Source organism: Undibacterium sp. KW1 (assembly GCF_009937955.1).
GTDB lineage: Bacteria > Pseudomonadota > Gammaproteobacteria > Burkholderiales > Burkholderiaceae_D > Undibacterium.
Window position 1 is genome coordinate 1,036,506 of the sequence record NZ_AP018439.1, and the last position, 115,343, is coordinate 1,151,848.

Consider the following 115,343-nt stretch of genomic DNA (forward strand, 5'->3'; position numbering starts at 1 on the left):
AAGCTGCGTGATACTGGCACCTTCTATCACATGATCCCGGAAAACCTGAACGCGATAGAGTGGATCATCTGGTGGCTGCGCGCCCTGAAAACCGTGGGCCAGCAACTGGCCAGCGTTGATGGCGGCACGGCAAAACTGACAGAGAGCCTGATGGCCAAATTACGCGGCCTTAGCAATGTCACTCTGGCCGGTGGTCATATGCTCACCAGTTTCAAGCAAATCGCCATGGGCCAGCCCCGGCTGGAGCTCGATGTACATACCAAGAACGGCAATATACAGTTGCAGACCGACAGGCTGATCCTGGCCTTGCCAAGAATGCCGCTGGTGAAACTGGCGTCCTGCCTGCCTGAACACGTCTCTTCACAGCTTGATGCGGTGAATGGCTTCCCCATGCTGAAATTGTTCTTCGTGACAGATTCACCCTGGTGGGATTATTCACAGCGCCCGCAACAATACGCGAGTTGTCTGCCTACCCGTGAAATCCATTATTTCCGCCGCCCGCAAGGCCAGGACAAGGATGGTCATGGCATGGTTTTGCTGTACATGGACCGCCCATCGACAGAATTCTGGAAACACTATGTCATGGAAACCGACAAACATGACCGCGCCGAGATAGACCAGAACGTCAAGATCGTTGATGCCTTTTCCCTGTTCGTCGCGCGTGATGTGAAACGCCTCGTCGATATCAAGCGCTCAGGCCTGAAACTGACTGACCAGGCCCAGCACATGTTTGAAGAAAAATCGCTGGAAGATACCCGCGACTTCATCAAGAATTCCATTGTCACCTATGGCATACGCGACTGGGCCAGGGCTCCCTATGGCGCGGCCAATCATGGCTGGCAACCGGGTGTGCGTTCCTGGAAAGTCATGGACGTGTTCAAGGCCTTTGACTTTGGCAGCGGTGCCAAGAATATCCACATCGTTGGCGAGGCATATTCCGATTACCAGGGCTTTGTTGAGGGAGCTTTGAATACCTCGGAACTGGCTTTGGCGACTATACGTTCCAACTAACGCAGAAAAAACCAGCAGGCAAGGCAGCAAGCGCAAGTTTGCTGCCTTTTTTCTTTTTATCATGCATTTTAAATGAGAGAAATATTGCTACATACCAAAGTATTGAAGTCAAATGCAAGAATGACAATCCAGGGGAAGCTTGTTACACTTTGCGCAGATCATATTGATCCTGGCCATCTGGCAAGCAAGTAATTCACACGGAGGAAGTTTGTGAGTAAAAGTACGAAACTGATTGCAGTAGTCGCGGTTCTGGCAGTGGCATATCCTGCTGCCGCCTGGTACACCGGAAAAAGTGTAGAAGCCAAGCTGACAGAATCCAGCCAGAATCAGGCTAAATCTTCTCCCTATGTCAAAGTCATCAAGCAAGATTATCAGCGCGGTATCTTTTCTTCTACCCAGGATACGACGCTGGAGCTGACTTTCCCCGGCATGAAAAAACCGGATTTTCCCATGCCGGGTGCTGACACCGGTGCTGACACAAATGCTGCTGAGCAGCCAGCTACCGATAATCCTGCAACGGCAGCTAGCCCTGCAGCAGAACCTGCTGTGGCAGAGAAGGCGTCGAAACCGCTGCAGATACATTTCATTAACCACATCCAGCATGGCCCGCTGCCTGCATTCCGTGGTTATGGTGCGGCCCTGATCAAGACAGAACTGGTGCTGGATGCAGAAAGCAAGGCGCAGCTTGCCAAGCTGTTTGGTACTGCCAACGCACTTGAGATCACTTCCCGCCTCAATTATGGTGGCAGTGGCCGTGTCAGTATTTCCAGCCCGGCATTCAATACCGTCATGGAAAAAGACAAGGAAAAAGTCAACTGGCAGGGCTTAAGTCTGGAAGTTGGCTTTGAAAAAGATTACAAGGCATTTAATGTCGTCATGAGTGCCCCTGGTTTGACCGTCGATGGGCTGGAAGGTCAGTCATTCAAACTGGGAGCGGTCAGCCTCAAAGGTGAAGTAACGCAGGCTTATCCAGGTACCCGACTTTATTTGGGCAAGACTGAAACCACTGTTGCCAATATCAGCTATACCGATAAAGTCGAAGCCAAGAAAAGTTTTACTCTGGATCAGTTCAAGCTCGGCACTGAAGCCAATATGAAAGATGAGCTCATGGACTTTGTCGCCAGGATAGGCGTTGCCAAACTCAGCTTTGATAATCAAGAGTTTACTGATTTCCATTACGACTATGGTGTAAAGCGCATTCATGGCCCATCCCTGGCAAAAATTTCTGTTGCCTATACCGATGTGATGAGCGCGCCTGGTGATCCTGACAAAAGAGCTGCCCTGACAGCCGTGTGGGATGAAGTTGCGGCTATTGTTTTGCAAAAAGAACCAGAGCTGGTGCTGGAGCGCCTGAGTGTCATGACGGTCGATGGCGAGGCAAAACTCGCAGGTTCTGCCAAGCTTGCAGGTGCAACAGCGGCAGATACAGCCAACCCTATGTTGCTGCTGCCAAAATTGCAAAGCAACCTGGATGTGACTTTGACAGAAGCGCTGGTCGCCAAACTTGGCGGGGCGAGCCAAAAAGATCCGGAAGCCCAAAAAGCTGCCCAGGCTGCCATGGCCCAACAAATACAGGCTTTCGAGGGCCAGGGTTTTATCACCCGCAGCGGCAAACTGCTGAGTTCCAAAATCGAATGGAAGCAGGGCGCTTTGACCATCAACGGCAAACCATTTAGCAAGCAATAAGTATTGCTGTTGTAAAATTTGCATTTATTCGGTCTATGCAGGCAATCATGCGGGTGCCCCGATGATTGCCTGCCTTTTTTTGCGCGGCTTTCTTTACAGATATCCCGACAATTTCCAGCATTTCGCATGGGCGATGCTAAAATACGCCGCTTTGCCGATTGAAAAATAGGCATTTGGTGCTATATACCAGGAATTGAGCAATAATTGCGGCAATTTATATCCGGGTTTTAGCCAGGAAATTAGAATTTCATTATTAAAATGACAGGAGTCTGAACGTGTTTATTTCCAATGCTTACGCACAAGCAGCCGCTGGCGGCGATCTCCAGAGCAATCTGCTGACTATGTGGCCTTTGCTCCTGATGGTAGCAGTAATGTATTTCCTGATGATACGCCCTCAGATGAAGCGTCAGAAAGAGCAAAGGGCAATGATGGATGCCCTGGCAAAGAATGATGAAGTGGTCACAGCAGGCGGTATCCTGGGTAAAGTAGTCAAGGTCAGTGATGCCTATGTGACCATAGAAATCGCCAACGGTACAGAAGTGGTCGTACAAAAGATGTCCATCACCATGATGCTGCCCAAGGGCACGATTAAAGCGATTTAATCAGCAAAACACGGCAACGCAGTCCAAAAATAAACTGGGCTGCGTTGTGCTTTTTTAGCTTCCAATTATTTTCCCCATTATGAATCGCTATCCACTCTGGAAGTACATACTGATTCTGATCGCCTTGCTGTTTGGTGCTTTGTATACTGCGCCAAATTTCTTTGGCGAATCACCTGCAGTGCAAGTCAGTAGCGGTAAAGCCACCGTCAAAGTCGAATCTGACATGGCTGGCCGTGTAGAAAAAGCGCTGGAACAGGCTGGCCTGAAAAGCAAGGATATCTCCTATGAATATAACGGTGTGCAAGGCACAGTCCGCGCCCGTTTTGAAGATACGGATACTCAGTTCAAGGCCAAGGCAGCTCTCGAAAAAGCCCTGAACGCTGATCCCGCTGATCCTACTTATACGCTGGCCTTCAACCTTTTGGCGAATACGCCAAAGTGGTTGCAAAATCTGCATGCACTGCCTATGTTCCTGGGCCTGGATTTGCGTGGCGGCGTGCATTTCCTCATGCAGGTCGATACCAAGGCTGTCATGAACAAGCGCATGCAAAGCCTGGTCTCCAGCGTGCGTAGCAATTTGCGTGAAAAAGAAGTGCGCCATGCGGGCTTGAACCGTGAAGGTGACCTGATTAAGGTCAAGTTCCGTGATGCAGAAGAACGTACCAAGGCCAAGAATGTCTTGCTGTCGCAGATGACAGATGTCGATTTGCTCGACACCGCCGGTAGTGATGGCGCCGACTTTGGCTTGCAGGTAAGTTTGAAACCCAAAGCACTGAAAGATGTAGTCTCGGAAGGTATCAAACAAAATATTACCGCCTTGTCCAAGCGCGTCAATGAACTCGGTGTTGCTGAACCTATCATTCAGCAACAGGGGGCTGACCGTATTGTTGTCCAATTACCGGGCGTACAGGACGTCGCGCGCGCCAAGGATATTATCAACCGCCTCGCAACATTGGAAGTCCGTTTGCTGGATGAAAGTGTCATCGGCTCAGTTGATGCCAATACCGCCGTTCCTTATGGCTCAGAAAAATTCATCTCCAACCGTGGCGAGTACCTGATACTCACCAAAGACCCTGTCATTACTGGTGACGACATTACCAATGCCACCTCCACTTTTGACCAGCACCAGCAGCCTGCTGTCAGCGTTGATTTGAATGGTGACGGCGGCAAACGCATGGGCAATGCGACCAGCTCACGCATAGGCAAGCGCATGGCGATCGTCCTGTTTGAAAAGGGCAAGGGCGAAGTGTTGATTGCACCAACCATCAATGATGAATTGCGCAATCGCTTCATCATCACAGGCATGGGCACATCGTCCGCTGCTGGTGACCTGGCTCTGTTGTTGCGCGCGGGTTCTCTGGCTGCACCGATGGAAATCATAGAAGAGCGCACGATAGGCCCACAACTGGGCGTGGAAAACATCAAACAGGGCCGCAATTCGACACTGTATGGTTTTATTGCGATCTCTGTTTTCATGATTGCTTACTACCTGATGTTTGGCTTCTTCAGCGTGCTGGCACTGTCTTTCAACGTACTCTTGCTCGTGGCGATTTTGTCACTGATGCAGGCAACGCTGACCTTGCCGGGTATTGCGGCGATTGCATTGGCGCTGGGTATGGCGATTGACGCCAACGTGCTGATCAATGAACGCATACGCGAAGAACTGCGCGCAGGCAAGACACCGCAAAAAGCCATAGAAGAAGGTTTTGACCACGCGTGGGCCACGATTCTTGATTCCAACGTGACTACCCTCATCGTTGGTCTGGCCCTGCTGGTATTTGGTTCTGGTGCGATTCGCGGTTTTGCTGTGGTTCACTGTCTGGGTATTCTGACTTCGATATTCTCGTCCGTATTCGTCTCACGCGGCGTTGTGAACTTCTGGTACGGAAGAAAGAAAAAACTGGCGTCCATTTCTATTGGAACGATCTGGAAACCAACAGACAACGCTGGCAAGTAAGCAGCCAGACTATCAAGAACACAGGAATTCATCATGGAATTATTCCGTATTAAAAAAGACATTCCTTTCATGCGCCATGCGCTGATATTCAATGTCATCTCTGCACTGACCTTTGTCGCAGCCGTGTTTTTCCTGCTGCACAAGGGCCTGCTATTCTCGGTTGAGTTTACCGGTGGTACGGTCATGGAAGTGACCTACCCCAAGGCTGCCAATGTCGATGCCATACGCCACAAGGTAGAAGAGCTGGGTTTTAAGGATTCACCAGTACAAACCTTTGGTAAGGCGCAAGACGTGGTGATACGTTTGCCAGAAACAAAAAAAGATGCCAAGGTCAGTGTTGCTGATACCGTGTTTGAGGCACTTTGCAAAATTGAAAATGGCAACCTCAGTAAAGTTCCAGCCAGTGCAGCGAATGGTGCGACCACAGAAAAACTCGCTTGTCAGGACGCTGCCAAAACCGAATTGGTCAAGCTGCAAAGGGTAGAGCTCGTTGGTGCCCAGGTCGGTGATGAGCTGGCACATGATGGTTTGATGGCATTGTTGTTCGTGATACTGGGCGTCATGCTATATCTGGCAATACGCTTTGAATGGAAGTTTGCGGTGGCTGCAATTGTCGCCAACTTGCATGACGTTATTATCATCCTGGGTTTCTTTGCCTTCTTTGAATGGGAGTTCAACTTGTCGGTACTGGCAGCAGTACTGGCGGTGCTGGGTTACTCGGTGAATGAGTCTGTGGTTATTTTTGACCGTATCCGTGAAAATTTCCGCAAGCAGCGCAAGATGTCTGTGACCGAGGTGATCGACAACGCGATTACCAGCACGATCTCACGCACCATCATCACTCACGGTTGTACCCAGATGATGGTGTTGTCGATGTTGCTGATCGGTGGTCCGACTTTACATTATTTTGCAGTTGCTCTGACGATAGGTATTTGCTTTGGTATTTACTCTTCCGTATTCGTGGCAGCAGCGATTGCGATGTGGCTGGGTGTCAAGCGTGAAGACCTGATCAAGCCAGTCAAGGAGAAAGATGATACGGATGGAGCAGTGGTTTAAGCGGCGTGTTTAAAATCAAGTAACTCTGTCTCTTCCATGTAACGGAAGGTATCTAAAATGAAAGCCAGCCTGTGTGCTGGCTTTTTCTTTGTTAGCATTTCGGTTCTGAACTTTTTAAGGTCGATTTGTGTCTGAGGAGAAATTGCAAATTGACGTAAGAAGTCAACACTTCGTAAAGAAACGCGTGGAAAAGCTTATTGCTTGCGATTCCTGCACTGGATAAAAATAATATGAGCAAATTCAAAACCCTGATCATCGTCGCAGCTCTGGCAGCCGCCTCGGGCGCGGCTTACACTTATTACAAGTCATCTGACAAAGCTGCAGGTGAGGGGGCTACGGCAAAGGCAGGTGGTAGTGGCCCTGCCGGCGCCGGTGCCGCGCAAAACCGTCCAGTCACTGTCTCCACCATCATTGCACAAAAGCGTGACTATGATGTCAGGATTACTGCCAATGGCGTGGTCACCGCATTGAACACTGTTGATATCCGCCCGCAAGTCAGCAGCACTATCGCCAAGGTACATATCAAGGAAGGGCAGTTCGTCAAAGCCGGTGATGTCTTGTTCACTCTGGATAGCCGTGTCGATGAAGTCAACCTGGCAAAAGCCCAGGCGCAACTCGACAAAGACCTGGCGTCGCTGGCTGACTATCAGCGCCAACTCGCGCGCAACAAGGATCTGGTCAGCAAGAAATTTGTTGCCCAAAGTGTTGCCGACACCAGCCAGACCCAGGTCGATGCCCAACAAGCCGTGATTGCTTCTGACAAGGCTGCAGTGAATGCCGCCCGCGTTGCGCTCAGCTATAACCGCATAGTGGCACCTTCGGCTGGCCGGACTGGCATCATCAGCGTGTTCCCCGGTTCCCTGGTGCAACCTGCGACTGCAACACCGCTGGTCAGCATTACCCAGATGGACCCGGTGGCGATTGCTTTCCCGCTGCCACAACGCAATCTGCCAGATGCGCTTGAAAGCCTGAGGCGCAGCGACAGTTATGTCATGGCCAATTTGCCGGACACGACGGTCAAATTCAAGGGTAAATTACAGTTCGTCGATAATGCCGTGGATGCCGCATCCGGCACGATCAAGGTCAAGGCAGTGTTTGACAACAAGGAACTGAAACTCTGGCCTGGTGCCTATGCCAATCTCGAGCTCAGCGTACAGACTCTCAAAGATGTCGTCGTGGTGCCGCAGGATGCTGTCATCGTAGGCCCCCGTGGCAGTTCCGTCTATATCGTTGATGCCGAAGGTAAGGCCATCATGAAGCCTGTGGTCGTGACCAACAGTTTCGGTAATGATGCTGTTGTTACTGGCCTAGAGGCCGGTTCCAAAGTCGTATTGGATGGCAAACAAAACCTGCGTCCCGGCGCCAGCGTCAAGGAACGTAATGGCGATAGCAAAGAAGGCAAGGGTGACAAAGCAGACAAGGGTGCCAAGGGTGCAGGCAAGGCTGAGTCTTCTGCCAGTGCTTCCGTTAGTGCTTCTTCCAGCGCTTCATCTGCAACGGCTGCGCCTGCTGCATCCACAGCACCAGCAGCCTCAGCCGCGAGCGCATCATGAATTTGTCTGAATTATTCATACGCCGTCCGGTCATGACGGTATTGCTGAACCTGTCCATCGTCGTGGCAGGTGTCCTGGCTTACCGTTACATCCCTATCGCAGCTTTACCGAGTTATAACACGCCGGTCATCAGCGTGAATGCCAATCTGCCTGGTGCCAGTCCTGAGACCATGGCAACCTCAGTGGCTTTGCCGCTGGAAAAGCAGTTTGCTACCATACCCGGCCTGTCCATCATCAGTTCCAGTAATACTCTCGGCTCTACCTCGCTGACACTGGAATTTGACCAGAACCGTAATGTTGATGCAGCCGCTGTGGATGTGCAGGCGGCATTGCTGCGTGCGCAGCGCTCTTTGCCAGTCGATATGACATCACCACCATCGTATCGCAAGGTCAATCCTGCTGATGCACCTGTGTTGTTCATTGCCCTGACATCGCCATCGCTGAGTCTTGCTGAACTGACCAGCTATGCCGAGCATTTGATCTCGCCCAGTTTATCGACGCTCGAAGGTGTGGCCCAGGTAAATATTTTTGGTATCAAGCGTTATGCCGTGCGCATACGCGTCATGCCAGATGCCTTGCAGGCACGCAACCTGACGCTGGATGAATTGTCAGCGTCCATCCGTACCTCGAATGCAAACACGCCAGTCGGTACGCTGGATGGCGACAAGCAGACATTGACGCTGCTGGCCAACAAGCAAATGCAAAGCGCCGCAGAATTTGCCAATCTCGTGGTCAGCAACAAAGGTGGACAAGTCGTGCGCCTGCGTGAAGTTGCCACGGTTGAAGACAGCTACGAGCAAGTCAAAACCAACGCCAATTTTAATGGCGAAAGTTCGATTACCCTGGCAATACAAAGGCAGACTGATGCCAACACCGTCAAGGTGGTCGATTCCATCAAGGCGGCCTTGCCTGGCTTCAAAGCGCAATTGCCAGCTTCCGTCAAAATGAATCTGGTGAATGACAGGTCCATCTCCATTCGTGATGCTTTGCATGACGTGAACCTGACCTTATTGCTGACGATATTCCTGGTGGTGATAGTCATTTTCCTGTTCTTGCGCCGCATGGTCGCAACCATCATTCCGACGCTGTCCTTGCCTGTGTCGCTGGTTGGTTCTATTGCTCTTTTATGGGGCTTTGGCTATACGCTGGATAATGTCTCGCTGCTGGGGCTGACACTGGCTGTGGGCCTGGTGGTCGATGATGCCATCGTCATGCTGGAAAATATCATGCGCCACGTTGAGAATGGCGAACCACCTTTCAAGGCCGCATTGCAGGGTTCGCGTGAAGTGGGCTTCACCATCATTTCGATTTCGACTTCGCTGGTGGCGGTATTCATTCCCATCTTCTTCATGCCTGGCGTCATTGGTCAGCTATTCCATGAGTTTGCCGTCATCGTCAGTCTGGCCATCGTCGCCTCAGCATTCGTTTCTTTGACACTGGTGCCCATGCTGGCCAGCCGTTTTCTGAAAAGTGAGCATGAGCTGAAAGAACCGCCAAAGGCAGTGGCTGCGATGTTGCATGTATTTGAAAGCAGTTTCGATGCGTCCTTGCGTGCTTATACCCGTGGTTTGGACCTGGCATTGCGCCACCGCAAAATGGTGCTGCTGATCGCTCTGGCAACCTTTGCTGCCACGGCCTATCTGTTCAATGTCATCCCCAAGGGTTTCTTCCCCCAAGAAGATATAGGCCAGATCAATGTTTCGACCGAGGCGGCAGAAGAAACTTCTTTCCCAGCCATGGTCAGCTTGCAGGACAGGGTCGCCAAGATCATACGCGATGATCCTAATGTGGCTACTGCAACTTCTTTCAATGGTGGCAGTGGTTCGCAAAATACAGGTCGCATGTTCGTCAACCTGAAGCCACGTGGTGAACGCAAGCCGATGAAGGATGTTGTTGATGGTTTGCGCAAGAAACTCAATGAAGTTCCTGGTATTGCTGTTTTCCTGCGCCCTACCCAAAACTTGCAATTGGGTGGCCGCCCCAGCAAGAGCCAGTACCAATACATCCTGCAAAGTGTGGAAGCTGGTTCACTCAGCGACTGGGCCATCAAGCTGCAAGAAAAACTGCGTACTGACCCCGGTTTCAAGGATGTCACCACAGACTCGCAATTGAAGGGTTTGCAGGCCAGTATCAATATTGACCGTGACCGCGCGAATGCATTGGGCGTGTCCATGGACAGCATACGTTCAGCTCTGTACAGCGCCTTTGGCGAACGTCAGATATCGACGATGTACACCAATGTTGATAGCTATCAGGTCATCATGGAAGTGGCGCCAGATGCGAAGAAAGATGAAAGCGCCATCAATGGCATTTATGTACGCGGTAATACCGGTACTTTGGTACCGCTCTCCAGTATTGCTACCGTCAAACGCACGGTAGGGCCGACCGCCATCAATCACGTAGGGCAATTGCAGGCGGTGACGGTATCTTTCAACCTGGCACCCGGCACAGCCCTGGGCGAGGCGACTAACCGCATAGAAAAATACCGCGATGAAATCAAATTGCCTTCTTCCATTATCACTACTTACGGTGGTGATGCAGCGGTGTTCAAGGATTCTCAATCTGGCCAGGTGATCCTCATCGTTGCCGCCTTGCTGGTGATCTATGTCTTGCTTGGTGTATTGTACGAAAGTTATATACACCCTATCACCATCCTCGCTGGCTTGCCTTCTGCCGCTGTCGGTGCTTTGCTGACCCTGCAGATGTTTGGCGAAGACCTGACCCTGATTGCCACCATCGGTATTTTGCTATTGATCGGTATCGTCAAAAAGAATGCGATCATGATGATTGACTTTGCGCTCGATGCGCAAAGGCATCACAATATGACGCCGCCAGAAGCAATACGTGAAGCCTGCATACAGCGTTTCCGTCCCATCATGATGACCACACTCGCTGCGCTGGTCGGGGCTTTGCCGATTGCCTTGGGCTTGGGTGCCGGTGCTGAATTGCGCCAGCCTCTCGGGCTTGCAGTGGTGGGTGGTTTGATTTTTTCACAGGCAATTACCCTGTTCATTACACCCGTGATTTATCTGGCGCTGGACCGTTTCAGTGGTAGCGGGCCTATCGTTGGTGATGCCTTGCCGGTGAAATGATTGCTGGATTCTGTCCGCAGGCAATCAGCTTGCGGATAGACAGAGATATTTGAACTGCATTCCTGGCGATTGCTTAATTGCAATCGTCTTCCTGCAAATGCTGCCTTAGCTTGAGCAAGCTGCTTTCCAGATTCAGGTAGTCATCTTCGGTATAAGTTTTGAAGCGCTGCTTGCCGGATTGTACGACCTGGGGGAAGATATCATCAAAGGTGGCTTCACCTACAGGTGTCAGTTTGATGAATAACTGGCGGCGGTCATCATTGCCGCGCTCACGTTGCACCAGGCCTTTTTGTTCCAGTCTGTCGAGCACGCCCGTCAGTGTACCTTTGGTGATCAGGGTTTTTTCGCCGAGTTCTTTGCAGGTCATGCCTGGCGTATTGCCCAGGGTAGCGATGATATCGAATTGTGAATGCGTAAAACCAAGCTTGCGCACATTCCTGGCAGAAGCCTGTTCAAATAATTGCATGCACTCCGACAGTAATCGTATGCTGCGCAGGTAACGTTCGCCCATAAATAGTTTGTGAGGATTATGGTGTGATGCGCCGAACGCATCACACCAGGGACTGCAACTAATTCAATAATTAATCAGCCTTGATTGCTTCAACCTGGATAGCCAGTTTTACTTCTGGTGCAAAGCGTGGTGTACCGTAGCTCAGGCCAAAATCAGTACGTTTGAATTCTGCAGATGCATCTGCACCGCAAGCTTCTTTCTTGAACATGGGATGCTGGATACATTTGAATTTATTGATCGTCAGTGTGACTGGTTTGGTCACGCCCAGCAAAGTCAATTCACCGATAACAGCAACTGGTGTGTCGCCATCAAATTTGATGGATGTACCTTTGTAAGTCGCAGTAGGAAATTGCGCAACATTGAACATGTCTTTACCTTTTGCATGTTCATTCATTTTTTCATGGCCAAAATCGAGAGAGTTGGCATCAATAGTGATATCGACAGTGCCGGTTTTTGCAGCGCGGTCCAGTACGATCTTGCCGCTGGTTTTTGTAAACTTGCCGCGCCATACAGAAATGCCCATGTGGTCAGCTTCGAAGCTAGGGTAAGTATGGTTAGGTTCGATGTTGTAAGTCTGGGCAAATGCAGGTGCAGTGCTGATCAACATTGCGGCGGCGATAAGTTTAGCGATTTTCATAGATGACTCCTGAGTGGCGAAAATTTGTTAGCTTAAAAAGGTTTTGGGGTACTTGGTATTACGGGTTTGTTACTACGTGAAACTTGATCTGTACTTCATCGGCAACCATGCCGGTGTCTTTCCATTCACCTTCACCGATATTGAAGGTGAGGCGTTTGATAGGTAGGCTGCCGTCAAACACCTGGCTGTTGCCTTCTTTCTTGACGCTTAAAGGGAAGCTGACATCCACGGTTTTACCCTTGATGCTGAGCTTGCCCGTGACATCAAGCTTGCCTGCCGCACCTGCCTTCATGGATGTAGATACAAAGCTGGCCTTAGGGAAGGCGGCAGCGTTGAACCATTCCTTCTTCAGGACTTCTTTATTGTATTCAGCGTCACCAAGGTCAAAGCTGGCAACCTCAATATCTACTGTTGCTTTGGATGTTTCAGGTTTTGCGCTGTCGTAATCAATGTTGGCCGCAATTTTTTTGAATTTGGCATCAACGGGTACATTCATTTGCTTGAACACAATGTTGACCGTGCTTTTTGCCGCATCCACCTTCAGGGCGGCGGCAATGGCCGGGCTGGCGATCAGCAAGGCGACAGCAGCAGAAATAGCGATTTTTTTCGTGGAATAGGTGGACATACTTGTACCTGCTTAAAAATAAGAAGAATTAACTAAATGGATTAGCCTGGAAAAATTAAAAACGGGGACGCATGCGATTCAAGAGCCCGTCTTTATCGTAGAAATGGTGCTTGAGCGCCGCCGCGACATGCAGTAAGACCAGAACGAACATGACATTATTTAAAATTTCATGCAATTCTTTTAAAGTCCCCTTGATTTCCGGGTTGGGAGCTATTAATACTGGTAATTCGAATAATCCCAGATAGACTACCGGATAGCCCGCTGCCAGGGTGTAAAAATAACCAGACAAGGGCACAGCGAACATCAGTACATACAGCAGGATATGAGTCGCATTCGCCAGCTGGGTCTGGACTTTGCCCATATTCTCAGGGTAAGGCGGTGCCTTGCTCATGAGCCGGGAGATGAGACGTATGGCAACAAAAGCAAGTACCGTTACGCCCAGCCATTTATGGTAGGAGAAATATTGCAACTTGGTCGGGCTGATCCTCATATCAACCATGATATTGCCGAGGATAAAGGCAATGATGATAAGTATGGCAATCAGCCAGTGCAGCGCTATGCTGAAATTGGAATATCTTTGAGTGGCTGCCATGCTTGCTCCTCTGATGAAAGAGATAATTAGTTCGAAGTAGAACTAATATAGCGCAAAAAAAGAAAGTCTGCTGAGAGCCGCCCAATTTTTAAGCGAATATTATGTAAGCAGCTGCTACATTTTGTTTTTGAAACTGAATCTTGCGGCTATACTTTGCCCGGAATTTCCGCGCAACTTGCCATAAAAAATGTTTTTCCCCTGCCATTAAGGCCTTCATTTATCATTGGCTTACTTGCCAATTCATCATATCAATAATGAAACCAGAAATTCCAGAAAAATCCCTAGGTAAACTATTAGTCGATCCTGCCAAAACCGTACTTGGCAACGTAGCAGGTGCCGTCAGTGAAACCACAGGCTTGCTGGACCAGAGCGGGCCATTGAAACCTGGCACAGGTCTGGCTAGTGGTGTACTGGCATTGACGCTGGCATTCCTGTGTTTGCTGGGTGTGATTGCCTTTCACTTTCCACAGTATCTGACTACACCTGAATTACGCAAAAATTATTCGCCTGATGTGATCAGGCATATTTTGTTCGCTGCCCTGGTCTTGTCAGGCGTGATCAGTTTATTGAATATACTGTTCAACCGCCGTCGCGGCTTGAATGCGGTAGCCGCCGCCCTGGTGATTGCCGCCGTGGCCTACGGTGGATCGCATGTGCCTGTGGCTGATTTTCCTGATCATACGCCGTATATAGGCCTGGACTGGTTCATTCTCGATTTGCTGGGCTCGACCATCATCTTTGTTGTTATAGAAAAAATCTTCCCACTGTACAAGGGGCAGTTGATTTTCCGTCGTGAGTGGCAAACCGACATGGTGCATTTTGCCGTCAATCACTTCATCGTCGGCCTGGCCTTGTTAACTGTCAATTTCGCGATACACCGCCTGTTTGGCTGGATGGCACATGATAGCGTGCGCGACTTTGTGCAGTCTATCTGGTTCTTCCCGCAATTACTGCTGTGTATATTGACTGCCGACATGGTGCAGTACTGGACCCACCGCGCCTATCATGAGATTCCTTTCCTGTGGCGCTTCCATGCCGTCCATCATTCAGCCAAAACCATGGACTGGCTGGCCGGTTCGCGTCAGCATATCCTGGAGTTGATCTGCACCCGCGTAGGCGTGCTGGGTGCCTTGTATGTGCTGGGCTTTGACAAGACTGTCATGGACGTTTATATCATCGTGGTCGGCTTCCAGGCTGTATTCAACCATGCGAATGTGCATCTGCCATGGGGCCCGGTCAAGTATGTGATCGTCACACCTGATTTTCATCACTGGCACCATTCATCAGATGATGTGGCGATAGACAGGAACTATGCGGCTCACTATGCTTTCCTTGATCATCTGTTTGGTACAGCAATCAAAGGGCAAAAAGGCTTCCCTGAGAAATATGGCGTGCAGGGTGACTACATGCCGGACGGCTTCGTGAAACAACTGATGTTCCCGTTCCGTTCGCAGAAATAAGTTGTGTGAATCAAGACCATTAACCACAGAGGCACCGAGACACAGAGAAAGGCTAGAGAAAAACATGCAAGTTAGCTTTGATATTTTTGGGGCTTTCTTCGATTTTCTCTGTGCTACCTCCGTGTCTCGGTGCCTCTGTGGTGAGCCTTTTGGTCTTTAAACCTTAAATCGCTTTCGCCAATTTCGCTGCAATACCGGTGTAGTTCGCCGGTGTCATTGCCAGCAGCAAATCTTTTGCATCGCGCGGGATTGCCAGGCCTTCAACAAACTCTTGCAAGGCGGCTTTGGTGATGCCTTTGCCGCGTGTCAGTTCTTTCAATTGCTCGTAAGCGTTTTCTACTGCATAACGGCGCATCACGGTTTGTACCGGCTCTGCCAATACTTCCCAGGTCGCATCAAGGTCTGCAGCCAGGCGCTCTGGATTGGTTTCCAGCTTGTTCAGTCCGCGCAGGCAACTGTCGTAAGCCAGCAAGGTGTAACCAAATGCCACGCCGATATTGCGCAAGACGGTAGAGTCCGTCAGGTCACGCTGCCAGCGGGACACCGGCAATTTTTCTGACAGATGACGCAGCAGCGAATTCGCCAGACCCAGGTTGCCTTCAGAATTTTCAAAGTCGATAGGATTGACTTTATGTGGCATGGTGGAAGAGCCAATTTCACCTGCCTTGGTTTTTTGCTTGAAATAACCGACAGAGATATAACCCCAGATGTCGCGGTTCAAGTCCAGCAAGATAGTGTTGGCGCGTGCGAAGGCATCAAACATCTCGGCCATATAATCATGCGGCTCGATCTGTATCGTGTAAGGATTATAGGTCAGGCCCAGGCGTTGCTCGACGACGTTTTTGGAGAAGCTTTCCCAGTCATGCTGCGGGTAGGCAGACAGGTGAGCATTGTAGTTGCCTACTGCTCCATTCATCTTGCCCAGAATTTCTACCTGTTCTATACGCTTGATGGCGCGCTGCAGACGTGCAACGACGTTGGCCATTTCCTTGCCCAGGGTAGTTGGGCTGGCTGTCTGGCCATGGGTGCGGGACAGCATAGGCACTTCAGCATTTGCATGCGCGATTTCTGTCAGCTTGCTGATCAGCCTTTGCAGTGCTGGCAGCATCACCTCATTACGCGCTGTCTTCAGCATCATACCGTGAGAAGTATTGTTGATGTCTTCAGAAGTGCAGGCAAAGTGGATGAATTCGCTGGCAGCAACCAGCTCAGGCACATCCTTGACTTGCTCTTTGAGCCAGTATTCAACCGCCTTGACGTCATGGTTGGTGACGGCTTCGATTTCCTTGATGCGTTGCGCATCTGCTTCAGAAAACCCGGCAACGAGTTTATCGAGCAAGGCATTTGCTGCCGGGGAAAAAGCCTTGATCTCATCGAAACCGGCTTGTGACAAAGCTTGCAGCCAGGACACTTCAACTTTAACGCGATGATGCATGAAGCCAGCTTCAGACAAGGTGGCGCGCAAGGCATCCACTTTGCTTGCATAACGACCGTCGAGTGGAGAGAGAGCAGAGAGTGAGGATAGGGACATGATGGACTATAGAGATGGAATGACAGAAAGCCTTGCGCAAAAAACAACAAAAGTGTAGATTTTGCAAATAACCATGATTTGGCAAAAATTTACAATTGTTGTGCAAATACAGTTTTTTTTGCACCGAATACGCGATTTTACCATTTGAATGCGTTCAAATTATAGAATCGTAGTGATGTTGCTGCTCCGCACGTCAGCCCGGCAGGCATGGGTTTACAGGCTGGCGATGCTATAATCCGCGCTAAACCTACTACCAGATTCCTATGAAACTTATTGGCTCCACCACTAGTCCTTTTGTCAGAAAAGTCCGCGTTGTCATGGCGGAGAAAAAACTTGATTACGTTTTTGTGCAAGAAAATGTGTGGGCAACAGACACCACAATACAGCAATCAAATCCCCTAGGAAAAGTACCCTGTCTCTTGATGGAAGACGGTGGTGCCATGTTCGATTCGCGCGTCATTGTCGAATATATAGACACTCTGACACCAGTCGGCAAGCTCATTCCTTCGCAAGGCCGTGAACGTGTGGAAGTTAAATGCTGGGAAGCCCTGGCAGATGGCATCATGGATGCCGCCATTCTGGTACGTCTGGAAAAGACCTTGCGCCCGGCTGAACAGCAAAGCCAGGAATGGATAGACAGGCAAATGAGCAAGGTGCATGCGGGTTTGAAATCCATGTCCAGCGGCCTTGGTGATACCGCGTTTTGTACCGGCAATCACCTGACCCTCGCTGATATCAGCGTAGCTTGCGCACTGGGCTGGCTGAGCTTCCGCTTCCCTGAGATAGACTGGCGTGGCGATTACCCTAATCTGGCTAAATTATTTGATAAATTGTCTGAGCGCGCTTCTTTCAAAGACACTTTGCCGCAATAAGCTCATCGCTCTGCAAGCAAGCGGGGTTTAAAGCAAGCAAATTCAAAATCAAAAGGGATGTAGCGCGAGCTACATCCCTTTTGATTTGTCTGGCCTCATTGAGCGCCAGACGCAAGCAGGTAGACCTTTACTCCTCGCTGGACATTTGCGACTGCAAGTAATTCTGGATACCGATTTTCTCTACCAGCTCCAGCTGCGTTTCCAGCCAGTCTATATGTTCTTCCGTATCCTCAAGGATCATCTGGAACAGGTCGCGTGAGACATAATCACCAACGGCCTCGCAAGTGGCGATGCCTTCCTTGACGGTCTTTTGCGCGGCAACTTCCAGCTTCAGGTCGCAACGCAGCATCTCCAGTGTGTCTTCACCTATCATCAGCTTGTGCAATGCCTGCAGATTTGGCAAACCACCGAGCATGAGGATACGGTCGATGAGCTTGTCAGCATGCTTCATTTCGCCGATAGACTCTTCATATTCCTTCTTGGCTATTTTTTCAAAACCCCAATGCTTGTACATGCGTGCATGCAAAAAATACTGGTTAATCGCACTCAATTCATTGGTGAGTTGCGCATTAAGCAGTTTGATGACTTTCGCGTCGCCTTTCATGGCTTTCCTTCCTGTGGCTATGGATATTGTTGGTGAGGTGTTTGCTGATGAGCTTTACGCTTGCAGGCTTTTATCACATGATAGATCATTCAGTGGCAGTTGCAAAACGAAGATGACCTGCATCACTGAATTAGCGTGATTCAATGCTTGAAGAAGACAATTCCTCACTTGATTGAGGTCACGAAGCGCAATTATTCTCATTTAGTTTTCTGATTACCTGAGAAAAAATCGGTGTACTTGCAGGGGCTTTGGCTCGCTTTCTCTTCCCCATTTTTTTGAAAATCAGCGTTCTGATATTCTAATTTTTGTGGTGGAGCCATCAGTGAATAACATGGCGCTGCTTCGAGTTTTTTTATTTCCTGGATTTTACTACAACGATTATCACAGCATTTTTCCCCATCAGCAAATTGCTCGTAACTACTCTGATATTTCAGGGTATGGAAAGTCAGATATCTGCCAGATGAATAAGCGGATGAGATTGGCAGTTTATAATGTGCGCTTGCAAAGAAGCGCAAGTCCCACCATCAACAACGAAGTAAACTTTGCGCTTGCTCAGAATTAAACAGTGGCCGGAAAATGCTTTCCAGAGTACGGTTCTGACATTTCTTCAAATTTAAGCTTCTACACGACATGAACTCATTTTCCCGCTTTTTATTTTCTTCAATGCTGCTTATTTCTACCAATGTCTTTGCGGACGTTTATAGATGCGTCGACACAGCGGGCAAGATTTCCTACAGTCAGAATCCCTGTCGTGACGCAAAGAATCTTCAGCAAAAAGTGAATATCAATATAGCTACGCCCGCAGTTTCGCCTGATGCTCAGAAAAATGAACAGAGCCTTGCCAGGAAAAACGAAGAATTCAAACAGAGAAGAGCTCTAAAAAATGATTATGAAAGTTGCCTGGCCAGTAAAGTCAGTCCTGTTTGTATTGGCCCAAACGAAATCGCAACCCGGAGAACTATAGTGCGATAGAGCAGCCATTCTGCGACATTGATCTCCATGATGACTATGGGCGGGTAATTTGTCGCAATATTTTTTGTGTTTTTAAGAGAGTAAGTGGGACTTAACTATTCTCTTATTTCAAATTGCTGCGATGGAATTTGCGATAGTGTTATACTGGCATTGTTAATCTGATAATTTTTAAAAATCCGTTCAAATCATTCTGAAAATATTGTGCGCTTATGATTTGAGTGCTCGGAACTCTTCCTTTGCAATAGTCTGAAAGGATCTGATAGTGCAATACAGTGCCATTGCTTCATCATCCCCCTCATCTTCAAATGCAGAGCCGGCAAAGCTTCGCCGTATGAACACCCCACGCCTGGTCTTTGCTTCGGCGCTACTTGTCATGCTGACGACTTCATGCGCGCAAAGCCGTGATGCACCCGCACAGGGAAATAATTCTTCGGGTACTGCCTCTTCCTCAACTTCTATCGCCAACAAGAAATCTATGGAAACCAATTATCAAAATGCATCTCCCGAGGTACCGCAAATGACTGCCGGGGAAATCAGCAAGCGTATGCTGGACCTGATAGGCAAGATCAAGACAGCCGAAGATTTTTCTGCCAAAAATCTGGAGTTGGCGACTGGCCTCAAGGTTTACTTTGATCCGGTAAATTCCAGGGAGTATGGGACTGGCGCAAAAATTACCGATACCTGGTTTTTTAATATTACCGTGATCTTAGGCAGCAAAGACAGTGAGCGTAGTCGTTTGCTATTTTCCTTCGATGATCAAACTCATAGCCACGCCGATATGACCCCGATCTGCAAAGTTGATTTTGAAGCCTATGCAAAACGACTGAATGAACTTGGCTTTCAACAAAAACCTGTTTATGGCGAACATGGCCGTCTTGGTACATGGCGTTTCTCACGTGATGAAATTGTGATTCATGTAGATATTCGTGGAGAAAGCAAAGAAAGGCCAAATCACGATTGCGTCTCCATGATTACCATTAGCGCTTAAGATGGATGCCATATGACCGGACCAAATGACAAACCCAGCGTGGCGTCACCAACTGCTGAGCAAAAGCTTGATCAGATCATCAAGGACTTCGGTAATGCCAACAAGACTGCGAATAATAATCCCGGCGATGACCTGGCCAAGGTTCTCGACGCCTCTCCCGATTTGAAGAAACGTATCCTCGATTCTGTCGATAAAGGCTACTTAAGTAAATTTCAGGCCCTGCCGCCCAACTCCGGTACTGGCGGCTCGTATGACCCGAGCGCAAAAGCCATCAATGTACCGATGGATGTGCTCAAAGGTGCTGACACCAATCCACGCGACAAGGCCGAGTTGATTTTTGTGATGGGCCATGAAATCCAGCATTCTTTCAATGCCGCAGCGACCAAAAAGATAACGCAGGATTTCGTCGATGGCACCACGACACTGGCAAAGAGCAAGGCATCGCCACACGACTATACCAGGCTGACCGAAGATTTCATCCAGTCATCCCGTAAAGATGAAGCTTCCGCGCATATCGGAGGATTCAATGCGACTGTTTCGCAAGCCAGAAAAGACAATCCCGATGCGACCCTCAAGGACATCTACAACACCTCCCCAGGGCGTATGAAGGATTTCATTGACGTGACTGGCGTCCGGCCAAATCTTGGTTATGCGATGAAGCCCGGCTTGACTGCCGATGCAGATATGACCATGTCCTTCTCGAAGGAAAATGTCGCTGCCATGGGCAAGTATTACTTTGATAAACCAGGAAACGTTTCTCGTCTTGGGTCAAATCATAATCTCGATTACACCAACTTCTACGGTAGTTGGGCAGTCAATGTCGCGGGTAACAATGAAAAGGTATTTCAGGATTTTTATCACAAAACTGACAAGAAATACGCCACCCCGGAAGTGCAGTTCGACATGAAGCGAATGGGCTTGCAACAAGACCTGATCAATCAGAATGTAAAATTTTCAGACAACAAAGCCTTCTCTTATGTCGATACCAGCGATGGCAAGAAGCAGCCTGCAACTTTCGATCCGAACGCGCATCCTAATCCTGCTCCTCCTGCTCCTCCTGCAAGTCCTGTCACCAGCCATGCATTGGCGAAGGATATCAAACTTGATCTGCCTGACGGAACGTCAGTCCCGCTGAACTCGTCGAAGGCCGTGCCCATGCCGCCTGCCAAGGACAGCGCAGACCTGCTCATGGGCGACGACACGCCGTCCAGCCGTTTGCTCAGGAGTGTGCCTGAATCACTTAAAGTTGCTCAAGCCAAACCGGGGTAAGCTCAAAAAATAATGCAGGTAAATGCGACAAGCGTGAGGGCTATAGCAAAGCGCTTGCTCTATCACCTAGTGAACTGTAACAGTGAAAATCGGAGTGCCTGCCATGTGCGCGACGATCATGGCTGCGTTGCAAATACTCGCGATAGCCCCGCTATCGCTGTGTTTTGCATCTTGCCCTGATGCGCCGGGCACATGTCCTTCACTCTCGATTTCACTGTTACAGTCCACTAGTGGGATGTGGGTCAATGTTTCCGGCTACTGGAACTACCCCCAGTTCCTTTCACCGAAATCCTTGCATCTTTTAACCTGGTACTAGCGTTGATTACTTGTGCAGTGACATTCCTTTTACTGCTTTGTCTATCGCTTTTTTTGGCCCACGTAAAGCCAGTCCTACCAGATTCATGTTCGCCGGATCTTCTTCAGCAAACACCTTGCGGTTGGCCTCATCATGGCCGGTGGAGAACATGGCGAACACGTAGGGCAATACCGTAATATCCCGGGCAAGGCCCACCTGATGCGCAGCTTGTAAGCCTGCAAGCTCAGCCTCGAAAATCAGTATGGGCTGGCCGAACATTTTTCCGTAGGAATGGCCGTTGGCATCGATATATGTTTCCCCCATGACCTCTGGGGCTGCAAATGCTATACCGGTCGCCAGGAAGGTGACTACGTTCATGCGTTGCCAGGCAGGCAGATCATTGCGGATAATGATGGCTACTTTGGTATCAAACATCAGGCACTCCTTTGAGTAAAACAATATGATAGAAGTGCGCTGCATGCTCAGTCTGTAAGATTTGTGCACTGTCGTTGATAGTCAGCCGGGGTGAGACGGTATGCGCGCCTGAACCACAAGCCCATATGGCTTTGATCGGCGAAACCAACTTCTGACGCGACTTCTGCCGCTGTTTTTCCTGATACTAACAAAGCCCTTGCGACACGCAGGCGCAGTCTTATCAGGTAGGCATGGGGCGACTGACCAAAGGCACGCTTGAGTTGTCGGGTCAGGCGAAAGCGGTCTATCCCGGAATGCGCCGCCAGCTCGTCCAGCCCGATATTGTCCGGCATCATCGCATGAAGATAGTCGCGGACACGTGCCATTTCGTTATTGGAGTCTTGTTTGCTTGATAGTGGACGTCTGCACAGATGACTCGAGAGCAGTGAGATCAGATGATCCAGGCTTTCGTCCCGCGCCAGGCGACCTTCAGTAAAGTGGATGGACTGCCATGCACGCATAATCATGGTGCTTAGTATGGCGTCATCCGCCAATGTATGCCGGAATGCACCTTGCAGCGACGAGGCGTCTCCCAGGTCCAGTCGCTGGGTCATGCCATTCACCCAGGTTTGAGGAAGATACAGCATGGCGTAGGTGAAGCCATTCCGCTCAGGTGCATGGCCGTCATGTACAGCACCGGGTTCAATCAGTATGGATCGCCCGCGAACGCTGGTATGTACTGAACCATGACAATTGAAGCGCTGTATTCCTTGTTGTGTGACGCCAACCAGCATTTCGTCGTGATCATGTGCATCGTAAGCATGCCCATGGAAATGCGCATGGACGCTTTCTATCCCTGTGTCCGGGTCTCTGCGGATACGTATCCAGTCAGCACTGTCGTCATCTGGCTGCATGCCTGATCTCCAGTTAATTCAATCTACAGATCAAGATACCATAGTCCGGCAGTTGAAAAGAGATGCAAAGTTTTTCCGATTTGACAGGAGGAACTTTATCTACAGCCAGTGCATAGATTCCGGCAGAAATAAAAAAAGCCAGATCGCGCAATTGCCGCAATCTGGCTTGTCCCGGGGAGGGGATTTTTTAGCTGCTCAGCGAGAAGCTGATCGTTGCCGTAGCAATCACGGTCAGGGCTTTGCCATCTTCGAGATAAGGTTTGAAAATGGCGCGCAGGATTGCTACTTTGGCGGCTTCGTCGAGGCGGTTCGAGCCGGATGATTTTTGCACGTCGACTTTTTCTGCCTGGCCTTTTTCATTGACGAGTACACGCAAGGTTACTTTGCCTTCTTCGCCCATGCGTCTGGACATGGCTGGATAGTCTGCCTGCGGCGCGCGCACATATTCAACGGCGCTGATTTGTTTTGGCTGTGCCGGAGCGGCTGGTGCCGGGGCAGTTTCCACTTTTGCTGCTACTGGTGCAGGTTGTGGTGCAGGAGGAGCTGCCTGTGTCGTAATCTGATGTACATCGGCCGGTATTTCTACCGCTGGAACAATGTGCGGAACCACAGGTACGGGTACTTGCACCGTCGTCAGCTTTTTCAGGGGGACGGGCTTGGGTGGTGGTTCTGATTTTACTGCAGGTGGCTCGACAAAAGTCATGACGACTTCTTTGGGCAGCATTTGCACCGCATGCGTCAGCAGACCATGTTGCAGGGCATAAAACAGGGCCAGGTGCGCCGCGACAATGGCAGCAAGCGACAGGATACGGGATTTGGGGGCAGTAAAGTCTTGTGGGGCTTGTTGTAGGGTGAGTGCGGACATGGTAAACCTCACGCAGTGATGGCGTTGGGCTGGAAGTGTAGTTGTTGAATGAAATTCTGAAAGCCGGATGCATTATTGCTTTGCTCATCCAGGCACTGGCGCATAACTTTGCGTGCACAACCTGCGCATTTGCCGCAGCAAGTGCCTACATCGAGTTGCTCGCGCAGTTCGGCCATCGTGCTGGCACCCATTGCGACAGCCTGATGAATTTTCTTTTCCGATACATTATTGCAAACACATACAATCATGAAGCTACTCCACTAATGCAGATTTTTTACCGGTGAAGGCCAGTAACCAGCCCAATTTGCGCAATCTGGTTTTTTGCGCTGCCTTCTTTTCTACCAGGCTGGCCCATTGTTCGGATAATTGCTGGCAAGTAGCTTTGAGCACAGGTGCCAGATCCGGCAAATTCGCCAGCGCATTCAAATGTCTTTCTATGACTGATGCCAGCCTGGTGCTGGCTTGCTCAGCCTCTTCCTGCGTTGCACTATTCGTGCTGTTGACTGTGTAATGCGACATCAGGTGCAATACCGCAGAAACCAGCAGTTCAGGCTGCTTGGATGTGGCAGTCAAACCCGATAATTCCTCGTTCATCAGCGTTCCACCCGGCATGTCCAGTCTCCAAGTATGATCAGCGTTTCAGGCTGTCAATATCAGCTTGTTCAGCTGCGTAATGCGCAGTCGGTAAATGCGACCCGCATGATCAATTTCCAACTCACGCTTTTGCTGCATCAAGTCACCGCTCTTGATACGCGGCACTTCTTTGGGAGCATGATTCGTTGCAACAGCTTTTCTTGTCGCTACTGCTGCATCGGACAGATCAGCATCCTGGTGAATAGCATCATTTGTAGTCATATTTTACCTTGCAAATCTAAACGATAACAATTCTTATTTAGATTATTGAATATTCGAACATGTTTGGCAAGTGTTTTTTATTGATATTCATCAGTTCAAGGTTTACTTTGGCTCTGCTCATTAAAGTGGCAAACTAAATACGCAGGAGAATTGGCTTGAAAGCAATGCTTTAGGCAAATGCTGACTGCTTCTATTTCTATATATGAGGGAGCTTGAGCTGCTTACCCAGGCATGATCCGGTATGGAAATGTCTGGGCAAGTGTCTGAGATGCAGTGCTGTGGGAGGGCCGTTCTGGGTGTTTGGGTGCTCGGGTGTCTACGGCCTATATTATTTGGCAGGATGTTCAGCCATGGCTTCACCCATGCTGATCGCCCTGGCAGGAGACCAGGCCGGGTTGAACTCCACCGTCCCTTTGGGGAAGAGCATGACCACGGTTGAACCAAGCAGGAACCTGCCCATTTCCTCGCCCTTTTTCAGCTTGATTTGCTGGTCATCGTAACGCCACTCGCGCACCTCGGCACTGCGTGGCGGGTTGACGATGCCATGCCAGGTAGTGGCCATGCTGCCAACGATGGTAGCACCCACCAGTGTCAGCACAAAAGGACCAAAGGCGGATTCAAATACGCATACCACGCGTTCATTGCGGGCAAACAAGCCGGGTACGCCGCGCGCCGTGGTTGGATTGACCGAGAACAATGCCCCTGGCACATAGATCATGCGTGTCAGGCGGCCATCGCAAGGCATGTGGATGCGATGATAGTCGCGTGGACTCAGGTACAAAGTGGCAAAGCTGCCATCTTCAAACAGGGAGGCCAGTTGGCTGTCGCCACCAACCAGGGCAGTTGCACTATAGCTATGCCCTTTGGCCTGGAATATCTGGTCTTTTTGTATAGGTCCGAACTGGCTGATAGCGCCATCGACAGGACATAACAGGGCGCTGCTGGCGAGAGGGCGGGCACCTTCCCGCAGTGGGCGGGTAAAAAATTCATTGAAGCTGGCGTAGCTGCTGATGTCTGGATTGGCAGCCTCCTGCATATTCACATTGTATTTGCCGACAAACCAGCGTATCAGGCTGGTGGTGAGCTTGCCTGCCTTGGCATTGGCAACTTTGCCAGCGAATATAGTCAGCGCCTGTTTTGGCATTAAATATTGGGGCAGGACGGCAAGGCGATCGGACACGGCGACTCACTTTTCAAAATGTACAGGAAGGCGATTATAACGTTGAGCGGGCAAAAGCCTGCTGTTTCTGCGCTAATCGCAGACGCATCGTGATAAATTGTTTCTCCTGAGCTAAGGTTTTTGCAAATGAGGGGGGCGTATGCTATCGTCAATAGAAATACTTATTATTGCGTCCCCATGTCTGATGATAGCCAGCTAATTGTGATTGATCAGATCCGGATCGGAATGTTCATCAAACTCGACCTGAGTTGGTTCCAGCATTCTTTTCCGATGAATTCGTTCAAGATCACCAGTCAACATCAGATTGACGACCTGATCGCGCTCAAGCTCAAGCATGTACGTTATATCCCGTCCAAGTCTGATCCTGTCGCTGCCAAGCCGCTTAATACTCCCCAGGCCGCACCTGCCAGCTTGCCCGATGCCGCACCCAAAAAGGTGTACGCCAGCATCATGGATGCCAAGCGTGCCCGATTTGAAAAACTGCAAAAGCAGCGCGATGAAATCGCCCGCTGTGAAGAAAAATTCGTGCAGGCTGCCAGCGTGGTCAAAAATATCAACCGCCTGATTTTTTCCAGACCCAAAGAAACCATCGTCGAAGCAGGCAAGCTGGTCGATAGCATGTCAGAAGTGCTACTCAGCGGCAACGACACCGTCATGCACCTGATACAACAGACAGCGGGCAATGAGGAATTGTATTTTCATACATTGAATGTTTCTGTGCTGGCGATGATGCTGGCCAATGAAATGAAATGCAGCGATGAAATGATCAGGGAAATAGGTATTGCCTCTCTGTTTCATGATCTGGGCAAGGTCAACGTGCCTGAGCATATCGTTAACAAGACCGAGCCACTGACCAGGCCCGAGCAAAATTTCTTTGAGCTACATCCTGAATATGGGGTTGAGGTTGGCAAGAAGGCAGGCTTGCAACCAGTGGTGCTGGACGTGATTGCCCAGCATCATGAATTCATGGATGGTAGCGGCTACCCTCGTCAGTTGAAGGGAGGCGCAATCAGCATGCATACGCGTATTGTGACGATCGCCAATGTGTACGATAATTTGTGCAATCACAATGACCCCAAGCAGTCATTGACCCCGCATGAAGCCTTATCGACCATGTATGCACACAGGCGTTCACAGTTTGATGCTGCCATCATGGCTACCCTGGTGAAGAGCCTGGGGGTATATCCACCTGGTACTCTGGTCAGATTATCAAATGAGGCCGTTGGTCTGGTCATGAACGTGAATGTAGGCAAGCCCTTGCGGCCACGCGTGCTGGTGTATGACGCCGAGATTCCCAAGGAAGATGCAATCATTCTGGATCTCGCAGAAGAGAGTAAGGAATTATCCATCAATGCCAGCATCAGGCCAGGTCTATTGCCCAGGGCAATCTTCAATTACCTGAATCCGCGCAAAAGGGTTAATTATTATTTTGACTCACAATCGAAGAAAACACAGGGTGGCCCTATACCAGGCCAGAAATAGCAGAAATGACCGACGCCGGCATGTCACAGTCAGTATCCGTATTGAGTCATGGATTACTGCGTCATATCATCAACCATAGTCGCGAAGCGATTCTGGTCGTGGATATGCAGCGTATGGTCTTGGTTGATGCCAACCAGCTGGCCTGCATGATGCTGGCCTATACGCGTGATGAATTGCTGGGTTTGCCACTGGCAAATATCGAGTGCTCCTTGCAGGATGTGTTTTTTTGGGAAGCATTGCGGGCAGATGCGCAGGCCGAGGGCAGGGCTATTGCCGAGAGTGAATGGATCAACCACCACGGCATTTCTTTTCCCGTCGAAAAGCGCGTTTCGACTTTCATTGATGGCGGCAATGAGTTTTTCATCATCCATGCCGAAGACATTACTCACAGGCGCGAGCTGGTCGATGGCCATGTGCACCTGGTGGCGCAATTGCAAAGCTCGCTTGATGCAACCGCCGAAGGCATCCTGTCGATAGACTTGAATGGCAATGTCGTGAACATCAACCAGCGCTTTTCTTCGATGTGGCAATTGAAGGATGAATTACTGGCTTCCAGAGACGAGGCGCAGATGTTTGCCCACCTCAAGAATGCGCTTCAGGATGCCGATGATTTTTTTGCCAGTCTGGAAAAAATCAGGGAAGACCCGAATCTGGAAACCGAAGATTTGATGACGCTGAAAGACGGGCGCTATTTTATCTGTGTGTCCAAACCAGAATTCATGCGCGACAGGCGGGTAGGGCGGGTTTTCAGTGTGCGCGATATTACACAGATGAAAGAAGCAGAGTGCAGTCTGGTGGCAGCCAGGGATGCAGCTGAGCGCGCCAGCAAGGAAAAATCACGCATGCTGGAAGCGCTGCTGATCAGTGAGTCACGCCTGCGCCGCCTCGTCAATTCCAGCCTCATCGGCATCATGCAGGGTAATCTCAGTGGCAGACTGACCGAAGCCAATGATGTCTTGTTGCAACTGGTTGGTGTCCAAAGACGCGAATTTGTCGAGTCTGGCATGAGCTGGCTGGATACGACGACAGAAGAAAGTCACACCCTGCACAAGAATGCCATGGCAGAAATTCGTCTGCATGGGCAGGCCAGGCCTTATGAAGGTGAATTGATACGCAAGGATGGCGAGCGCATTCCTGTCATGGTGGGCCTGGCGCAACTCGAGGGCTCGCTGGAAGAATGGGTGGGTTTCGTGCTCGACCTGACTGAGCAGCGCAAGGCAGACCGCATCAAGTCTGAATTTATTTCTGTCGTCAGCCATGAGTTGCGCACGCCGCTGACTTCAATACGCGGCGCATTGGGTTTGCTCGAGAGTGGGGTTGCCGGTGAGCTGACTGCCAAGACCATGCAACTCATCAAGGTTGCCCACAGGAATTGCCAGCGCCTCGGTGTGCTGGTCAACGATATCCTGGACATGGAAAAACTGGCCTCTGGCAAAATGGTCATCAATATAGAGCGCTTCGACCTCGTAGCCGTAACCAGGCAGGCAATAGAAGCCAATGCCGGTTATGCCCAGGCCCTGAATGTACGCTACTGCTTCACTGGCCACCCGGAAAACGCCTGGGCCATGGGCGACAATGTACGCGTCATGCAGGTATTTGCCAATTTGCTGTCGAACGCCGCCAAGTTTTCCCCGAATGGGGCTGAAGTGCAAATCCGTATCACCGACAACTCCGGTATCTATAAAGTCGAAGTGGAAGACCACGGACAAGGCATACCTGAGGCCTTCAGGGAGCAGATATTCAAGAAATTTGCCCAGGCAGACGGCACCAACACCCGGCAGCAAGGCGGTACCGGCCTCGGTTTGAATATCACCAAGACCTTCGTCGAGAAAATGGGCGGTGAAATCGGCTTTGAAACTGAAGAGGGCAAGGGCAGCATATTCTGGTTTACCTTACTGGCCTCAGCGCACCGTCGCCACGACAGATAGTCTTGAGTTTTTGACTTCACACCTTATCTCCTCATTGCATACACCCAGCCTGTTCATTGGTATATCCAAGGCAAGGTTTTAGCTAATTGCATGGTAGTTAAAATCTATTGGATATTTAAAATTCATAGTGATATGCTTCTTGCCGTTGTGGACATATTGTTCACCTTGTTACGTCATCAGGAGAATTTAATGAAAACTGTAGGTCAAAAACTCGACGCATTCAAAGTTCCAGCAGCCAAGCCAGGCTTCAATCATCATGAAGAAAACGGCGTCTCCGCATTTGAAGACATCACCGAAGCTTCCTTCCCTGGCAAATGGAAAATCATTTATTTCTACCCAAAAGATTTCACTTTCGTATGCCCAACTGAAATCGTTGAATTTGCCAAGCTCGCTAACGACTTTGCAGACCGCGATGCAGTCTTGATGGGTGGTTCTACCGATAACGAATTCTGCAAACTGGCATGGCGCCGTGAACACAAAGACCTGGACAAACTGAACCACTATGCGTTCGGTGATGCAACCGGTTCTTTGGTAGACATGCTGGGTGTACGCGATGTTAACGCCGGTGTTGCCCTGCGCGCGACTTTCATTGTTGATCCTGACAATGTCATCCAGCACGTTTCTGTCAATAACCTGAACGTTGGCCGTAACCCAACAGAAATCCTGCGTATTCTGGATGGTCTGCAAACAGACGAACTGTGCCCATGCAACCGTACAGTAGGCGGCGCAACTCTGTAATTCAGAGAGCGCATGCTGTAGATGTAAAATAAACCCGCTACGGCGGGTTTTAAAACCACTTTTTGATAGGTAAATACTATGGAATTCTTGAATTTAATTAAAAGTCGTATCCCTGATTACGCCAAGGATATCCGTCTGAACATCGATGGCACTATCGCCCGCTCCAGCCTTGAAGGCAATGATGCAGTAGGCGTGGCACTGGCAGCAGCCTTTGCAGCAAAAAGCACTGTGATCATTGAAGCCATCAAATCCAGTGGCGCAATCACGCCAGAAGAAATCAATGCAGCGCTGACAGCAGCGGCTTTGATGGGCATGAATAATGTCTGGTATCCGTATGTAGAAATGGCTGACGACGCCGACCTGAAAACCCAGGCTGCCCAATTGCGCATGAATGCCTATGCAACCAATGGTGGTGTGGATAAACGCCGCTTCGAGATGTACGCCTTGTCGGCTTCCATCATCGGCAAATGTCATTTCTGCGTGAAATCGCATTATGAGTTGTTGAAGAAGGAAGGTATGTCGACCACGCAGTTGCGGGATGTGGGCAGGATTGCAGCAGTTGTGAATGCAGCGGCGCAGGTTATTTCTGCTGAGACTGTGTAATTCGCAAAGCGTAGTTTTGTGCCACGAATCTCTAAGCCGCTTGCAAGTTGCGCGGTGGAGAAGGTTGGGATGAGGATGGGGTTCTGTCGCTCAACGGCAATCACATTATCGTCGCTCCAGCGTAGGCTGGAGCCCAGTGGCGTTGGTTGCATACTTTTGTCGTATGTAAAACGATTATCCTTCGTGGATATAAGCCGGGTCTCGGCCCGGCGGCCGAATTCCTTTCTTTGCTTCGCCAAAGAAAGGAATCAAAGAAAGGCGACCCAGGCGTCGTCGCCCCTACGGGGGTTCCCATTTGTGCAGTACAAAAAATGGGAAAGTCCGAAAACTCGCCTGCGGCTCAAACATCGGCCTTTCTCTTTCCATTTTCTGTACTGCACAAATGGCGCCGACACATGGGAGTTGCTAAATTCAAAAGCAACCCCAAAGTCAAACCCAACAGCAACCCCGGTTCGACCACACTTCAAATCACCGCAGTCCCCTACCGAGACTTCCTCTTTAAGATCCCCAGCACTACAACCAGCAATAACGCCGGCAATAAAAACGGCGAGAAAATCATCAAAAACAAGCCGCCTATCAGCACCGCAAAACCCACCAGCAAGAACGATACCCCCGCAATCACCAGCCCAGCCATGATCATGGCAAAGACGATGGCGATCAGTGCCACGGCGATGCCGCCTATGGAAAAACCATTGTCAGAAAAAATATCAAAATCATCCGGGCTCCAGTCCAGGTTTAAATCGATGGGGCTGTCCATGACATACCAGATGACGAGCAAGAGTATGCAAAACGCAGTGAAACGGGCGGATGATTTTTGGTCTGACATGGCTGGCTTGTTCCTCGCTTATTACTGCTTATTTACCAACTTATTTTTCAACTTACTTTCCAACATTGATGAAGGGGATAGCTCCACCAGTCGTTGTTGGCAAACGTCCATCCCATTTTTCTATGGCCTTGGCCTGGTTCTCGGTTTCACGCAGGCGCAGCAGTTCTGGTGTGACTTGCTGTCTTTGCAAGGCCAGGGCTTCTGCTTCGGCACGGGCGCGGGATACTTTTTGTTTGGCTTCGACTTCTATCCTTTGCAGGTCGCGCTCGGCCTTCATCTTCAGTTGATCCGCCGTGGTCTTGGCTTCAATCGCTTCATTGAAAGTGCGGCTGAAGTTGAAGTTGACGATGGAAAATTCATCAACCACCAGGCCATGTCTTGCCATGCGCTCTTTCAGGGCAAGAATGATTTCATCGCGCACTTGTGAGCGGCGTGAGATCAGTTCTTCTGCGGTGAAGCGGGCAGTAACGGCCTTGACTGCTTCTTGTACGCTAGGGATGATGATGCGCTCGCCAGGTTCATTGCCAAGATCGCGGAAAACCGAGACCACTGCATCTGGCCTGACGTGATAGTTGATGGCAATCTTGGTGTGCACGGTTTGCAAGTCCTTGGAGGCTGCATCACCGTCACCTTCACCTTTTTGTATGGCGACGGAGACTTTTTGCATTTTCTGGGCGATAGGCCATACCCAGTGTATGCCTTCACTGTAAACCTCATCCGAAGGTTTGCCAAATGTTGTCAGCACACCGCGATGACCAGCGGGGATAGTCGCGAAAGGGTTGAGTATGATCAGTACCAGCAAGACGATCAGGCCGACCGCAAATTTGGGGAAGAGACTACGCATGATTTTTTAATCTCAGGGAGTGAAAACACCCGCAGTATAGGTGTTTTTTACATAAGTGTTCCCGGTAATCGGAGGGCGAAACTACCGCTTATTTTGCGTCCTGTTTTTACTTGCTGTTAGTTTGCATAAATTGCCGCAAACGCTGCTTCGCCCACGCGATGATAAGCGCGGTACATGCCTTCGGTATTAAAGGGCAGGACAATATTGCCAAGCCGGTCTATGCCTATGATGCCACCCTGGCCTTCATACATTGGTAGTTTATCCATGACGACATTATTGGCAGCCTGCTCCAGGCTTAGTCCCAGGTATTGCATTTGCGCAGCAATATCATGCAGCGCCAGGCTGCGCATGAAGGCCTCCCCCGTGCCCGTCGCAGACAGGGCAGCGGTCTGGTTATCGGCATAACAGCCGGCACCCAGCATAGGCGTGTCACCCACACGGCCAGGTAGTTTATTGGTCATGCCACCTGTCGAAGTGGCGGCAGCGAGGTTACCGTGTGCATCCAGCGCAACGGCACCTACCGTGCCAAATTCTTTATCAGGATCAAGTGGTGCGGGTTCTGAAACTGAAGTCAGCAAATTCGCTGCATCGTGATCCAGCAGCACACCAGACTCTTGCCGGGTGCGTTGCAATTGCGCGTAGCGCTCTTCGGTATAAAAGTACGATGGGTCTTCGAATTGCAGGCCATGCTGGCGCAAGAATTCTTCTGCGCCTTTGCCTACCATCAAGACATGCGGGCTGTGCTCCATGACGGCTCTGGCAGCGCGAACGGGATTGCGCACCTGCTGTATGCAAGCCACGGCACCTGCACGGCGGGTTTTGCCATCCATGATGGCGGCATCCATTTCCATGGTGCCAGCATTGGTGAATACGGCACCTTTGCCTGCGTTGAAAAGCGGACAATCTTCCAGCAGACTGACGGCCAGGCACACGGCATCAAGCGCACTGCCGCCTTGTGCCAATACTTCATTACCCGCAGTAACGACAGACCGCAATGCTTCCATATAGCGAGCTTCCTGTTCCGCTGTCAGGCTGCTGCGCAGGATAGTGCCGGCACCACCGTGGATGGCGATAGCAGCAGGTGCGGCCATCTTACGCTGGCCTGTCCATGTCGATGATCTTGCTGGCTGCCGCGGCATGCTGCTTGCGGGTCGTGGCATTCGGTTCTTGATACAACCATGGCAGCATGAACTTGGTCATTTCAGATGCCGCATGCACCGGGGCTTTGGCCTGGTGGGCGACGGCACTGCAGATGGCTTCTATCAGGCACAGCGCAGCACCTTCAGAGTTGGGGGAGAAGTTGCGGCGAGTTTGCGCATACAGGGTGATGTTCGCCAGTGAGGCCAATGGTGAACTTGGTGCATCCGTCAGCGCCAGGATAGGAACGCCTTTTTCGCGCAACTGCTGCAGGATAGTGACCACATCTTCTGCATAGCGCGGGAAAGAAATGCCGATGACCAGATCGCGCTCTGTGTATTTGAACAATTGCCTTGCGACATTCGATGGCCCGCCTGAGCCCAGGGTTGATTGCACGGTATTACAGAATGGGTCCAGACTATGCGCCATCAGGCCAGCCAGGAAGGCGCTGGCACCATAGCCGACGATGTAAATTCTTTCCGCATTCAGGATCTGGCGCACGGCATGGTTGCACAAATCAGGAGCCAGGCCGCGGCGGGTGGCCTCCAGATTGGCCATGTCTTCGTTGAGTGAGCTGGAAATGATTTCTGTGCTGGTGGCTGGACGCTGGATTTCACTGCGCAGATTATCAATAGGTGCCAGCATGGCTTCAAAGCCATACACCAGTTCAGCACGGAATTGCGGATAACCTTCAAAGCCAAGCGCCCTGGCAAAGCGATTTGCCGTGGCGACCGAGATGCCGACGGCATTTGCCAGCTCATCGATAGACATGGTGGCTGATCGAAATACATTCGACAGCACATAATCGGCTGCTTTTCTGTGCGCTTTTGACAAGTTCATATAGACCTTGCCTATGCGCGCATTAACAGTACCACCCAGGGATTGCGTATCAGGACGATTCATATCGGCTGGCTTTTCCGGTGAAATAGAAATGTAAATATAATTTCATCGATTTAAATTGTAAAGAAATGAATCGTGTCAAATCGATGAATGTCTCTCTCCGTACATATTTTGGATAATTTGGTCTATTTAGGAGATTTGTCAGGATAAACAAAATACATCAAATTTTGTTCTGAATTTACCTGAATTTACGCAAGCTAATGGTGGTGTAATTGAAAAGATTGTCGGCACTTATTAAAGTGAATTGAAACATATTCAGTTATTTACCAAACGGTAAAAAAATGCCCACAGACATGTGGGCATTTCATTTTTTTCGACAATTAGCGGCTGGCGACATCAATAATTCCGCCACCCAGGCAAACATCACCATCATACAAAACTGCAGACTGACCAGGGGTGACTGCCCATTGCGCTTGCGGGAAGTCCAGTTGAAAACGCTCGCTGTCACCACTGAAATGGCAAGCGACATCAGGCTGGCGGTAGCGGGTCTTGGCTGACAGCTCACCTGCTTGCGGCGCTTCGCCCGCCACCCAACTGACTTGCCCGGCTTCCAGCCCCGCAGACAATAGCCATGGATGATCATGGCCTTGCACGGCATACAGGGTATTGGCTTCCACATCTTTTTTCGCGACATACCAGGCATCGCTGCTGCCATCGGCATTCTGGTGCGACTTGATGCCGCCTATGCCTATGCCTTTGCGCTGGCCCAGGGTATAAAAACTCAGGCCTACATGCTGGCCGATGATTTCACCCTCAGGCGTTTGTATATTGCCTGGTTTGTACGATAAATATCGGTTCAGGAATTCGCGGAAAGGGCGCTCACCAATAAAACAAATACCAGTCGAATCTTTTTTCTTCGCATTCGGGAGTTGCAGTTGCTCGGCGATCTTGCGTACTTCAGTCTTCTGGATTTCGCCTAGCGGGAACAGGGTATTTGCCAGTTGTTTCTGGTTCAGCCTGTGCAGGAAATAGCTTTGGTCCTTGCTGGCGTCCATTGCTTTCATCAACTGGAACTGGCCATTCATTTCGCGCACGCGGGCATAGTGGCCGGTGGCGATGTAATCGGCACCCAGCTTCATCGCGTGGTCAAGGAAGGCTTTGAACTTGATTTCGGCATTGCACAGCACATCCGGGTTCGGTGTGCGGCCAGCCTGGTATTCACGCAGGAATTCTGCAAAGACACGGTCCTTGTATTCGCTGGCGAAATTGACGGCTTCGATATCAACGCCAACGACGTCGGCAACGCTGACGGCATCTATCCAGTCTTCGCGGGTAGAGCAGTATTCTGAATCGTCATCATCTTCCCAGTTTTTCATGAACAGGCCGATGACTTCATAGCCCTGTTCTTTCAGCAGCCATGCCGAGACGGAAGAATCAACGCCGCCTGACATCCCTATCACTACTTTTTTCTTGCTCATTTTTGCGGTTCCAAGTTTCCAAGTGCGCTTGGATGGGTAAACAACAGGGATAGCGGCGCGCGCTTGCCCTGCAAATAATCGTCTATGCATTGCAGTACCAGAGGGCTGCGATGCCTGTCTTGTGCCGCCACGATCTCATCGTAGCTCATCCACACGGTTCGCAAGATGCCGGTATCGAGGGCGCGGTCGTGTGCCGCGCCCAGTTCGCCGGTAAAGGCAAAGCGCAGATAAGTGACTTCTTCACCAGTCTTGGGTGAAATGAAGCGCGACAGGTAAGTGCCTGTCAATGCGGTCGGTGTGAAGTCGTGTGCAGTCTCTTCCAGGGTTTCGCGGATGACGGCTTGTTGCAGGCTTTCATCCGGGTCCAGATGACCGGCGGGCTGGTTGATGCGTACACCATCAGGTGTTTCTTCTTCAATCATGAAAAACTGTTGGTCGCGCTCAATAATTGCGGCTACAGTGACGGATGGTTTCCAAATGGCAGACATGGCTTCTCTCGGTAAGTCCGACATTTTACTTTGCCGTCAAATTTTGTGTGGCAAACCAGCAAATTTGAAAGCGAATTAGCTAATGCGTAATTTATCTATGCTCGCTTATTTTTGTGCTTTCGCTGTATTTTGATTTTGCACCAAACTTGTACGGTTTTTGATTTTAGTTTTAAGTGACTGTTTTTAAAGGAAATAATTTAGTTTTATAGATGTCTGCAGGGCGTCATCAGCATGATTCTTTAAAGAAATTTGCAGAAAACACAAAAAAGTGAACGGTTGTGCTAAAAAACATTTTGCGTGTAATATCGTTGTCGAATATCAAATGTAAGATTCAGGTAAGGAAGTGAGCTGCCTTAATCTACAAGAAAATCAGCAAAGAATAATGCAGCGGCCAGAGCTTACCCTTGACCGCTGCAGCACGGAATTGAAACACCAATATTCACACTAAAAAAGGGAGCAAATCTATGAAAATCGGCATACCCGCCGAGTCACGGCCGGGGGAGACGCGTGTAGCGGCAACCCCAGAAACCATCAAGAAATATGTCGCCGCCAAACACCAGGTGATCGTGCAGTCTGGTGCAGGCGTGGCTTCCAGTATTACCGACGAGGCCTACCAGGCTGCCGGTGCAGAAATTGGCACTGCTGCCGATGCACTGGGCGCTGAACTGGTCTTGAAAGTGCGTGCCCCCAATGCAGAAGAACGTGCGCTGATGAAATCAGGCACGGTGCTGGTTGGCATGCTCAATCCTTTTGACGCAGACAATATCGCGGCCATGGCCACACACGGCCTGTCCGCATTTGCACTCGAAGCTGCACCGCGCATTACCCGTGCGCAGTCGCTCGACGTCTTGTCTTCGCAAGCCAATATCGCCGGTTACAAGGCCGTCATGCTGGCCGCCAATACCTACCAGCGCTTCATGCCCATGCTGATGACAGCGGCGGGCACGGTCAAGGCCGCACGGGTGCTGATCATGGGCGTGGGCGTTGCAGGCTTGCAAGCGATTGCCACAGCCAAACGCCTGGGTGCAGTGATTGAAGCGTCGGATGTACGCCCGCCCGTCAAGGAGCAGGTTGAATCCCTGGGCGCCAAGTTTATCGATGTACCTTATGAAACCGATGAAGAACGCGAAATCGCCAAAGGTGTAGGTGGTTATGCCCGCCCCATGCCAGCAGCGTGGATGGAAAGGCAGGCTGCTCTCGTGCATGAACGTGCCAAGCAGGCTGATATCATCATTACGACAGCATTGATTCCTGGCCGCAAGGCACCGATACTGATTTCGGAAGAAACAGTAAAAGCCATGAAGCCAGGCTCAGTCATCGTCGATATGGCGGTAGAGCAGGGCGGCAATTGCCCCTTGTCTGAACTCAACAAGACAGTCACCAAATACGGTGTACACATCATAGGCGAGCCGAATCTGGCAACGCTGGTGGCGGCTGATGCATCGGCCCTTTATTCCCGTAATGTGCTGGACTTTTTGAAGCTCATCATTGACAAGGATGCTGCGCTGGCGATTAACCGTGAAGATGAAATCGTCGCTGCCACCCTGGTTTGCTCGGGTGGTGAAGTTTTAAAGAAATAGAATAAAAAGTTTTAAAGTTTTTAGCAATCAGTATCAGAAAGTAGAAAGACCATGCAAAGAAATATGCTCCGCGCCAAAATTCATCGCGCAACTGTAACCCAGTGTGACCTGCACTACGAAGGATCGTGCGGTATCGATGAAGATCTGCTCGACGCTGCCAACATCATCGAAAACGAACAGATAGAGCTGTATAACGTCAACAACGGTGAACGCTTCTCCACTTATGCCATCAAGGGCAAACGTGGCAGCGGTGAAATTTCACTCAATGGCGCTGCAGCCCGCCGCGTACAACTGGGCGATTTGATGATTATCTGTACCTATGCGCCGATGACAGAAGAAGAAGCAAAAGCGTATAAACCGAATGTCGTTTTCGTCAATGGCAAGAATCAGATCACCAGTATCAAAGAGTATAAATAACGTAGCCGGAGCAGGCAGTATCTGAAGTCTTGCTTGCTCATGTCTCGATTTGCATGTCTCAATCCAATTAAAGAGAGGACATCATGGAAGTTAGTCATACCCTTACCAACCTCATCATCTTCGTGCTGGCAATTTATGTCGGTTACCATGTGGTGTGGACAGTAACACCGGCCCTGCACACGCCTTTGATGGCGGTGACAAATGCCATTTCTGCCATCATCATCGTCGGTGCCATGCTGGCCGCTGGTTTGACCGAAGGCCTGCTGGCCCAGGTCATGGGCACGGCGGCAGTGGCACTGGCAGCAGTGAATGTATTCGGCGGTTTTCTGGTGACTCAGAGGATGCTGGAAATGTTCAAGAAAAAAGAGCCTAAAGCCATTGCCCATGCTGACAAGGAGGGCAAATAATGAGCATGAATCTGGTAACGATGCTGTACCTGATCGCATCGGTCTGCTTTATCCAGGCGTTAAAAGGTTTGTCCCATCCTTCCACCGCACGTCGTGGTAATGCCTTTGGCATGATAGGCATGGCGGTTGCAGTTGCAACCACCATCGCCCTGATCGTCAAGCTGAAAAACGAAAGTGCCGGTGCAGGTCTGGGCTATGGCCTGGTTGCCATCGGCGTCATTGTCGGCGGCGGCATAGGTGCAACTCTGGCCAAACGTGTAGAGATGACCAAGATGCCGGAACTGGTCGCAGCGATGCACTCATTGATCGGTCTGGCAGCGGTGTGTATCGCCGTAGCCGTTGTGTCTGAACCCTGGGTATTCAATATCGTCGCAAGAGACCAACCTATCCCTTTCGGTAACCGCCTGGAATTGTTCATTGGTACTTTTGTCGGTGCGATTACCTTCTCTGGTTCTGTCATCGCCTTTGGTAAATTGTCGGGCAAGTACAAGTTCCGCCTGTTCCAGGGCGCACCGGTCAGCTTCAGTGGCCAGCATCAGTTGAACCTGGTATTGGCAATTGCGATGCTGGGTTGCGGCATTGCCTTCTGCGTCACGCAAAGCTGGACACCGTTCATCATCATGACGGCTCTGGCTTTCGTGCTGGGCGTACTCATCATCATCCCTATCGGTGGTGCTGATATGCCAGTGGTGGTGTCGATGCTGAACAGTTATTCTGGCTGGGCGGCTGCAGGTATCGGCTTTTCGCTGAATAACTCCATGCTGATCATTGCCGGTTCGCTGGTGGGTTCGTCCGGTGCCATCCTGTCTTACATTATGTGCAAGGCGATGAACCGTTCGTTCTTCAATGTGATACTAGGTGGTTTTGGTGGCGAAGCTGCTGCCGCTGCTACTGGCGACCAGGCCCAGCGTACCGTTAAATCCGGCTCTGCTGATGACGTGGCTTTCCTGCTTGGTAATGCAGAGACTGTCATCATCGTTCCTGGTTATGGCCTGGCGGTGGCACGTGCCCAGCATGCCCTGAAAGAGCTGACAGAAAAGCTGACGCACAAAGGTATTACAGTCAAGTATGCAATTCACCCTGTGGCAGGGCGTATGCCTGGTCACATGAATGTCTTGCTGGCAGAAGCTGAAGTGCCTTACGACCAGGTATTCGAGATGGAAGACATCAACAGCGAATTTGGCCAGGCAGACGTGGTATTGGTATTGGGTGCGAATGACGTGGTTAATCCTGCGGCAAAAGACCCCAAATCACCGATTGCTGGCATGCCTATCCTGGAAGCCTACAAAGCCAAGACTGTTATCGTCAACAAGCGCTCCATGGCTTCTGGCTATGCAGGTCTGGACAATGAACTGTTCTACATGGATAAAACCATGATGGTGTTTGGCGATGCCAAGAAAGTCATTGAAGATATGGTGAAGGCTGTTGAGTAATTAGCTGAACCAAGCTGAGATGTATAAAAATGCCCGGTAGCGATATTCGCTCCCGGGCATTTTGTTTTGGCCGTAATTACGGTTTATCTGTCTTGTGATGGCTCAGTTGATACAGCAAAGGCAGTACCAGCAAAGTCAGCAGGGTGGATGAGAGTATGCCACCGATAACCACCGTCGCCAGTGGCCGCTGCACTTCAGCCCCAGTGCCTGTCGCCAGCGCCATCGGGATGAAGCCCAGGGATGCTACCAGCGCCGTCATCAGCACCGGGCGCAGACGTGTCAATGCACCTTGCTGGATGGCTCTGTCCAGCGTCATGCCTTCTTCACGCAAGCTGCGTATATAGGCAATCATGACCAGGCCGTTCAATACCGCAACACCAGACAGGGCGATGAAGCCTACACCGGCTGAAATCGACAGCGGTATATCACGTAACCACAGGGCGACTATGCCACCAGTCAGGGCAAACGGCACGCCTGTAAATACCAGCAAGCCGTCCCTGATATTGCCAAACATGGCAAACAGCAACATGAAGACCAGTAGCAAAGCTGCGGGGACGACGATTTGCAGGCGCTGTGATGCAGATTGCAATTGTTCGAAAGTGCCGCCCCAGGTGGTCCAGTAAGCGGTCGGGACTTTCACCTTCTGTGCCAGTTGCTCCTGTGCTTCTTTTATAAAGGAGCCTATGTCACGGCCACGCACATTGGCAGTGACAACGACACGGCGCTTGCCATCTTCACGGCTGATCTGGTTGGGGCCGGGTGCCATGTCTATGCTTGCCAGGTCAGCCAGGGTAATGAAACTGGTCGCTCCATTTTGTACATTCGGCAGACGAATCGGCAGGCGCTTGATGGCGTCGATATCGCTGCGCACATTTTCTGGCAGTCGTACAACGATATCAAACCGGCGGTCACCCTGGAACAGGGTGCCAGATTCCTTGCCACCTATCGCTGCGGAAATCACGTCCTGCACATCGCTGATATTCAAACCCAGCCTGGCCGCTTTCTCGCGGTTGATGTTGATGCTCAGCATAGGCAGGCCGGTGGTTTGCTCCAGCTTGACATCGGCAGCACCGGGAATTTTTTCCAGCATCCTGGCAATCTGTTCCCCAGTGCGGTTCATGATTTCCATGTCGTCACCAAACACTTTGATCGCCACGTCGCTGCGCACGCCAGAGATCAGTTCATTGAAGCGCATCTGTATGGGCTGGGTAAATTCATAGTTATTGCCCGGTACTTTTTCCACGGCTTCCTGTATGGCTGCTACCAGATCATCCTTGCTGCGCGTTGGGTCTGGCCATTGCGCTTGCGGCTTGAGCATGATGAAGGTGTCAGCCACATTCGGTGGCATCGGGTCAGTGGCAATTTCTGCCGTACCCAGCTTGCCAAAGACTTTGTCCACCTCGGGGAAAGTGCGTATCACATGTTCCAGTTCTATCTGCATTTGCAAAGCCTGGCTCAGGCTGGTGCCGGGTATGCGCATGGCGTGCAGGGCGATATCACCTTCATTCAGGCTGGGGACAAATTCGCTACCCATGCGGCTGGCCAGCAAGCCACTCAGAGCCAGTACCACCACAACGATGCTCAAGACCAGCGCCTTGCTTTGCAGTGCGAAATCCAGCATGGGTTGATAGAGCTGTTTGGCCCACAGCATCAAACGGTTTTCTTTTTCGCTGACGTGTTCACCGATGAACAGGGCGACAGCGGCAGGGATGAAAGTCATTGACAAGACCATCGCGGCAATCAGGGCAGCAACCACGGTAAATGCCATGGGGTGGAACATCTTGCCTTCTACCCCGGTCAGCGCAAAGATGGGCAGGTAAACCACCATGATGATCAACTGGCCAAACAGCAAGGGGCGGCGGGCTTCTCTGGCGGCGGCGAATACTTCCTGCAGGCGTTCACTGCGGTCCAGCGTGCGTCCGGCAGCCGCTTGTGCATGAGCCAGCCTGCGCACGCAATTCTCGACGATGACCACCGCACCATCGATAATGATGCCAAAATCCAGTGCGCCCAGGCTCATGAGATTGGCACTGACCTTGTTGCCCACCATACCGGTAAACGTGAACAGCATCGCCAGCGGTATCACCATGGCGGTGATGATGGCTGCACGGATATTCCCCAAAAATAAAAAGAGAATGGCAATCACCAGTACTGCACCTTCCAGCAGGTTTTTCTTTACCGTATTGATGGCCTTGTCTACCAGAACGGTGCGGTCATATACGGTGCTGGCTACGATGCCGGGAGGCAGGCTGCGGTTGATCTCAGCCAGTTTTTTTGCCACATCCTGCGATACCTTGCGGCTGTTTTCACCTATCAGCATGAACACCGTGCCGAGTACGACTTCACGGCCATTTTCTGTCGCTGCACCAGTGCGCAATTCACGGCCTATGCTGACTTCGGCGACGTCGCTGATACGGACAGGAATATTTTTCTGGGTGCTGACGACCACATTGCGTATGTCATCCATGGAAGCCAGTTGCCCCGGTGCCCTGACGAGGTATTGTTCGCCACGTCTTTCTATATAACCCGCGCCGATATTGCCATTATTTTTTTCCAGTGCAGTGACGACATCTTGCCAGCTCAATCCATGTGCCACCAGTTTTTCTGGCGATGGTGCAACCAGGAATTCCTTGGCATAACCACCTATGGTATTGATCTCGGTCACGCCTGCGACATTGCGCAATTGTGGCTTGACTATCCAGTCCTGTATTTCACGCAGGTCGGTGGCCGTGTAGGGCTGACCATCCGCCTTGAGTGCGCCTTCCTTGCTCTCCACTGTCCACATGACGATCTCACCCAGACCGGTGGAGATCGGCCCCATGCCAGGTTCTATGCCTGCTGGGAGCTTGCCCTTGGCTTCCTGTATACGTTCATTGACGAGCTGGCGGGCAAAGTAAATGTCGGTGCCATCCTTGAAAATGATGGTCACTTGTGACAGGCCATAGCGTGACAGTGAACGCGTCTGTTGCAGGTTGGGCAGGCCTGCCATCACGGTCTCTATGGGAAAGCTGATGCGTTGCTCAGCCTCCAGTGGTGAGTAGCCAGGGGCAGCGGTATTGACCTGTACCTGGACATTGGTGATGTCCGGCACGGCATCAATCGGCAGGCGCTGGTAACTGAAGATACCCAGTGATGCCAGCACCAAGGTCAGCATGATGACCAGCCAGCGCTGCGCTATCGAAAATTGTATGATTTTTTCAAACATGATGTGTTTTCCTCATGCTCTTAGTGTTCATGACTGGCGGCAGCTTTGCCCAGCTCAGCCTTGATCAGGAAACTGTTCTTGGCAACATAAGCCGTACCCGCCTGCAAGCCCTTGCGTATCTCTGTGTACTTGCCATCGCTGCGTCCCAGTTCCACCGGCCTGGCTTCCAGTTGATCGCCATAGCTGGCAAACACCGTGGCTTGTTCATCAATGATTTGTATGGCTTCATTGACTATCGCAACCGGCACTTCCACTTCGGCTGACAGCAGGGCCACATTCACAGTCAGGCCGGGATACCATACACCCTTGGTATTTGGCAGCAGCAAGCGTGCTTTGGCCGTGCGGGTTTGTTCCCCCATGACTGCGCCTACATAGCTGAGCTTGCCTTCTGCGGTAGCATCAAAGGCATTGGCGCTGACTTTGGCGCTCTGGCCTGTCCTGACATGGTTGAGGTCTTTGGCAGGTATCGCGATTTCCACCCAGACACTGCTGAGATCGGCTACCGTAAAGATGGCAGCATCATCCTTGAGTGACTGCCCCATGCTGATGTGTTTCTCGGTCACTGTACCTGCGATGGGTGAACGGATTTCATAGCGGTTCAGGTTGCCCTTTGTAGCCATGCCAGCACCCAGGGAAGCCAGTTTTTGTTGCGCACTTTGCAGGGTGATGTCGGATTCCTGCATGGCATTGCGGGCTTGCAGATAATCCTGCTCTGCTGAGATTTTTTCTTCCCAGAGTTTTTTCTCGCGTTCAAAATTACTGCGTGCCAGTGCATGACGTTTTTGTGTCGCCAGCACTTCAGTACGCAAATCGACCAGTGCCTGGCTGGATATCACCGCCAGTAACTGACCCTTGCTGACCTTGTCACCCGCATTCACTGCCACGCTTTCCACGATACCTGCAAGGCGCGGCACGATTTGCAGCATGCTGTCTTCATTCAGTTTCACTTCACCCAACAAGTTCAGATTGCTTTGCAGTTTTACCGCGCCTGCGATTTCTGTCTCTACGCCATTTTGCTTGCGCTTCAGGGCATTCATGCTGACGCGGCCCTCTATCTGTTCATAATTGAATTGATAGCTCTTGCCAGCATGTTGGGCTGTGATGCTGGCTTTGAAGGAATGTGGTTCTTCGACGATGGCATCGCCTTTCAGATAATTTTTTTCTGTGCTGAACTTGAAGGTTTGTACCGCTCCACCCAGGCGTTCCAGATTGATGGTGACGTTATTGGTTGCAGGTGGTAGTGGCTTGCCATCCTGATAGGCATACAGGCGAAATTCTGGTGCTGTGTTTTGCTCGAAGATAGTCACTTCCAGCGCATAGCCATCCTTGCTGAACAGTTTGCCGCCATGCGGGCCTTTGGCGGCAGCCTCGGCTCCACTGGCTTCGTCATGATGTTCATTGTCGGCATGCTCAGCCTGCTCTGCACGGCTGCCATGTTCATCGGTTTTTTTCGATTTTCCTGCGCTCAGTATCAGCGCAGCCAATATCGCACCTATGAGGATGACGATGATGACTGGCACGGCAGTTTTTTTATTGATATTCAGTTTCATACAAAATCCTAAAATGAAGAGGTGGCGGTGAACAGGCTGAATTCACTGTCACCTATGTAAGCCTCGATATCCGCCGCCGCACGCTGGGCTTCTGACAGGCTGCGCAAGTATTGCGCCCTGGCTTGCAGCAATGAACGCTGGGCGTCCAGCACATCCATGAAATTGAATTTGCCGTATTCAAAGCCCTTGATGGCGAGCTCATATGCCTGTTGTGCACCGGGCAGCATGACTTTCTTCAGCATCTCGGCTTCTTCCCTGGCCAGGCTCAGGCGTTGATGGGTTTGCAGTAGCTCGCCATGCAGGCGGTTTTCTGTGGCTGTCAATTCATTCCTGGCCTTGTCTGCGCGACTCAGAGCATCTTGTAAATTGCCCTGATTGCGGTCAAACAGATTCAGCGGGATGCTGATGCCGACGATGGCCTGGTTGCGGCCAGTTTGCTGTTCGCGCTTGTTGCCTATGCTTAAAGTCAGGTCCGGTACTTGCCTGCTTTTTTCCAGTGCGGACATGGCGATTCGCTTGTCCACTTCGAGTTGTGCGCGTTGCATTAATGGTGAGCGTGCCAGGGCTTGCGTCAGTTTTTGCAAGTCGGGCAAGGCGGGCAGAGTATGGAATTCACCCTGCAGTTGCAGCTCAGCAGCCAGTTTGCTGCCCATGGCGGTTGCCAGACCTTGCCTGGCTATCAGTAATTCGCTATTGGCTTGTGCAAGTTCCACACGCACGCCAGATTCGGCAATGCTCGCCCGGGTGGCTTCCAGTGGCGGGATTTTACCGAGGCTGACCTGGCGGCTGGCAGCATGGCTGGCACGCTGTGCCAGTTCCAATGACACTGTCGCAAGACGCTGGCGCTCTTGCGCTATCAGCACGGCAAAAAACTGTGTAGTGACTGCTGCCCTGATCTCGGCTGATTTGATCGCCAGTTCATTCAAGGCAGCGCTGCGACTGCGCTCGGCGACGCTGATGCGTGCACCGCGTTTGCCACCCAGTTCCAGAGGCTGGTTGATTTGTATGGTGGTGCTACGACTGTCTTGCCTGGCATCTTCGACGAGGACAGACAGTTCAGGGTTGGGCATGACACCAGCCTGGCGCAATGCACCCTCGCTGGCTTGCACTTCACGCCTGGCAGCAGCGATGTCCGGGTTATTGGCAACGGCCAGTGCTATTGCCATGGGCAAGGTCATTACGCCAGCGTTGGTCGAGGACAATGGGTTTTGTGCCTGTGCTGATACGGGAAACAGCATGGGACACAGTAGTACAGCCACTATAGCGAGTGGCAAGAATAATTTTTGCATGGCATTCTCCAGAAAAACGAAAAGGAAGAATCCAGCAAGTAGCCGTCAAGTTTCTAGCTTTGGAAACGCTTTACGCGCACGCAAAATTACGTGACGAAAAAAAAGCAATGAAATGAATATAGACAGATGCCTCGCCGGACTTAGGCGAAGGCCATCCATTTGGGACGTTCAGGTTGCGCAAGGAAAGGCGCAGGAGTCTGCTGCGATGCCGCAGTGAGTTGATAAGTGGTCAGCGTCGATTCTGTTAGCGGCAGATTGGATGAATGCGCACCCAGTGGACTATGTGCGCACGACGCACAGTCTGGGTGGGAAGCTGTTTTTTTTGCCGCTGATTTGTCTGTAGATTTATCAGCATGACTGTCACCATCCCTGGCTTCATGCTCATGCGGGTGATGCCCAAAATGCTGCGAAGTCTTGTCCGTCTCATGCATGCAATACGCACTCGCCACCGACCAGCTTAGCTGGAGAGTGAAAGCAACGATGATCATAAGGATGAACTTTTTAAGCATGGTGTGAATTATAAACCCTAAAGCTTGTTGTCACTATTTCAGACGGCGAACCAGACGCAAACCGTTAAAAATCACCAGCAGGCTTGCACCCATATCAGCAAATACCGCCATCCACAAAGTCGCTATGCCCATGACTGCCATGACGAGGAAGGCCAGCTTGATACCCAGTGCCAGGGCAATATTCTGTTTCAGTATGGCGGCAGTGCGCTGGCTCAGGCGGATGAATTGCGGGATCTTGCGCAAGTCATCATCCATCAGGGCGACGTCTGCTGTTTCCAGTGCTGTATCGGTACCTGCTGCACCCATGGCAAAACCTATGCTGGATTTCGCCAGTGCCGGTGCATCATTGATGCCGTCACCGACCATGCCGACCGTGCCGTGATTGGCCAGCTCGTCGTTGATGGCGGCCAGTTTGTCTTCCGGCAGCAGATTGCCACGCGCATCATCAATGCCCACGTTTTTTGCGATGGCTTTTGCGGTCATTTCATTATCGCCAGTCAGCATGACGGTGCGTATGCCCAGCGCATGTAATTCTGCAATTGCCTGGCGGCTGCTTTCACGTACGGTGTCTGCCACGGCTATCACTGCCAAGGCCTTTTCTTCATCGGCAATGATGACTGCTGTCTTGCCCTCCGCTTCCAGCGCGAACAGTGCTGCTTCAGTAGAGAGGCTACAAATCTTGAGTTCTTCTATCAGGCGATGATTGCCGAGGTAATACCATTTGCCCGCTATCTGGCCTTTGACACCACGGCCTGCAATCGCCTCAAAGTTGCTGACTTCCAATGCGCTGCTACCCTGAGTTGTCGAATAGGCAGTCACCGCGCCTGACACCGGATGATCAGAGCGACCAGCCAGGCTGGCTGCCAGTTGCAAAGCCGTGGCCTGGTCGCCGTTGAGCGGTGTGACATCAGTGACAACAGGTTTCCCCTGGGTGATGGTGCCGGTTTTATCGAGCGCCAGTGACTTCAGCTTGCGGCCTTCCTCCAGATACACGCCACCTTTGATAAGTATGCCCGCCTTGGCCGCTGCCGCCAGCCCGCTGACTACAGTCACAGGGGTAGAGACAACCAGCGCACATGGGCAGGCAATCACCAGCAAGACCAGTGCCTTGTATACCCACACCATCCATGGCAGGCCCAGCAACAGGGGAGGGAAGAGCATGACGCCCAGTGCCAGTACAAACACAATGGGCGTGTATACCTTGGCAAAGCTATCGACAAAGCGTTGTGTAGGCGCACGGCTGCCTTGCGCCTCTTCAACCGCATGGATAATACGTGACAGGGTGGAGTCAGTTTGCGCAGCAGTCACGCGGTATTCAAAAGAACCGGTTTCATTAATGGTACCGGCAAACAGCTTGTCACCAACTGTCTTGGCAACCGGTATGCTCTCGCCCGTGATAGGTGCCTGATTGACTGAGGATTGCCCCTGACTGAGTTCGCCATCGAGCGGGATGCGTTCACCCGGAGCAACCCTTACCGTAGCGCCTATGGCGATGTTTTTGGCTGCGACATCCTGCCAGCTACCATCTGCCTGCAAGACACTGGCTGTCTCTGGCGTCATTGCCATCAGGCCGCGTATGGCATTGCGGGCGCGGTCCAGCGACATTGCTTCTATGGCTTCTGACAGGCTGAACAAGACCATGACCATGGCAGCTTCTGGCCATTGCCCTATGATCAGCGCACCGGTGACGGCGATCGTCATCAGGGCATTGATGTTCAGGTTCAGGTTCTTCAGCGCTATCCAGCCCTTTTTATAGGTACTGGTGCCACTCAGCAGTATCGCCAGGGCAGATAAGAGCATAACGGGCCAGGCTTTTTCTGCGCCGCTGATGTAGGCATAGGTTTCGGCAAGTACTGCAGCTACGCCGGCAGCACCCAGCAACCACCATTTGTGTGCAGGGTTTGCTGACGGTATTGCGCTTGCATCCTCATTGTCTTTGCCATCTCCGCTTAACAGCACGGCCTGCATGCCGATCGAAGTTAGTACAGCCTGTATCTTTGCCTGGTCTTCCAGCGTATGGCTGACCGTCAGTTTGCGTTGCATGAGATTGAAATCAAGCTGGGCTATGCCGGGCATGGGGCTCAGCTTATTGCGTATCAAGCCTTCTTCTGTCGGGCAATCCATGTTTTCTATGGAATACACCACGGTCGATGTACCGGCAGGTGAGGCTATAGGCTTTTCATTCTCCGGCACCACTTTGACCTCACCGTGGTCGCAACAGCTATGCGCATGCTTGTGCACTGATTCATGCTTTTGTTCATCGCCATGTTCATGAGTGTGTCCATGGCTATGTCCATGGCCGTGCCCTGAATGATCGTGTTGATGCTGATGTGCCATGCTGACTCCGGAAAAGAGGTATAGTGAGCATTAGACACCCTGTAGCAGGTATAGAGTCAAGCACTAGTGGACTGTAACAGTGAAAATCGGAGTGCCTGCCATGTGCGCGACGATCATGGCTGCGTTGCAAATACTCGCGATAGCCCCGCTATCGCTGTGTTCATTTGTTCCACGCTTGCCTTGCCCTGATGCGCCGGGCACATGTCCTTCACTCTCGATTCCACTGTTACAGTCCACTAGATTTAAATTGATGGAGTCATACAAATGGAATTGAAAATTGGCGAATTGGCAAAACGCTCCGGTTGCCTGGTAGAAACCATACGCTACTATGAAAAAGAGGGCTTGTTGCCACAAGCCAGCCGCTCGCAGGGCAATTTCCGCCTGTATGGTGAAATGCATGCAGAGCGCCTGCAATTCATACGACATTGCCGTTCTCTGGATATGACGCTGGACGAAATACGCCAGCTATTGCAGTTCCGCGATGCGCCTGAGGATAATTGTTCAGAAGTAAATGCCTTGCTCGACAAACATATAGAACATGTCGCGCACCGCATCAGGGAGTTGAAGGGACTGGAGTCACAGTTAAAGTCCCTACGCAAGTTATGCACCAGCGCGCAGGCAACAAAAGATTGCGGTATTTTGCAGAATCTGGGTACGGCGGAAGAGCATCCGGTGCGTAATCTGGGTAGCCACGGTAGTGGCTGTCATTGATGGCTACAAAGCCTTTGAAGATTGAACAGGTCATCAGCAAAAAACGGCCGATGACCTGATATTCCTTACATTCTCGCTTACATCCTGACCAGCGTTGATTTGCCAAACAGGCTTTCGATCAAATCGACTGCCAGTACCGCAGTCTGGTTGCGCACATCGAGCGCAGGGTTTAGCTCTACCACATCCAGCGACGCCATCAAGCCGGTGTCGGCCACCATTTCCATGCACAACTGCGCTTCACGATAAGTTGGGCCACCCAGGACTGCGGTGCCAACGCCTGGGGCGATGCCGGGGTCAAGGCAGTCGAGGTCGAAGCTCACATGCAAATGGGTATTGCTGTCCAGATTGGCCAGCACGGAAGACATGACATTGCGCATGCCGTATTCATCGATGTAGCGCATGTCGAATACCTGCATGCCCATTTCATGAATGAACTTGCGCTCGCCATCATCGACACTGCGTATGCCTATCAGGCGTATGTCGGTAGGCTGTATGGCAGGAGTCTGGCCGCTATAGTTGATCAGTTCCTTGGGACCATGACCCATGAGGCAGGCGACAGGCATGCCGTGGATATTGCCGGTAGGGCTGATGGTGGATAAATTGCTATCTGCATGGGCATCAAACCACAGCACGCGCAGTTTCTTGCCGACGCGGCGGCAGTGTGCTGCCACCGCGCTGATGGAACCTATTGCCAGGCAATGATCACCACCTAACATCATGGGCATGTGGCCATCCTGCAAGGCCTTATCGACGGCGTCATACACGGCCTGGTTCCAGTCTATCGCCTCTTTCAGGTGGCGCAAGCCATTTACTGGTTGTTCCCAGGGATTGGCCGGACCATGCAAATTGCCATGGTCAATGACTTTCAGGCCGCGTGCCGTCAAAGCCTCGTTCAGGCCTGCCACACGTAATGCGTCGGGCCCCATGCCCGCGCCTCTGACGCTTGCGCCTACATCGGTAGGAGCTCCAATTAAGGAAATGGTTTTCATTCGTTTCTAGTGTAATGCCCTGTCAGGAAAGACTTCAGGCGTTTATTGGTACTGCACATTCTGTATCGCTACGGGCCGGGCTGGCAACATTGCTGCTTGTTGCTGCCATTCCCATACCAAACAGGTCTTTCGGGTTCATCATTTCAGGGATCAAATCCAGTACCGGTGAGTTGGCCTGCATGACATATTTTTCCAGATAACGCATGGCAGAAAAATCTTCCAGCGCAAAACCGACAGAATCAAATACCGTGACTTGCCCGGCATGGCTGCGGCCAGTGGCATTACCTGCCAGGATAGTCCACAACTCGGTTACCTTGAAGTCCGCCGGCATTTGTTGCAATTCACCTTCTATGCGCGATTGCGGTTCATATTCCACCACCACATGCGCGTTATTCAAAATATCTGCATGCAATTCTGTCTTGCCGGGGCAATCACCACCTACGCCATTGATATGCATGCCGGGTTCTATCATGTCCGGGGTCAGTATGATGGCATTGGTTTTGTCTGCTGTCACCGTGGTTAAGATGTCCGCGCCCTTGACTGCCTCGGCAGTTGAACTGGCACGTATGACACGCAATTCTGGATACATACGCAAATTATGAATTAATTTGTCGGTTGCTGCAGGGTCTATGTCATAGACGCGCAACTCTTTGATGCCCAGCATGGCATGAAAAGCCACTGCCTGAAACTCACTTTGCGCACCATTTCCGATCAGGGCCATGACGCGGCTGTCTGGCCTGGCCATGTAAGTCGCTGCCAGCGCCGAGGTGGCGGCGGTGCGTATGGCGGTTGTCAGTGTCAGTTCTGACAGCAGGCGAGGGTAACCGGTATTCACATCTGCCAGCACGCCAAAGGCAGTTACCGTCAGCAAACCAGCCTGGGTGTTTTTGGGGTGACCATTGACGTATTTGAATGAGTACTGGCTACCGTCAGAGATAGGCATCAGTTCTATGACACCCACGTCGGAGTGATTCGCCACCCGTGCCGATTTGTCGAATGACTGCCAGCGCAAATAATCTTCCTTGATCATGCCAGCCAGACGCGCAATGGCATCTTCCAGCCTGGTCTTCTTCAAGTGGTTTTGCAGTTCTTTTGTGCCGATGAAGGTCACCATGATGTTCTCCGTGTTTACCGTATTTACAGTATTTATGTATAAGGACTTGCGGGAACACATTTCAGAGGCTATTGCGAAATCACCCTGGTTTTCCTGATGTTGCGAGACTTCCATTCACTCTTTCAAAGAAGAGTGATGTTTTTGAAAATCCACCAGACCCATTTCGCATCAGGCTCTTGCGCACCTGTTGTGCTATGTATTCTGTTTACCATTGTAGCCAGCCGGGAAAAGAAATAGATTGCTAAATAAGATGTAAATTTCATGTAAATAGAAATTAAGTTTCACATATCTGTAAATAGTGTGTTTTAATTTCTCATTTAACGAAAATGACAAAATATCCTGAAAATCAGGGTAAAGCCGGGAGATGAATATGGATGTATATGACCGAAGTATCTTGCGACATTTGCAACAAGATGGACGCATGAGCAATTTAAGCCTGGCCGAACGCATACATCTGTCGGCACCGCAGACCCTGCGCAGGGTCAGGACGCTGGAGGAGAAGGGCGTGATACGCGCCTATGTGGCGCAGGTTGCGCCTGAGGCACTGGGTCTGGGTGTCATGGCATTTGTGAACCTGTCTCTGGACAGGGAACAGTTTCGCAATGTGCGCGAGGTAGAGCGGCAGTTGAAGGCTTTTCCTGAAATCATAGAATGCCACACCATCTCAGGTGACTTTGATTACATTCTCAAGGTCGTTGCCAGCGATTTGAAAAGCCTGTCACAGTTTCTGACCGATACCCTGATGCAGGTACCGGGCGTAGCCTCATTACGCTCGATGATCTGCATGGAAGAAATCAAGCCTGTCAGCGGGCTGCCGATAGACTGATGAATTTGAACTTGCTTATCTTTGCTTGCGCAGATTGCGGTAACGTTCTGCCCTGCTGGCGATAGTGGAAATCAGTTTTTCCGGGTCTATGGGTTTGCCCAGGAAATCATCTGCCCCGGTTTCTATTGCCGTCATTTGTTTTTGTACTTCAGTGGATAAAAAGACGATGGGGATATCGATATAGCGATTGTTTTGCCGGATGATCTGCGCCATCTCCAATCCATTGCATACCGGCATGTTTAAGTCCGTCAGTACCAGTTCAGGCTTGAATTTTTTCAGTGAGTCCAGAATGTCACTGGGGTCGTTGATGGCTTTCACATGCATGCCAGCGCTGCTGAGTATGGCATCATAATAGGTGGCCAGCATTTCATCGTCATCAACCACCAGTATGCGGTAAGCCAGTACTTCATTCCTGGCGATTTTTTCATCTATCTTGGCGCTTAATGCCTCCACGTCAAGAGGCTTGAGAAAGTAACCCGCTGCGCCTTCCCTGACAGCCGCCAAGCGCTGTGTAAAATCGTCCATCTCTGAAATATAAATGATGGGGAAGTTGCTGATGACGCGGTTAGCAATTTTCTTGCGGGTCGCCATTCCGGCAGGACTATCCACATCCATGACCAGAGCCTGCGGCATCCTGACCATGATGGCGGATTGCAACTCATCCGCCTCGGTAAAGCAAAGCACCTCATGCTGATATAGTTCCAGTGTTGCTGCCAGTTGCTGCCCTGCATTAATGTCAGGAACGTATAGATATACCAGGCTGCGGTAGTCTGTATGGTTCAGCTCTTCAAAACTTGCTTCTTCGCTGATTTTTTCAGCCTCGGGGAGGTCATTGTTCATGATGTTGGCGACTTAAATTCCGGTGAATGAAGCAATTGTCATTTGGCTGGCACGAGCCCGGCGAGGATATTCATAAGCGGGCAATATCGCCCCATAAATGGCGCATGGTAAATTTGACTGACACCTGGTCGCGATGCAAAACTTCGCGTATTGCCATCAGGGGTTTTGCCGTATCACGGCGCAATGGTATTGACAGTGGTGTGCCACGTGGCCCCAGCAATGCATGCACATAAGGTGTCGTCGTGGTCTCGCCTTTGCCTGTCACCACGGCAGTTTCACCACTCTCCAGCCTGACGAAAGTGCCTATCGGGTAGGTACCCAGCTCCTTGATGAATACAGTGACCAGCATCGGGTCTATCTTGGATTTGCCTTCCACCAGGATGTCGCGCAATGCCGCATTTGGAAGCATGGACTTGCGATAGCTGCGTGCACATACGCGGGCGCAGTAGCGGTCAGCGAGTGAAATAATCTTGGCGTTTTGCGGGATATCTGCACCTGTTTTACCAGCAGGGTAACCTGTGCCATCCTCACTCTCATGATGATGCAAGACCCAGGACAGCCAGTCTTCATCATTCACCCCGGCGGCACGCAGCATGGCGACCCCGGCTTCTGGATGCTGTGAAATCAATTCCTGTTCTGACGCATTCAGGGTTTCGCTTTTTTCTTGCAGCTTTTCCTGCTGCCTCAGCATGGCCACATTCATGGTCAGCGCAGCGGCTGCCAGCAAGAGCATTTCATCGGCAGATTTTTTGAGTGTACGGGCAATCAGCAGTGATACCACGGCAGTATCGACAGAATGTCTGGGCCCATAGTTATCATCCTGATTCAGCAAAATACAACCCAGCGCTACATCAGGTGCCATGAAGACGGCTGCGCCCATTTTTTTGGTCAGGGAGATAAGCTGGGTTTGTACATCGGCTTCGGTATTGAGGTTGTAAACCAGTCTGCGCAATTCTGTACGTACTGCATTGATGGTGCGCACAACAGAAGGGGTTTCACTGGCTTTCTCTGCCGCTTTGCCATCGCGCAGGCCGCCCTCGGACTTGCCGGTATCTGCGAAAAGGCCGCGTTCCACCAGAGCCGATACCTGCCCGGCTTGGGTGACAATAAAGCCCTTGCGCAACAGCAGGCTACCATCGTTACCATACACATCCCATGGCAAGGCCTGGCCTATGACGATGTCTGACATCCCTATGCGTCTGGTTGACATGCACACCTCGGACGGTGAATGATGCTCGGAATTAAGCTTGCTGATGTAAGCGATCAACCTAATTATGCTAGCAGAAATCCTTGGTGCTACTTGTTATTAAATGTCAACAATGGATGATACTGTTGCTACGCTGCACTTGTGCGCTGCACAGTTTATTTTGAGCATCCAAAGGGCCGTTAATAGTGCAGTGCTGACCTGTTTATACCGTGCGTTTCGCACCCGCCAGGGCACATCCAAAAAATACAAAGGTGGCAGCACCTATTTTATTCATGTAGGAACCGCCTTTTTCTGATGTCAGCCAGGTTTTGGCGCGACCGGCAAAAATCGCATAGCTGCTATGAATGATGACGATCAGTCCGCTATAAGTCATGACCAGCACGGCAAACTGCACACCATAACTCATGGCCGGGTCTATAAACTGCGGGAATACAGACAGGAAAAAGAATATCGCCTTGGGGTTGGTCATCTGCAAAGACAGACCTTCCAGAAAGCGTTTCTTGAAACTCGCTTCATGGGTATCGCCTTCAGTGAAACGAAAGGCTGGTGAACGCCAGAGCTTGACGCCGAGGAAAATCAGGTATCCAGCTCCCAGCAACTTGAGTACGGTAAATGCGGTAGCCGATGCGGCCAGCACGACACCGACGCTGGTGGCAGAAATTGCCGCAACAATCAGTGCGCCAAAAGCGATACCCAGGATGCCACCAAAAGTGCCGCGCATGCCATAGCGTAAGGCATTTGTCAGTGTCATGACTACACCAGGACCAGGGCTGAACACGGTGGCTGCTGCCATCAGCAGGAATAATGGATACAGTTTCATTGCGGCCCTCCCTCGTTAAGTCATAGCATAAATTGTACTCCTGAATATTTATGCGAAAGGAATACAGATTTGATCAACGATGGAGTAACAGATGGGCACTCTGCCCCTTTGTTTAAGGTGAAATTTATCGAAAAGACAATTCCCCATGTGTTGGATAAGGGTGGGTAAGTGACCTGCAATTACATTCAGCGCAAGGTCCTCTGCCCACCCTTGATACGACCAGGCTTAGTTCACGCTAACAAAGACTGGATTTGAATAGAACCACAGACTGGCGTAGTTACGGTCATTGATCTGGTTGTGGCGCGTCGGGTTGTCAGTGGTCGTGATTTTGGCATCGGCCAATGGCTCACCATTTTCTGTCATGTCTGCGACGTTGATGCCGAGGTTGGTGCCACGCAGGCGCAGGTATTGATTTTTCTGCACAAGCATCTGGTACTTGATGACGTTGTAACCCTCAGCATCTGTTTTCCAGTCGGCGCTGGTGAAACGTTTCAAAACTTTGGTGCTAGGATTGCTTGCCACATTGTAAGCACTGGAATCCGGTGCCGCCTTGCTGCCAACATCACCCACAATCAGATCCACATGATCCACCTTCGGTGCCTTGTTGCCGGATACGCCACTACCTGCCGGAAATTCATAGTTATTCCTGGCCGGGCTCTTGAAACGTATGGTGACTTCAACCGTGCTGCCGTTTGCTACCTTCAGCTCTTGCCCCATGTTTTTGACATCGTTTGCATTGCTGACATTGCTGACCGTGAATTCCATGGCATTGATGAGATCACCAAAGACACTGAACATTCTTCCCGACTGCAGACTCTTGATCAATTCATTGACGCCCGCTTTCTTGTCGTTCATCCACACATAGTTTTTCGCATATTCGCCAGGGAAGTAACCACTGCTATTGCCTGCATCATCGATTTTGAAATGTGAATCAGAATCAGCGATATTCCAGATACGGCGGCCTTCACCAAGCAAGGCGTCCCAGACACCACCAACCTGGGCCACGATGGCGTCAACGCCACCATAAACCCGATTTGGCTTGTTGGCATCGACATAACTTGAGGTATATCCGCCGCGATCTGGTTCCATCTGGTTGCCTACCATGCCTTCAATCGAGAACATGATGTTGGGTGCCATGTCATTCATCGTGCGGAATTCAGCAATAGTGTATTTGCCGGGATTGCGCGAAGGATGGTTGATGGTGATAAAACTGGTATCGGGATAATTTTTCTTCAACCACGAAATGGCCTGCAAGGCATCTGCTGCTGTGCTGTTGAAGCGCTGCGGATATTTTGCTTTCCATTTGCTGACATCCGCCGTGTCAAATTTGCTGTCTTCCAATGTGGTAAACAGGTATTGGAATTCCTTGGACGCAGATGGGGATGACACAAATTTACCATCTACTACATCAAAAATGCTGACGCCTAAATGATCGTGAGTGGGCATATCCCATTCGAAACCTGAGAAAATGGTTTTGTCTGCATAGCGACCAGATGCCTGCAAGGCTTTGATCCTGGGGATTTCATAGGATTCCATGCCATACGCAAATGGTACCGGGTTTGTCAGAGGGGCACCGTTATTGTCATATTTTGAGGAGCGTAGGTGGTTCGTAATAGCCGTCCAGTCCAACCCATAGCTGGTAAATGCTTTATCTAGCACCATATCCAATGTTTGTGTTGTGCGGGCGTCGTCGGACTGTATGGTATGTACATGCAAGTCACCGGTTGTCCATCCAGCAGATGAAGTGGCAGGCAGGTCAGGTTTTTGTGCTTGGGCGGTACTGTCAGACGAGCTACCGCAGCCATGCAGCAAAATGACCGTGGATGGAATAACAAAAGAAATAACAATCAAACTCAAATAGCGGGGACGCATTGGAAATCCTTTTCTCTGGAGCGTATAAATTTATATATGGCAAATTAAATATATTTGTCGTATATGAGAGAATTGTAGGAATTGACTGTGACGCTGTAATTACAATCGATTTCATCAATGAGAAACCATCGCAATATGTAGAATGAGTTTTGGGATATACGCACATGATCGGCGCGTCATGAACGAAAAAACGAGTTATGCCCGTAATGGAGCTGAGCATTTAATTCGTACAGAACACTTGAGCCCGCAAGACTTTACGCGGTTCTCAATGAAAAACGAGTCGCGTGTTCAGGTGAAAACCGTCAACAACGACTCGTCAAAGGCCAGGTTTAATGTGCCTTGGCGAAGCGCAGGGCAAATTTCTTGAAATTGCGATAGCTGGCTCCCAGGTCTTGTAAGGCATCAATAGACTCAGCCATGGACGCACCTTGCTCGCTGAAATTGCTCTTGAATTCTTCAAATGCGGCTTCCAGCACAGCAGCCAGTTGGTGGTTGTACATACGTCCAAAATTCAGATGACGTCTTTTTATGCGCATTTTCATGGTGTTTCCTTTCAGTTGAAGGGCGGATTATAGAGTAATCCTTGTGAGCCCGGTATTTACTGCATTCCAATAGCCGTCGCCATTGTTTTTCTGTCCAAAAGAAAAATGGTGAATAGGCAAGCTATTTAATTCTTTGCTTTTCGAGCTTACGCGCCAGAGTGCGTCTGTGCATACCTAGCCTGCGCGCAGTTTCTGATATATTGAAGTCGGTTTCGGCCAGTACTTCGTGGATTCTTTCCCACTCCAGGTTCTTGATGGAAGTCGAGCGATTCGTGATCTCTACATCTGCCGTGCCAGCGATATGTCCGAAGGCTGCTTCAATATCATCAGTGTTGGACGGTTTGGATAGATATTGGCAAGCCCCTAGTTTGACCGCTTCCACCGCAGTCGCAATGCTGGCAAATCCTGTGAGCACGACGATCAGCATGTCAGGATTGTGCTGGTGCAAAAGCTGCACGCAGGCCAGGCCGGATGAATGCCCATTCAATTTCAGATCAACCACAGCATAAGCGGGCGTATGATCTGATAATAATTTTTCAGCATCTTCCTTGCTGCTCGCGTGCAGGACGGTATAGCCGCGCCGCTCAAACGAGCGGCCCAGTGTACGGGCAAAAGCAGTATCGTCCTCAATAATGAGTAGCAGACGATTTTCTGGCATAGTGAAACAATTCCTGAAGTTAAAGCTGTATTTCAATGAGGTGGAGCAGAGCGGCTATGCAAACTATTCCAGCTCTTGTGACATTGTAAAGTCTTTATTAATTTTCTTACCGGGACAAATCTGCTTGATCAGCGCTTCCTAAAGCATGATCGCCGACAGTGGCAGACTTAATTGTACGATGGCACCGCCATCTCCGCGGTTCGATGCCGTGAATTGACCACCCAGTTTGCGTGCTACATTGACGACAAAGAATAATCCCAGTCCGCTGCCGGGGCGGCCCTTGGTCGATTGATACGGCTCTCCTATGCGTGACAAAATCGCCGGATCAAAACCAGGCCCGCGGTCAACGACTGTCAATATCAAGTCATCGCCCTGACGTCTGGCTTCCATGCTCAGCCAGTCTGGCGAAGCTTCCAGGGCATTATCAAGTACATTGCAGACCATCTGCTTCAAGGCAGTATCAAAGACGATGGGAATATCATCCTGAATCTGGTTATCGAAACCAAAAGAGACGATAGTACGGGTCGAGGTAAATTCCGTGGTCAGATCATTCAGGAAGCTGTTGATGGTGGTTTTGACTGCCGATTCGCCACGGGCTTCTCCGGCGGACAGCAAGATGCCACTGACTATGCTTTTACAGCGCTGCAACTGGGTTTCCATTTCGCTGATCTCGTCCAGCAACTCGGGGTTTTTCCTGAACTCAGGCATGCGCCGCCAGTCACCGAGGATGACAGACAGCGTTGCCAGTGGTGTACCCAGTTCATGCGCTGCACCCGAAGCCAGCAGGCCCATGCGCACGATATGATCTTCTTCCACGGCGCGCTGGTGCAGGTCTGCCAGTTGTACATCCCGTGCATGCAGGTTGCGGCCTATGCGGGTGATAAAGAAAACCAGCAGGGCCGCATTGAGCATGAAGCAAATAATATAGCCAGCAACATACAGGCGCGATAGCCCGCCGTTTTCACCAGGCGGCAGAGATAAGGGTTCAGAAAACAGCGATAGTCCGGCCAGGCAGGCACTGGTGATGACGACGATAATCCAGGTGGACCAGGCTTCCAGCAAAACCGCACTTAAAATCACTTGCAACAGATACAGAAAAGCAAAGGGATTCGATGTGCCGCCACCGAAATACAGCTGTGCCGTCAGGCTGAATACATCGATCAGCAAGGCAAAAACAAGTTCGCCATTGGTCACATACACACGCTCGTGCCAGCGTAAATGGCTGGCAATATTAAAGCCTATCAGGCAGATCAGCACGGCCAGCATTTTAACCAGAGGCAATTGTATGCCAAAGCCAAACATGACGATCAATATGGTCGATAACTGACCAAACACGGCAAGCCAGCGCAACTGTATAAGCTGCAACATGTTCTTGTGGCCTGCCGAGTTTTCGTAGGCTATTGCAATAGCAGACTGGTTTTCTGGTGTTTTTGTTGCTGTTTTTGCCACTATGCCTTGCCCGATACTATGAGGAAGTATTTTTCTTATCATGCTTGCCATGTCCCGTTATTGTGCTTTTTAGTGCATGCTAACAGATCATGGGCGGTATATTAAATTTGCAATTCCAGCCTGGTTATGCGGTATTCCCTGTCTTGGCGGCGTCGGTATTTTTTCTGTCCCGCATGACATATGACCAGGCTGCTGCCGTCATGGCTGCCAGCAAGAACCAGACGACGGCATAAATCAAATGGTTATTGTGGAAATGAATCACGGTCAGCCCCGCGACAGGGGCGTTGGCTGAGGCTTCATTTTGCTGAGCATTGGGCTTGCTGCTGGCCTGGTTTGCATCGGCGTCGATAAAGAAAGGGGCTGGACTGGTCAAACCGGTTGCTACCGCAATGGCGTTCACATCGCGCGAATACCAGCGCTTGCCAGCGGGATCGTTTTTCCTTAAAAAGCCGCCACCCGGCTCAGTCATGCGCAACAGGCCGGTGACCTGTATGGTGCCAGCAGCAGTTGTGATGAGGCGATCTTTCTCTGAAAATGTCCGGTAAGACGCAGCCATTTTTTCCGGGATAAAACCACGGTTGATCAGTATCGTAGCGCCATCTGCTGTCGCCAGCGGCGTCATGACCCAAAAGCCACCTCCCAATTCTGTCGTGGCTTGCGCCAGTATGGTTTTCTCATACAGAAAAACGCCACTGACCTGCACATGGCGGTACTCGTCCGCACTGGCATTAATGTGTGGCCATAGTGAAAAACCGGGAATGGGGACTGGCTCTGCGTGTACGCGCTGTTCAACCCGCTCTATCAAATCGAGCTTCCATTGAAGGCGCAGTACCTGCCATGTACCCAGCGAAATGAAGCCTGCAAAGATGACTGCCATGCAGGCCGTGAAGCTCAGTCTGAATAAGCGGGAGTGACGGGGAGATGAGGGAGGCTGACCTGTCTTTGGTGTCAGGTCAGCCACTTTCCCGGCAACTCCTTGTTCCTGCTTTTTCATTGCATGGATGGCATGGACTTCATATTGTCCGCAGCAGGTTTGGACATGGGGGCGGCATTGATCGATTGCGGTTTTGTTTCTGTTTCATGCATCATGCCGGGCATCATATTGTGATTCAGGTGATACATGACCCATAGCGATCCGCTCATCATGATAAATACCAGCATGCCGGTAAACAGCAGGGCCAGCATGGTCCAGCCACCTTCAGATTTGCTGTTCATGTGCAGGAAATACACCATGTGCACGACGATCTGTATCGCGGCAAATACCAGCAGGACTATGCCTGTGGTGCTCGATTTGTTCATGACTTTGCCCATGACCAGCCAGAAGGGTATCGCAGTCAAAATCACTGCCAGAATAAATCCTGTTGCATAGTCTTTCAGACTGCCATGACTGGCGTGCGTGTGCTCATGATGATCATCGTGATGATCGTGGCCATGCGCCGTGTGTTCTTGGTGTGCACTCATGGCAAGACTCCCATCAAATAAACAAAGGTAAATACACCGATCCAGATCACGTCCAGGAAATGCCAGAACATCGATAGGCACATCAGTCTCCTGCCGTTCTCAGGCGTGAGGCCATGGCGGCCTATCTGGAACATCAGGGTAATCAGCCAGATAATACCGAAAGTCACGTGCAGGCCGTGCGTGCCTACCAGTGCAAAGAAGGAGGTCAGAAAGCCACTGCGTTGTGGGCCCGCACCTTCGTGTATCAGGTGGGCAAATTCATACAGTTCCAGACTGATAAAACCTGCTCCCAGCAAACCGGTAATAGCCAGCCAGATCAAGGTAGCTTTCACACGCTTGCGCTGCATTTCCAGCATGGCAAAGCCATACGTGATAGAGGACAGCAACAGCAGGGAGGTATTCACGGCTACCAGCGGCAGGTCAAACAATTCTGCACCGGTAGGACCACCTGCATAGTTGCGGCCCAATACCGCGTAGGTAGCAAACAGACAGGCGAAGATCAGGCAATCGCTCATCAGGTAAAGCCAGAAGCCGAGCAGGGTGCCGTTTTCCGGATGGTGTTCCTTGACATAGAAATCGCTGCTGGCAAAAGTGCGAGCCTGCGAAGTTGCACTGGTATTCAAGTTCGTGCCCTCGTTAGGGATAGTTGCAGTATTAGACATGGGCGGCACCTGCCAGACGGCTGCGTTCTTCTTCTGTGCGGATAACATCAGCAACAGGGATGTAGTAATCGCGCTTGTAATTAAAGGTGTGAACGATGATGGCAGCCATCATGGCGACAAAACCCAGCACCGCTGGCAACCACATCTGCCAGATCAGGGCGAAGCCACAGGCTGCGCTCAGCAAGGCGATGATGAAGCCGGCACCAGTATTCTTGGGCATATGGATAGGTACAAAGCCGTCTGTTGGCCTTTGGTATTGCTTGCTCTTCATATCAGCCCAGGCATCGTTGTCATACACTTTTGGTGTAAACGCAAAGTTGTAGTCTGCCGGTGGAGAAGAGGTAGACCATTCCAGCGTACGGCCACCCCATGGGTCACCAGTGAAGTCACGCAGTGATGCACGATTCTTGAAGCTGACATACAACTGTATGATGAAGGAAGCAATACCCAGTGCAATCAGGACGGCACCGAAAGCGGCGATCTGGAACCAGATTTGCAGTGATGGGTCTTCAAAATGGCTCAGGCGACGGGTCACACCCATCAGGCCCAGTACATACAAAGGCATGAAGGCGAAATAGAAACCGATAGTCCAGAACCAGAAGCAGCATTTGCCCCAGAAATCATCAAGCTTGTAACCAAAAGCCTTGGGGAACCAGTAGTTGATACCAGCAAACATGCCGAACAGAACGCCACCGATAATCACGTTATGGAAGTGAGCAATCAGGAACAGACTGTTGTGCAGGACAAAGTCAGCAGGCGGGACCGCCAGCAAGACACCTGTCATGCCACCAATAACGAAAGTGATCATGAAGCCTATAGTCCACAGCATTGGCAATTCAAAACGGATACGGCCACGGTACATCGTGAACAACCAGTTGAATATCTTCGCCCCGGTAGGGATAGAGATAATCATGGTCGTGATACCGAAGAAGGAATTGACACTCGCTCCCGATCCCATCGTGAAGAAGTGATGCAGCCATACCAGGTAAGACAAAATCGTGATTACCACGGTCGCATACACCATTGAGGTATAACCAAACAAACGCTTGCTACAGAAGGTAGAGACGATTTCAGAGAACACACCAAACGCAGGCAGGACCAGGATATAAACCTCAGGGTGACCCCAGATCCAGATCAGGTTCACATACATCATGGAGTTGCCACCCAGATCATTGGTGAAGAAGTTTGTGCCAAACATACGATCTAGTGACAGCATGCCCAATACTGCAGTCAGTACAGGGAAAGCCGCAACGATGAGTACGTTGGTGCACAGCGCAGTCCAGGTAAACACTGGCATCTTCATCATCGTCATGCCAGGCGCGCGCATTTTGATGATGGTGGCGATCAGGTTGATACCTGAGAGTAAAGTACCTACACCGGCAATCTGCAGTGACCAGATATAGTAATCCACACCCACGTCCGGGCTGGACATGATGCCGGACAGCGGTGGGTAAGCGAGCCAGCCAGTGCGGGCGAATTCACCAACGAACAGGGACACCATCACCAGGCCACCGCCAAATGCGGTCATCCAGAAACTGAAATTGTTCAGGAAAGGGAAGGCAACGTCGCGTGCACCGATTTGCAGTGGTACCACATAGTTCATCAAGCCTGTGACCAGAGGCATGGCCACGAAGAAAATCATGATCACGCCATGCGCGGTAAAAATCTGGTCGTAGTGATGCGGTGGCAGGAATCCTGCCGTATCACCAAAGGCAATTGCCTGTTGCAAGCGCATCATGAGAGCGTCAGCAAAGCCGCGCAGCAACATGACAATGGCAAAAATCACATACATGATGCCTATCTTTTTATGGTCGATACTGGTGAACCAGTCGCGCCACAACATGCCCCACAGGCGGAAGTAGGTCAGCGCCCCAAGCAGCGCAATGCCACCAAGTGCGACACCTGCGAAGGTTGCCAGCAAAATAGGTTCGTGAAAGGGAATCGCATCCCAGGAGAGACGGCCCAGGATGAGCTTGGTCAAGTCAATATGATCTTGCATCATTTACTTCCAATGATAAGAGGGAGCACTTCAGGGAACGCTTTGGAGGACGCTTCTGGGGATGCTTTACAAATGTCAGCGTCCAGATAAGCCAACAAGCGTGCTGTGCGGGCGGCGTTATCCTGTTCCAGGCGCTGCGTGAACAAATTGCTGAAATCCATTTTCGCGTCAGATGCGGCATAGGCTCTGGCATTTGCCTTTGCGTCGCTCATCATCATCTTGTCCATGCAGACTTCACCTGTGGCAACGCAGCGATTCAAAATGGCATGATACAAATCCGCATCAACACTGGCGTAATGACGCACCGGCTCGCGCTCACTCGGTTTTTCCAGCTTCAGATAAGTCGCGCGGTCCAGCGTCTGCGTCTTGGCTTTGGCCGCCTGCACCCACTGTTCAAAATTCTGCGTACTCATGCCATGAAACTTGAAGCGCATGTCAGAGAAACCTGCTCCGCTATAGTTGGCTGAAAAGCCATCGAATTCACCCGGCTTGTTAATCACTGCATTGAGCGTCGTCTGCATGCCTGGCATGGCGTAGATTTGACCAGCCAGTGCAGGGATGAAGAAGGAATTCATGACATTCGATGCGGTAATCTTGAAGCGCACAGGCACATCTACTGGTGCAGCCAACTCATTGACCGTGGCAATGCCAAGGTCAGGGTAAATAAACAGCCATTTCCAATCCAGAGCCACAACTTCAACGTTGAGTACCTTGGCGTCAGCAGGAAGAGGGCGGTTTTCGTCCAGGCGTGACAGCTTGCGGTAAGGGTCCAGCGTATGCGTGCTGATCCAGGTGATCATGCCCAGGGCGATGATGATCAGCAGCGGCGCACCCCAGATCACGAGTTCAAGCTGGGTGGAATGATCCCAGTCGGGTTCATACTTTGCTGAGGTGTTATTTTTTCTGTAACGCCAGGCAAATAGTATGGTCAAAAAGATCACCGGTACGATGATCAGTAACATCAAAAGGGTGGATACCCATATCAGATGGCTTTGCTGAGCGGCGATATCACCTGAGGGATTCATTACCACCGTGTTGCAACCCGCCAACAAAATTGCAGAAAAAACAGCAAATCCGCGTCGTGCAAATGAGGGAATCATATTGAGATAGGTCAATGATTATAGAAATTTGTGCTAATGTACCTTTACAAAAAGGCCTTGGCGATTGGACGTTTTGTCCTAGTTTTCAAATAAGCATCAGAAATGAAGATCGCACAGGAGCCAGACTATAAATTTTGAGACAATTTGAGGGACCATCATGGCCAGCATCAGCACCAATGAAAATGAACTGCCCTCCAGCTCCATGGCAGATACTGCAATCAGGAATATCAAAAACAGTCATTCCGATCATTCCTCCATTGCACCCGGCGAAATCGCCATCGGCGTCGTCATAGGACGGGCCTCGGAATATTTTGACTTTTTTGTCTATGCACTGGCTTCAGTACTGGTTTTCCCCCAGGTTTTCTTTCCATTTGAACAAAGGCTGGAAGGCACACTGTATGCCTTCGTGATCTTTTCATTTGCTTTTCTGGCACGTCCGTTTGGCACAGTAGCTTTTATGGAAATCCAGAAGCGACTCGGACGTGAAGCCAAGCTCACCATTGCTCTGGTTTTATTGGGTGTATCTACTGCTGGCATTGCGTTCCTGCCAACCTATTCGCATCTGGGTGTAACTTCCATCGTCTTGTTGTCCTTGTTACGCATAGGGCAGGGGCTGGCGCTGGGTGGCTCCTGGGATGGTCTGCCTTCCTTGCTGGCCTTGAACGCACCCGAAAACAAGCGTGGCTGGTATGCGATGCTGGGGCAACTGGGCGCACCGGTAGGCTTCATGATCGCAGCGGGCCTGTTTGCCTACATGGTTGCCAATCTGTCGACTGAAGACTTTTTGGAATGGGGCTGGCGTTATCCATTTTATGTCGCATTTGCAATCAATGTGGTTGCCCTGTTTGCCCGCCTGCGCCTGGTTTCTACTAATGAATACAAGCATTTGCTCGACGAGCGCGAGCTGGAGCCTACCAATATCATTGAAATGACCCGTTCACAAGGCCGTAACCTGTTGATAGGTGCGCTCGCAGCCCTGGCCAGTTACGCACTGTTCCATCTTGTTACCGTGTTCCCCTTGTCCTGGATCACGATTTATTCCAAGCGTTCGCTGAGCGAGTTTTTGGAAATTCAGATGGTAGGTGCAGTATTGATGATGCTGGGTATCGTTATCTCTGGCCTGATCGCCGACCGTATTGGCCGCCGCAAAATGTTATTTGCGCTGGCACTGATGATAGCCGTGCTGAGTGGCTTCGTTCCTGCCTTGATGGACGGTGGTGAACTTGGGCAGGATATTTTTATTTTGCTGGGCTTTGGCGTACTGGGATTGTCGTATGGGCAGGCATCAGGTGCTGTGACTTCCAATTTTTCTCCCAAATACCGTTACACCGGTGCTGCCTTGACATCTGACCTGGCATGGCTGGTAGGGGCAGGCTTTGCACCATTGGTGGCGCTGGGGCTGTCGTCCCATTTCGGGCTGGAATATGTCAGTCTCTATTTGTTGTCCGGCGCGGCCTGCTCGGTAGCAGCGCTGAGCTTGAATCGCGCCCTGGAAATCAGGAATTAATTGATGACTGAGCGCACCGTGGTGTGCGCTCAGCGCCAGCCAAACATCATCTGCTCTGCCAGCACACGCTTTGCTGGCTTGATTACATCCAGCGCCCCCAATCCCAGCCCCAGCAAGCTCTGGCTAAATGAACCATCGGGGCTGCTGGCAAATACGCGGGCCATGCTGTCGGTGATGCGTATGGTCAGCTTCCTGTCGGTCTCACGCTCCCTGATATAAGCCTGCAAGGCTGGTGCCGGATCACAGGCAGAATTTCCATGCAGATGCCTGCTCAGTGTGCGTGCCAGTACCATGCTGTCACGCAAGCCCAGGTTCAGGCCTTGCCCTGCGACCGGGTGCAGGGTTTGCGCGGCATTGCCGATGGCGACAGTGCGTGCGGTAGCATGCGCCTGGGCGTTCAGGCCCAGCGGGTAAGACAGACGTGCCGAGGTTTTGATGAAGTTGCCCAGACGGTGACCGAAGGCGTTTTGCAGGGCTTGTTTGAAACCCTGTTCATCCAGTGCCAGCAATTGTGCTGCCTGCTCGGGACGCACACACCAGACCAGGGCATAGCCATCTTCTTGCGGCAACAGGGCCAGCGGGCCCTGTTCGGTGAAGCGTTCAAAAGCGCGTCCTGCTATCTGGGCATCAGTATTCACATGGGCGATGATGGCAGTTTGCTGATAATCATGGCGCTGGCTGCGCTGTTCCTGGTCGCCAAAAGTCCCGCCTTCTGCCTGTATCACGATGCTGGCGCTGACATGGCTGATTTCCTCCGTGTCTGCATGGCTTAGTGTCAGGCGTACATGGTCAGCAGATTCTTCGATATTGCTGACACTTGCCGGCCTCTGTATGCGTATGCCACTTTTGCTGATGGCTGCCTGCAGTGGCCGTATGATGTCGCCATAGCGTGCTACATAACCCAGGTCAGGCACTGCATAGTGAGCAGCCCGCATCAGGCTGCGGCCAAAATGGCTGCGGCGTGAAACATGGATTTCCTGTATCGCTGTGGCCCTGACCGGCCATGCACCAGCCACCTGCAGGATTTGCCTGCTACCGTAAGAAATGGCAATGGAGCGTGCATCCTGTTCTGCCTGTTCGCTAGTCTTGGCATCGTAGAGAGCAATGCGCTCAGCCGCATAACCCTGCTGTTGCAATAACAAGGCCAGAGCCTGGCCAGCAGGGCCTGCGCCACAAATCGCTATGTCGACATCATTGATGGTGTGAGTCATTTAATTCAGCACTTTCAGCGCGCACGCATTTCTGCTTCAATTTCAGCCACTGTTTTTGGTGTGTCACGGCTCAGATTCAAATGCCCGTCTGCCGTGATCAGGATATCGTCTTCTATGCGTATCCCTGTGTTCCAGTATTCTTCCGGCACGCCTTCTGCAGGGCGCACATAGATACCTGGCTCTATGGTGATGACCATGCCGGGTCGTAATTGGCGGTAAGCCCTTGTATCCCCGGTCTTTTCGGCAGCTCGATAGTCACCAACATCATGCACATCCAGACCCAGCCAGTGGCCAGTACCATGCATGTAGAACTGACGGAAGGCGGCACTGGCAATCGCATCGTCAAGACTGCCGACCTTGTTCTTGTCCAGCAAGCCAGTATCGAGCATGCCCTGAGTCAGCACGCGTACTGCTGCATTGTGACCATCCATATACACAGAACCTGGTCGTGCACATTCCAGCGCGGCCTGCTGTGACGCCAGCACGATTTCGTACAGGCGTTTTTGTGCAGGGCTGAACTTGCCATTGGCAGGGAAGGTGCGGGTGATGTCGGATGCATAGCTGTCAAATTCGCAGCCGGCGTCAATCAATACCAGATCTCCATCTTTGATCTGCGCCTGATTGCTCTGGTAATGCAAAATGCAGGCATTGGCACCGGTAGCAACGATGGAACCATACGCCGGTGCCTGCGCACCATTGCGGCGGAATTCATAGAGTAATTCTGCTTCCAGTTCGTATTCAAATTTGCCTGGCCTGGCGCTGCGCATGGCGCGTGCGTGTGCTTCGGCAGAAATACTGGCAGCGCGTTGCATCAGCGCGATTTCTGTCGCATCCTTGAACAGGCGCATTTCATCGATCAACTCACGGACATCGACCGTGATGCCGGGTGCCCTGATGCCACTGCGGCCTTTGTCACGCACGGCTTGCAGGCTCTGTTGTACCTGGCTGTCTATGTGCGGTTCCTGCGCGATGCTGTAAAACAATGTGCGTGCATCACTGAGTAATTCTGGCAGTTTGTCTGCCAGAATGTCTATGGGGTAAGCTGCATCGAAGGCAAATTCTTTGGCGGCTGCCTCTGGCCCAAAACGAAAGCCATCCCAGATTTCACGTTCAGGATTTTTTTCGCGGCAAAACAAAATCGATTGCTGTTTGTCCGCAGTGGCGACCAGCACGAGCACCACTTCCGGTTCAGTGAAACCGGATAGATAATAAAAATAACTGTCGTGGCGGAAGGGGAAGTGATTGTCGTTATTACGTATACATTCACGGGCAGTTGGTATGACTGCCACACCACCACCTTGCGCCTGCATCTGCGCCATCAGTTGTTGGCGACGTGCAGAATATGCAGAATAGTCAGTGGTGTTGATGCTCATGCTTATCCTTTGAAATTCAATGGTGCGTTCAGTGCTTCCAGTTGATCTGGTGTGCCCAGATTATGCCATTCGCCACGGTACAGCTCGCCGCCTATGAGGCCTGCATCTATGTATTCGCGCAGCAAAGGGCCGAGCTTGGCATGGTCACCCGGACGTATCGACGCAAACATTTCAGGGCGATACACGCCTATATTGCCAAAGGTGAGTCTTGGCGTGCCTTCATTCGACAAACCCATCAGTGTCAGGGCAAAGTCACCAGTCGGATGGAAGCTGGGGTTTTTCACCATATACAACCAGGCAATATCGCGTTTGTCTGCAGGATGTGGATTACCCCAGGGGTCATTTTCTTCCAGGGTATTGAGGCATTCTGCAAAATTGAAATGGGGAATATAGATATCACCGGATACCACGATAAAGGGATCATTGCCCAGCAAGTGCAGGGCCTTGGCAATACCGCCAGCGGTTTCCAGCGCCTGTTCTTCGGCTGAGTATTGTATCTTTGCGCCAAAGCGTGAACCGTCACCGAGAGCATCTTCTATCATGTGGCCGAGGTGGGCATGATTGATGACCATCTCGGTGATACCTGCTTTGACCAGGTTCAGGATATGCCAGACTATCAACGGCCTGCCGCGCACCTTCAACAAAGGCTTGGGGCAGGCATCGGTTAATGGACGCATACGTTCGCCGCGCCCAGCGGCAAGTAACATGGCTTTCATGAGTTTTATTACTCCGCCTTAGAAGGTATAGCCAACTTGCGGCGCATTGTCTTCCAGTTCATCCAGCAGGCGCAACAGCGGGATCAGTTCCTTGTAGCGATGCGAAGTCTTGCGCACATATTCCATGACAGTCGGGATATCCGCGATGTAATGGTGCTTGCCATCACGGTGAGACAGGCGGGCGAAAATGCCGAGGATTTTGAGGTGGCGCTGCAAGCCCATCCATTCAAAATCACGGTAGAAACTGTCGATGTCCGGTGCCACTGGCAAGCCAGCACGTCTGGCTTTTTCCCAGTAACGTATGGCCCAGTCAAGCACGATTTCTTCATCCCACTGTACATAGGCGTCGCGCAACAGCGACACCAGATCGTAAGTGATGGGGCCATACACGGCATCCTGGAAATCGATGATGCCAGGATTGCCCTTGTCCATCCACATCAGGTTGCGGGAATGATAGTCGCGGTGTACATATACTTGCGGCTGCGCCAGTGCGCTGGCCAGCAAATGATCAAATACCTTGTTCAGCGTCGCAGTTTGCGCATCAGTCAGAGTGACACCCAGGTGCTTGCCTACATACCACTCCTTGAAAATATTCAATTCACGTAGCAGGAAAGGTCTGTCATATTCAGGCAGGACATCGGCCTGGCTTTGCGCCTGGAACAGGATCAGGCTATCTATCGCATCCAGATACAGCTTGTGGGCATTGTCGCTGTTCAAGATCTGGCCATAGGTGTGCATGCCCATATCGGTGACCAGCATGAAACCCTGCTCCAGATCGTGTGCCAGTACTTCAGGCACCGTCAGGTTGATACTTTTCAAGAGATTCGCCATCTTGATAAAGGCTGCGGTATTCTCGGTCGCGGGCGGTGCATCGACGGCGATCAGGCTGCTACCATCTTCAGTGTCAATTCTGTAATATTGGCGAAAGCTGGCATCGGCAGATGCTGCACGCATGCTGTCCAGCTTCATGGCATGCCCATTTACGCTGGCAAGCCAGGTTTGCAGCGCTTGCTTGCGTTGTTCTTTTTCGGGGGAGATCGCTGCAGATGCTGCAGAATTCCCTGGGATTGCTGTAGAAGACATGTATAAATAGTAATGGAAGTTAGTTTGTCTGCATACTTCAAGTGGTTTTGCCAGCATTTAACCTATAATAGGCGACTGATTTCTGGCATATTGTCTGTATGATATCGTCCAGCATTGTTGGCAAAACGCTTATTGACCACTGAATTCATGCGCAGGAAACCCGTATTATCTCACTCACCGCTGTTGTTTCCTACTATCCCGGCAATTCTGGTGTCGGTTTTGGTGCCCGCCTACTTTTCACAGGCGATGGCTCAGAACGTCATCACAGCCAAGCCGGATGAAGTTCAGGCACCAACACAACTGGCAACCCCTATACCGTCGCCGCTGCCGACTCAGTCCGACGACAAGTCATCCAAAGAGTCCTTGCCCAGCCAGAAGCAACTGGAGAAACTGAGCGAAAAGCAAAAGCAGGATGACAAAAACGCCCCCGTGACTGTTCGTGCCGGTAATTTCTCTGGCAGGCCAGAGCGCTATATCAAGTTTGAGCATGATGTAGAAGTCGTCAAAGGCGGCACCCGCATCAATGCAGATGAGGCGATGTACCGTAATCTCGAAGACGAAGTCGAAGCCAGTGGTAAAGTCCGCATGACACGTTACGGCGACTGTTATAAGGGTGATGCCTTGCGCATGCAGCTTGATGCCAGTTCCGGCTATGTCGCCAATCCCATCTATAAACTCTTGCGCAATAATGCCCAGGGACACGCTGCACGCATCGATTTTCAGGATGAAGAACGTTCCCTGATCACGCGCGGCACCTACAGTACATGCGAAGGCCTGGACCCTGACTGGTATCTGCAATCAGATACCCTGAGCCTTGATACCGGCCTCGACAAGGGCGTGGCTGGCAAGTCAGTGTTGTATTTCAAAGGCATGCCTATCCTGGCGACGCCCTCGTTGACCTTCCCATTGTCGGGCGCACGGCATTCCGGTTTGCTGCCGCCGATACTGGGGGCGTCATCCAAGGGCGGCCCTGAAATCACACTGCCTTATTATTTTAATATTGCACCTAACCGTGATTTGACGCTCTACCCCAAAATGATCGCCAGGCGCGGCCTGCAACTCGGGGTAGAGGGGCGTTATCTGGGTGAGACCTATGCCGGTGAAACCAGTGTCGAAGGTTTGCTCAATGACCGCGTCACAGGCACTAACCGTTATGCGGTGGCATCGATACACCAGCAAAAATTACTGCCGCAACTGGAACTGTCCTGGAATATCAACTCCGCATCTGACGATGATTACCCGGCAGATTTCTCACGCACGATAACCAAGACTGCGCAACGCCTGCTGTTGCGCGAAGCCAATCTGACTTATTACGGTTCTTTCTGGAGCCTGGCACTCAGGACGTCGAATTACCAGGTCTTGCAGGATTTGGCTGCGCCGATAGCGCGCCCGTATGACAGGCTGCCGCAATTGCAATTGCATGCCGAGCAACACGATATTGCCGGGCTGGACTGGTCCATGGACAGCATATTGACGCGCTTCTGGCATCCGACCTTGGTGCGTGGTGACAGGGCAGTGTTCAATCCCCAGATTTCTCTGCCTCTGGTGCAGGCTGGTGGTTTTGTCATCCCGAAAATCTCTTTCCATGCGACAAACTATCATCTGGTGAATCCTGAACCAGGCAAGGAAGCTGATTTCCATCGCGTAGTACCAACTTTCTCGGTGGATAGCGGGCTGGTGTTTGAGCGCAAGACCGAGATGTTTGGCAAGGCACTGACCCAGACGCTGGAGCCCAGGCTGTTTTATGTGAATACCCCTTACCGCGACCAGTCGCGCATGCCCAACTTTGACAGTGCGGTCGCCGACTTTAATTTCGCCCAGATTTTTAGTGAAAACCGCTTTACCGGTCAGGACAGGATAGGCGACTCCAACCAGATTACTGCCGCCCTGATTTCCCGCTTTATCGAAGGCAATGGGGATGAAAGCCTGAAACTGGCAATAGGTCAGCGCTTCTATTTCAATACGCAAAAAGTCACACTTGATAATACTGTCAGCCCCAGCCGTTCAGATTTGCTGCTGGCGGCAACTGGTAAACTGTCATCGACATTGAGCGGTGAAATGGCCTTGCAACTGAGCCAGACAGACAGGCAGTCAGTACGTGCCAACTACGGTGTGCACTGGCAGCCTTCACCGAAAAAAGTACTGAACCTCGAATACCGTTATCAGCGTAACAGCCTGGAACAGGTCGATGTCTCAGCTCAATGGCCGGTGGCGGACCGCTGGTACATGGTAGGCAGGAGCAATTACTCCATGATGGACAAGAAGATGGTAGATGGCTTGCTGGGCTTTGAATACAAAGCTGATTGCTGGTCATTGCGCTTCCTGGCACAAAGGTTTGCCACCAATAGCGTTAACAATACATCGGGCTTTTCCATACAGCTGGAGTTGAATGGTCTGGCCAGGCTGGGCTTTGGTGCCAACCCGATTGATGCTTTGAGAAAGAATATTTCAGGCTACCAGTCTGGCAGTGAGCGCTAGCTTGTTGCTGTATATAAATAATTTGCTGTACTAACAATACACATGCTGTACATGCTCTGCTTGGCAGTTTATGAAACCGGAGCGAACGTGTATATTGCAACTTTTGCCCGCTTTGATGCTCTCACGGGAATGGCTTAACAGGATTTTGGACCAATATGCGACCTTTATTGCAAATGAAACAAAGTAATTTATTCACAGTACTGGCAGTGTCTGCTGGCCTGCTCATCAGCTCGACAGCCTGGTCGCAAGTCAAACTCAGCCCTATTGCTGTTCCCAAGACGCAAAACAGCAAGGCGCAAAAGGTCAACAGCATCGTTGTTGTGGTCAATGATGAAGTAATTACCCGGCAGGAACTGGATGCCCGCATGCGGGAAATAGAAATGCAGCTCAAAAAGCAGGGCACACCGTTGCCTGACCGCGCCGTGTTGCAAAAGCAATTGCTGGAACGCATGATCACGGACCGCGCCCAAATGCAGCTGGCCAAAGAAAATGGCATGCGGGTAGATGATGTCATGCTCGACCGCACCATGTTGCGCCTGGCAGAGCAAAACAAGATGAGCTTGCAAGAGTTCCGTAACCAGATCGAGCGTGAAGGCACTTCGTATGCGAAGTTCCGTGAACAGATTCGTGACGATATTCTCATGCAACGCATACGTGAGCGTGAAGTAGATAGCAAGATACAAGTATCTGAAACCGAGATCGATAACTACCTGGCAGCAGAAGCCAACAACAAGGCAGCCGCCAAGCAGGAATTGAATCTGGCTCATATCCTGATCAGCATTCCTGAAAAAGCCTCTGCTGAACAAATCGCCGCACGTCGTGCCCGCGCTGACGAAGTCTTGAAAAAATTGCGTGAAGGTGCAGATTTTGCCAAGACCGCCGTCACTTACTCAGACAGTTCAGAAGCCTTGAAAGGCGGCGACATAGGCTGGCGCGAGCAAGACCGTTTGCCGCAATTGTTTGTCGATGCCATCAGCAAGGTCAAGGTGGGGGAATTCTCTGATATCGTGCGCAGCCCGAACGGTTTTCATATCGTCAAAGTCAATGGCAAACGTGCCATGAATGATACCAAGGCTGCCGCTGCTGAACAGCAAAGCCATGTGCGCCACATTCTCATCAAGGTCAGCCAGATTGTGACTGCAGATGAGGCACGCAAGAAATTGCTGGAATTCAAGCGCAAGATAGAAGCCAAGGAAGCCACTTTTGAAGACCTGGCCAAGACCCACTCCGCAGATGGTTCTGCCTCCAAGGGTGGTGACCTGGGCTGGCTGTACCCTGGTTCTACTTTGCCTGAGTTTGAGCAAGCCATGGACAAACTGGCGATCAATCAGATCAGTGAACCTGTCACCACGCAATTTGGTGTGCACCTGATCCAGGTGACAGAGCGCAAGGCCGATGAATTATCGAAAGACAGGCAGCGTATCGCTGCCCGTCAGGCTGTGCGCGAGCGTAAGTCAGATGAAGCGCTGCAAGACTGGCTGCGTGAAATCCGTGACCGTGCCTATGTTGATTTCCGCCTGGAAGAAAAATAATGCCACAGCCCAGTTTGCCGGTCATCGCGGTAACCGTAGGCGAACCGGCTGGCATAGGGCCTGAAATTGCGATACGGGCTGCCTGGCAGTTAAGACATGAAGTCAGGTCAGTATTGATAGGCGACGCTGCCTATCTGTCCATGCTGGCAGCCGAGCTTGATCCCGCCATCAGCATGATGGGGGTATCCCTGCAAGCCTTGCGGCATCAGGGCTTGCCTGCCTCTGGCAATGAACGCCTGACCATCGTCGATTGCCCTCTGAGTGCGTTTGTGATTGCCGGCCAGCTGGACCCGCGCAATGGCCGTGCCGTCTTGCATACCCTGGATGTGTCTATCGAAAGCGTGCAGCGCAAATGGTGTGAAGCCGTAGTCACTGCCCCTTTGCAAAAAAGCACCATCAATGATGCCGGTGTAGCTTTTAGCGGTCATACCGAATATTTCGCTGAGAAAACCTATACTGGCCGCGTTGTCATGATGCTGGCCAGTGAAGCCAATGAGCATCTGCCGCAAGCCCTGCGTGTGGCGCTGGCAACCACACATTTACCACTTCGTAAAGTTGCTGATGCCATACAGTTTGATGATCTGTGGAAGACCCTGGAAATCATCCATGCTGACTTGCGCAGCAAATTTGGCATAGAAAATCCACGCATCCTGGTGGCTGGCCTGAACCCGCATGCGGGTGAAAATGGTTACCTGGGCATGGAAGAAATTGAAGTCATCACGCCCGTCATCAAAAAAGCGCAAGAAGCTGGCATGCAGGTCAGTGGCCCTTATCCAGCGGATACCCTGTTCCAGCAAAAATACCTGGAGCAGGCTGACTGCATACTGGCGATGTATCATGACCAGGGTTTGCCAGTACTCAAGCATGCGAGTTTTGGACTGGGTGTGAATATCACCCTCGGTCTGCCGCTGATACGTACTTCGGTTGATCATGGCACCGCCCTTGATCTGGCGGCCAAGGGCACGGGTCATGCTGATGTCAGCAGCATGCTGGTGGCGATACGAGTTGCAGCCAGCATGGTCAACAAGCAAGAAAAGTAAAATAAGTAAGCAGAAAATAAGTAAGAAAAATATGAAACATATCCCTCGTAAACGTTTTGGCCAGAATTTCCTGACCGATGAACTGGTCTTGAGCAATATCACGCGCGTCATCAACCCGCGCCCTGGTCAAACCATGGTCGAGATAGGCCCGGGCCTGGCTGCCATGACGCGCCAATTGCTCGATGGACTTACGCAATTGCACGTGGTGGAGCTGGACCGCGATCTGGTCGCCCGCCTGAAGAAAAATTTTTCGCCAGAAAAACTCATCATCCACGAAGGTGATGCCCTGCAATTTGATTTTGCCTCCATCCCTGTGCCTGAAGGTCAGAAGCTGCGCGTGGTGGGTAACCTGCCTTACAACATCTCCAGCCCCTTGCTGTTTCACCTGGCCGAGATTGCACCGCTGGTCGAAGACCAGCATTTCATGCTGCAAAAAGAAGTCGTCGAGCGCATGGTTGCGGAGCCAGGCAGCAAGACTTATGGCCGCCTGTCGGTCATGCTGCAGGTGCGCTATCACATGGAGTTGATGTTCATCGTGCCGCCAGAGGCATTTGATCCACCGCCACGGGTAGAGTCTGCCATCGTGCGCATGATACCCAAGCCGGGCGCTTTGCCTTGCAATATCAAAAAACTGGAAGAAGTCGTCACCAAGGCATTTTCGCAAAGACGCAAGGTAGTGCGCAATTGCGTTGCCGGTTTATTGTCAGAAGCAGATTTGATTGCTTGTGGTGTTGATCCGCAACTGCGCCCGGAAACCATTTCGCTGGAAGCCTATGTCGCCATGGCTAATCTGTTGAGCTCTCGTCAGGCCTGATACCGTTTTACTGTTCCACCATTTTGTACAATTACAAAAGGCCTGTGTTACGCCAGGCTTTCCTGCGGTCTATCAGGGTCTTCAATTGCTTGTGGGATTTTGTCACGGAATAATTGATGGATTGCAGCAGGGTAGCGGGATTGAAGGGCTTGACGATAAAGCCATTTGCCCCTGCCTTGATGGCCTTGACCACAGTCTCTTTATTATTGCTGCCTGTGACCATCAGCACCACGGTATCAGGCGAAACTTTCTTGATATGCTCGAGTATCTCCAGCCCGCTGATGTCCGGCATCATCACGTCCAGACACACTACTTCAGGTATGGTTTTTTCCAGCCAGTCCAGCGCCGCCACGCCGCTGGAAGCTTCGCCTATGACATTAAACGCTTCGCTATGCAGGATATGCTTCAGCATCGAGCGGCTGATATCATTATCATCCACGATAAAGATGCCTATGTCTCGCCTGTCCAACATGTTCATCTGTTTCCCCTGATAGTCAGATAAATACCAGTCCCTGAATTTGGCTTAATTCGTTTACGATAATTGCAGATCAGGTTTTTGTCTGCAAAAATCTAAATAAGTTAATTAATGTTTATTTTAGCAATAAACAAGCTGGCAACATGCATAATTGTGTAGCCTATAATCTGAGGCAAGAGACAGACAAACCAGGAATAACATGAACATTACCCACACTCCCGAATGGCAGGCCCTGCTGGCACATCAACAAAGGCTGGAGCAACAGCATTTGCGCGAGTTGTTTGCCGCCGACAGTGACAGGTTCAGGCATTTTTCGGTAGAACTGGATGGCTTGCTGGTGGATTATTCCAAGCAGCGCATAGACCAGCCCGCCCTGGATAGCCTGATTGCCCTGGCACGCCTGTCCAAAGTGGAAGGCTGGCGCGACCGCATGTTTGCCGGCGAAAAAATCAATATCAGTGAAGACCGCGCGGTCTTGCACACTGCCTTGCGGCATACGGATTTCACGCCCTTCCCGAACGAGGCAGAAGATGTCATGCCCAAGGTCAGGGCAGTGCGCAAGCAGATGCGCGATATCGTCGAGCGGGTGCGCAGCGGTTTGTGGCGCGGGTTCAAGGGCGATGCGATACAGACTATCGTCAATATAGGCATAGGCGGTTCTGACCTTGGCCCCAAGCTGGCGACGCGTGCCTTGTCGGCCTACCAGCATCCCGGCCTGGACTTCTATTATGTTTCTAACCTCGACAGCGCCCACCTGGCACCCTTGCTGGAAAAGCTGGACCCACGCACGACTTTGTTCATCGTCGCTTCCAAAACCTTCACTACGCAAGAAACCAGCATCAATGCCCAGACCGCACGCACCTGGTTGATGGCAGCTGCGATGGAAGAATGGGCTGTCAGCAAGCACTTCATTGCCGTCACTTCCAGCCCCGGCAAGGCACATGAGTTTGGCATACCAGATGCAAATATCCTGGAAATCTGGGATTGGGTAGGCGGGCGTTATTCGCTGTGGTCGGCGGTCGGCTTGTCTGTTGCGCTGGCCATAGGCATGAATGGTTTTGAGCGTCTGCTGGCCGGGGCCGAGACCATGGATAAGCATTTCTGTAATGCGCCGCTGGAAAAAAATCTGCCTGTCTTACTGGCCCTGATCTCGATCTGGAATACCAACTTCCTCGGTGCTGAGACCACAGCCATCCTGCCATATAACGAATCAATACGCCATTTGCCAGCCTTTTTGCAGCAACTGGAGATGGAGTCGAATGGTAAGGCGGTAGGCCGTGATGGTGAAGCGCTGAGCTGCCGGGCCAACCCCATCGTCTGGGGTGAGATAGGGGTGAATGGCCAGCATGCTTTCTTCCAGCTTTTGCATCAGGGGGGCTGGCTCATTCCATGTGACTTTGTCGTGGCTGCCTCCAGTGATTATCCTCTGCCAGGTCACCAGGCACCCTTGCTGGCCAATTGCCTGGCGCAGAGCGCAGCCCTGGCCTTTGGCAAGACCGAGGCACAGGCGCGCGAAGAATTGTCACAGGCTGGCCTCAGCGATGCCAATATCGCCAGGCTCCTGCCACACAAGGTATTTGCCGGTAACCAGCCATCGACCACCATACTGATGCCCAGTCTTGATCCTTTCCAGCTCGGCATGTTGCTGGCGCTGTATGAACACAAGGTTTTTGTCCAGGGCGTGATCTGGGGCATCAATTCCTTTGACCAATGGGGCGTGGAGCTGGGCAAGCAACTGGCGAACCGCCTGTTACCAGCGATTCTGGGCAACCAGGAATATGATTCGCATCTGGACACGTCGACCAGTGGCCTGATTGCGTATTTCCGCAGGCATGGTCACGTTTGAAAACCTGTTTCCGATCTTACTGCGCGAGCGTGGTTGTGGCTTGTATGGGGCTCATGTGCTGCTCAAAATGCTCATGTACTAGAAGTACATTCCGCTTTTTGCGCTGCGTTTTTGTTACCCTGACCCCGCTGACGCTCACTGCAGATCGTAAACAGGTTTTGAGGCGCTGGTGTAATTGAAAGAAATAGTTAAAATTTCTCGAAAGCATGTTGGCAAAGTTGACGCAAAGAATCTTGCTTGATATAAAGAAAGCTCTTAAATCAATTCAGAATGCATCTATGTGGACAGGAATTTTTGGCGTTGTCTCGGTCGTCATCGTCGTCAGCATGGTTATATTGATACGTGCCATGAATAAGGAAGCGCGCCGCGCTGATCATCAGAATTGAATAAAAAACGCAGACCATGGTCTGCGTTTTTTTATGGGTAGTCTGATTACCAGCCACCTGTATTCGGCATCGAAGCCCAGGGTTCAGTCGGTGCCAGCGGCTCACCCTGTTGCAGCAACTCTATCGAAATATTGTCTGGTGAACGCACAAAAGCCATGTGGCCATCGCGTGGCGGGCGATTGATGGTGACACCGTGATCAGCGAGGCGCTGACAAAGTTCATAGATGTTCTCTACACGGTAAGCCAGATGGCCAAAATTGCGGCCACCAGTATATTCTTCCGGGTCCCAGTTATAGGTCAGTTCTACCTGGGCATCATGGTCGCCAGGCGCTGCCAGATACACCAGAGTGAAGCGGCCTTTGGGATATTCTTTCTGATGTACCAGTTCCAGCCCCAGTGCATCACGGTAAAAACGCAGGGAGGCCTCAAGGTCGGTGACGCGCACCATGGTGTGCAGATATTTCATGTTTGCTTTCGAAAAAATCCTGCCTGAGCGTGCTTACCATGCGTACTCAGTGCAGTACAGAAGATAGGCAGGATTTTAGCTGATTTTGCAAAAAACTATTTTATGCAAACTATTCTGACCTGCTTCATATCCGTTAATCCGGAAAGAACTTTTTCTATACCGTCCATTTTCAGGGTCAGCATGCCATCTGCCAGTGCGGCAGTCAGCAGTTCAGAGACGCGGGCATGGTCTTGTATGAGTTTTTTGATCATGTCGTTTGCTACCATCAGTTCATGCAAACCTAGCCTGCCTTTATAACCTTTTGAGCAATGCTCGCATCCCACAGCCTTGTATAAAGTGAATTTGCCGGCCTTGTCGGCATATTGAGTCTGCCAGGTGGTGAACACCTTTTTCCTGGCTTCTATGGGATTTTTGACGAAGTTCTCGGTGTTCAGCAATTCCTGGCAATACTCATCCAGCAACTCCATCATCTCTTCTTTGCCTGGATGATAGGCTTCCTTGCACTTGCCGCACAGGCGCTTGGTCAGGCGTTGCGCCAGTATGCCCAGCAAGGCATCGGCGAAATTGAAGGGGTCCATGCCCATGTCCAGCAAACGGACGATGGATTCCGGGGCGCTATTGGTATGCAGGGTGGCAAATACCAGATGGCCGGTCAGCGAAGCTTCCAGGCCGATGGAAACAGTTTCCTTGTCGCGCATTTCACCGACCATGATGATGTCAGGATCGGCACGCAAAAAAGCCCGCATGACAGTGGCAAAGTCCATGCCCGCCTTGCGGTTGACCTGTACCTGGCGCAAGCCTTTCTGGGTGATTTCTACCGGGTCTTCGGCTGTCCAGATCTTGGTTTCTGGCGTGTTCAGGTGACTCAACACTGAATGCAGCGTTGTCGTCTTGCCTGAACCGGTAGGGCCGCAAACAAAGAACAGGCCATAGGGTTTGCTGACCACATTTTTCAGGCGCTCAAGGTTGTAGGGCAATACCCCCAGCTTATCGATAGGGATAGGCTCACCGGCAGCCAGAATACGCATGACCACGTCTTCCATGCCGCCAGAAGACGGGATGGTGGCGACGCGTAATTCTATGTCATAGGGGCCATATTTTTTGAACTTGATCTTGCCATCCTGCGGTTTGCGGCGTTCAGAAATATCCAGGTCACACATGATCTTGATACGCGCCAGCAGGGCGCTGCGGTAACTGGCCGGTATTTCAATATACGGTGACAGCGAACCATCCTTGCGAAAGCGTATCAGGGTTTTTTCCTTGCCTGGCCGTGGTTCTATATGGATGTCTGAGGCGCCTTGCTGATAAGCATCGATGATGATCTTGTTGATCAGTTTGACGAGTTCATTCTCCACTGCAGCAGATACTTCAACAGTGGCCTGGCCACTGTTTTCCTCGTCCTCATCATCGAGGCCTGACAGCAGTTCATCGACTGAGCCGCCATCCGACACGGTACCAAAGAACTGGTCTATGGTTTGCAGGAATTCTTTTCTGGTGGTGACCCGGTAATTGATCTTGGAAGTTGCAAACACATGGTTGACGACATGCGTGGTATTGGTATGTTCAGGATCTATGGCCAGCACGGTCAGGCCATTCTGGTCTTCCATGATGGGCAGCCAGGAATTCTGTTCGACGTACTGGCGCTTGAGTTTTTTGACCAGATCAACGGGGATGATACGTTCGGCCTTGTAGGGTTCATAGGCAACGCGGAAGTATCTGGATAAGGCCTGGCCCAGGCTGGCGATGGGAATTTTAAAATCTTCCGCCAAGACCTCTTCCAGGTCCAGCAGATTGCGTCTTGCCGCCCTGACAGCGAGCTCCATTTCCTGTGCAGACAGGATCGCTTCCGACACCAGAAAATCAAACTTGGTACGCGGTGTATTGGTTGGCAGCACCTTGCTTTTTTGGGTAAACGCCACCGCCAGGGTTTCACACAAGGCCTGCACGCCTTCGGCGGCAATGGCATTGAAGGCATCGCCCAGTTTGTGATTAATGAATTGCACCACGCCCAGCAATTCGTGGCTTTGTGCTTCGAGGATAGGGGCCACCAGCATCTGCTTGGTACGGTAACCGGTGCGCTGATCGACCGCGCTCTGGAACTTCAGGGTAGGCGAATGTGAGCGCAATTCCTCTTCATCATACACATCACGCAGGCTGAGCATGGTCCTGGTCAGGGCAACGTGACCGGCGATACTTTGGTCGGAAATGGACAGGCGCAAGTCCTTGAAAGAATTCAGGCCAGTCTTGATCTTGGAAATCAGGGTGACCTTGTCCTGCGCCACCACATAAATGGTCAGGCGGTCACATTCAAACAGATTGCAGATGTCAGGCGAGACATCGAGCATGATCTGGTCCAGGGCCTCTGCACCATGTATCTTGTTGGTCAGGGTTTGCAGGCGTTTAAAGAATTGCAGCCTGTGATCCAGACCTTCCTTGGAAGCATTTGCGGCTTGAGCAGTTACAACCATTCGTTTTCCTTTGTTACACGTTCTGCAGCATGAAGCAAGACGTAAAGTCAGAAGCTAATTATCAGCTTTAATATGATGCGCATTGCAAGATACTGTAAATTATTATTCTCTTAAGTCAATTTTTACAAAAATGTATCACGGAAGTCGAATGTCTGACCACAAAGTCAACTCTTTATAGCGTAAAGCGACAAATTAGCCTATCTTCAGGGAAGGAATGATGCATAAGGTATTCTTGTCTTCAAAGAAAGTGTTAAGCTTGCCCGGAGACCAGTAGGCTGGTAATGCCGGTCTCGGGATAACAAAGCCCCTGGTTGGACAGAGGCACACTATTTTTTGTCTTTATGAACTTACAAATTCTTGGCTGTGCAGGCGGGATAGGCGGCAATGAACCCTACACCACCAGCTTACTTATAGACGATGATGTCTTGCTCGACGCTGGCACTGGTTTGTCGCGGCTCAGCATAGAACAACTGGTGGCAATAGATCATGTGTTTATCAGCCACAGTCATCTCGATCATGTGGCTGGTCTGGCCCTGCTGATGGATGCCGTCTTTGGCAAAAGGAGCAAGCCAGTCACCGTACATGCCACGCCTGAAGTCTTGCATGCACTGAAAAACCATATCTTCAACTGGAGTATCTGGCCAGATTTCAGCACTTTGCCGAATATCGATCATCCATCCATGCAATATGAAGAGATGCAACCCGGCACGACTTTGATGCTGGGTGAGCGCACGATTACTTCACATGTGGTCGATCATGTACCCGGTTCAGTTGCGTACTGGGTACGCTCTGCCGGAAAAGGCTTTTTGTTTACCGGTGACATGGCGAGTACGCCCGCACTGTGGAAAAACCTGGGCGGGCAGGCCGCTTTGGATATGGTGATAGTGGATTGTTCTTTTCCTGATGCAGAAGCTGAGCTGGCCCTGCTTTCCAAACATTTTTGTCCCGCAGCCCTGGTCAAAGACATTGCTGCGGTACCTGCCAGTGTAGTGTTTTATATCTATCACCTGAAACCCGGGCAAGAAGCACAAATCATGGCAGAACTGGAGCAAAATAAGGACAGGAAATTTAAAGCGCTCAAAATTACTGATAATTTCAGTTTTTGAAATGCAGGGGCTCCTTGCATACCCTGTTCACAGGGCTGAAATAATGAAGCATCAATATGGACATCTGCGCTTAAGCAAGAATTTGGATACGATCTGGAGAAAGTGATTATGACTGCACTAAGCAGTAGCGAAATTGCACAACGCCTGGAAAAACTGACGGAATTAAGCCTGGAGCTGAGCAATAATCACGACACACCATTATTGCTCGAAAATATACTGCGCTCGGCAAAGAGTATCACTTATGCCGATGGTGGCACCCTGTACCGTACCAGCAAAGACAAACAAAGCCTGTGCTTCAATATTTCCCTCAATGACACCCTGAACATGTATCAGGGCGGAGTGAGAGGTCATACGGTAGACATACCCAACATCCCCCTGATTGATGCCAATGGCAACCGGAATTTGAATGCCGTGGCAGCCTATGCTGCCAACTATAAAATCTCGGTGAATATTCAGGACGTGTACACCGTTGGGGTCTTCAATTTTTCTGGTACCCGCAATTTTGACCAGCAGTTCAATTACAAAACCAAATCCCTGCTGACGGTGCCCATGCACGATCATGAAGGTGAACTCATCGGTGTCTTGCAACTCATCAATGCCAAGGACCCGGAGACTGGTGAGCTCTGCTCCTTTACCGAAACCGATCAGCGCTTTATCGAAGCCCTGGCTTCGCAGGCTGCCATCGCGCTGACCAACCAGCAATTGATCTCGCAACTGGAAAACCTGTTTGTCTCGCTGGTACACCTTATCAATATCGGCATTGATGAAAAATCTCCGCATACAGGCAGACATTGCCAGCATGTGCCCGAGCTGACCATGTTGCTGGCGAATGCCGTGCATGAAACGCGCGAAGGGCCGCTGGCGCATTTTTCCATGACGGACAAAGACCGCAAGGAATTATGGATGGCGGGCATCCTGCATGATTGCGGCAAGATTTCCACTCCTGTGCATGTAGTAGAAAAATCCACCAAGCTGGAAACCATTTTTGACCGCATACACTTGCTCGATACCCGTTTTGAAGTCTTGAAACGCGATGCAGAAATCAAGGTGTTGAAAAGTAAATGTGCCCTGTACCAGGCCAGCGTCAATAATGAAAACCTGATCGCCGAGCTGGAGCAGGGCTTGCAGGATGAGCTGGCGAAAATCGAAGAGGCAAGAAACTTCTTGCGTAAATTGAATATAGGCTCGGAAAGAACCAGTCCTGAAGACTTGCAGCGGGTGAACGACATCGCAGCATGGCAATGGACTGATGCCAGTGGCGCAGCCCAGCCCTTCTTGAATGCCGACGAAGTAGAAAACCTGTCCGTGCGTGCTGGAACCCTGAATGCGCAAGAGCGCGCCATCATCAATAACCATATTTCCACCACCATCAAGATGCTGGAAGCTCTGCCCTGGCCCAAGCATTTGCAAAACGTGCCTGAATACGCCGGTGGCCATCATGAACGCATGGATGGCAAAGGTTATCCACGCGGCTTGCGCGGTGAACAAATGTCCGTGCAAGCCAAGATCATGGCGATAGCAGACATTTTTGAAGCCCTGACCGCCAAAGACCGCCCCTACAAGGATGGCAAGACCTTGACAGAATCCCTGCACATCCTCGGCAGCTTTGCTCTGAATGGCCATATTGACCCAGACTTGTTCAATATCTTCGTCAAGAAAAAAGTGTATCTGACTTATGCTGAACGCTTCATGGACAAGAGCCAGATCGATGAGGTTGATCTGAGCAAGGTACCAGGTTACCGTATTTGAGTGTCATATCCAGACTTCCTGCTGCCGATGTTGAAAGACACGGAGTAGCAGGAAAATTTCCCGGCATAGGCAATACCTGAAACTGAGTTTGTGGAGGAAAGCTTGCAGAAGCACATCAACAAACTGACACGCTGGGGCATTTGCGTGCTGCTGATCGTCATAGCTGCCTTGCAGGCAAATGGTAATTTGCCGACCACCCTCATAGAAAAAGTCGATTACTTTATCTATGACCTGCGCATGAGATGGGAACCGACGACCTTCAACCCCGACATTGTCATTGTCAATATCGATGAAAAGAGTTTGCAGGAGGTAGGGCAATGGCCGTGGAACAGGGGAGTCGTCGCTGATCTGATAGAAAGACTGACCGACGATTACCATGTCAGGGCAGTGGGGTTGGATATCGTCTTTTCAGAACCGGACAACAGCACCGGCATACAGGTGCTCGAAGGCTTGGCGCAAAAAGAGTTAAAGGAAAATTCTGGCTTTGTAGCGCAAATGCCTGCACTCAGAAAAGAACTCGATTTTGACGACAGGCTGGCAAAGACTTTAGCAGGGCGCCCTGTGGTTTTGGGTTATGTGTTTTCAAATACTCCGGACGACAGTTCAAAAGGCCTGCTGCCACCCCCCGCCTTTGTTGATGCTGACCTGGGCGAACGCAGTTTTGAATCTGCCACCTACACCAAATACACCGCCAATTTGCCAGAGCTGCAAAAAGCGGCGATTGCCGGTGGATTTTTCAATCCCTCGCCAGATGCCGATGGGGTGATACGGGGCATTCCCTTGCTGGCAAAATATGGTACTGGCTACTATGAAGCACTATCACTGGCAACAGCACGTATTGCCCTGAATGCCAGCAAAGTCAAACCAGTGTTTCTGCAAGCTGATGGCATCAATTCTCAAAGCTTTTTGAATAATTATGGCTCGATAGAAGCGATCAAGCTTAACTCCACACCCAACAAACGCATACCCGTAGAACCATTGCTAACTGCGCTGATCCACTATAAAAGCAAGGGTGGGCCAAATGGTGGCGGGTTTGCCTATGTGTCAGCCTCGGATGTGCTCAAGAAGCGCCTGGCTGTCGATAAGCTCAAAGAGAAAATCATCTTGATAGGGACGACGGCAGCGGGGCTCAAGGACTTGCGTACGGCGCCGCTTGGACTGGATTACCCAGGCGTGGAAATGCACGCGAATGTGATTGCTTCGATACTGGATGGCGATGTCAAGCAGCGCTCTGACAGCACGCGCGGCTTTGAAGTCATACAGGTATGCCTGATCGGTTTATTGCTCAGTTTTGCACTGTCGCGTTTCAAGGCGCTGGCAGCCGTGCTGTGTACTACGGCAATGCTGGCACTGGTTATCGCCTTCAACTACTGGATGTATCAGTCCTTCAACCTCGTCCAGCCGCTGGCAACAGTGCTGCTATTGATTGTTGCCCTGTTTGTGTTCAACATTACCTGGGGTTATCTGGTTGAGTCGAGAAAGCTGCGCGGCGTGGTCAGACGCTTTGGTGAATATGTAGCACCGGAACTGGTTGCCGTCATGGCAGAAGAACCTGACAGCTACACCATGGAAGGTGAAATTCGCGAGCTGACCGTGATGTTCTCTGATGTGCGCGGTTTCACGACTATTTCCGAAAGCATGAGTGCAGCAGACTTGCGAGAATATATCAATATCTACCTGACCGCGATGTCAGAAGAAATTCGCGGCAATCGCGGCACACTCGATAAATACATAGGTGACTGCGTCATGGCTTTCTGGGGGGCACCGGTGCGCCTGGAAGATCATGCCAGGCTGGCCGTTGCCAGTGCGCTGAAAATGCAAGCCATCGCGCAAGGCCTGAGTATAGATTTTGTCAAACGTGGCTGGCCTGCCTTGAAGATAGGAGTAGGCTTGAACACAGGTGACGTGCGCGTAGGTGACATGGGTTCCAAGATCAGGCTGGCCTATACCGTCATGGGTGATGCGGTGAATCTGTCTTCACGCCTGGAAGGTATTACCAAGGTATATGGTGTCGGCGTCGTGGTTGGTGAGGCGACAAAAAATGCGGCGGCAGAATTTGCCTATCGTGAGCTGGACAGGGTCAGGGTCAAAGGCAAGACCAGGCCCATCTCGATTTTTGAACCGGTTGCCATCGCAACGGATATAGACGATGTTCAGTCTGCCTTGCTGGAACTATGGCATCAGGCACTCGATGATTTTCGCGCGCAGCAGTGGGATGTTGCCGAAAAATCTTTCCGCTCATATCTGGAAGTCCGTGCAGAAGACCTGGCAGCCCAGGTCTTTCTGGAGCGTATCGCCCACTACCGGCAAAACCCATTGCCTGCCGACTGGGACGGGGTGGCGACCTTTGTCAGCAAGTTCAGTGAATAAAACTGACCAGTGTCATTTGACTTTTACGCGTAGCAAGTAATAGCTGATCACGCCAAGCACTATGCCCCAGCAGGCAGAACCCAGTCCCAGCAAGCTGATACTCGATGCTGTAACGATAAAAGTGATCAGCGCAGCTTCACGTTCTGTCGTTTCCTGCATGGCGTTCACCAGGCCATTCTGTATCGCACCCAGCAGTGCCAGGCCAGCTACCGTGGTGACAAGCGCATGTGGCAGGTGCAGGAACAGGGCAGTCAGGGAACCGGCAAAGCTACCTATCAATAGATAAAATCCACCGCAGGCAACGCCCGCAACCCAGCGTTTTTCTGCTTGCTGGTGCGCTTCTGGCCCTGTGCAAATCGCTGCAGTGATCGCCGCCAGGTTCACGCCATGCGAGCCAAATGGTGCCAGCAAGATGCTGACAAAACCGGTAGCGCTGACCAGCTTGCTGGTGGGGGCACGTTCATAACCAGCGGCGCGCATCACAGCCACGCCCGGTACTTGCTGGCCAGTCAGGCATAGCAGCGCTAATGGCAAGCCAAGGCTGATGATGGCGCTCAAAGAAAATTCGGGCGCAGTCCAGACTGGCATCGTCAAACCCAGTTGTACTGCAATAGACTGACCCAGGTTGGAATCACCCCAGCCCAGAATACTCCAGAGCATGACGCCGCTGAGCAAGGTCAGGACGATGGCATAGCGAGCGCTGTGGCGCTTGAATATCAGGTAAGCCACGAACATGGCAGTCACCAGCCAGGGTGCGCCAGCAACCTCACTACGGGTATTGGCAAATACATCAACCCCAAAGCGAAACAGGATACCTGCCAGCATGGCCGCACACAAACTCTTGGGTATTTTTGTCATGAGTTTTTCAAAGATACCGGTAATGCCTATCAGCCATATCGCTGCTGCCGCAACCAGGTAGGCACCTATGGCCTGGTGATAAGGCACCGTCGCCAGGCCCGTTACCAGCAAGGCAGCACCCGGCGTGTTCCAGGCACAAATCACCGGTATCTTGTGCCGCCAGCTCATCCATACGCCTACCAGGCCCGAACCTATCGAGATCGCCCATATCCATGAGCTGGTTTGCGCTGTTGTCAGTTTTGCGCTTTGTGCTGCCTGTAATATCAACAGCATGGGGCCAGCATAAGAGATCAGGACGGCAATCAGGCCAGCCAGCACCGCAGGAAAAAAATCTGCCGCCTTAGCGGCAAAACCCGGCTTGATGGCATTTGCCGGGGCAAGGAGAGAGGGAGAGTGTGGTGTATTCATGCATCCAGTCTAGTTCAGTGCAGGCCAGCGTTTACTTACAGTAGTGATCTGTCTTATGCTATACAGATTCACATTTAAGGTATCTGTTATGCAGCACAGTTACAGGCAACTGGCAGACGCCATCGGTGCAGATATCCGGGCCAGCCGCTATCAGGTAGGTGAGCGCCTGCCATCGGTGCGTTTGATTGCAGAAACGCAGCACGTCAGTGTTTCTACTGCGATACGCTGTTACCGTTACCTTGAAAGCCAGGGCCTGGTAGAAGCGCGCAACAAGTCGGGCATCTATGTCGCTGACTGGAAAACCAGGCAAACGACAAGTGCAATTACGCAGAAAAAAGCCAGTCAGGCTGCGCCAGCAGTTGAATACGACAAGCTGATGTCCCTGCAGCACAGGATGACGGAACTGTATTCTTTGACGGCGCAACCCCTGCATCTGGGGCTGCATCTTGCCAGCGCTGCGCCAGAATGGTATCCCTGTGAAGTCCTGGCCAAGATCGCCCAGCGCCTGCTGCGGCAAGACCCCATGCTGATCGGTGTGTATCCCGGCGGTACGGGTTTGCCAGCCCTGAAAACCAGCCTCATACACTGGCTGAAAAACGCAGGCATGGATTTGCAGTCCAGTGATTTGCTCATCACCAATGGTAGTACAGAAGCCCTGAGTGTGGCTTTGCGTGCGGTTGCCCAGCCAGGTGATGCCGTCATCGTTGAATCTCCCGTTTATTTTGGCTTGCTGCAAATGCTGGAAAACCTGGGCATCAAGGCCATAGAAATCCCTTGTGTGCCAGGCCAGGGCATCAGCCTGGAAGCGCTGGAATATGCGCTCGAACACCAGGGCACGGTACGTGCCATCGTCGCCATGCCGAATTTCCAGAATCCCCTCGGTTGCGCCATGCCGGATAAAAACAAGAGGCGCCTGCTACGCCTGGTTGAGCAATATGATCTGGCCTTGATAGAAGATGATGTCTTTGGTGACCTTTCGCATCAGCAGGAAAGACCACAAGCCATCAAGGCCTGGGACAAGCAGGGCAGGGTCATCTATTGCGGCTCTTGCAGCAAAAGCCTGGCCCCGGCATTTCGCATAGGCTGGATAGCGGGTGGGCGTTATCAGGCCAGGATCAATTCATTGAAGCTCAGCGCGTCTCTGATTACACCCTTGTTTGAGCAGGCGGTACTGGCTGAGTTTATACAGTCGGGTGCCTTGCCATCCCACTTGCGCAAGTTGCGTGAGCGCCTGGCGGCCAATATCCCACTGGCGACTGCAGCCATAGCGCGTTATTTTCCCTGGGGCACCCAAGTCATCAGCCCGGCAGGCGGCTGGTGGTTATGGCTGGAATTGCCTGAGCATATAGACAGCCTGGCCTTGTTGCGTCAGGCAGTAGCAAAGGGCATAGCGTTTACGCCAGGCAGCCTGTTCTCCGGTTCAGGCAAATACGCAAATTATCTGCGCATGAATATAGGGCGGCCATGGGGACGTGAGATGGAGCAGGGTATTAAAACCCTGGGCAGGCTGGTTTCAGAAATGTAAATGAAATGCAGCTTACTTTTTGAGCCGGTCAAATAAATCTTTGACTATCTTGTCTGCATTTTGCTCTTCAGTTTGCTTTTCTGTTTTGCTCACGGGTGGTTGCTGGCGTTTGGCAAATCTGGACAAGATGCCCGCTTTCCTCGTACGGATTTTCAGTAAAACGAAAGGGATGATGCGCCACGCGACCACACCATCCAAAGGCTTCACCGGGATTAAATTGAAGGCGATGATGATCAGATTGGTTTTGGTCAGCACATCGAACACCGGGGACAATTGAAACATCCACGTGGGTGAAAAATAGAACAGCAGATATTGAACGATAAGCGTCAACACCAGGAGCAGCAACTGCCCAAGCACGCCGCCCCAGGCAATTAATATATCCTCTGATTCATAATAAGGCGTCTCATGCGTGCATTCACCATGCATCAAAAATAGTTTGATGGCATAAACTTTGGTGTCTGTATATCGTGCAGCAATCGCATGGCCAAATTCATGGAAGAGCAGTATCGTGACGAATGCCAGGAAGCCAGGGAGTAGCCAGACTAATTTCATCCCCTGTATCAAAACCCAGGGAAACCAAAGCAGGATAGTCCAATGTGCGTAAACTGGCATCTTTTTCCAGTGCGCGAGCTTCCAGTAACCTGAATCCATATGGCCTGTCTGTATTGATCAATACGCTATTCTACAAGAGCCCGGCAGCCAGCAAGGCCTTATCCCATTCCGGCACAGGCTGATACTCTTCCACCAGAAAATCAATCAGCGCTCTTACCTTGGGGCTGACCTTGCGGGTAGCCGGGTAAAGTGCGGTGAAGTCATTCAATGGCAAGGCCCAGTCTGGCAAGACAGTGACTAGCCGACCTTCGATCAAATCACGCCATGCCAGAAAAGTCGTGTCATACACTATACCTAGTCCACGCAGGGCAGCCTGGTGCAAGACCTTGCCATTGTTTGAGGCAAAACCGGGTGTGATATCGACCGCAAGGGTTTCGCCATCGCGCTCAAAATGCCAGGTATTGCCCTGGGTAAGATGGCTGAAGTGCAGGCAGCGATGCCGGTTCAATTCTGCCGGATGAGCAGGCATGCCATGTTCTGCCAGATAGGCCGGGCTGGCGCACAGCAGACCGCGGCAGGGGGCCAGCCTGCGCGCATGCAAGCCGGGGCTGTCGGGTATGCCACCAACCCGTATGCTAAGGTCAAAACCATGCTTGAACGGATCCAGCAGATTGTCATCGACATGCAAGGTCGGCTGCAACATGGGGTGGAGCAAGGTAAAGCGGGCCAGGGCATCGGCCAGCCAATCGCTGCCAAAGCTATTTGGAGCCTGTATGCGTATGCCGCCCGCCAGCTCATTACCTGTCTGAGTGACCACCAGACGCGCCTGCCTTGCATGTTCCACACTGGCGCTGCAAGGTTCCAGGTAAGCCTGGCCAAGCTCGGTCAGGCTGACTTCACGTGTCGATCTGTGCAGTAGCCGTGCGCCCAGTTCAGCTTCCAGTTGCATGATGTGCTTGCTGACCATGGCGCGGCTGATGCCCAGATGGCGTCCGGCGGCGCTAAAACTGCGCTGCCTTGCCACTTCGACGAATATTTCCATTGCTTTTAGTTGATCCATGAAAGCCATTGTCTATAGATTGGATACAATCTGTCAATCATTGTGGGTATTGTGCGCAACAAATGAAATTCGCTACACTTGATGCAGATCAAGCAAAGGCGTCAAGATAGGTGATTGTCTTTTGCTTCCACTGCATTCACAGCCAGGAGTCAGCATGCTCAACGCACAACAAATCCAGCAATTTCAGCAAGACGGCTACGTCATCATCCCCAATTTCAAGAATGCCGATGAAATCGCTGCCTTGCGTGAGCGTGCAGCCAAAATCGTTGATGAATTTGATCCAGCTTCCTCCAAGTCCATCTTCACGACCAAGGAGCAGGAAAAAAAGGTAGATCATTACTTCCTGAATTCGGCTAATAACATCAGTTGTTTTTTTGAAGAAGAAGCTTTTGATGAACAAGGCAATCTGCGCCAGGCCAAGTCCCTGTCCATCAACAAGATCGGTCATGCCATTCATGATCTTGACCCGATCTTCAGTGCATTTTCCCGTGGCACTGCACTGGCGAAAGTAGCTGAGCAACTGGGCCTGCAACAGCCACAGATTTACCAGTCCATGTATATCTTCAAGCAGCCTGGCATAGGCGGTGAAGTGCGCTGGCATCAGGACGCAACTTATTTTGAAACTGATCCTGTCAGTGTCACTACCTTCTGGTTTGCACTCGAAGATGCGACACTGGAAAATGGCTGTATGTGGGCAGAACCGGGCGGGCACCGTACACCAATGCGTGAACGCTTCGTGCGTGAAGGCGATCAGGTGCGCGTAGAAAAGCTAGACAGCTTGCCCTGGCCAGATGACCGCACAGCTATTCCACTGGAAGTCAAGGCAGGTAGTCTGGTGTGCTTCCATGGCCTGTTGCCACATTACAGCGCACCGAATCGCTCGGCAGTTTCACGCCATGCCTACACCCTGCATGTGACCGATGGAACGACCAATTATTCACCACAAAACTGGATACAGCGCGACGCCAGTTTCCCCGTCCGTGGTTTTGTTTGAGTAGCACATGATGAATTCTGAAGTATTGATTTTCGCCCCGCACTGGGGCAGTGCGCACCTGAGCCGTGAAGTGTTTATTGGCAAGGTGCTGGAAGCCGGTTTTGATGGCATAGAAATGTCCTTGCCTATGGATGTGGCTGAACGCCATGCCTGGACCACGGCGATTGCCGGTGCAGGTCTGAAACTGATTGCCCAACAATGGGAGACTGTATTCCACTCCGATTTTTCCGCACACAAGCAAGCCCTCAATGATTTGCTGCGCAATGCCTGCGCAGCAAAACCGCTGTTCGTGAACACCCATACCGGTAAGGATTTTTATACACAGGCACAAAACAATGAATTGCTGGATTTGGCTGACGAAATCGCTGCTGAAACCGGTATCGCCATCGTCCATGAAATCCATCGCAGCCGTTTCAGTGGTCACCCCATGCTCTTGCTGCCCTACCTTGAGCAACGCCCACATCTGCAATTGAATGCTGATTTATCGCACTGGTGCTGCGCCTGTGAATCCCTGCTTGAAGATCAGGCGCATGTACTGGAAAAGGTATTCCCTCATGTGCAGCACATTCATGCTCGCATCGGCCATAGCCAGGGCCCGCAAGTCAACGATTTCCGCGCACCTGAACATGCGGCGGCCTTGCAGCAGCATCTGTCCTGGTGGGATGCCATCATCCGCCTGCAACAAGCTTCTGGCAAAAAGCAAATCACACTGACGCCTGAGTTTGGGCCTTCACCCTATACGCAGAGCCTGCCTTACACAAATCAAGTTGTGTCGGATGCCTGGGAATTGAATGTGGTGATGATGCAGTTGTTGCGTGAGCGCTATGCCGATAAATGAGGGCCACGCTCCTGCTCTGACGCGCAAACGGGAGAGGTTTGATTGTCTTTGATTGTTTTGTTGTAAGGCATGCAAATTTTTATTTATACTATGTCCACATTAATTGAGGGCTAGTGCATGTTAGAGCAGCAACAAAAACATACTTTCGTCCGTAGCATGAGCGCCTTGTCAAAACGGGAAAAGTGGATACTGCTTGTTCCAGTGTTACTGTTGTTACCAGTTTTCATCTGGGCTGGCTATTGGGAATGGTTTCAACCTGAAGACTGGAAAAAAATTCTGGAATCAAACAAGGTCTGGCAAAAAATTCTTCCCATGATCTTCCCTCTGGGGCTATTTGCTATAGTCCAAGGTGGAATTCAATGGCTTCACCGTTCGTCGAAGCTTGTTATTGATGGCACGGGTGTGTTTCTGGAGTGGCCATCAGAATCCATATTTGCAAAATGGAAGTTCCTTCAAAAGAGGTTTGCGTGGACAGACGTAAAAAGGGCAAGGTATGTGCTCAGTTCTCAAGGTGTAGTACTTCTTTCGAAAACAAATTCAATTCTTTGGACGATAAGGCTGAAAGACTGGAAATTTTCCAGCGTTGAGCCCACTCAATATGCCATAAAGCCTGCAGAGATTGATTTGCTCGGCGTTTTCCGTGAGTTGGATATCTTCGAGGATGCATCTAACGAGCCAGGGCAGTTCGACTTAATGAAGCATCCGGTAACGAGAAGCATATTGTTGGGAATTTGTGTTCTTCTTGTCTATTGCTTTTTCGACTTGATGATTCAGCAAGAAGGCTGGGCTTTTTTTAATTTCGACTATTTGCTTCCCCATGTTATTTTTGCCGCTCTTGCGACACTCTTGCTGGCTCGGGTAGCCTCAATGGCTAATAAGCGACAGCCGCCTCCCAAGGGAATTACTGCATTTTTGTTAGTGCTTGCCAGTTTTTCGTTTCTTGTCACTAGCTATGTTGTGGGTATTCGCATTAACCAGTTTGCTGGCGGCCCTTTAATCCTTGCTGAATATCATAGAGATGACAAGTGTGAAAATTTAATTCCCGTACATAAGAGTTTGCCTGTTGTCGAATATACCCATAAGACCAAGGACTATTGGTGCAGCAGGGAGGTTGATGAAGCCCAGACTGTTAAAGTTCGCAAAGGCCTGTTTGGTCATTATCAATTTGATCTTGGCGAACAAACCCAGGCAATTCGCGACTATAAGAAAAAAACCTGATGCTGGTTATCCGGCAGTAAAGTGCTGCCGGTAAGCTGCAAATCACTCTGATGCGTGATTTTGTGCCGCCGCTCTATACCCAGATTTTGCATTTTTTTTTTACAGGTCGTATCGGATGCCATAGAACTGAGTGTGGTGATGATATAGCTGTATGAATATTATGCAGGGTGACAAAAATTTTATTTGTCGTTTTAGTGGTGGTGAATTGATTTTGCTTCCTTGCTCATTTTCGTTGCAGGATATTCAAATTTATTTATACTGCTGCTAAATTCCAATTGGGAGCAGCATATGCAAGCAGAGCAAAGATATATCTTCGTTCGGGGAAAAACTTCGATGTCAAATCGGGAAAAGTTGATTGTACTTGCCCTCGTATCTTTTTTTCTCGCGGTGTTATTCTGGATGAGTTATTGGGAGCTGCTTAAACATGAAGACATAAAGAAAGTACTTGAATCTACCAGATATCGCACGGGATTACTGAGCATGTTCTTGCCCATGATTTTTCCGCTGCTCTTCCTCATTTTTGTACAATTGACTTATCGTAAGACAAGATTGATTGTAGATGGCAAGGGGATGTTCCTGGAGTGGCTACCTGGTTCGGTATTTGCTAAATTCAAATTTCTTGAAAAAAGGGTGTCATGGACAGAACTTGAGCATGCGACCCATCTGTCCAGTTTTGAGACTGTACAACTACGCTCGAAAGGCAGTTCGGTAACATGGGGGATACGGCTCAGGGATTGGAAGTTATACAGCGTCGAAATCCCGCAAGACGCGTTCGAGGATAAAAAAATTGACTTGCTCAGTGTTTTGCGCGAGCAGGGCATTTTCGAGAACGTTGCTAAAGATCCTCGCTTGCTGGCGATGGAATTTGACTTGATGAAGCATCCTGTCACAAGAAAAATTTTATTGCTAACAGGCGTGCTACTGGCTTATTGCTTTGTAGATGTCTTCATGCAGCACGAAGGATGGGCATTTTTTAATAAAGACTACCTTCTTCCCCACATTGCCATTGCTTTCATTGCGACTGCTGTGCTCGCGTGGGCAGCCTTGAAAACCGATAAGCACGAACAGGCTCCAATCGGGATTGTGGTAGTCGTGCTAGCGATTGCTGGCTTCTCATTTCTTGTTGCCAGTTATGTGTCTGGAATACGCCTGAATCAGCTTGTTGGTGGTCCATTGATTTCGGCGGAATACCACAGGGACGACGAATGTGAAAAACTGATTCCGGTGGATAATAATCTACCTGTCGTTGAATATACCAGCATGACCAAGGATTATTGGTGCAGCGTCAAGGCTGACGAGGTGGTGCTTGTCAAGGTTCGCAAAGGATTGTTTGGCTTGTATCAGTTTGATCTCAGGGAACAGACGCAGGCAATACGCAACTTTAGGCAAAAATCTTAAGACTGTCTATCAATTTGAGAAGTAGCGTAGCTGGCTTGAGTCAGTTGGTAGAATGCGCCGTGTGCACCATCCTCTTGGCCAAAATTTCTAGAGATAATAGCTTCCTGAGCTGTAATGCGCTTACGGCAAACAGCAACTTATACTCGCGCCTAAATTTAGACTTTACGTCGCATACACAAAGCTTGCTATATACGGATCAGGTTATGTCCGACGACTGCGAATTGTATCTGGTGATGCTGTAGTCGCAGTGAGAGCGATGTTGAATTTTGGCAAAAGTTTTTATTGATAGTTGAATAAATTATCTATAGTTTCTGCACTATATTTTTTCTTCATTCTAAAAACAAAATTCGGCTCGATGTGCATAATGAAAGCGAGCATTCCCTTAAGTTTTAAAATCTCATCATGCACTAATAACTGATTGGAAAATCTGTGAATCATTGATGAAACAAGACGCTTTCTTTCTCTGCCAGTAGACAGTTTTCCATCATTTGTAACGGTTATTCCTGTGATATGTCGATTAGACGCTTTCGATGAAAAAACTGTTTTTGATGTGTTTATTTTTATTTTTTTATGACAGAATTTCACAAGATTTTCTCTAACAATATTGGGTATATTGAATAGAACAGATTTCTCGTTTGTAGTAAAGGTTAAGTCGTCTGCATAGCGAGTGTAAGTGACGCGCATTGTTGCGCATATTTCAGAAAGCGCAGCATCAAAATTGCTCATAATGAAGTTTGAGATGAACGGCGAGCTAGGTGCACCAATACTCAATCTGAGTGGACTATTTCGCCTTAATTTCCAAAATGAGCTTCCCCTGAAATTTAGTTCCCCAAAGGTGACGTAAAATAAACGTAACTTTGGAAAGACAAATGATGAACAGGATACCAAAAAAAGCCTATACGACCGAGTTCAAAGAACTGGCAGTTAAACGTGTTTCAGATGGTGAAGCCGTCTCTGTGGTCGTCAAGGAACTGGGTTTAAGCGACCAAACACTGCGTAATTGGATCAAGGCTGCATCGGAAGGGAAACTCAAAGGTGCAGGCACAAAGGTCGTCACGCCGGAAGCCATGGAGCTATCCCGATTAAGAGCAGAAGTTGCCAGACTCAAGCGGGAGAACGAAATCATAAAAAAGGCGGCGGCATACTTCGCGAAAGATGTTCTGTGAAGTATGCATGGATTGCTGCCAACAGTAAAACCTATTCTTTGGCAGAGATGTGCGCCGTAGTTGAAGTCAGTGTGAGTGGTTATCGCGCCTGGCAACGAGGTGGAATTCCTGGCAGAAAGCGCTTAACGGACGTACAGATGCTGGCAATCATTCGCGCCATTCATGCTGAGCTCAAGGGGGCGTATGGCAGCCCACGCATGATCAGAGAATTGAGAAAGCGCGGCTTCACAGCCAGCAAAGAACGTGTCGAAAGAGTGATGCGAGAGCATGGCATACGCGCACGGCATAAACGCCGCTACAAGGTAACGACAGACTCAAAACATGCCTTACCTGTCGCAGACAATCTACTCGATAGAAATTTTATGCCGACGGCGCCGAATCAAGCGTGGACTTCGGACATCACGTATTTATGGACAGACGAAGGATGGCTCTATCTGGCTATCGTGCTTGATCTGTTCAACCGGGAAGTGATCGGCTGGTCGCTCAAACCACGCATGACCAGTGACATCGTGACGGATGCTTTAACGATGGCATGGTTTCGCCGCCGACCGCCAACTGGTGTGATGCATCATTCTGATCGTGGTAGTCAATATGCCAGCATTGCGTTTCAGAGCAAGCTCAAGGAATTTGGTATGGTTTGCTCAATGAGCCGCAAAGGAAATTGTTGGGATAACGCACCTACCGAGAGCTGGTTTAACAGCTTCAAGAATGAGCGTTATCATGGAATTCGTTACGCAACTCATGATGCGATGAAGGCAGCAAGCTTTGAATATATTGAAGTGTTTTATAATCGAACCCGCCAGCACTCAACATTAGGTTATCGTTCGCCAGTGCAATATCTCGAAGACTGGATGAAGAAACAAAATCAAGAGAGCCTGGCTGCATAACATTCACCTGATGGTGAACTAATTACCGAGGGAAGCTCAATTTTAAAAGTCGCAACAAAATTTTCCGAAGGGGTTGGTGATTTGACTTGGTATCAAAATTTACAAAACATTTTATATAGACGCTTTAAGGGCAGTAGTGTTATGCAATATTGAGATCGGTTCCCTATATTAAGATTTTCTTGTTGGTTGTAATTTGAATATAAGTTAGTCGTTAATTTGAACTAATGCCCTTGATCGCTTACAATGGCAGCATTGAACACTCAGGGGACAAGCATGGCGACTGCTAAGCAAAGCGAAAAAGAATTTCTGCTCAATTACAATATCCATGACTATGATGTACCTCTGACCAGTGTAGACTTGGTGATCTTCACGATCAGGGACCAGGCCTTGCAAGTCTTGCTGGTCAAGCGGGGTGATCATCCTTGCAAGGGGCAATGGAGTTTGCCTGGTGGCTTTATTGATATCCACAATGATGTTGATCTTGATGGCGCGGCCCTGCGCAAGCTCAAGGAGAAAACCGGGGTAGAAGCGCCTTATCTTGAGCAATTGCAGGGCTTTGGCAGCCGTAACCGTGATCCGCGTGGCTGGTCCACTACCTTTGCTTATTTTGCCCTGATCTCCTCTGACCGCATCAAGCTCAGCCACGGTGGCAATGCCGATGCGGTGCGCTGGTGCCCGGTTGAATCGGACGAGGGCTTGCCTAAGCTGGCCTTTGATCATGCGCAGATACTGGATGTGGCAGTTCAGCGCCTGCGCAACAAAGTGGAATACACTTCCCTGCCAGCACATTTATTGCCAGAAGAATTCACACTGTCTGAATTGCAGCGTGTATATCAGATCTTGCTGGGGCGTCTGGTGGACAAGAGCGCATTTCGCAAGCGCATCAGGGAAGGTGACTTCCTTGAAGAACTGCCTGGCAAATGGCGTTTGGGCAGCAACCGTCCTGCGCAACTGTATGGCTTGCGCAAGGGACAGGGTACGGTTTATTTCAATCGTCTCATGACGGGTGAAGTCGGGGCCAAATAGCTTTTCCTCCATCTTTGGTTTGGGGCGCTTTGAGTTAATGCCCCAAACCAACATCGTCAAGTTTTGTCAAAAGTGCACATCTGCTCGCATATAAACTTGACGAATATTTAATATTATCAAATAATCATCCTGCATTCCTGATTTTCATGTTTGCTGGGCACGCCTTGCTGTACGCGTCCGGCGAATGTCCGCATCAACAATACGCACCCGTCAAAGCTAAAGCTAACAAGTGCGCATTCAGTACAAATAGGGAGACAGTGTATGAGCAAAGATCAAGACCCCATTCCGCCATGTTTTGACCAGGCCAATCAGGCACCTGAGCGCCTGACCGAGATGTTTGTCGGGATAGCGCAAGAAAATCGCATCAAGCTGGGCCAGCGTCCGGCAGAGCGTGCGGTGTTCCGCAAATTACATGGAGTTGCCAGTGCCAGGCTGGTCATGGAAAAGAAAATACCTGCCAAACTCAAGGTCGGTGTTTTTGCCCACGACAGCCTGGATGCCTGGGTCAGGTTTTCAAGCGACACCACGCCAACTTCGCCTGACTTGTATTCAACCCTGGGCATAGGCATCAAACTGTTTGGCGTGCCTGGCCCCAAGGCGCTTGGTGATGATGGCGACACGGCTGATTTCATCATGCAAAACTTTCCAATTTTCTTTGTCGATAATGCCAAGGAGATGGTGGAGTTTACTTATGCCGGTGTGGTTGCACAGGATTATCCCGGTTACCTGAAAAAACATCCCAAGACAAAAAAAATACTGGACCAGATGGAAAAGGTCGAAGGCAGTACCCTGACTACGACTTACTGGGCCATTCTGCCTTTCCATGCAGGGAAAAATGACTATGTCAAATACCGCCTGGAGCCTGTCACTCCGCCAGAGAACGTGCCAAATGATGAGCGCGACTATCTGGCAGTCGATATGTGCAATCGCCTGGCCAAGCGTGAGTATCAATTCCGTTTCATGGTACAACTGCGTACCAATCCCAAGACCATGCCGTTGGATGAAGCAACGGTGGAATGGCCGGAATCTGAAAGCCCTTTCATCCATGTCGCAACGTTGATCTTGCCGCAGCAAGATATCAGCGTGCGTGGTCAGTCTGAATATGGACAGGGCCTGGCCTTCAATATCTGGCGCGTGCCGCCTGTGCAAGCGCCGGTAGGTTCTATCGCTGAGGCGCGCAAAGTCGTGTATGCAGCTGGTGCAGATGCCAGACATGAAGCCAATGGTCAGAGTTTGCAAGACCCACTTGAGCCACGCTCCCCAACAGTGGGCTGCCCCTTTCACGCAGTAGCGCAGGCAAAAGCGGAACCCGTAGTCAAAGATACCTGCATCGTCAAGGCTGTAATTTACCCCTCCATAGGCGTTGCGCGTGTAGGCAGCAGTGAGAAGGAATGGTTTTTGGGGCCTGAAGTGCCTTACCCAAAACCAGAGGACCCAGGCTATTATCGCGATGCCCACAAAAAACTCAAGCGCCAGGGCGCCAGGTTCCGCGTATATGGCGTGAATGCCAAGGGCGAGATCGTCAAGGAGCTCAATGCCGATAATGCCAAGGTGGAGTGGCAGGTACAATTGGCCAATACCAAGTCAGCCTGGTATGGTTTTCAACTGGCACTGGATATTCCTGAAGCAGCATCGGCACCTCCAAGCACCTTGCGTAATGCTGTCGTGACCGACAGGGATATGCTGTCAATCACGCCCAAGCAAAGAAAAGTCAGTGGTAAAAAAGCCAAGCCTCAGCGCTTTGATGATGGCAAGTTCATGGGCGAGCCTGTGTATCTGGGGGAGGCATTTACGGATAAGCAAGGTCGTCTGATTGTGCTGGGTGGTCATGGCGTTTCCGCCTCCTATGACAACAGCCGCGCCATCACCTTCGCCAATAATGAAGGCTGGCATGACGATACTTCTGACGGTCCCATCAATGCCAAGGTCGTTTATGAAGGACTGGAACTGATGGTGGAGCCAGCTTGGGTCGTCGTTGCACCACCCAATTATGCGCCGCAGAGAAAATCAGTGCGCACCATGTGGGACTTGATGCGCGACGTTGCCATCACCGCTGGTACTTTGCCCAAACCAAAGCGCCCCAGCTTCACCTTTGACATCCTGCCCCTGTTTGAACGTCTGAATGGTTTGCAGTGGGTGAATGCCGGTTTCTCGGCAGGTTTTGGCTGGAAGGGCGCTATCGATCTGACCAGTGCCGATGCGCTGTCGCGCCTGGCCAGCAACAACACAGCCTATGTAGAATTGCGCCGTACCATCGCCAACCAGTTCCGCAACTATGAAGTTGATGCCTGGTCACCCAAGCCCTGGCCATGGTTGTATGGCGATGCCATGGCGATACCCGCTGCACAAACACCAAGGCAAAATGCCTCGCTGACAGCAACCCAACTGGCGATGCTGATGGAGTGGGCAGAAGGTAATTTTGTTGAAGACTATGATCCAGAGCGCAAACATGCGACAAGCATAGATGAAGTGCCATTAGAGCAGCAGGGCGATACTCTGACACAGGCAGCGCTGGACTTTTGCCTGGCTGATGCCTTCCATCCCGGTTGCGAAATGACCTGGCCAGTACGTGCCAGTACCATGTATATGGCACCTTTCCGCTTTGCCCATGCGCTCGATGGCTGGATTGCACCTGGCCTGGGTGAGATACTGACCAGCGATGGCGTCACCATACCAAACGGCCCCTTGTACGGCCAACAGGCTGGCGGCATCACCCGCTGGATGGCAGTGCCATGGCAGACTGATACTGCTAGCTGCCGCTCGGGTTACGATAAGTCTTACGACCCTTATGTACCCAGCTTCTGGCCAGCCCGCGTGCCTAACCAGGTCCTGACCAAGCAAAACTATGACGTCGTCATGGATGAGAAAAAGCCGCTAGGTGAAAGGCTGGCCGCATTTGCCAACCGTGCCTCGTGGATCAATCCATTGGGCAGCACCAGCTATACCGACCAGATCAATAATATGATCCATCATTTTGATCATCTTGGTGTGGTTGAAGTGCATCCCGGTCCGAGTGATCATCAACACTTTCCTGCTGAACTTGAAGTGGAAGATCAGCATATTCCTATCGCAGATATGCCAGCGCCCAATGCCAAACGTGCGCAACATGATGAGCATGCCAGGGTAGGTGCGGCAGAGGTGGTGAATGCGGAGTCTGTTGATATCATGACGATAGAAAAAGTACGCCGCTTCCCGCGCGGTTTGCATCGTTAGTGGACTGTGACGGTCCGCTAGAGATGACTAAACTGAAGATCGACGCTCTGGTACTGGGGGCAGGGCCTGCGGGCTCTGCCTTTGCCTTGAACTTGGCACCATTTCAAAAAGTAGTGATCCTGGAAGCAGCACCTCCAGCAGCCATGCGCATAGGAGAATCCCTGCCAGCCGCAGCAGGTAAGCTGCTGGCTGATATGGGTTTGTATGAAGCATTTTTGCAGCAAGGCCATCAGCCTGCGCATTTGAATATCAGTCACTGGGGCAGTGATCTGGCGACAGAGCAGGATGCCATGCGCAATCTTGATGGGCATGGCTGGTACCTGGACCGCCATCGTTTTGATTGCTGGTTGCAGGATGTTGCGCAAGAACGTGGCGCGGCTTTGCTGAGACAAAGCAAGCTGCTGTCCTTTGCACCTGCAAAGAGTAATCCAGATCATTGGGATGTCGTCATCACTGTGCAGGGCAAGACGGTGCAGGTAGAAACCAGAATGCTGATCGATGCCAGCGGCAGAAAATCGCTGCTGACACGGCAACTGGGCATAGCCCGCAAAGCCATGGACAAGCTGGTGTGCAGCTGGCTGGTCGGCAGGGACACTGACAATACAGCAGGCTCCAGTCACATCAGGGCCGAGGCGGGCGGCTGGTGGTATAGCTCATCCCTGCCAGGTCAGGGTCGTATAGTGGCGTTTTACACTGATGCCGATTTGCCAGCAGCGGCTGCCTGCAATCATCAACAGGGGCTATTGCAGCGCCTGCGCCAGAATACGCAATTGTCAGCCTGTCTTGATGAATATGGTTTTGTCCCAGGACAGCAGCATGGATATTGTGCTGCCCACACTGCAGTGCTGGAACAGTTTGCCGGTTCCAATTGGCTGGCCATCGGCGATGCCGCGCTGAGTTTTGATCCTCTATCTTCACAGGGCATTTTTAATGCTTTGTACACCGGTCTCGCTGCAGCAGAAGCTGTGTCTCATTATGATGGTGACGCACAAGCTGGCTATATAGCTGAACTGAACTCCATACAGGCAGCTTACCTGCATCATCTGCAAGTCTGGTATCAGCAGGAGCAACGCTGGGCTGATCAGCCGTTTTGGCAACGGCGCAATGCAACTTTCATCGCTGCCTGAATTTCCTTGCTGCAAAATTGTAAGCACCAGCCCTGTCATTTAAGCAGGGCTGGCAAACTACTTTCTAATCACACTGCATCGAGCGCAGACTGCAAATCCTGCCTTAAATCTTCCACATCTTCTATGCCTACCGACAGGCGTATGAATGAATCCGTGATACCCAGCTTGGCTCTTTGTTCTGCCGGGATCGTCGCATGTGTCATGATGGCCGGATGTTCTATCAGGCTTTCGACACCACCCAGGCTCTCAGCCAGGGCGAATACTTCGCAACGTTCGAGGAAGCGGCGTGCGCCTGCCAGGTCGGTATCAAGTTCTATGGAAATGATGCCGCCAAAACCATCCATTTGCTGTTTGGCCAGCTCATGTTGCGGGTGGCTTTCCAAACCTGGGTAGTAAACCTTTTTGACTTTGGGCTGCTTTTCCAGCCAGCGTGCCAGGTCCAGACCATTTGAATTGTGGCGTTCGACACGGATATTGAGTGTCTTGATGCCACGCAGGGCGAGGAAGCTGTCGAAGGGGCTGGCGATCGCGCCAACCGAGTTTTGCAAAAAGCCCAGACGTTCGCGCCAGTCAGCCTGATGTGCTTCGCCACCTACGATGGCAATACCGCCGATGATGTCCGAGTGGCCATTCAGGTATTTGGTCATGGAATGGACGACGATATCAAAACCCAGTTCCAGCGGACGTTGTACCTTGGGGCTGGCAAAAGTGTTGTCAGCCACGGCGATGATATTGTGTTCGCGGCAGATCTTGGCAATCGCGCGCAAATCGGCCAGTTTTAGCATGGGGTTGGTTGGTGTTTCTACCCACAGCATCTTGGTGTCAGGGCGTATCGCGGCCAGCACTTCTTCTGGCTTGGTCATATCGACATAAGTGAATTGCAGGCCAGCACTGCGTTTGCGTACGCGTTCAAACAGGCGGTAGCTGCCGCCATACATATCATCGCCGGCGATGATATGGGCACCGCTGTCAACGATTTCCAGCACGGTGGCAATCGCTGCCAGGCCGGATGCAAAGGCAAATGCCTGCGCGCCGCCTTCTAGGTCAGCTACTGCACGTTCCAGCGCCCAGCGGGTAGGATTGTGTGAGCGGCCATAATCCAAGCCCTTGTGGACGCCAGGGCTGTCCTGCACGAAGGTGGATGTTGCATAGATGGGTGGCATGATGGCACCCGTGGTCGGGTCGGGGAACTGCCCGGCGTGGATGACGCGCGTGCCAAAGGCTTGCGGATGGGTAGGCTTCTTGTATTCGGGATAGCTCATGAAAGTGTCCTGCGCATATGGTTGAGGAGATCAAAGCGGGTAATCAGGCCATAAAACTGCTTTTCCGGTTTGTTGGCTGCAATAATGGCGACCAGGCCGCTGTCCAGTGTTGCGCGTAATGCAGCGAGGCTGGCATCCGGTGCCAGGGTTTCTATCTGGCTGGTCATGGTGTCTTCTACGGCACTGCGGAACAGGCTGGCATCGGCTGATACTTTCAACAGCAGGTCTGATTCATCAATGATACCGATAATCGCGCCATCGCGTATGACAGGCAGTTGCGAGATATCGGCACTGCGCATGCGGTTGAACGCCACCATCAAAGTGTCACTGGCATTGACGCTGATGACACCGCCTTCATCGTAACGGCGGCTGATGATATCGCGCAGGTCGTTATAGTTTTTACGCTTGAGCAAGCCCTGGTCTGTCATCCAGTTGTCGTTATACACCTTGGACAGATAGCGTGTGCCGGTGTCGCAGACAAAGGTGACTACGCGTTTGGGCGTGGTCTGGGCGCGGCAATAACGCAATGCTGCTGCCAGCAGGGTGCCGGTAGAAGAGCCTGCCAGTATGCCTTCTGCACGCAGCAGTTCACGCGCCGTGCCAAAGCTTTCAACATCGTCAATGGTATAGGCATGTTTGACCGAACTGAGGTCAGCAATGCCAGGGATAAAGTCTTCCCCTATGCCTTCTACCGCCCAGGAACCGCTGACTTCATTGACATTACCTGTCTCTACATACTCAGTCAGTATCGAACCTTTGGGGTCAGCGAGTACAAATTCCAGCGCTGGCTGGACCTTGTTGAAATAACGCGTCAGGCCCGTCAATGTGCCGCCTGAACCTACGCCGACGACGATGGCATCGACTTTGTGGGCAGTCTGCGCCCAGATTTCTGGCCCTGTCGTGGTTTCATGCGCGAGCGGGTTGGCCGTATTATTGAACTGGTCGGCAAAGTAGGAGCCGGGTATTTCCTTGGCCAGGCGTGCAGCATAGTCCTGATAATACTCGGGGTGACCCTTGCCTACATCAGAGCGGGTGATGTGGACTTCTGCACCCATGGCTTTCAGGTGCAGGATTTTTTCTGTGGACATTTTGTCGGGTACGACCAGTACCACGCGGTAACCCTTGGCGCGTGCTACCAGCGCCAGACCCAGGCCGGTATTGCCAGCCGTTGCCTCGATTACGGTACCGCCAGCTTGCAAGCGGCCTTCGCGTTCTGCTGTTTCTATCATTGACCTGCCTATGCGGTCCTTGATGGAGCCGCCAGGGTTTTGTGATTCCAGTTTGAGGAATAATTCACATGGCCCTGTGTCAAAGCGGGTAACCTTGACCATAGGCGTATTGCCAATCAACGCAAGTACTGCGGGATCAGTTTGTTTTGTCATCTTAGTGTGCTCCTGGGTGCATACAATATGTTGCGACAGGTTTAGCATTTGTTTATGAGGCAGCTATGCTAGCTATTTCATCTCTTGAGGCTAAGGAATTTTTGCAACTAAGCATAGTTGGAAAATGATTTACTTGTATTTTGGTAAGACTATTTTGAAGTCAAAATGGCAAGTATGGGGATAGTATAGTCATAGTTTGGAAAATTGTTGGGGTATATGCGGTTTGCTTACATCAAAGCCTTGTGTATTTATATTTGGCGTAGATTCTTTATTGAGGCACTGAGGATTTACTGTAGTTTTATGTTACTCGTCAAATCGCTCTGATATGAAGTTGGAGGGGGCCTAGCTTTGGTGGGTGGATTGATCAGTGCATAACGGTAATCTATATAGCGTCATTCCAGCGTGTTTTTGGCTGGAATCCAGTGGCGTTATTAGTGTACCGAGAGGTCTATTAAGTTCAGGCTTGAGGGGTTTATGGATTAGATTTTTAAAATCCGCATTCGTAATTTACGATTGCAGGCCGGTGGTAGACCGGCAGCTACACACCTTTTTGCTTCGCCAAAAAGTTGTGCCAAAAAGGCGACCCAGGCGTCGCTGCCCCTGCGGGGTTCCCTTTGCTGCATGACAAAAAATGGGAAAGTCCGAAAACTCGCTACGCTCAAACATCGGACTTTCTATTTCCATTTTCTGTCATGCAGCAAAGGCATCGACACATGGGAACGGCGAACTTCAAAAGCAACGGCAACACCAAGATCAACGGCAACACCAAGATCAACGGCAACACCAACGCGACCTTGATTTATATTTCTTTGATACTGGTGAAGAGTCTATATAAATGAATTTGTTCACAGCATCCACAGCCCACAAAAATAAATGCCGCGCAAGGCGGCATTGAAAGTGGGGGACTTGTTACGTTAAAGCGTGAACGGTTGGGACGAGCCGCCTTTATTTTGTTGTGTGCTGCGTGTCAGTTTTCTGTTTGCCCTTCTTTGTGATGGAAAGGCGCAAACCAGCATACCGCAAAAGAGGGGATAGTTGCCAGCATGACGAAGATGAAATAATTTGTATAACCCAGTAATTGCTGCAAGTGGCCGCTGATGACGCCGGTGACCATCATGCATAGGCCCATGAGGCCGGTGCCGAAGGCGTAGTGTGTCGTCGTGTATTTACCGGGGGCTAACTGCTGCATCAGGTAGATCATGAAGCCGACTGAGCCAAAGCCAAAGAAGAATTTTTCGATGGCGACACCAGCGGTGATCAGCCACAGGCTTTCAGGCTGGAAGATGCTCATGACCAGAAAGCTGGCATTCGGGATATTCACTGCACAGCAGAGTATGAAAAGCGTCGGTTGCAAACCACGCTTGGCGACAAACCAGCCACCGAGCAAGGAGCCGAGTAAAACGGCGATCAGGCCATACGTGCCATAGGTCAGGCCCAGCATTTCATTCGATAAACCCAGACCGCCCTTGCTCACGGGATCAACCATGAAGAAAGGGCCGATTTTTTCCAGGAAGCCTATGCTGAGGCGGAACAGGAAGGCGAAAGCGATCATGAGCCAGACATCGCGTTTCTGGAAAAAGGTGACAAAAGAATCGCGCAAGATGAACAGGGCCTCACCCATGTTAGTGGGCGTGTTCTCCGCCTTCGCACCATCTGGCATAGTGCGCAAATGCCAGGCTGCCATCAGGGCCATGACGCCAGCGACGATGAGGAAAATGATGCGCCAGGCATCCATCCAGTCCGCCCCAAATACCTTGGGGTCATGATGGAAAAAATCGGTATGCAACTTGCCACTCAAATAAACCAGGCCACCTGCCGCGACGATGGGGCCTATATTCCAGCTCAGGCTCTGGATGCCGCAATACAGGGATTGTGCCTTGCTGTTTAGTGAGGTGACATACACACCGTCAGCCGCAATATCCTGAGTGGCTCCGAGGAAGGAAATGACCCAGAACAGGCTCATGAGAATTAGCATGTAGTTCGGCAGTGACATGACCAGGGCGACGCCGACAAAGCCGACGGCTATGATTAGCTGCGTGCAAATGACAAAGAATTTCTTGGTCTTGTACATTTCTACAAAAGAGGCAAACAGAGGCTTGATGGTATAGGCGAGGATCAGGTAACTCGCATATTCAGCGGCCTTGCCGTTGTCCATGCCCATGTTCTTGAACATGATGGCGCTGACATTGGTCAGCATCATATAGGCCAGCGCCATCGTAAAGTAAGTGGTCGGCACCCAGAACAAGGGCGACCTTCTGACCGGATTTACCGGCGGAATATTGACTTCTGTCTCAGTAATCATGGGCTGCACGCTTCTTTATAAGTAGGCGGCATGCCTGCCGGTTTTCCTTCCCGCATAGCCCGTCATAGAGCGATGCATGAAATGGTGCTCACTTGTTATCTGCCGGTACTGAATCCACTTTGTGGAGGATATGACCAGTCATGAATGACAAATGAGTTGGCAGGCTGTCTCGTTAATAGTTTTAATTGGAACCGGTCATCATTTATGAAAACCTTTTCAAGCGCAGAATAACATGAATTTTTAAAACGGAGCATTGGATTCGCAAAAAAATATAAACGGATACAGAAAATCTTACCGGATTGATAGCTTGACTCCTATGGAGAACGTCTTGTTTACAGCGTCAGCCGGGCAATGGTGACTCAGGTATTTGAATTGAAATCGTGTTGTATTCTCAGCAGAGAAACAGGGGTTGTGAATGAAATTGATTTCAGTGCAGACATTGGAGATATGTAGCATGCGGCATGACAAAATCTGCATTTTTGAAGCTGGTTCGCAATTTTTGTAGAGGGACGTATTCAGTTTGCGAAAGTCTGGCGTTGACAGCCTACATATCCGGTGATAAATTCCCATTTGTGAAAACGTTTTCAATAATTTGTTCAAATAATCTTCATGTTGATTGTTTTGAGGTTTGAGCAGCGATTTTCGTTTCGACCTTGATTGATGATCAAAAAATCATTTTTTACGATAATTTGAAAACGATTTCAGATAAATGCATGCTGCATTGACACCTGGGTTTAGGCCTGGTGTTTGCAAGAGGAGGGCTGGTAGCCAATTCTTGAACAATGAAGCATGACAACTTATAAGAACAGTATGCAAATTTATCCAAAAAAGAGACCATGACTAATCCATCAACGATGCCCGAGTTTTCCCCTGCTTTTACCTGGGGCGTTGCCACCAGTGCTTATCAGATAGAAGGGGCCGCAGCCACTGATGGCCGTGGCCCTTCCATCTGGGATACCTTTACCCACACGCCTGGGACTATCATTGACGGCAGCACCGGAGACGTGGCTTGTGATCATTACCATCGCTATGCTGAAGACGTAGGTATCATTGCTGGCCTGGGCTTGAAGGCTTATCGTTTTTCCGTATCCTGGTCTCGGGTACAGCCCCTGGGTTATGGTGACTGGAATGAAAAGGGTTTCGAATTTTATTCCCGCTTGCTGGATAAGCTGGAAGAGCAAGGCATTGCTGCCCATCTGACTTTGTATCACTGGGATTTGCCGCAGGGCTTGCAAGACCTGGGCGGTTGGCTCAACCGCGATACCTGCCTGCGCTTTGCCGAATATGCAGCAGAAATTGCGCGCCGCTTTGGTCATCGCCTTGCCAGCATCGCTACTCATAATGAACCCTGGTGTACTGCCAATCTTGGTTATGGCAATGCCCAGTTCGCACCCGGCGTGGCTGATACTGCACTATCGATACAGGTTTCGCACCATCTTTTGCTATCGCATGGCCTGGCTTTGCAAGCCATGCGCGCCATCAATTGTCCGGCCAAGCTAGGTATAGTCCTGAATCAGTGGCCTGCCATGCCAGCCACCGACTCGCTTGCTGATATAGCCCAGGCAGAATGGGAATATGCGCGTTCTGTGCAATGGTTCATGGACCCGATCTTCAAAGGAACTTATCCACAAAAGGCGCTGGACCGCATGGATATGAGCAAGTTTCATGTGCATGCAGAAGACATGGATATCATTCGCCAGCCTCTGGATTTTCTTGGTGTGAATTATTATTTCCGTGCTTTTGTCAGTACCGATAATCCACCCAAGCAGCCGGAAGGCAAGCTCGGTTTCAGTGATATGGGCTGGGAAGTTTACCCCTCAGGCATGACAGATTTATTATTGAAACTGGGCGCCGAATATCCGGCTTTGCCACCGATTTACATCACTGAAAATGGCATGGCCGTTGCTGACAAACTGGAGAATGGAAAAGTGCATGATGAGCAGCGCATCAAATACCTGCAATTACATTTCCAGGCCATGCATGATGCAATCGCCGGAGGTGTTGATGTGCAAGGCTATTTTTACTGGAGTCTGCTGGATAATTTTGAGTGGAATTCAGGCTATGCGAAGCGCTTTGGCCTGGTGTATCTGGATTACTCAACTCAGCAGCGCACCCTGAAAGACAGCGCGTACTGGTATCGTGATTTTGTCAGCAAGCAGTTGCAAAGCAAATGAGTTACAGAGCATTTTTCCAACAAAAGTAAATAGCCAGAACTGGATTTTCCTGTTAATTTCAGGTTTTCAAAAACCAAGAAAACCTGAATTTCGTATGAGCGAAGAACTGGATGAATTCGACGAGCTCGATTGCGCTCAACATGGTAAGGCACATACAACTTACGTATGTGAACACCTGATCGCCGAACCCGTGCAGAAGTGGCATTGCGATTATCCTGATGCCAACAACCCCTGGCCGGATGCGTGGTGTGCGGTATGTGATGCCCATTACCAGGCTGCAGGAGAATGGAATGAGAGCAACGAAAACCTCGTGCCCATCAAATTGCTTTGTCACAGCTGCTATGAAGATGCCCGTTCTGCCAGTCTGGGCAGGATGAATGGGGCGCTTCTCACAAAATGGAACGATTTCCTTGATACCTGCTATGAAGACTTGCAAAAGAAAAATGCGCAGCTGAATCAAGAATTTGACCTGGGATCTCACAAGCGTTATGACTGGGATCAGGCCAGTGGCGAACTGGTGTTTTCCAATAATGGTGTAGCCGCTGTTATTGCCAAAATAGATTTCATAGGTTCTTATTCATCTAAGACTGATACCTGGCTGTGGGCCTGGGCGAATTTTCATTTACTTGTAAATGTCAGGACCAGTGTGCAGGCAGTACGTGACTTTGGTGAATTGCATGACTACCCATGCCTGACTACGCCTAAATGGGCAGCGGAAAAAGTGAATGCCTGGGAAATGGCTGCGGTTGCAGCCAGTGTGCTTAACGCCAGAGGCGTATACCAAAGCCCTTTTGAAGGCGGTGCCAGCTTTCTACTGATACGTGAAATCTCATCAGCCTGAGGCAGCCCGCGATAAGAATGCTGAGGCACGTTTCCCTGCGTGACTCCGCATGATACCGCTACTTATAAATCCCGCAACCTATCAAGACGTCGCCTACGCGCTCAATGTAGGTTGATTTAGGCTCCATTTGCTTTGTCGTCGGATTCGGCCATTTGTAATCGACCCAGCCATGACCTGTTTTGCTGTTGGCAACATCGAGAAAACTTTTGACGATGGGCATGCCATCGGCGTCTTTTAATTCCAGCAAATTCTTGCCCACCATCTTGGCATTCGCACCATGGGCACGGTTGATGCCGTCGCCATTGGTGTTATACACAAAAACATATAAATCTTTGACGACAAATTGCCCGGTGGGATTATTGAACTCGGCATAGGCTTTGTCCTTGCCATTTTCTTTGAGGTAAGCTGCGGCTCTTTTTACCAGGGCGATTGCTTCATCAGCACTTCCCTTGTCTGCGGCAGCAGAGAGCTGGCTCAATGCCAGCATGGAAAAACCGACAAGCGCAAGCAAGGATTTGATAAATATTCTTCGCATCTTGATCTCCTGTTATTAAAAAATACATGGTAAAGGGGGAAGCTTTATGCTGCTGAGTCAAAATTCATTTTAATGACGAATTTACGTAATGCAATGTTTGTGATTTGCACTTGTGTTAAACAATGCTAAAACGTCTGTTTTCCGGGCGAACAAAGAAAAACCCCGGGCCACTTGCGTGGGCCGGGGCACATATTGCCAGTTTGATTCTATGCGCTTTTAGAAATCAATGCCGACATTGACGCCAAAGGTGCGTGGTGGCAAGTACTGCGCTTGCCATGGCCCATTGGCATTCATGGCACTGGTCTTGACTTTGTTGTCACCAACATTGCGCACAAAGAAGTCTGCATACCAGCCAGCTTTGCCAGTGGATTGATAGCGCAGACCCAGATCAGCACGGGAATAGGCTTCCTGCTTGTCGCCATCACCATAGTTGAAAACGCTGAGCCAGGTTTCAGTTTCGTAATGCAGACTGATGCGTGGCGTCAGTGTGCCTTCACTCAGGTGGAAGGTGTGCTGATACAAAACCTGGGCGGAGAACTTCGGTGTATGTGGCATAGTATTACCCGATACATCAAGGCAATTACTGATGCCAGGGATTTTGCAGGCTGGCAGGGAATAGTCATTCGAGCCGCCTATCAAACTTCCCAAAGTTGCCTTGGCGATGGCAATAGTGACCTGCAGCTTGTCATCCTTGCTCAGTTTTGCTGCCAGCTCCGATTCAAAACCATACACTTTGGCACCGTCAGCATTCGATGTTTGCAAGCCACGGGTGCCATCTGGGGCCGTCACTGGTGCGCTGAACTGGAAGTCCTTGAACTTGCCGTAGTACAGGGCATTATTCCATCTGACTGCACCACCCATCAACGTGCTCTTGGAACCGAGTTCGAAGTTGGTCAGGGTTTCAGGACCATAGGTTTTGCCGCCATCCTGCAAGCCACCAGATTTGTAGCCGGTGGAGATGCTGCCGTACACCATATTGTCTTTATCTATGTCATGCGAGATGCGCAGCAGGCCGGTGACCTTGTTGCCGCTGTAGCTGCCATCGTTGAAAGAGTAGGGGGCAAAATTTGAATTGGCAGACGCTGGATTGACATTTGGTGTGATCGCCGACTGGCTGAGTTCGGGTTTGCCTGAAAAACCGTAGCCACGCCCGCCAACATTGGTGCGTTTGTCCTGAGTATAGCGCAGACCACCTGTGATATGCGTGTCATTGCTGGCATTCCAGGTTGCCTGGCCAAAGGCTGCTGCTGTTTCGACTGTTTCTTTAGGCTGAATGAAAGAACCTTGCCAGCCTACCGTACCCTGGTAAGTACCATTCAGGATAGGGATGTCGAAACGGATGTCATTGGTTTCAGAACCATAGTACAAACCCAGCTGCCAGTCCACATCACGTGTGCCTGTGGACTGGAGCTCCACTTCATGGCTGAAGTTTTTATAGTTGGATGAAACAGTATTGTTGGCCTGCATGCTGCCACCAGAGGTGAAGCTGGTAGGTACATTGGCGCCACCGTCCTGGTCAAAGCGGGACGAGCCACTGAACTTGGAATAACCACCGATATAAGTCAGTTGCATGTCCTTGGCTACTGCATATTCTATGCGGCCACGGATAGCATCGCTGTCACGCTCTGTAAAGGGGGCTGTATCGATCAGGGCTGACCAGTGGCTTTGTCCTGCGCGGGGCGTTTGCAACAGGTTCATGGATGGCGTACCACGGTCTATGAATTTTTCATAGGACAAATCTATCTTGGTGGCAGCGTTAGGTTTCCACAACATGCTGATACGTGCCGCAGTCTGGTCTTGTGCACCATATTTAGGGCCATCCTGCACGAACAAGGCATAGTTGATAGGCTGGAAGGGAACTACCGTGCCACCGTTTTTGAGGTAAGTGGCAAAGGCTGCCTTCTGGCTATCCAGTGACAACGTAGTCGGCGTTTGATAATCGACATAGCCATCATGCTTTTCATGCGCATAGGCAAAGCGCAGTGCCATTTCATTGCTGACCGGGATATTGAATGCGCCACGGGTGCCAAAGCGCTTGTAGCTGCCCAGGCCGCCTTCTACCGAGCCAGAACTTTCACCGATTTTTGGTTTGGCGGTTTGCATATTGACTGCGCCAACTGTGGCATTACGGCCCCACAAAGTACCTTGCGGGCCGCGCAATACTTCTATGCCTTCCAGGTCAAACAGCAGGGAGGTTGCGCCTTCAGGGCGGGGCGCATAGATGCCGTCGATAAACAGCGCAACTTCAGGATCGGCGTACTCGGTTTTGGCGCTGTCGTTGCCGATACCACGCATGGTCATGGTGATGACACCGTGATCACCCTGGCCGGTAGCCTGGAAGCCCGGCACCAGATTGACGACGTCCTGCACGTTTTGCACATGGGCATCTTCCAGTGCTGCGGCATTGATGGCGGTGATCGCTACCGGGGTTTTTTGCAGCGACGTGGCACGCTTGGTACCGGTGACGATCACTTCAGAAATGGTCGTGCTTTCGCTATTTGCCTTGGCTTGGCTGGCGCTTGTTGGTGCTGGAGCAGGCGCTTGTGTTTGCGCGTGGGCAGCGCCCATGCTGGTGATCAGGGTAATGATCGCCAGTTGTATAGGTGTGGTCGCGACTTTACGAGTCGCAAGATTGCGGATTTTCATATGTCTCCTGTTACAGGTTGGATTGGTTTTTTTGCTCTGATTAAACCATGACGTTTTTGAAAACGTTTTCTTATTGGCGTTTCTTTGATTTTCTTTTGAAACCGTTTTCATAATACATAAAACTTGAATTCTGTGTCAAACACAAAATGATAACGTTTTCAAAATGTTGTAATATAAGCCGGATAGAGGTGAAAACCACTGTGCAATGCGTAGCCTGCATTCCTGACTGGTTTGCAATAAGCGGGAATTGATTGCCGTCCAGCCAGTTGGTTTTCAAGGTGTTTGCATGTCACTGCCATTGATATTGTCCAGTGTGAGAGCAACTGATACTGCTACTGAAACGGACCTGTATGCCTTGAAGTTATTTACTCTTGACCGCAGCTAAACCGAGGAGCTTGCTCAAATGAAAGCCGTAAAAAATGTATTGAT

The 115,343-nt window shown here is 50.8% G+C and carries 99 protein-coding genes (2 of these 99 cut by a window edge); 45 read left to right on the forward strand and 54 right to left on the reverse strand.

Going from position 1 to position 115,343, the window contains the following annotated elements; translation table 11 throughout:
• The 7 genes from UNDKW_RS04685 to UNDKW_RS04715 form a co-directional block, all read left to right on the forward strand.
• Positions 1–1,011: the 3' portion of an FAD-dependent oxidoreductase gene (locus tag UNDKW_RS04685; RefSeq protein WP_162057773.1), read on the forward strand. 513 nt of this gene lie to the left of the window's left edge; only the last 1,011 of its 1,524 coding nucleotides appear in the window; its start codon lies beyond the left edge, outside the window; it ends in the stop codon at positions 1,009–1,011.
• A 210-nt stretch (positions 1,012–1,221) separates the two neighbouring features.
• Positions 1,222–2,697 (forward strand): YdgA family protein, encoded by a 1,476-nt coding sequence (locus tag UNDKW_RS04690; protein ID WP_162057774.1) that lies wholly within the window; start codon positions 1,222–1,224, stop codon positions 2,695–2,697.
• A 275-nt stretch (positions 2,698–2,972) separates the two neighbouring features.
• Positions 2,973–3,299, forward strand: a complete 327-nt coding sequence (gene yajC, locus UNDKW_RS04695; RefSeq protein WP_162039975.1) for a preprotein translocase subunit YajC — start codon at positions 2,973–2,975, stop codon at positions 3,297–3,299.
• A 79-nt stretch (positions 3,300–3,378) separates the two neighbouring features.
• Positions 3,379–5,256 carry a protein translocase subunit SecD gene (gene secD, locus UNDKW_RS04700; RefSeq protein WP_162057775.1) on the forward strand — a complete coding sequence of 626 codons (1,878 nt, stop codon included), beginning with the start codon at positions 3,379–3,381 and terminating at the stop codon, positions 5,254–5,256.
• Positions 5,257–5,289: 33 nt separating this feature from the next.
• Entirely contained in the window at positions 5,290–6,312 is a 1,023-nt protein-coding gene (gene secF / locus UNDKW_RS04705) for a protein translocase subunit SecF (RefSeq protein ID WP_162057776.1), read from the forward strand.
• Between the two features lie 230 nt (positions 6,313–6,542).
• The gene (locus tag UNDKW_RS04710; RefSeq protein ID WP_162057777.1) at positions 6,543–7,865 is read left to right on the forward strand and encodes an efflux RND transporter periplasmic adaptor subunit; all 1,323 of its coding nucleotides are present in this window, start codon (positions 6,543–6,545) and stop codon (positions 7,863–7,865) included.
• A complete protein-coding gene (locus tag UNDKW_RS04715; RefSeq protein ID WP_162057778.1) occupies positions 7,862–10,957 on the forward strand; it encodes an efflux RND transporter permease subunit in 3,096 nt (1,031 codons plus the stop codon). Before UNDKW_RS04710 ends, UNDKW_RS04715 begins: the two co-directional genes overlap by 4 nt.
• Before the next feature lie 73 nt (positions 10,958–11,030).
• Here the strand turns inward: UNDKW_RS04715 and UNDKW_RS04720 are convergent, their stop codons facing one another.
• From UNDKW_RS04720 to UNDKW_RS04735, 4 genes are all read right to left on the reverse strand, one after another.
• Positions 11,031–11,423, reverse strand: a complete 393-nt coding sequence (locus UNDKW_RS04720; RefSeq protein ID WP_232063236.1) for a MarR family winged helix-turn-helix transcriptional regulator — start codon at positions 11,421–11,423, stop codon at positions 11,031–11,033.
• A gap of 115 nt (positions 11,424–11,538) precedes the next feature.
• A complete protein-coding gene (locus UNDKW_RS04725; RefSeq protein ID WP_162057780.1) occupies positions 11,539–12,105 on the reverse strand; it encodes a YceI family protein in 567 nt (188 codons plus the stop codon).
• 58 nt (positions 12,106–12,163) lie between these two features.
• Positions 12,164–12,730 (reverse strand): YceI family protein, encoded by a 567-nt coding sequence (locus tag UNDKW_RS04730; RefSeq protein ID WP_162057781.1) that lies wholly within the window; start codon positions 12,728–12,730, stop codon positions 12,164–12,166.
• 55 nt (positions 12,731–12,785) lie between these two features.
• Positions 12,786–13,322, reverse strand: coding sequence for a cytochrome b (locus tag UNDKW_RS04735; RefSeq protein ID WP_162039983.1), 537 nt, complete (start codon positions 13,320–13,322; stop codon positions 12,786–12,788).
• 254 nt (positions 13,323–13,576) lie between these two features.
• On the opposite strand from UNDKW_RS04735, the gene UNDKW_RS04740 reads away from it, so the two are divergent.
• Positions 13,577–14,782, forward strand: coding sequence for a sterol desaturase family protein (locus UNDKW_RS04740; RefSeq protein WP_162057782.1), 1,206 nt, complete (start codon positions 13,577–13,579; stop codon positions 14,780–14,782).
• Between the two features lie 163 nt (positions 14,783–14,945).
• Here the strand turns inward: UNDKW_RS04740 and purB are convergent, their stop codons facing one another.
• On the reverse strand, positions 14,946–16,313 hold the full coding sequence (gene purB / locus UNDKW_RS04745; RefSeq protein ID WP_162057783.1) for an adenylosuccinate lyase: 1,368 nt from the start codon (positions 16,311–16,313) through the stop codon (positions 14,946–14,948).
• A 263-nt stretch (positions 16,314–16,576) separates the two neighbouring features.
• Here purB and UNDKW_RS04750 point away from each other — a divergent pair, with 263 nt between their 5' ends.
• Positions 16,577–17,185: a glutathione S-transferase gene (locus UNDKW_RS04750; RefSeq protein WP_162057784.1), complete on the forward strand. Its 609-nt coding sequence runs from the start codon at positions 16,577–16,579 to the stop codon at positions 17,183–17,185.
• Positions 17,186–17,312: 127 nt separating this feature from the next.
• On the opposite strand, the gene bfr is transcribed toward UNDKW_RS04750, so the two are convergent.
• On the reverse strand, positions 17,313–17,789 hold the full coding sequence (bfr, locus tag UNDKW_RS04755; RefSeq protein ID WP_162039987.1) for a bacterioferritin: 477 nt from the start codon (positions 17,787–17,789) through the stop codon (positions 17,313–17,315).
• Between the two features lie 322 nt (positions 17,790–18,111).
• Here bfr and UNDKW_RS04760 point away from each other — a divergent pair, with 322 nt between their 5' ends.
• The 4 genes from UNDKW_RS04760 (at position 18,112) to UNDKW_RS04775 (ending at position 21,018) form a co-directional block, all read left to right on the forward strand.
• Positions 18,112–18,351 carry a hypothetical protein gene (locus tag UNDKW_RS04760; RefSeq protein WP_162057785.1) on the forward strand — a complete coding sequence of 80 codons (240 nt, stop codon included), beginning with the start codon at positions 18,112–18,114 and terminating at the stop codon, positions 18,349–18,351.
• Positions 18,352–18,419: 68 nt separating this feature from the next.
• A complete protein-coding gene (locus UNDKW_RS04765) occupies positions 18,420–18,761 on the forward strand; it encodes a DUF4124 domain-containing protein (protein WP_162057786.1) in 342 nt (113 codons plus the stop codon).
• Between the two features lie 331 nt (positions 18,762–19,092).
• Positions 19,093–19,749 carry a hypothetical protein gene (locus UNDKW_RS04770; protein WP_162057787.1) on the forward strand — a complete coding sequence of 219 codons (657 nt, stop codon included), beginning with the start codon at positions 19,093–19,095 and terminating at the stop codon, positions 19,747–19,749.
• 12 nt (positions 19,750–19,761) lie between these two features.
• On the forward strand, positions 19,762–21,018 hold the full coding sequence (locus UNDKW_RS04775) for a hypothetical protein (protein WP_162057788.1): 1,257 nt from the start codon (positions 19,762–19,764) through the stop codon (positions 21,016–21,018).
• 322 nt (positions 21,019–21,340) lie between these two features.
• Here UNDKW_RS04775 and UNDKW_RS04780 read toward each other — a convergent pair whose 3' ends face one another.
• From UNDKW_RS04780 to asd, 7 genes are all read right to left on the reverse strand, one after another.
• Positions 21,341–21,748, reverse strand: a complete 408-nt coding sequence (locus UNDKW_RS04780; RefSeq protein ID WP_162057789.1) for a DUF2000 domain-containing protein — start codon at positions 21,746–21,748, stop codon at positions 21,341–21,343.
• Between the two features lie 47 nt (positions 21,749–21,795).
• Positions 21,796–22,641 (reverse strand): AraC family transcriptional regulator, encoded by an 846-nt coding sequence (locus tag UNDKW_RS04785; protein WP_162057790.1) that lies wholly within the window; start codon positions 22,639–22,641, stop codon positions 21,796–21,798.
• A 187-nt stretch (positions 22,642–22,828) separates the two neighbouring features.
• Positions 22,829–23,506, reverse strand: coding sequence for an energy transducer TonB (locus UNDKW_RS04790; protein WP_162057791.1), 678 nt, complete (start codon positions 23,504–23,506; stop codon positions 22,829–22,831).
• Between the two features lie 8 nt (positions 23,507–23,514).
• Positions 23,515–23,697 carry a hypothetical protein gene (locus UNDKW_RS04795; RefSeq protein ID WP_370529086.1) on the reverse strand — a complete coding sequence of 61 codons (183 nt, stop codon included), beginning with the start codon at positions 23,695–23,697 and terminating at the stop codon, positions 23,515–23,517.
• 61 nt (positions 23,698–23,758) lie between these two features.
• A complete protein-coding gene (locus UNDKW_RS04800) occupies positions 23,759–24,100 on the reverse strand; it encodes a hypothetical protein (RefSeq protein ID WP_162057793.1) in 342 nt (113 codons plus the stop codon).
• A 45-nt stretch (positions 24,101–24,145) separates the two neighbouring features.
• Positions 24,146–24,361 (reverse strand): hemin uptake protein HemP, encoded by a 216-nt coding sequence (hemP, locus tag UNDKW_RS04805; RefSeq protein WP_162057794.1) that lies wholly within the window; start codon positions 24,359–24,361, stop codon positions 24,146–24,148.
• A gap of 328 nt (positions 24,362–24,689) precedes the next feature.
• The gene (gene asd, locus UNDKW_RS04810) at positions 24,690–25,541 is read right to left on the reverse strand and encodes an archaetidylserine decarboxylase (protein WP_162057795.1); all 852 of its coding nucleotides are present in this window, start codon (positions 25,539–25,541) and stop codon (positions 24,690–24,692) included.
• A 177-nt stretch (positions 25,542–25,718) separates the two neighbouring features.
• Here asd and UNDKW_RS04815 point away from each other — a divergent pair, with 177 nt between their 5' ends.
• The 4 genes from UNDKW_RS04815 (at position 25,719) to UNDKW_RS04830 (ending at position 30,292) form a co-directional block, all read left to right on the forward strand.
• On the forward strand, positions 25,719–27,023 hold the full coding sequence (locus UNDKW_RS04815) for an HD-GYP domain-containing protein (RefSeq protein WP_255431531.1): 1,305 nt from the start codon (positions 25,719–25,721) through the stop codon (positions 27,021–27,023).
• Between the two features lie 5 nt (positions 27,024–27,028).
• Positions 27,029–28,951, forward strand: coding sequence for a PAS domain-containing sensor histidine kinase (locus tag UNDKW_RS04820; protein ID WP_162057797.1), 1,923 nt, complete (start codon positions 27,029–27,031; stop codon positions 28,949–28,951).
• 189 nt (positions 28,952–29,140) lie between these two features.
• Positions 29,141–29,689: a peroxiredoxin gene (locus UNDKW_RS04825; protein ID WP_162040000.1), complete on the forward strand. Its 549-nt coding sequence runs from the start codon at positions 29,141–29,143 to the stop codon at positions 29,687–29,689.
• Positions 29,690–29,767: 78 nt separating this feature from the next.
• Positions 29,768–30,292 (forward strand): carboxymuconolactone decarboxylase family protein, encoded by a 525-nt coding sequence (locus tag UNDKW_RS04830; protein WP_162057798.1) that lies wholly within the window; start codon positions 29,768–29,770, stop codon positions 30,290–30,292.
• Between the two features lie 481 nt (positions 30,293–30,773).
• Here UNDKW_RS04830 and UNDKW_RS04835 read toward each other — a convergent pair whose 3' ends face one another.
• The 6 genes from UNDKW_RS04835 to UNDKW_RS04860 all read right to left on the reverse strand — a co-directional run bounded on the left by UNDKW_RS04835 (position 30,774) and on the right by UNDKW_RS04860 (position 35,905).
• On the reverse strand, positions 30,774–31,118 hold the full coding sequence (locus UNDKW_RS04835; protein WP_162057799.1) for a hypothetical protein: 345 nt from the start codon (positions 31,116–31,118) through the stop codon (positions 30,774–30,776).
• Between the two features lie 52 nt (positions 31,119–31,170).
• The gene (locus UNDKW_RS04840; protein ID WP_162040003.1) at positions 31,171–31,962 is read right to left on the reverse strand and encodes a prohibitin family protein; all 792 of its coding nucleotides are present in this window, start codon (positions 31,960–31,962) and stop codon (positions 31,171–31,173) included.
• 116 nt (positions 31,963–32,078) lie between these two features.
• Entirely contained in the window at positions 32,079–33,053 is a 975-nt protein-coding gene (locus tag UNDKW_RS04845; RefSeq protein ID WP_162057800.1) for an isoaspartyl peptidase/L-asparaginase family protein, read from the reverse strand.
• Position 33,054: 1 nt separating this feature from the next.
• Complete coding sequence (locus tag UNDKW_RS04850) at positions 33,055–34,002, reverse strand: MurR/RpiR family transcriptional regulator (protein ID WP_162057801.1); 948 nt, start codon at positions 34,000–34,002, stop codon at positions 33,055–33,057.
• A gap of 317 nt (positions 34,003–34,319) precedes the next feature.
• On the reverse strand, positions 34,320–35,417 hold the full coding sequence (gene mnmA / locus UNDKW_RS04855; protein ID WP_162057802.1) for a tRNA 2-thiouridine(34) synthase MnmA: 1,098 nt from the start codon (positions 35,415–35,417) through the stop codon (positions 34,320–34,322).
• Entirely contained in the window at positions 35,414–35,905 is a 492-nt protein-coding gene (locus UNDKW_RS04860; RefSeq protein ID WP_162057803.1) for an NUDIX hydrolase, read from the reverse strand. Before UNDKW_RS04860 ends, mnmA begins: the two co-directional genes overlap by 4 nt.
• A gap of 464 nt (positions 35,906–36,369) precedes the next feature.
• Between UNDKW_RS04860 and UNDKW_RS04865 the strand changes: the two genes are divergently transcribed.
• The 4 genes from UNDKW_RS04865 to UNDKW_RS04880 all read left to right on the forward strand — a co-directional run bounded on the left by UNDKW_RS04865 (position 36,370) and on the right by UNDKW_RS04880 (position 39,742).
• A complete protein-coding gene (locus tag UNDKW_RS04865) occupies positions 36,370–37,485 on the forward strand; it encodes a Re/Si-specific NAD(P)(+) transhydrogenase subunit alpha (RefSeq protein WP_162057804.1) in 1,116 nt (371 codons plus the stop codon).
• A 51-nt stretch (positions 37,486–37,536) separates the two neighbouring features.
• Entirely contained in the window at positions 37,537–37,902 is a 366-nt protein-coding gene (gene panD / locus UNDKW_RS04870; RefSeq protein WP_110255112.1) for an aspartate 1-decarboxylase, read from the forward strand.
• A gap of 83 nt (positions 37,903–37,985) precedes the next feature.
• Positions 37,986–38,309 (forward strand): NAD(P) transhydrogenase subunit alpha, encoded by a 324-nt coding sequence (locus UNDKW_RS04875; RefSeq protein ID WP_162040008.1) that lies wholly within the window; start codon positions 37,986–37,988, stop codon positions 38,307–38,309.
• Positions 38,309–39,742: an NAD(P)(+) transhydrogenase (Re/Si-specific) subunit beta gene (locus UNDKW_RS04880; protein WP_162057805.1), complete on the forward strand. Its 1,434-nt coding sequence runs from the start codon at positions 38,309–38,311 to the stop codon at positions 39,740–39,742. The genes UNDKW_RS04875 and UNDKW_RS04880 overlap by 1 nt, the downstream gene beginning before the upstream one ends.
• Before the next feature lie 76 nt (positions 39,743–39,818).
• Here UNDKW_RS04880 and UNDKW_RS04885 read toward each other — a convergent pair whose 3' ends face one another.
• From UNDKW_RS04885 to UNDKW_RS04905, 5 genes are all read right to left on the reverse strand, one after another.
• Positions 39,819–42,947, reverse strand: a complete 3,129-nt coding sequence (locus tag UNDKW_RS04885) for an efflux RND transporter permease subunit (RefSeq protein ID WP_162057806.1) — start codon at positions 42,945–42,947, stop codon at positions 39,819–39,821.
• A gap of 20 nt (positions 42,948–42,967) precedes the next feature.
• A complete protein-coding gene (locus UNDKW_RS04890; RefSeq protein WP_162057807.1) occupies positions 42,968–44,497 on the reverse strand; it encodes an efflux RND transporter periplasmic adaptor subunit in 1,530 nt (509 codons plus the stop codon).
• An 8-nt stretch (positions 44,498–44,505) separates the two neighbouring features.
• On the reverse strand, positions 44,506–45,786 hold the full coding sequence (locus UNDKW_RS04895; RefSeq protein WP_162057808.1) for a TolC family protein: 1,281 nt from the start codon (positions 45,784–45,786) through the stop codon (positions 44,506–44,508).
• A gap of 140 nt (positions 45,787–45,926) precedes the next feature.
• Positions 45,927–46,295: a hypothetical protein gene (locus UNDKW_RS04900; RefSeq protein ID WP_162057809.1), complete on the reverse strand. Its 369-nt coding sequence runs from the start codon at positions 46,293–46,295 to the stop codon at positions 45,927–45,929.
• Between the two features lie 33 nt (positions 46,296–46,328).
• Positions 46,329–48,632, reverse strand: a complete 2,304-nt coding sequence (locus tag UNDKW_RS04905; RefSeq protein WP_162057810.1) for a heavy metal translocating P-type ATPase — start codon at positions 48,630–48,632, stop codon at positions 46,329–46,331.
• Between the two features lie 264 nt (positions 48,633–48,896).
• On the opposite strand from UNDKW_RS04905, the gene cadR reads away from it, so the two are divergent.
• Positions 48,897–49,343 (forward strand): Cd(II)/Pb(II)-responsive transcriptional regulator, encoded by a 447-nt coding sequence (gene cadR / locus UNDKW_RS04910; RefSeq protein ID WP_162057811.1) that lies wholly within the window; start codon positions 48,897–48,899, stop codon positions 49,341–49,343.
• Positions 49,344–49,420: 77 nt separating this feature from the next.
• On the opposite strand, the gene rocF is transcribed toward cadR, so the two are convergent.
• Both rocF and UNDKW_RS04920 read right to left on the reverse strand, forming a co-directional pair.
• Positions 49,421–50,332, reverse strand: a complete 912-nt coding sequence (gene rocF, locus UNDKW_RS04915) for an arginase (protein WP_162057812.1) — start codon at positions 50,330–50,332, stop codon at positions 49,421–49,423.
• 34 nt (positions 50,333–50,366) lie between these two features.
• Positions 50,367–51,446 carry an ornithine cyclodeaminase gene (locus UNDKW_RS04920; RefSeq protein WP_162057813.1) on the reverse strand — a complete coding sequence of 360 codons (1,080 nt, stop codon included), beginning with the start codon at positions 51,444–51,446 and terminating at the stop codon, positions 50,367–50,369.
• Positions 51,447–51,816: 370 nt separating this feature from the next.
• Here UNDKW_RS04920 and UNDKW_RS04925 point away from each other — a divergent pair, with 370 nt between their 5' ends.
• On the forward strand, positions 51,817–52,272 hold the full coding sequence (locus tag UNDKW_RS04925; protein ID WP_162057814.1) for an Lrp/AsnC family transcriptional regulator: 456 nt from the start codon (positions 51,817–51,819) through the stop codon (positions 52,270–52,272).
• A 15-nt stretch (positions 52,273–52,287) separates the two neighbouring features.
• Here the strand turns inward: UNDKW_RS04925 and UNDKW_RS04930 are convergent, their stop codons facing one another.
• From UNDKW_RS04930 to cyoA, 12 genes are all read right to left on the reverse strand, one after another.
• Positions 52,288–53,112, reverse strand: coding sequence for a response regulator (locus tag UNDKW_RS04930; RefSeq protein WP_162057815.1), 825 nt, complete (start codon positions 53,110–53,112; stop codon positions 52,288–52,290).
• A gap of 70 nt (positions 53,113–53,182) precedes the next feature.
• Positions 53,183–54,322, reverse strand: coding sequence for an HD-GYP domain-containing protein (locus UNDKW_RS04935; RefSeq protein ID WP_232063237.1), 1,140 nt, complete (start codon positions 54,320–54,322; stop codon positions 53,183–53,185).
• A 199-nt stretch (positions 54,323–54,521) separates the two neighbouring features.
• Entirely contained in the window at positions 54,522–55,139 is a 618-nt protein-coding gene (locus UNDKW_RS04940; protein ID WP_162057816.1) for a LysE family translocator, read from the reverse strand.
• Between the two features lie 225 nt (positions 55,140–55,364).
• Positions 55,365–57,011: an S-layer protein gene (locus tag UNDKW_RS04945; RefSeq protein ID WP_197893095.1), complete on the reverse strand. Its 1,647-nt coding sequence runs from the start codon at positions 57,009–57,011 to the stop codon at positions 55,365–55,367.
• Positions 57,012–57,340: 329 nt separating this feature from the next.
• Positions 57,341–57,553, reverse strand: a complete 213-nt coding sequence (locus tag UNDKW_RS04950) for a hypothetical protein (RefSeq protein WP_162040024.1) — start codon at positions 57,551–57,553, stop codon at positions 57,341–57,343.
• A gap of 121 nt (positions 57,554–57,674) precedes the next feature.
• A complete protein-coding gene (locus tag UNDKW_RS04955; RefSeq protein ID WP_162040025.1) occupies positions 57,675–58,211 on the reverse strand; it encodes a response regulator transcription factor in 537 nt (178 codons plus the stop codon).
• A gap of 138 nt (positions 58,212–58,349) precedes the next feature.
• Entirely contained in the window at positions 58,350–59,702 is a 1,353-nt protein-coding gene (locus UNDKW_RS04960; protein WP_162057817.1) for an ATP-binding protein, read from the reverse strand.
• Between the two features lie 82 nt (positions 59,703–59,784).
• The gene (locus UNDKW_RS04965; protein WP_232063238.1) at positions 59,785–60,654 is read right to left on the reverse strand and encodes an SURF1 family protein; all 870 of its coding nucleotides are present in this window, start codon (positions 60,652–60,654) and stop codon (positions 59,785–59,787) included.
• Entirely contained in the window at positions 60,651–61,121 is a 471-nt protein-coding gene (cyoD, locus tag UNDKW_RS04970; protein WP_162057818.1) for a cytochrome o ubiquinol oxidase subunit IV, read from the reverse strand. The genes UNDKW_RS04965 and cyoD overlap by 4 nt, the downstream gene beginning before the upstream one ends.
• The gene (gene cyoC, locus UNDKW_RS04975) at positions 61,118–61,783 is read right to left on the reverse strand and encodes a cytochrome o ubiquinol oxidase subunit III (RefSeq protein WP_232063239.1); all 666 of its coding nucleotides are present in this window, start codon (positions 61,781–61,783) and stop codon (positions 61,118–61,120) included. Before cyoC ends, cyoD begins: the two co-directional genes overlap by 4 nt.
• Complete coding sequence (gene cyoB / locus UNDKW_RS04980; RefSeq protein WP_162057819.1) at positions 61,776–63,782, reverse strand: cytochrome o ubiquinol oxidase subunit I; 2,007 nt, start codon at positions 63,780–63,782, stop codon at positions 61,776–61,778. The genes cyoC and cyoB overlap by 8 nt, the downstream gene beginning before the upstream one ends.
• On the reverse strand, positions 63,782–64,882 hold the full coding sequence (gene cyoA / locus UNDKW_RS04985; protein WP_174247567.1) for a ubiquinol oxidase subunit II: 1,101 nt from the start codon (positions 64,880–64,882) through the stop codon (positions 63,782–63,784). The genes cyoB and cyoA overlap by 1 nt, the downstream gene beginning before the upstream one ends.
• Before the next feature lie 202 nt (positions 64,883–65,084).
• On the opposite strand from cyoA, the gene UNDKW_RS04990 reads away from it, so the two are divergent.
• Entirely contained in the window at positions 65,085–66,389 is a 1,305-nt protein-coding gene (locus tag UNDKW_RS04990; protein WP_232063397.1) for an MFS transporter, read from the forward strand.
• Positions 66,390–66,418: 29 nt separating this feature from the next.
• On the opposite strand, the gene UNDKW_RS04995 is transcribed toward UNDKW_RS04990, so the two are convergent.
• Genes UNDKW_RS04995 through UNDKW_RS05010 form a run of 4 tightly spaced genes read right to left on the reverse strand, consistent with a single transcriptional unit; the run spans position 66,419 to position 70,658 of the window.
• Positions 66,419–67,600, reverse strand: a complete 1,182-nt coding sequence (locus UNDKW_RS04995) for an FAD-dependent monooxygenase (protein ID WP_162057820.1) — start codon at positions 67,598–67,600, stop codon at positions 66,419–66,421.
• Between the two features lie 14 nt (positions 67,601–67,614).
• Complete coding sequence (gene pepP, locus UNDKW_RS05000; protein WP_162057821.1) at positions 67,615–68,973, reverse strand: Xaa-Pro aminopeptidase; 1,359 nt, start codon at positions 68,971–68,973, stop codon at positions 67,615–67,617.
• Between the two features lie 2 nt (positions 68,974–68,975).
• Positions 68,976–69,689, reverse strand: coding sequence for an N-acetylmuramate alpha-1-phosphate uridylyltransferase MurU (gene murU / locus UNDKW_RS05005; RefSeq protein ID WP_162057822.1), 714 nt, complete (start codon positions 69,687–69,689; stop codon positions 68,976–68,978).
• An 18-nt stretch (positions 69,690–69,707) separates the two neighbouring features.
• Positions 69,708–70,658, reverse strand: coding sequence for an aminoglycoside phosphotransferase family protein (locus tag UNDKW_RS05010; RefSeq protein WP_232063398.1), 951 nt, complete (start codon positions 70,656–70,658; stop codon positions 69,708–69,710).
• Between the two features lie 261 nt (positions 70,659–70,919).
• Here UNDKW_RS05010 and UNDKW_RS05015 point away from each other — a divergent pair, with 261 nt between their 5' ends.
• The 4 genes from UNDKW_RS05015 (at position 70,920) to rsmA (ending at position 76,636) form a co-directional block, all read left to right on the forward strand.
• The gene (locus UNDKW_RS05015; protein ID WP_232063240.1) at positions 70,920–73,250 is read left to right on the forward strand and encodes an LPS-assembly protein LptD; all 2,331 of its coding nucleotides are present in this window, start codon (positions 70,920–70,922) and stop codon (positions 73,248–73,250) included.
• A gap of 155 nt (positions 73,251–73,405) precedes the next feature.
• Entirely contained in the window at positions 73,406–74,782 is a 1,377-nt protein-coding gene (locus tag UNDKW_RS05020) for a peptidylprolyl isomerase (RefSeq protein WP_162057824.1), read from the forward strand.
• Positions 74,782–75,822: a 4-hydroxythreonine-4-phosphate dehydrogenase PdxA gene (gene pdxA, locus UNDKW_RS05025; RefSeq protein ID WP_162057825.1), complete on the forward strand. Its 1,041-nt coding sequence runs from the start codon at positions 74,782–74,784 to the stop codon at positions 75,820–75,822. Before UNDKW_RS05020 ends, pdxA begins: the two co-directional genes overlap by 1 nt.
• A 31-nt stretch (positions 75,823–75,853) precedes the next feature.
• Positions 75,854–76,636 (forward strand): 16S rRNA (adenine(1518)-N(6)/adenine(1519)-N(6))-dimethyltransferase RsmA, encoded by a 783-nt coding sequence (rsmA, locus tag UNDKW_RS05030; protein WP_162057826.1) that lies wholly within the window; start codon positions 75,854–75,856, stop codon positions 76,634–76,636.
• A 31-nt stretch (positions 76,637–76,667) separates the two neighbouring features.
• Here rsmA and UNDKW_RS05035 read toward each other — a convergent pair whose 3' ends face one another.
• Positions 76,668–77,114 carry a response regulator gene (locus UNDKW_RS05035; protein ID WP_162040052.1) on the reverse strand — a complete coding sequence of 149 codons (447 nt, stop codon included), beginning with the start codon at positions 77,112–77,114 and terminating at the stop codon, positions 76,668–76,670.
• A gap of 196 nt (positions 77,115–77,310) precedes the next feature.
• On the opposite strand from UNDKW_RS05035, the gene pgi reads away from it, so the two are divergent.
• Positions 77,311–78,957 (forward strand): glucose-6-phosphate isomerase, encoded by a 1,647-nt coding sequence (gene pgi, locus UNDKW_RS05040; protein ID WP_162057827.1) that lies wholly within the window; start codon positions 77,311–77,313, stop codon positions 78,955–78,957.
• A gap of 432 nt (positions 78,958–79,389) precedes the next feature.
• On the opposite strand, the gene UNDKW_RS05045 is transcribed toward pgi, so the two are convergent.
• Positions 79,390–79,809, reverse strand: a complete 420-nt coding sequence (locus UNDKW_RS05045; protein WP_162057828.1) for a VOC family protein — start codon at positions 79,807–79,809, stop codon at positions 79,390–79,392.
• 95 nt (positions 79,810–79,904) lie between these two features.
• The gene (locus UNDKW_RS05050) at positions 79,905–82,277 is read right to left on the reverse strand and encodes a GspE/PulE family protein (RefSeq protein WP_162057829.1); all 2,373 of its coding nucleotides are present in this window, start codon (positions 82,275–82,277) and stop codon (positions 79,905–79,907) included.
• Between the two features lie 341 nt (positions 82,278–82,618).
• Here UNDKW_RS05050 and UNDKW_RS05055 point away from each other — a divergent pair, with 341 nt between their 5' ends.
• The 3 genes from UNDKW_RS05055 (at position 82,619) to UNDKW_RS05065 (ending at position 87,502) form a co-directional block, all read left to right on the forward strand.
• Entirely contained in the window at positions 82,619–83,383 is a 765-nt protein-coding gene (locus UNDKW_RS05055) for a 3',5'-cyclic-nucleotide phosphodiesterase (RefSeq protein WP_162057830.1), read from the forward strand.
• A gap of 108 nt (positions 83,384–83,491) precedes the next feature.
• On the forward strand, positions 83,492–85,132 hold the full coding sequence (locus UNDKW_RS05060) for an HD family phosphohydrolase (protein ID WP_162057831.1): 1,641 nt from the start codon (positions 83,492–83,494) through the stop codon (positions 85,130–85,132).
• 102 nt (positions 85,133–85,234) lie between these two features.
• Complete coding sequence (locus UNDKW_RS05065; protein WP_232063241.1) at positions 85,235–87,502, forward strand: CHASE2 domain-containing protein; 2,268 nt, start codon at positions 85,235–85,237, stop codon at positions 87,500–87,502.
• Between the two features lie 12 nt (positions 87,503–87,514).
• Here the strand turns inward: UNDKW_RS05065 and UNDKW_RS05070 are convergent, their stop codons facing one another.
• Positions 87,515–88,768, reverse strand: coding sequence for a benzoate/H(+) symporter BenE family transporter (locus tag UNDKW_RS05070; protein ID WP_162057832.1), 1,254 nt, complete (start codon positions 88,766–88,768; stop codon positions 87,515–87,517).
• 88 nt (positions 88,769–88,856) lie between these two features.
• On the opposite strand from UNDKW_RS05070, the gene UNDKW_RS05075 reads away from it, so the two are divergent.
• Positions 88,857–90,293, forward strand: coding sequence for a PLP-dependent aminotransferase family protein (locus UNDKW_RS05075; RefSeq protein WP_162057833.1), 1,437 nt, complete (start codon positions 88,857–88,859; stop codon positions 90,291–90,293).
• Positions 90,294–90,305: 12 nt separating this feature from the next.
• Here UNDKW_RS05075 and UNDKW_RS05080 read toward each other — a convergent pair whose 3' ends face one another.
• Positions 90,306–90,845 (reverse strand): hypothetical protein, encoded by a 540-nt coding sequence (locus tag UNDKW_RS05080; RefSeq protein ID WP_162057834.1) that lies wholly within the window; start codon positions 90,843–90,845, stop codon positions 90,306–90,308.
• A gap of 130 nt (positions 90,846–90,975) precedes the next feature.
• Positions 90,976–91,905, reverse strand: a complete 930-nt coding sequence (locus tag UNDKW_RS05085) for a LysR family transcriptional regulator (RefSeq protein WP_232063242.1) — start codon at positions 91,903–91,905, stop codon at positions 90,976–90,978.
• A gap of 154 nt (positions 91,906–92,059) precedes the next feature.
• On the opposite strand from UNDKW_RS05085, the gene UNDKW_RS05090 reads away from it, so the two are divergent.
• From UNDKW_RS05090 to UNDKW_RS05105, 4 genes are all read left to right on the forward strand, one after another.
• Positions 92,060–92,899, forward strand: a complete 840-nt coding sequence (locus UNDKW_RS05090; RefSeq protein ID WP_162057835.1) for a phytanoyl-CoA dioxygenase family protein — start codon at positions 92,060–92,062, stop codon at positions 92,897–92,899.
• A gap of 7 nt (positions 92,900–92,906) precedes the next feature.
• Complete coding sequence (locus tag UNDKW_RS05095; RefSeq protein WP_232063243.1) at positions 92,907–93,737, forward strand: sugar phosphate isomerase/epimerase; 831 nt, start codon at positions 92,907–92,909, stop codon at positions 93,735–93,737.
• Between the two features lie 117 nt (positions 93,738–93,854).
• Entirely contained in the window at positions 93,855–94,955 is a 1,101-nt protein-coding gene (locus UNDKW_RS05100) for a hypothetical protein (protein ID WP_162057836.1), read from the forward strand.
• Positions 94,956–95,243: 288 nt separating this feature from the next.
• Positions 95,244–96,353, forward strand: coding sequence for a hypothetical protein (locus UNDKW_RS05105; protein WP_162057837.1), 1,110 nt, complete (start codon positions 95,244–95,246; stop codon positions 96,351–96,353).
• A 279-nt stretch (positions 96,354–96,632) separates the two neighbouring features.
• On the opposite strand, the gene UNDKW_RS05110 is transcribed toward UNDKW_RS05105, so the two are convergent.
• Entirely contained in the window at positions 96,633–97,241 is a 609-nt protein-coding gene (locus UNDKW_RS05110; RefSeq protein WP_162057838.1) for a reverse transcriptase domain-containing protein, read from the reverse strand.
• Here UNDKW_RS05110 and UNDKW_RS05115 point away from each other — a divergent pair.
• The 4 genes from UNDKW_RS05115 to UNDKW_RS05130 all read left to right on the forward strand — a co-directional run bounded on the left by UNDKW_RS05115 (position 97,226) and on the right by UNDKW_RS05130 (position 103,772).
• A protein-coding gene (locus tag UNDKW_RS05115; protein ID WP_370529124.1) for an IS3 family transposase occupies positions 97,226–98,406 on the forward strand; the annotation gives its coding sequence in 2 pieces (ribosomal slippage) (positions 97,226–97,478 and positions 97,478–98,406; 1,182 coding nt in all). The two genes, UNDKW_RS05110 and UNDKW_RS05115, sit on opposite strands and share 16 nt — an antisense overlap.
• A 273-nt stretch (positions 98,407–98,679) precedes the next feature.
• Positions 98,680–99,432: an NUDIX domain-containing protein gene (locus UNDKW_RS05120; protein WP_162057840.1), complete on the forward strand. Its 753-nt coding sequence runs from the start codon at positions 98,680–98,682 to the stop codon at positions 99,430–99,432.
• 261 nt (positions 99,433–99,693) lie between these two features.
• A complete protein-coding gene (locus tag UNDKW_RS05125) occupies positions 99,694–102,645 on the forward strand; it encodes a LodA/GoxA family CTQ-dependent oxidase (protein ID WP_162057841.1) in 2,952 nt (983 codons plus the stop codon).
• 23 nt (positions 102,646–102,668) lie between these two features.
• Positions 102,669–103,772 carry a tryptophan 7-halogenase gene (locus UNDKW_RS05130; protein ID WP_162057842.1) on the forward strand — a complete coding sequence of 368 codons (1,104 nt, stop codon included), beginning with the start codon at positions 102,669–102,671 and terminating at the stop codon, positions 103,770–103,772.
• Between the two features lie 68 nt (positions 103,773–103,840).
• Here the strand turns inward: UNDKW_RS05130 and UNDKW_RS05135 are convergent, their stop codons facing one another.
• Positions 103,841–105,034, reverse strand: a complete 1,194-nt coding sequence (locus UNDKW_RS05135; RefSeq protein ID WP_162057843.1) for a PLP-dependent aspartate aminotransferase family protein — start codon at positions 105,032–105,034, stop codon at positions 103,841–103,843.
• The gene (locus UNDKW_RS05140; protein WP_162057844.1) at positions 105,031–106,416 is read right to left on the reverse strand and encodes a cystathionine beta-synthase; all 1,386 of its coding nucleotides are present in this window, start codon (positions 106,414–106,416) and stop codon (positions 105,031–105,033) included. Before UNDKW_RS05140 ends, UNDKW_RS05135 begins: the two co-directional genes overlap by 4 nt.
• A gap of 713 nt (positions 106,417–107,129) precedes the next feature.
• On the opposite strand from UNDKW_RS05140, the gene UNDKW_RS30805 reads away from it, so the two are divergent.
• On the forward strand, positions 107,130–107,255 hold the full coding sequence (locus UNDKW_RS30805; protein WP_255431532.1) for a hypothetical protein: 126 nt from the start codon (positions 107,130–107,132) through the stop codon (positions 107,253–107,255).
• A 128-nt stretch (positions 107,256–107,383) separates the two neighbouring features.
• On the opposite strand, the gene UNDKW_RS05145 is transcribed toward UNDKW_RS30805, so the two are convergent.
• Positions 107,384–108,718, reverse strand: coding sequence for an MFS transporter (locus UNDKW_RS05145; RefSeq protein WP_162057845.1), 1,335 nt, complete (start codon positions 108,716–108,718; stop codon positions 107,384–107,386).
• Between the two features lie 836 nt (positions 108,719–109,554).
• On the opposite strand from UNDKW_RS05145, the gene UNDKW_RS05150 reads away from it, so the two are divergent.
• Entirely contained in the window at positions 109,555–110,892 is a 1,338-nt protein-coding gene (locus tag UNDKW_RS05150; protein ID WP_232063245.1) for a GH1 family beta-glucosidase, read from the forward strand.
• A gap of 94 nt (positions 110,893–110,986) precedes the next feature.
• Complete coding sequence (locus UNDKW_RS30270; protein ID WP_232063246.1) at positions 110,987–111,733, forward strand: DUF6882 domain-containing protein; 747 nt, start codon at positions 110,987–110,989, stop codon at positions 111,731–111,733.
• Positions 111,734–111,791: 58 nt separating this feature from the next.
• On the opposite strand, the gene UNDKW_RS05160 is transcribed toward UNDKW_RS30270, so the two are convergent.
• Entirely contained in the window at positions 111,792–112,268 is a 477-nt protein-coding gene (locus tag UNDKW_RS05160; RefSeq protein ID WP_162057846.1) for a cache domain-containing protein, read from the reverse strand.
• A 216-nt stretch (positions 112,269–112,484) separates the two neighbouring features.
• The gene (locus UNDKW_RS05165) at positions 112,485–114,914 is read right to left on the reverse strand and encodes a TonB-dependent receptor (protein ID WP_162057847.1); all 2,430 of its coding nucleotides are present in this window, start codon (positions 114,912–114,914) and stop codon (positions 112,485–112,487) included.
• 403 nt (positions 114,915–115,317) lie between these two features.
• Between UNDKW_RS05165 and UNDKW_RS05170 the strand changes: the two genes are divergently transcribed.
• Positions 115,318–115,343: the 5' portion of a tryptophan halogenase family protein gene (locus UNDKW_RS05170; protein ID WP_162057848.1), read on the forward strand. Its footprint extends 1,555 nt past the window's final position; the window shows 26 of its 1,581 coding nt (coding positions 1–26); it begins with the start codon at positions 115,318–115,320; its stop codon lies off the right edge, out of view.

What these genes read in the sequence shown, in the direction of transcription:
- pepP (WP_162057821.1), bottom strand. Translation starts at nt 68,973, where the DNA reads ATGAGCATCAACACCACTGACTATTCTGCATATTCTGCACGTCGCCAA.
- UNDKW_RS04860 (WP_162057803.1), bottom strand. Translation starts at nt 35,905, where the DNA reads ATGTCTGCCATTTGGAAACCATCCGTCACTGTAGCCGCAATTATTGAG.
- UNDKW_RS05055 (WP_162057830.1), top strand. Translation starts at nt 82,619, where the DNA reads ATGAACTTACAAATTCTTGGCTGTGCAGGCGGGATAGGCGGCAATGAA.
- UNDKW_RS04845 (WP_162057800.1), bottom strand. Translation starts at nt 33,053, where the DNA reads ATGGCCGCACCTGCTGCTATCGCCATCCACGGTGGTGCCGGCACTATC.
- UNDKW_RS05020 (WP_162057824.1), top strand. Translation starts at nt 73,406, where the DNA reads ATGCGACCTTTATTGCAAATGAAACAAAGTAATTTATTCACAGTACTG.
- mnmA (WP_162057802.1), bottom strand. Translation starts at nt 35,417, where the DNA reads ATGAGCAAGAAAAAAGTAGTGATAGGGATGTCAGGCGGCGTTGATTCT.
- UNDKW_RS04785 (WP_162057790.1), bottom strand. Translation starts at nt 22,641, where the DNA reads ATGCAGCCAGATGACGACAGTGCTGACTGGATACGTATCCGCAGAGAC.
- UNDKW_RS30805 (WP_255431532.1), top strand. Translation starts at nt 107,130, where the DNA reads ATGGGAACGGCGAACTTCAAAAGCAACGGCAACACCAAGATCAACGGC.
- UNDKW_RS04840 (WP_162040003.1), bottom strand. Translation starts at nt 31,962, where the DNA reads ATGCGTAGTCTCTTCCCCAAATTTGCGGTCGGCCTGATCGTCTTGCTG.
- bfr (WP_162039987.1), bottom strand. Translation starts at nt 17,789, where the DNA reads ATGAAAGGCGACGCGAAAGTCATCAAACTGCTTAATGCGCAACTCACC.
- UNDKW_RS04920 (WP_162057813.1), bottom strand. Translation starts at nt 51,446, where the DNA reads ATGGTGACCTTCATCGGCACAAAAGAACTGCAAAACCACTTGAAGAAG.
- UNDKW_RS05130 (WP_162057842.1), top strand. Translation starts at nt 102,669, where the DNA reads ATGACTAAACTGAAGATCGACGCTCTGGTACTGGGGGCAGGGCCTGCG.
- UNDKW_RS05045 (WP_162057828.1), bottom strand. Translation starts at nt 79,809, where the DNA reads ATGAAATATCTGCACACCATGGTGCGCGTCACCGACCTTGAGGCCTCC.
- UNDKW_RS05150 (WP_232063245.1), top strand. Translation starts at nt 109,555, where the DNA reads ATGACTAATCCATCAACGATGCCCGAGTTTTCCCCTGCTTTTACCTGG.
- panD (WP_110255112.1), top strand. Translation starts at nt 37,537, where the DNA reads ATGCAAAGAAATATGCTCCGCGCCAAAATTCATCGCGCAACTGTAACC.
- UNDKW_RS04820 (WP_162057797.1), top strand. Translation starts at nt 27,029, where the DNA reads ATGACCGACGCCGGCATGTCACAGTCAGTATCCGTATTGAGTCATGGA.
- UNDKW_RS05135 (WP_162057843.1), bottom strand. Translation starts at nt 105,034, where the DNA reads ATGAGCTATCCCGAATACAAGAAGCCTACCCATCCGCAAGCCTTTGGC.
- UNDKW_RS05120 (WP_162057840.1), top strand. Translation starts at nt 98,680, where the DNA reads ATGGCGACTGCTAAGCAAAGCGAAAAAGAATTTCTGCTCAATTACAAT.
- secF (WP_162057776.1), top strand. Translation starts at nt 5,290, where the DNA reads ATGGAATTATTCCGTATTAAAAAAGACATTCCTTTCATGCGCCATGCG.
- UNDKW_RS04800 (WP_162057793.1), bottom strand. Translation starts at nt 24,100, where the DNA reads ATGAACGAGGAATTATCGGGTTTGACTGCCACATCCAAGCAGCCTGAA.
- UNDKW_RS05105 (WP_162057837.1), top strand. Translation starts at nt 95,244, where the DNA reads ATGCAAGCAGAGCAAAGATATATCTTCGTTCGGGGAAAAACTTCGATG.
- murU (WP_162057822.1), bottom strand. Translation starts at nt 69,689, where the DNA reads ATGAAAGCCATGTTACTTGCCGCTGGGCGCGGCGAACGTATGCGTCCA.
- purB (WP_162057783.1), bottom strand. Translation starts at nt 16,313, where the DNA reads ATGTCCCTATCCTCACTCTCTGCTCTCTCTCCACTCGACGGTCGTTAT.
- UNDKW_RS04895 (WP_162057808.1), bottom strand. Translation starts at nt 45,786, where the DNA reads ATGCAAAAATTATTCTTGCCACTCGCTATAGTGGCTGTACTACTGTGT.
- UNDKW_RS04725 (WP_162057780.1), bottom strand. Translation starts at nt 12,105, where the DNA reads ATGAAAATCGCTAAACTTATCGCCGCCGCAATGTTGATCAGCACTGCA.
- UNDKW_RS04880 (WP_162057805.1), top strand. Translation starts at nt 38,309, where the DNA reads ATGAGCATGAATCTGGTAACGATGCTGTACCTGATCGCATCGGTCTGC.
- UNDKW_RS04770 (WP_162057787.1), top strand. Translation starts at nt 19,093, where the DNA reads ATGAACACCCCACGCCTGGTCTTTGCTTCGGCGCTACTTGTCATGCTG.
- hemP (WP_162057794.1), bottom strand. Translation starts at nt 24,361, where the DNA reads ATGACTACAAATGATGCTATTCACCAGGATGCTGATCTGTCCGATGCA.
- UNDKW_RS04825 (WP_162040000.1), top strand. Translation starts at nt 29,141, where the DNA reads ATGAAAACTGTAGGTCAAAAACTCGACGCATTCAAAGTTCCAGCAGCC.
- cyoC (WP_232063239.1), bottom strand. Translation starts at nt 61,783, where the DNA reads ATGTCTAATACTGCAACTATCCCTAACGAGGGCACGAACTTGAATACC.
- cyoA (WP_174247567.1), bottom strand. Translation starts at nt 64,882, where the DNA reads ATGATTCCCTCATTTGCACGACGCGGATTTGCTGTTTTTTCTGCAATT.
- UNDKW_RS04885 (WP_162057806.1), bottom strand. Translation starts at nt 42,947, where the DNA reads ATGTTTGAAAAAATCATACAATTTTCGATAGCGCAGCGCTGGCTGGTC.
- UNDKW_RS05035 (WP_162040052.1), bottom strand. Translation starts at nt 77,114, where the DNA reads ATGAACATGTTGGACAGGCGAGACATAGGCATCTTTATCGTGGATGAT.
- pdxA (WP_162057825.1), top strand. Translation starts at nt 74,782, where the DNA reads ATGCCACAGCCCAGTTTGCCGGTCATCGCGGTAACCGTAGGCGAACCG.
- UNDKW_RS04850 (WP_162057801.1), bottom strand. Translation starts at nt 34,002, where the DNA reads ATGAATCGTCCTGATACGCAATCCCTGGGTGGTACTGTTAATGCGCGC.
- UNDKW_RS04995 (WP_162057820.1), bottom strand. Translation starts at nt 67,600, where the DNA reads ATGACTCACACCATCAATGATGTCGACATAGCGATTTGTGGCGCAGGC.
- UNDKW_RS04930 (WP_162057815.1), bottom strand. Translation starts at nt 53,112, where the DNA reads ATGAACAATGACCTCCCCGAGGCTGAAAAAATCAGCGAAGAAGCAAGT.
- rocF (WP_162057812.1), bottom strand. Translation starts at nt 50,332, where the DNA reads ATGAAAACCATTTCCTTAATTGGAGCTCCTACCGATGTAGGCGCAAGC.
- UNDKW_RS30270 (WP_232063246.1), top strand. Translation starts at nt 110,987, where the DNA reads ATGAGCGAAGAACTGGATGAATTCGACGAGCTCGATTGCGCTCAACAT.
- UNDKW_RS04750 (WP_162057784.1), top strand. Translation starts at nt 16,577, where the DNA reads ATGAAACTTATTGGCTCCACCACTAGTCCTTTTGTCAGAAAAGTCCGC.
- cadR (WP_162057811.1), top strand. Translation starts at nt 48,897, where the DNA reads ATGGAATTGAAAATTGGCGAATTGGCAAAACGCTCCGGTTGCCTGGTA.
- UNDKW_RS04765 (WP_162057786.1), top strand. Translation starts at nt 18,420, where the DNA reads ATGAACTCATTTTCCCGCTTTTTATTTTCTTCAATGCTGCTTATTTCT.
- UNDKW_RS05060 (WP_162057831.1), top strand. Translation starts at nt 83,492, where the DNA reads ATGACTGCACTAAGCAGTAGCGAAATTGCACAACGCCTGGAAAAACTG.
- UNDKW_RS05075 (WP_162057833.1), top strand. Translation starts at nt 88,857, where the DNA reads ATGCAGCACAGTTACAGGCAACTGGCAGACGCCATCGGTGCAGATATC.
- UNDKW_RS05085 (WP_232063242.1), bottom strand. Translation starts at nt 91,905, where the DNA reads ATGGATCAACTAAAAGCAATGGAAATATTCGTCGAAGTGGCAAGGCAG.
- UNDKW_RS04875 (WP_162040008.1), top strand. Translation starts at nt 37,986, where the DNA reads ATGGAAGTTAGTCATACCCTTACCAACCTCATCATCTTCGTGCTGGCA.
- UNDKW_RS05010 (WP_232063398.1), bottom strand. Translation starts at nt 70,658, where the DNA reads ATGAAGCTGGACAGCATGCGTGCAGCATCTGCCGATGCCAGCTTTCGC.
- UNDKW_RS04945 (WP_197893095.1), bottom strand. Translation starts at nt 57,011, where the DNA reads ATGCGTCCCCGCTATTTGAGTTTGATTGTTATTTCTTTTGTTATTCCA.
- UNDKW_RS04830 (WP_162057798.1), top strand. Translation starts at nt 29,768, where the DNA reads ATGGAATTCTTGAATTTAATTAAAAGTCGTATCCCTGATTACGCCAAG.
- UNDKW_RS04955 (WP_162040025.1), bottom strand. Translation starts at nt 58,211, where the DNA reads ATGCCAGAAAATCGTCTGCTACTCATTATTGAGGACGATACTGCTTTT.
- UNDKW_RS05100 (WP_162057836.1), top strand. Translation starts at nt 93,855, where the DNA reads ATGTTAGAGCAGCAACAAAAACATACTTTCGTCCGTAGCATGAGCGCC.
- UNDKW_RS04990 (WP_232063397.1), top strand. Translation starts at nt 65,085, where the DNA reads ATGGCAGATACTGCAATCAGGAATATCAAAAACAGTCATTCCGATCAT.
- pgi (WP_162057827.1), top strand. Translation starts at nt 77,311, where the DNA reads ATGAACATTACCCACACTCCCGAATGGCAGGCCCTGCTGGCACATCAA.
- UNDKW_RS05070 (WP_162057832.1), bottom strand. Translation starts at nt 88,768, where the DNA reads ATGAATACACCACACTCTCCCTCTCTCCTTGCCCCGGCAAATGCCATC.
- UNDKW_RS04935 (WP_232063237.1), bottom strand. Translation starts at nt 54,322, where the DNA reads ATGTCAACCAGACGCATAGGGATGTCAGACATCGTCATAGGCCAGGCC.
- UNDKW_RS04710 (WP_162057777.1), top strand. Translation starts at nt 6,543, where the DNA reads ATGAGCAAATTCAAAACCCTGATCATCGTCGCAGCTCTGGCAGCCGCC.
- UNDKW_RS05015 (WP_232063240.1), top strand. Translation starts at nt 70,920, where the DNA reads ATGCGCAGGAAACCCGTATTATCTCACTCACCGCTGTTGTTTCCTACT.
- UNDKW_RS04890 (WP_162057807.1), bottom strand. Translation starts at nt 44,497, where the DNA reads ATGAAACTGAATATCAATAAAAAAACTGCCGTGCCAGTCATCATCGTC.
- UNDKW_RS04865 (WP_162057804.1), top strand. Translation starts at nt 36,370, where the DNA reads ATGAAAATCGGCATACCCGCCGAGTCACGGCCGGGGGAGACGCGTGTA.
- UNDKW_RS04960 (WP_162057817.1), bottom strand. Translation starts at nt 59,702, where the DNA reads ATGATAAGAAAAATACTTCCTCATAGTATCGGGCAAGGCATAGTGGCA.
- UNDKW_RS04720 (WP_232063236.1), bottom strand. Translation starts at nt 11,423, where the DNA reads ATGCAATTATTTGAACAGGCTTCTGCCAGGAATGTGCGCAAGCTTGGT.
- cyoD (WP_162057818.1), bottom strand. Translation starts at nt 61,121, where the DNA reads ATGAGTGCACACCAAGAACACACGGCGCATGGCCACGATCATCACGAT.
- UNDKW_RS05160 (WP_162057846.1), bottom strand. Translation starts at nt 112,268, where the DNA reads ATGCGAAGAATATTTATCAAATCCTTGCTTGCGCTTGTCGGTTTTTCC.
- UNDKW_RS04950 (WP_162040024.1), bottom strand. Translation starts at nt 57,553, where the DNA reads ATGAAAATGCGCATAAAAAGACGTCATCTGAATTTTGGACGTATGTAC.
- rsmA (WP_162057826.1), top strand. Translation starts at nt 75,854, where the DNA reads ATGAAACATATCCCTCGTAAACGTTTTGGCCAGAATTTCCTGACCGAT.
- UNDKW_RS05140 (WP_162057844.1), bottom strand. Translation starts at nt 106,416, where the DNA reads ATGACAAAACAAACTGATCCCGCAGTACTTGCGTTGATTGGCAATACG.
- UNDKW_RS05095 (WP_232063243.1), top strand. Translation starts at nt 92,907, where the DNA reads ATGATGAATTCTGAAGTATTGATTTTCGCCCCGCACTGGGGCAGTGCG.
- UNDKW_RS04775 (WP_162057788.1), top strand. Translation starts at nt 19,762, where the DNA reads ATGACCGGACCAAATGACAAACCCAGCGTGGCGTCACCAACTGCTGAG.
- UNDKW_RS04965 (WP_232063238.1), bottom strand. Translation starts at nt 60,654, where the DNA reads ATGAAAAAGCAGGAACAAGGAGTTGCCGGGAAAGTGGCTGACCTGACA.
- UNDKW_RS04815 (WP_255431531.1), top strand. Translation starts at nt 25,719, where the DNA reads ATGTCTGATGATAGCCAGCTAATTGTGATTGATCAGATCCGGATCGGA.
- UNDKW_RS04795 (WP_370529086.1), bottom strand. Translation starts at nt 23,697, where the DNA reads ATGGGTGCCAGCACGATGGCCGAACTGCGCGAGCAACTCGATGTAGGC.
- UNDKW_RS04730 (WP_162057781.1), bottom strand. Translation starts at nt 12,730, where the DNA reads ATGTCCACCTATTCCACGAAAAAAATCGCTATTTCTGCTGCTGTCGCC.
- UNDKW_RS04900 (WP_162057809.1), bottom strand. Translation starts at nt 46,295, where the DNA reads ATGCTTAAAAAGTTCATCCTTATGATCATCGTTGCTTTCACTCTCCAG.
- UNDKW_RS04715 (WP_162057778.1), top strand. Translation starts at nt 7,862, where the DNA reads ATGAATTTGTCTGAATTATTCATACGCCGTCCGGTCATGACGGTATTG.
- UNDKW_RS04940 (WP_162057816.1), bottom strand. Translation starts at nt 55,139, where the DNA reads ATGAAACTGTATCCATTATTCCTGCTGATGGCAGCAGCCACCGTGTTC.
- UNDKW_RS04780 (WP_162057789.1), bottom strand. Translation starts at nt 21,748, where the DNA reads ATGTTTGATACCAAAGTAGCCATCATTATCCGCAATGATCTGCCTGCC.
- UNDKW_RS04835 (WP_162057799.1), bottom strand. Translation starts at nt 31,118, where the DNA reads ATGTCAGACCAAAAATCATCCGCCCGTTTCACTGCGTTTTGCATACTC.
- UNDKW_RS05090 (WP_162057835.1), top strand. Translation starts at nt 92,060, where the DNA reads ATGCTCAACGCACAACAAATCCAGCAATTTCAGCAAGACGGCTACGTC.
- secD (WP_162057775.1), top strand. Translation starts at nt 3,379, where the DNA reads ATGAATCGCTATCCACTCTGGAAGTACATACTGATTCTGATCGCCTTG.
- UNDKW_RS04925 (WP_162057814.1), top strand. Translation starts at nt 51,817, where the DNA reads ATGGATGTATATGACCGAAGTATCTTGCGACATTTGCAACAAGATGGA.
- UNDKW_RS04740 (WP_162057782.1), top strand. Translation starts at nt 13,577, where the DNA reads ATGAAACCAGAAATTCCAGAAAAATCCCTAGGTAAACTATTAGTCGAT.
- UNDKW_RS04905 (WP_162057810.1), bottom strand. Translation starts at nt 48,632, where the DNA reads ATGGCACATCAGCATCAACACGATCATTCAGGGCACGGCCATGGACAT.
- UNDKW_RS04735 (WP_162039983.1), bottom strand. Translation starts at nt 13,322, where the DNA reads ATGGCAGCCACTCAAAGATATTCCAATTTCAGCATAGCGCTGCACTGG.
- UNDKW_RS04790 (WP_162057791.1), bottom strand. Translation starts at nt 23,506, where the DNA reads ATGTCCGCACTCACCCTACAACAAGCCCCACAAGACTTTACTGCCCCC.
- UNDKW_RS05165 (WP_162057847.1), bottom strand. Translation starts at nt 114,914, where the DNA reads ATGAAAATCCGCAATCTTGCGACTCGTAAAGTCGCGACCACACCTATA.
- UNDKW_RS05080 (WP_162057834.1), bottom strand. Translation starts at nt 90,845, where the DNA reads ATGAAATTAGTCTGGCTACTCCCTGGCTTCCTGGCATTCGTCACGATA.
- cyoB (WP_162057819.1), bottom strand. Translation starts at nt 63,782, where the DNA reads ATGCAAGATCATATTGACTTGACCAAGCTCATCCTGGGCCGTCTCTCC.
- UNDKW_RS05125 (WP_162057841.1), top strand. Translation starts at nt 99,694, where the DNA reads ATGAGCAAAGATCAAGACCCCATTCCGCCATGTTTTGACCAGGCCAAT.
- UNDKW_RS05145 (WP_162057845.1), bottom strand. Translation starts at nt 108,718, where the DNA reads ATGATTACTGAGACAGAAGTCAATATTCCGCCGGTAAATCCGGTCAGA.
- UNDKW_RS05050 (WP_162057829.1), bottom strand. Translation starts at nt 82,277, where the DNA reads ATGGTTGTAACTGCTCAAGCCGCAAATGCTTCCAAGGAAGGTCTGGAT.